Origin of the sequence: Chitinophaga sp. Cy-1792, from assembly GCF_011752935.1 — a bacterium.
In the GTDB taxonomy this organism is placed as follows: Bacteria; Bacteroidota; Bacteroidia; order Chitinophagales; family Chitinophagaceae; genus Chitinophaga.
Map to the genome: position 1 here is coordinate 1038090 of NZ_VWWO01000003.1, position 115343 is coordinate 1153432.

A 115343-nucleotide genomic window follows, 5' to 3' on the forward strand; every position below is an offset into this window, starting at 1 on the left:
AGACATCGGCCTGTTCGATAATGCGCTCTCCTTCGAGTTGGATTACTTCAACAAAAACACAGATAATATACTGGTACAATTACCGATATCTTCTACCATGGGAGAGGTAACAGCACCGATTCAGAATATAGGAAAGATGAATAACAAAGGATTTGAGTTTGCGGTGAACTACAGGTCAAAAGTCTATAATTCAGGCCTCAGTTATGCTATTGGTGCCAATGTTTCCTATATCAAAAACATTGTAACAAAGTTTCGTGAAGATGCACCGGATCAGTTGTACCTTATCCGCGACGGACAACCTTACAAAATGCTGTACGGATTTAAGTCAGTAGGTGTTTTCCAGAGCGATAAGGAAGCCTCTGACTATATGTATGCCAATGGTTATGTGCCAAAGGCGGGAGATATTAAGTATGAAGATGTTAACGGTGACGGGAAACTGGATTACCGCGACAAACAATCGCTGGGTAATACCCTTCCCACCTGGACCTACGGCATTACACTGAATGTAAACTATAAACACTGGAGTCTGAATGTGGTGACACAAGGCATGGCTGGTGTTTATGGCTATAACCAGAGTGCGTGGACGCAACCATTGGGCATATCCGGCGGCACCTTGCTGACCCGCTGGCGCGATGCCTGGACACCGGACAACCATAGCACGACCTTACCACGTATTGTGGTGAACGATACCTGGAACCGCTATGAGTCCTCTTTCTGGGTACAGAATATGAGTTATTTGAAGATCAAAAATATTCAGTTGCTATATCAGTTGCCGGAATCATGGTTGAAATCAGTACATTTTAAAGGTGGAAGCATCTATGCCAATGTGCAGAATCTGCCATCATTCACAAAGAAAGGATATATAGGATTTGATCCTGAACAGAACACTTTTGCCAATGGTGGTGGTGTGTATCCAACACCCGTTATTACATCTTTCGGTATCAACCTGCAACTCTAAAATGAACTAACTATGAGAAGATATATCAGCATAATAATGGCTTTCACGCTATTAATTATCAGCAGTTGTAATAAATCTTTCCTCAACAAACAACCTGATGACCGTATTACCAGTGATAATTTCTGGAAAACAGAATCCGATGCCTTGCTGGCATTATATGGTGTATACAACGTACTGCATGAAACAGCGGTGTATGGCTATGGAGGCGGTTTCGATGCCTGTTCACCCAATGCATACCAATGGGCATACTGGGAAGGAATGGAGCAGCAGGTGGGTAACGGTACTATTTCCGCCAATGATGGCGGTATCGTAAGCGATCGCTGGAGGCAATGCTATACCGGTATCAACCGCGCCAATACTTTCCTGGCAAATGTAGACAAGATTGCAATGGATGAAAAGGAGAAGACGCAGATGAAGGGAGAAGTGTATTTTCTGCGCGGTGTTTACTACGCCCTGCTGGCAAATACTTACGGCGGTGTTCCTGTTTTTACAAAAGTAATCACTGCAGATGAAGCCAGAACTTTTAAACGCAATACAGAAGAAGAAACCTGGGCACAGGTACACAGCGATTATGATGAAGCGATCAAGACACTGGCAACTACTGCTCCGGTGATGGGTAGGGCAACGCTTGGTGCTGCCTATGCCATGAAATTGAGGGCATATCTGTATGTATCCAACTGGGACAAGGTGCTGGAGTATGCAGATAAAATTGACGGACTGAATAAATACAGCTTGTTCCCGAGCTACCATGGCCTGTTTCAGCTGGCTAATGAAAACAATGCGGAAGTGATTTTTGACGTGGAATATATGGATGGTCCTTTCCAGCAGGGAAGCTATTTTGATCGCCACTGGCAGCCACAGAACATTAAATACGCCATCGATGGTTCCAATTCAGTTGCGCCGATCCAGAACCTGGTGGATGCCTATGAAACCATAGACGGCTCTCCCGTAAATGCCACCAATCCATATTTGAATCGTGATCCCCGCCTGGACTTTACGGTGCTGCGCCCGGGAGCTTACTTCCAGGGACAGCTGTATCCCGTTGAAATTAAAAACCATACCGGCCAGAAAGTAGGTTTCGGTATTCGCAAATATACCATCGAAACACAACAGGTGGTAGCAGGGCAGGAGCCACTGAATTTTATCATTTACCGTTATGCTGATGTGTTGTTGTCGAGAGCGGAGGCGCTGATCGAGAAAGGAACGGATATTCCGCAGGCCTTGCAGCTGATTAACCAGGTACGTACTGGCCGAGCGGATGTGAAGATTAAGGCATTGGCGACCAATTTGTCTCAGACGGAAGCCAGGACGCAGTTACGCCACGAAAGACGGATAGAATTTGCACTGGAAGGCCTTTACTGGGATGATGTAAGAAGATGGGGGATAGGGAAAGATATTTACCCGATTCAGGTGCATGGCGCTGATGGCGCACTGATCGAAACTAAGTTTGCCTCCGGTTATAAAGACAAATCCAAATATCTGCCTATCTCAAATGATGAAATCTCAATAAATAAAAACCTGTTACAGAACGACGGATACTAACGGAAGTACCAGGTAAAGAATTTAATGACTATACAGAAATGAACAGCTGGCTTATTCTTGAGCCAGCTTTTTTTGTTGAATTTGTGATAATAAATATTTCACCATATTTATCTATATTGTCAGGTGATCAGTTTGTCTGGTGGTATTTAATGGGAAAGCGTAAACTTTATTAAATATTCTATTCATGAGATTTTTTCTATTTGTCTTCTTGTTGTGGTCAATGACGTTATCTGCTGCCCCATTCCACAATAAGAAAATAGTCGTATTCGGATCTTCAGTTGCCATGGGGTGGGGATCAACCAACAATAATCAGGGATGGGCTTTTCGTTTAGGTAATGCATTGGCTACAAAGGGATATACACTCGTAAATAAGAGTATTCCCGGTAATAATACACAGGCCCTGATAGGCCGCTTTGAAAGAGATCTTTTGCCTGAGAAACCAGAAATTTGTGTGATCGCTTTAGGATTAGGCAATGAAGGAATTGCAAAGCAATCAACAAAGGAGGGAAAGGATTCTGTTTACAATCACTTCGTAAATGGAATTAATACGCTGATAGCAATGTGTAAGAAAGCCGGTATTATACCCGTTGTTACTGGATGTTATCCGGCTAATATATTTAATGCAGATGATTATGCTTTCGTAAAAAAATTTAATGCCATGATGAAAAATTCAGGAACGCCTTTTATTGACTTGTTAGAAGCAGTAGATGATGGTTCCGGACATTTCAAAGAAGGGATGTACCACGACGCGCTGCATCCGAATGACGCAGGGCATGAGGCTATGTTCCAGGGGATTCCGCTGGGAATATTTGATACACTGGATGATGGATTACAAAAACAAAGCGCCTTTTTGAAAGGTGGTGATAGGAAGAATTTATCCGGAAATTACGTAGCAGCCTGCGTCCGGGTCTGTAAATAAGATTTCATGGAGAACTGCCATTTTGTTATATTAGTACCTATGGGAATGACATTAAATGACGCTATAATAACCTCGCTTGAAGAAATTACGAACCCTGCTAATTATATGGAGGTTTACAAGAGAATCAAGGAGAAGAATTACTACGATTTTAAAGATTCAAAAACGCCTGCATCTACCGTTTCTGCGTCACTAGGTAATTTTATTCGCAACAGGGATTCCCGGGTAAAAAGAATTCCGCAGAAAGGGGGAAACTATACTTATTTTCTGACAAAATACGAAAGTGAGATAAGCATAGAGGCATTAGCTACCGTGGATGGCCTGGAGCTCTCCAATGGGGTATCTTTGCCAACTACTGCCAATGCCAGAACGTTCGATGAAAGAAGTCTGCATAAATTGTTAAGTAGCTTCCTTCATTCCACAGGTATTAGTTCCAAGACGATATTCCATGAGCAGTCAAATTCTAAAGATAGCCACCAGAAATGGATTCATCCGGATATGATCGGGATAAGATTCCTGAATTTACATACACAAACCAGTCAGGCATTCCTTAAGGCAATTAACAGCCTGGGCACGTTCGAGTTGAGCGCCTATGAAATAAAAAAGGAAATTAAAACGGATTACGAACTAAAGAAATGTTTTTTTCAGGCAGTTTCCAATTCCAGCTGGGCTAACTATGGTTACCTGGTCACCTTTGAACTTAGCGATGTGCTGATGGACGAGGTCAAACGATTGAACCAGGCCTTTGGAATAGGCATTATACGGTTAAGCAGTAACCCGTTCGAAAGTGAGATCATTCTTCAGGCCAAGTATAAAGAGTTGGATTTTGTTACTATTGATAAGCTTTGCAAAATTAACCCTGAATTTGAGCGGTTTATTGAACACGTAGAAAAATACATCACCGCCGATGCCAGGTATACATCTGCCCTGAATAAGGAACTGACTAATTTTTGTGATTCCTTTTTCATCACGGAAACAGAATCTGAAGCCTATTGTAAGGAAAAAAATATACCACTGGAAAAATTGCTGGAAGAAAATTTGATAGCAAACTAAAAGCTATTGTTATCTACTCTTCTTAAAAAAATCTTCGATTGTTATAAATTAAAAGGCACCGCACAAGCGGTGCCTTTTAGCTGCCTGAACTAAAAGCTTCCTATAAACCTGGCAGGGTTAATCTCTAATATTTATTAATTGTGCTGCGTTTTGTCCGGCTATCTTTTCTACTTCTTCCATGGACAACGGTATACTATCAAGAAACTGCCTGCCTGCTTCGTTCGTACTAAATGGATAATCTACCGAAAACATAATATTATCAATACCGAAAGTCTCCAATGCGGTAAAGAATGGAGGTAGCGTAAAAATCCCGCTGGTGGTGATATATACCTGATCACGAAGGGTCTGGCTGATTGTCCGCTGGTGATAGCTGTTGCTGTTGACCGGAAATTTTTCATCTAACCTCGACATCATCATCGGAATCATTTCCCCCATATGTCCAATAATAAGCTTGAGCTGCGGATAGCGGTCCAGAGTGCCGGTAATAATCAAACGTAATACCTGCAGGGCTGTTTCTGAATGCCAGCCCCAGCCGCCGCATCCCAGCATGATACCTGTTGATCCGGGCAAATCATTGTAATATGCTCCCGCAACGGCAGCAGGAGGAAGACCAGGATGTAGGTACAGTGGGATTTGGAGCTGTTCTGCTTTCGCTAATAATGGCCTGAATTCCGGCAGGTCCAGGAATTTACCGTTGGTAAGTCCGTTGATCATTGCTCCGCAGAAAGAATGTTCTTCCCTGGCTCTTTCCAGCTCCAACGCAGCAGCTTCAGGTAAACACATGGGTAAGTGTGCGAATGCTTTAAATCGGGTAGGGTGGAGGGCAATTTGCGAAGCCACGAAATCATTATAGGAGGAAGCGAATTGTATCGCTTCTGCTGCGGGTAAGCTCTCGGCTCCCCGGCCTACAATAGATAATACTTGTATATCAATACCGTTATCGTTCATAGACTGTAAACGGGTTTCAGTAATGTCTCCGAGTCTGGCCAGTGCATCTTTTGGAAAAGGCCACTGCTGAATCTGCTGGGAAAATGGAGCTAAGGAGATATGCTCTTCCAATGTTATAATACGCATAGCTGAATGATTTATGCAATAAATGTCCAGCTATCGGTGGGCAGTTTTGTTGATCCTGATCAATAAATTAAACTGCCGATTTAATTCTGCTAAGTGCCTCCTGTGTAATATTGAGATAATTCGCTACCAGCTTATTTGGTAAGCGTAAGACCATTTCCGGGTTTTCCTCCAGTAATAGCTGATAGCGCTCGCGTGGGTTTAACGTAATAAAATCTTCCAATCTGCGGGTATTGATAATATAGGCATCTTCCAGGAAAGAGCGGTAAAATTTTTCCCACGCCGGAATGGTGTTGAGCAGCTGGTAAAAATCTTCCCGGTGTATATAAAGTAATTCAGATGACTCAATGACTTGTGTCGATTCTTTCAGCAAGGTACCGCCAATAAAAGAGGTTAAGGAAGTAGAAAAAGAATTTTCAAAAGCAAACCGTCGGGTAGCTTCCCTGCCGTCTGGTTTGATAAAAAACACCCGAAGGCATCCTTTATTGATGAAAAACATGCGCCGTGAAGTTTCACCTGCACGGGCGATCAGCTCATTCTTTTTAGCCTCCAACAGATGAAAGCAGGAAAGTAGCTGTTCCAGGTCGGCTTCGCTTAATGCAACTCTTCCTTTAATAAATTTAGTCAGCTGTTCATACATACCTGGTGATTTAAAAAAGTGATCATAGGCTGTGAGTGATGAGCGCCTTGGTACTGCTATTTATTTCTCAGACAATTCCCGCTGAAGCCCTCTTCGTTTGTCCTGTGCCTCCTTCTTTTTATTGGCGGCACTTAGCGCTTCGTTATACTCCTGCATCCTGTCTGTATATTGCTTTTGTTTTTTATCGTTATGTTCCATGATCACTCCTGTTATTGCCATACCAATTAAGATTAGGGAAAGATAGCCGAAGAATGGATTGGCTGCTAGTTTCCCGGTAGCAATAAAGCATGTAAAATATTCACCAATCAAACCGACTAATATCAAGCCTACCGAAACTACATAGGGAAAGACTACAAAAGATGGATGGTCTGGTTCAGTGGGATAAACTACTTCCGTCATATCTACTTCTTCTTCCGCTGCTGTTATTGTCTTTGGCTTCGCTTCTTCAGTAATAGAAGGAGGGGGAAGCATAAAAAGAGCATTACAATAATTGCATTGAGCCAGGTCATTGCGTTCAGGAATGAGTTTTACATCGGAACTACCACATTGAGGACAGGTTAGCGCAAGCATTTCCATGAATATAAAAGAGATAAGGTTGATATAAAGTTAACAATCCTTTATTTAGAATAAATATGAATCAATAGCAAGATACTTCTTATAATGTGGTTTGAACATCACTTCATTTTAATTCCGGAGCGCTTTTTTTGACGCTCGCGTTGCCTTAACTGTGCCCAGGATTTATCAACGGCAGCTCTTCGCTCCTTTATATATTCCTTCATCTCTTCACTTTTTTCATATCCTACCTGTCTGTCAATCACCAATAAAAATGCAATCAGACCAAACAGGAGCATGCCTCCGCAGGCAGCGATTTTCTCAGGGTCGGGATCCAATTGATTGAACGCAATAAGTCCACAGATGACACTCGCTACTACCCAGCCTCCGGCCAATACAAATAGCAATCCTTGAGCAAATGGAGGTGCTGGTTTAACGGGATAAACTACTTCCGTCATATCCACATCCTCTTCTTCCTCTTCTTCTTGCTGTGTGGCTGTTATTTGTGGTTCCTCCGCTTGTCTTGCCGGGGGAGCTGGAAGCATAAAAAGCGCGTTGCAATAATTGCATTGAGCCAGGTCATTGCGTTCAGGAATGAGTTTAACATCAGAACTACCACATTGAGGACAGGTTAGCGCAAGCATTTCCATGGATATAAGGGATAAGGTTGGTGTAAAGTTAACAATCCTGCATCAAGGATAAAAGGAATCAAGGGAAAAGTGTGGATTGAATACAAAGGCAAAGGCATCACTCCCGCGGTGCTTTTGCCTTTGTCAGAACGCTTGTCCTTTATGCTCCCCAGTGGGAATTATTTGGAACGGATTATGTCTTTTTATCTGAAATACATTTTGTTTAGGTGTTAACTTGTAGCTAAATGGATGGCTCATCCCATTGCCCGTTTTTGAAGGATGACATTTCTTTTCATCTTTTGTATCCATTTAGTCATAACGCCTTTGCGGGGTTTATACTTAGGCATTTTAGGATATTTGCGCCATCCTGGGTACCAGAATGGTACTACTGGTGTATTGTATTGTCGCTTACTGTGTATATCCAGAAATTCTCGCAAGAAAGTTTCTGCCAGCGTGAATCCATAGAAGATAATATCATTTCCGTACATGGATAATACCGGATGTCCAGGTTCATCAATCATTATAAAACGATGACCCCATACCGGAAAAATCCGTGAAATGTTTCTAGCCTTTAATAGCGCAGGGGTAGTATGTGTTGATTTGTAGATCCACTCAATTCGGCTACGAATTTTATTTAAGTCTTCCGGATAGGAATAGAATATTCTGGACATATCCTCATTCAAATCAGGGTGCGGTTCCAGCCCATTCATGGTACGATAAAAATTGCGGAGCGGCTCAGGGAAAGTATATCCCATCTCTTGTTCAAATGCATGTAACATGTCAGCGGAAAGGCCAGGTTTCCATTTGGTGCCGGGTAGAATGTATGAACCAAAATTTTCGTTCGGCTCAGTATTTTCCCAGGCAGATTCTGTTTTGGTCTTTAGATATTCAAAAAAGGCAGTGGAATTATTTGTTTTCATAGGTTAGACAAAAGAGAGGTATTTAGAATGTTTGACAGAATGATGTCGGATTATGGAAAAGCCTAAAGCTTAGGCTTGGAGTGGGAACTCATTGACTACAAACAAAAAAGGCACCGCTTCCGCGATGCCTTTTAGCTTTTTCAGGACGCCAGTCCTTTGTGTACCCCAGATGGGAGTCGAACCCACACTTGCATTGCTGCAAACGGGATTTTAAGTCCCGCGTGTCTACCAATTCCACCACCAGGGTATCTGAGCGGAAGACCGGGCTCGAACCGGCCACCCCGACCTTGGCAAGGTCGTGCTCTACCAAATGAGCTACTTCCGCTTATCTTTGTAAGATCTTTTCCGCCGATTCAGCCCCTATGGCTTGTTTCGTTGGGATTGCAAAGATAGGAATCTTTTTGAATCTACAAATTTTTTTTCGAATTGATTCAAAGATTTTTATGCATTAAGGATTAAAAGTATAACTGTACTTTACCATCCCTAACAGCTCTTTCCCTTTACCATAGCAGGTTTCCTTGTCCGGTAACCCCTGCTGGCTATACGTATATTCCCATATCGTATAACTGGAAGTAGCCATGTTTACAGCCGTCATTTTTGCCATTTTATCCCCGGAATACTCAAAAATATAGTCCGGCAACATCTTCTTCTTCAAACTATTATAGCTGTAAATATCTGTCAGCTGACCCTGTTTATCGTAATTATAAAACGTCTTCTTTCCATTTAACGGTTGCTCTTCTATCACCTTACCTGTACTATCTGTCTTAAACCTGATCACCAGACTATCACTAGCCGCCGATTTTCTGCGTACCATACTCAGCAGCCTCCCCGTCGTATCATACTGATAACTCCGCGTCTCCTCAAACTTCATCTTGCTATCCGTCGCCTGGGAACTACTGCTGATATACTGCAGCCTGCCATTGTCGTCATAACGGTACTGGGTAATCGTAATGCTGGAATTGGTGCTGTCTATCGTCTTGCTCAGCAAGCCTTTGGCGGTAAATGTACTCACCAGCACTTCATAGCCGGTAGCTGTACTGTTAGTTTCTGAACGCAGCTGACGATAAGTCGGATTAATTATCCGGATACACCTGAAATCCTTATCCGGCTCACTCGTAGGATCATACGTCTGCACACGCTGTGTAGCCACTTTCTGCTCCTTCAGCTGCGACATATTAGCCACCGTACGTTGCGTATTGACAATGTCCTGGAAATAGTACTGGCTGGAAGCCGGACCTGCCGCCCCCAATAAACATAATATGATAAATGATATCCGCTTCATGAAAAGACAATCCTCTTTTGGTAACTTTTGCAAATTAAACGCAAAATTCAATTTAAAATTTTTGATATGTTTGATTTTCCCGGATATTGGTCATGGAAATATTTTTATATCTTTAATCCAGAAACTGATAAGCCCATCCCGAAGTCTGCATCATCTCTACATTCAGGTCTATGCCAGGTGCTTTTTATATGTTTTCAGTAAGATGATGATATGGTCAGATGTCCGGGAAATATTTTTATATCTTTGATTTTCAAACTGCTTATACCCAATCAAAATCTAAATATCTGTGAAGTCGCAACCTTTAAGGAAAGATAAACATTGCCTGAACTGTGGATTTGAAGTACCCGGAAGATATTGTACCGAATGCGGACAGGAAAATACCGTACAACACGAAACTTTTAGTCACCTGGTAAAACACGTGGTAATGGATATCTTCCATTACGACTCCCAATTCTTTACAACACTCAAATACCTGCTGATCAGACCTGGATTCCTTACCAGGGAATACATGGCCGGAAGAAGAGTAAGATATGTAAACCCAATTAAACTATACGTATTCGTATCATTTGTATTCTTTTTTACCATCTTCGGGATATTGGGCCATACCGGTGTGATCGACGAAAATAACCTCCATAAAACACCGGCAATAAACGTCAGCAATGAGGACAATGCAGCAGAAAGAAAAAAAGATAGTACTGCCAATGCTACTGACGCTACCAGGTACCACTATAAACCGGCGTCGGCTGATAGCACGGCTATAGCGGCCATAGACAGCCCCAAACATCCGGAGGTTTCCGAAAAAAATTCGCAGTATGCAGCGTCCGCCGCGCCATTGGCAACAGCGCACCGGAAAAAATCAAAAACGGAAGCAGCAGCAACAGATTCAACAAAAGCACATAAATCTGATGAACGCCACGATTACCTAAAAGAATATGACGAGGCTCAAGCCAAATTAACACCTGCAGAGCAGGATAAAGGATTGTCAAAATTCTTTACACGCAGGCTCCTCAAAGCAGGTACCAAACTTCAGAGTGAGCATGGCGATATTAACGCAGATGAAATTGTATGGGAATCCTTTAAGCACAATGCACCTAAATTTATGTTTGTGCTGATGCCATTATTCGCATTAATGATGAAGTGGTTGTACGCACGCCGTAAACAGTTTATGTACGCAGATCATGCCATATTCGCATTGCATTTCCACTCTTTTGCATTCATGCTGTTCCTGATCGCTGGCGTACTCGCATGGATATTCCCCATCATTCCGGCATATACCATTTCATTCTGGATCCTTTTCGCTTACCAGACACTTGGACTCTATAAAAATTACGGCCAATCATTCCGACGTTCACTGTTTAAATCAGTACTGCTTACAATTGCCTACTTCTTCATTGTTACTTTTGTAATGGCACTGGGTGGAGCGTTGTATATCGGCCTAATTGTGTAAATTTCAATAATGGAACCTCAATACTTAATCATACACCAGCAAGTGGCGCCTTTTGTAGCGCACGTACAGCTCAACAGACCCAAAGAACTGAATGCGCTGAACCTCGAACTCATGGGCGAACTCAGAGATGCCCTGAAATTACTCGACGCCGACGACCAGGTAAGGGCCATCGTTATCAGCGGCAATGAAAAAGCTTTTGCCGCCGGTGCTGATATCAAACAAATGGCCGATAAAACAGCCATCGATATGTATAATATCGATCAGTTCAATACCTGGGATACAATTAAAAAAACTAAGAAACCACTGATAGCTGCTGTCAGCGGTTTTGCATTGGGCGGAGGTTGTGAACTCACCATGCTATGCGACATGATCGTTGCCAGCGAAACGGCACGCTTCGGACAACCGGAAATAAAACTCGGCATCATGCCCGGCGCCGGAGGTACCCAGCGACTCACACGCGCCGTCGGTAAAGCCCTCGCCATGGAAATGGTGCTCACCGGCCGTTTTATTACCGCACAGGAAGCACTCTCCGCCGGACTCATCAATAAAATTGTACCTGTAGAACTGTTCCTCAACGAGGCGATTAAACTGGCTGCTGAAATAGCTACCATGAGCCCCGTAGCAGTGAAAATGGCGAAAGAAGCGGTGCTCAAGGCATTCGACGCCACCCTGGATGAAGGCTTACATTTCGAACGTAAGAACTTCTACCTCCTCTTTGCCTCCGAAGACCAGAAAGAAGGAATGCAGGCCTTTGTAGAAAAACGATTACCAAACTTTAAAGGAAGATAATTTAAATATTATTAAACATTTTATTATTTGAGTTGTTAACCCCTTTAAACCTGCATAAACCGGAAGGTTCCTATTTGTGCAGGGTAATTCCCATATATGCGAAAAGTACTTCCAGGAACCTGTTGGCTGCTTACTGTTTGTTGCATCTTGTTTGGTTCTGTAACCCATGTCTCCTGCAATAGCCGTGTACAGCAGGTTAGAGCAATTGTAATGTCCGACGACCTTACTCCTCCCGAAATGGATACCATGAGGCCCATTCCGGATACCATCCATGCCCAGATCATCAGTGCATGGAATGCCTTCGATACCCTTGAAGGCCGCTACCCGGAAGATGTAGACTTCCTCAACAAAGAACCCCTGAAATCAAGATTGACCAAACTCCTGGGCGATACCCTGGGCATCTTTACACAACGGTTTCAGGTGACGCCACCACTCGAAGAAGAAAATGAAGTCCTCTTCGATGAAGGCTATGAACCCGGCTTTGCCAACACAGAAGCCGCCGCCGTAGCCATAGATATGCAGGATGATATCATCTACGCAGGCGTCTATGCAGGCCACCAGCTCCGCATCTTCAGCGAAAGAGGGGATACGCATTACCCTAAAAAACTCCAGACCTGGATAAAGAAGTTTAAAAAGAATAAATAATCTACGCGAAGCGAATCCGCCCAGAAGGGGCGGAACAAAAAAACCGGTAGCGAAGCTACCGGTTTCAAAAAAATAATATAATCTGTCGAATTATCTACTCTTTGTAAATAAAATTCCCAGCGTATCTTTTAATTAAATTTATTCTTCAACGCCGCCAGCTTCGCCTGAAAATCATTCAACGGCGCTTCTTTAGCCGCCGGCTTATCCTTACGTGGCTGCTGATTACGCGGACCCTGCTGCTGACGCTCCTGTCCACCGCCATGTGCCGGTTTAGGACTATTATCCTTCATGGATAAAGATATGCGCTTGCGCGCTGCATCTACTTCCAGTACAGTTACCTGTACTTTCTGGTTCAGCTTCACGGCCTCGTTAGGATTGCTGATGAATTTGTTGGACAAATGGGAGATATGTACCAGGCCATCCTGTTTCACCCCAATATCAACAAAGGCACCAAATGCAGTGATGTTGGTAACCACGCCTGGTAATACCATGCCCGGTTTTACATCTTCCATTTTATGAATACCTTCTGCATATTCGAAGATAGAAATCTCGTCACGTGGGTCGCGACTAGGTTTCGCCAGCTCTTTCAGGATATCTTCCAGTGTCAGCAAACCTACTTCTTCACTCACATATTCTTTAGCATTGATGGTTTTACGGAGATCGTCTTTACCCATCAGGTCCTGAATGCTGCAATGCTGCTTGGCGGCCATCGCTTCCACAATAGCATAGCGCTCAGGGTGAACGGCGGAATTGTCCAGCGGATTATCCCCGTTTTCAATACGCAGGAAGCCCGCGCACTGCTCAAATGCTTTCTCTCCCAGACGATGCACTTTCTTCAGCTGCATACGGTTGCTGAAAGCACCATTTTCCTTGCGGTATTTTACAATGTTATCTGCCAGCGACGGACCCAGACCTGAAATATAAGCCAGCAGGTGCTTGGAGGCAGTATTGAGGTTTACCCCTACGTTGTTCACACAGGAAACCACCACACGGTCCAGGCTCTGCTTCAGGTTCGACTGGTTCACATCATGCTGGTACTGACCAACACCGATGGATTTAGGATCGATCTTCACCAGTTCAGCCAGCGGATCAATCAGCCTGCGGCCGATAGATACTGCACCACGAACGGTTACATCCTGATCAGGGAATTCCTCACGGGCAACTTCTGACGCAGAATATACAGAAGCTCCGCTCTCATTTACCATGAAAACGTTGATCTTCTTACCAAAATCTATTTTCTTAACAAATTCTTCTGTCTCACGGCCAGCAGTACCATTACCTACTGCTATGGCAGCGGTATCATAACGGTCTACCCATTTTTTCAGTAAAGCTTCTGCATCATCACGCTTGTAATTCTTTTCCAGCGGGAAAATTACATCATGGTCCAGCATATTACCCTGGTTGTCCAGTGCAACGGTTTTACAGCCGGTACGGTATCCCGGGTCAATGGCAATAACTGCTTTAGGGCCAAGTGGTGCTGCCAGCAGCAACTGACGCAGGTTCTCTGCGAATACGTCGATGGCTTCTCCGTCAGCTCTGTCTTTCGCAGAGGCACGGAATTCGTTCTCCAGCGACGGACGCAGTAAACGTTTGTAGGAATCAGCAGCAGCCTTGCTTACCTGTTCGGCAGCAGCGCCTTTACCACTTACAAACTGTTTGCTGATAATACCCATTGCATCCTCTTCTTCAGGTGCAATAGAGCTGAACAGAATACCTTCTGTTTCTGCACGCAGAATAGCCAGTACACGGTGAGAAGGCATTTCCTTCAGATCTTCCGAAAAACCGAAATAATCTTTGTATTTGCTGCCTTCCTCTTCCTTGCCTTCCACTACTTTGGATGTCAGCTTGCCGGTGTTGGTAAACAGCTTACGCAGTTTGTCCCTGCACTCGGCATTTTCATTGATCCACTCTGCAATAATATCCCTGGCTCCTTTCAGCGCTTCTTCTGAATTAGCTACCTGTTCGTTGATAAATGTTTCTGCTGCAGAGATATCACCGTCCTGCTGGTCAAATAACATTTTGGCCAGTGGCTCCAGACCTTTCTCAATTGCAACAGTAGCGCGGGTCTTGCGTTTTGGTTTGTATGGCAGGTAGATGTCCTCCAGTTCTGCCAATACCCAGGTAGATTCCAGTTTGTCCTGTAATTCAGGCGTCATCTTCTCCTGGTCGGTAATCGTCTTGATAATAAAGTCACGACGATCACTCACCTCCTTGTAACGCTTCTGTAAATCCTCTATACGCGCAATCTGCACCTCATCCAGACTGCCGGTTACCTCTTTACGGTAACGGCTGATGAAGGGTACTGTTGAGCCTTCAGACAACAGGGTCATAGTATTCTCCGCCTGCCTGGACGAGATACCCAATTCCGATGAAATAAGTGCAATGTGTTTCGGATCCATGTTTAATTTTTTTGGGATGCATTTCTGACTGTTTAAAATCCAGGCTGTTACCTTCGTCCCAGGCAAGGGAATCAGGCACCATAGCCCACAGCAGAAAAAACTGATCTCATAATTTTATAGGTCGCAAATGTAATTAAAATGGCCTTTTTCGCAAGAAAAAGAAATTAACAGTTTCTAGCATGGATATTGCGCTGATCTGCCCGCCTGATGGACTTTTTTTAACTATTTTTACGGCAATATGGAAAAAACAGCCACTTTCGACAGATTATTACAGATCATGGACGATCTGAGAGAAAAATGCCCCTGGGATCGTAAACAGACCATCCAGACGCTCCGGCAGCTTACCATAGAAGAAACCTATGAGCTGGCAGACGCGATTACCGATGAAGACTGGAAATCGATCAAAGAGGAACTGGGAGATATCCTCCTCCATATCGTCTTTTACGCAAAAATCGGCTCCGAACAACAAAAATTCGACATAAATGATGTCATCAACGGTGTTTGTGAGAAACTCATCCACCGCCATCCGCACATTTATGGTGATGTACAGGTAGCTGATGAAGAAGAAGTTAAACAGAACTGGGAGAAATTAAAACTCAAAGAAGGCAAAAAATCTGTCCTCAGCGGTGTGCCTAAATCCCTCCCTGCCCTCGTAAAAGCCATGCGCATCCAGGAAAAAGCCAAACAAACCGGCTTCGAATGGGAAAATAACGACCAGGTATTCGATAAAATCACGGAAGAAATGAACGAACTCCGCGATGCCGTGAAGGAAGGGAATAAAGATGAAATGGAAGCCGAATTCGGTGACGTAATGTTCTCGCTGGTAAACTATTCCAGGTTCCTTGAAATCGATGCAGAAAACGCCCTTGAACGTACAAATAAGAAATTCCAGCGCCGCTTCCAGCAAATGGAAGAAATGGCATTACAGCAGGGCCGGCGTCTCAACGACATGACCCTCACTGAAATGGACCATCTCTGGAATCAGGTGAAAGCCCAGGAAAAAGCATAGTCTCCCAAATACTTATATCTTGATAGACGTTAAAGAAATACGGCTGTTCTTCCTCAGACACGGCTACCTGCTGATCGTGGCGGCATGGTTATTTACTTTTGCCTTCCTCTTCAGCAATTACTGGTCTTACTATTCTTCGCCGCAAGGGGTACAGCACAGCCTGGAAAAAAGTGTCCGCGACAGGGAAGAGGCCTTCCTCAATCATATCCAGGATACCTCCCTGGTCAATTCCCTGTTTAACCGCACCTACACGGAAAAAAACGTCCGGTACTTCGCGGCACAGGAGTACGATATCTTCGCCTTCGACTCCACCAAAGCGGAAGGCTCCTGGCTCGCATTCTGGAGTACCTCCCTCGTTCAGCCGGATTACTATTCCTATGCTATTCACGATGGCGACTACTTCCAGAAACTGAAAAATGGCTACTATGAAATGCTGGTACGCACCGTACCCGCACCAAAAGGCCATACCCGGCGGATGGTGGCACTCATCCCCGTACGCATGGAATACGCCATTCAGAACCACTACCTGGTAGATCACTTCTTCGATAAACCCGCCCTCGGACAGGAATACCAGATCATGATCTACCCGCATAACATGGGACAGGAAAACCATATCATCCTGCCTGTTGTCAACAGCGATAAAAAAACATTGTTCTGGCTGGACTATAACAAAAACCTCCACGCAAGACCACCCAACCTCTTCAGTGTTATCTTCCGTGTGCTGGGAAGTTTATGTGTACTGATATTTATCAATCTGTTTGTTACACTCCTGGCAAAAACTACCAACCCGCTATACGCATTCCTCGTGCTTCTGGGAACGGTACTGGTATTGCGTGTACTAAGCTACGTATATGCGTTCCCGTTCAATATGCGCAGCCTCAATTTCTTCGATCCCAGTATCTACGCAAAAGATGAGATTTTCCGCTCCCTCGGCGACCTCGCCATCAACGTAATCCTGGCTTTCTGGCTGATCGTATTCTTCCGTGAACATGTAAAAACCATCAATCCGCCGGTGATTAAAAAACGCTGGCAACAAAGTCTGGTCATCATCTTCGCAAGCCTGGTCCTGTTTATAGTAGAACAATTCCTCGCAGACCTGATCCAGAGCCTGGTGATAGATTCCCGTATCTCTTTTGACGTTACCAACTTCTTCAGCCTGAATGAATATAGTATCATCGGCTTTGTGGTATTGGGTTTTATCTCCTTCAGCTTCCTCTTTTTCTCACAGATCATCAACTACCTGTTGAATGAACTGACCAACTTCCGCTACCGTACAAAGTATATCTGGCTTGCCTTTGTAGGAATTCTATGGATACTTTTCCGGCTCAATAATCCCGATGTACCGTTTACGATTATGATGGTAATCTGGCTGGTACTGTATATCGTACTGCTGGATTTCATTGCAGACAGGTTTGAGAGTACCATGGCCACCGTGCCTTTCCTCTTCTGGCTTTTCCTGCTAACCATCACCACCTCGGGAGCACTGGTATATTACAATAATCAAAAGGAAATCTCTGTAAGACAAAATCTCGCGAAAGATCTCTCCAAACAAAAAGATCCTTACCTGGAAATATTGCTGAATGATGTAGGTAAGAAGATGGAGACAGATGAATACCTGCAGAGCTTTTTCGAGAACAGGGGAGGACGTGTGCCGGTAAAGTCAGAAATGGAAAATGATCTCATCCAGAAATATTTCCAGGGGTACCTGAGCCGCTTCAACGTAACATTTTATCCCTATGACGAAAATGGTGACCCTGTATACGCTTCAGATACCATCAGCCTGATATCATTTAACAGGCACATGTTATTTGATGCAGAAGCTGCACCAGTGCAGCTTGGCGGCAACGACCTGTATTATTATGAAAAGAGTTTCAAGCAATATAGTTATATAGGAAAAAAAGAATTTTATAACCCCGCAGACCATGCAGGTATCGGATGGTTGTTGTATGTTATTACACCTAAACTCAGTACTACAGACCGTATCTACCCTGAACTGCTGGTAGAATCTGATGTAACGGATTACAGCAGGGATAATACCGGCGCCTATAGCTATGCCGTGTATGATAAAGGCATTCTGGTAAGTAATTACAATGATTTTCCTTTCCCGATAAAAATTTATCCGGCAGATCTGCCTGCGGCAGATGTTTCGGTAAGAACAGACAGAGGTCATTCGGAACTGGTATTCAAGGCCTCGCCTGATAAGGTGGTGCTGGTGGTAAAGGAGAACAGGACTTTTGTGGAATTCATCACCCTGTTTGCCTATATGTTCGGGCTGTTCCTGCTGATCATTGTGATCTACAAATTATTTGATCTGCTGATCAAGGCAAGGATGCGGCTGAGCAATATCCGTACACTTGTTAAGGTCAGCATACGCCGTAAGGTACATGGCACCATTATCTTCATTGTGGTGTTCTCTTTTGTGATTTTGGGTCTGACCACTATCAAATTCTTCATTTACCGTTCTGAAGTGCAGAACAAGGAGAAGCTGAGCAAGGCCATGGGAGAGGTAGCTACCGATGTGGAGAAGGTGTTCGACAATCAGCAGACCCATGACCAGGTGGGGGATATTTACGATTCACATCTGCTGGTACAGCTGAGTAATTCGCTTGCCAATATTGCAGATGACAGGGCATTGGATATAAACGTATATGACCGCGACGGCAACCTGCAGATTACAACGCAGCCACTGATGACGGAGAAGGGACTTATTTCCCGCAAAATGAATCCGGTGGGCTATTATCAGCTATATAGCCAGCAGCTGATCCAGTACATGCAGTACGAAAAAATTGGTACGATGTCATTCCTGTCGGGGTATGTACCGTTGAGAAACGACAGCGGGGAAGTGTTTGCTTACCTTAATGTGCCTTATTTCGCCACGCAGACAGAGCTGAAGCAGCAGATTTCCAACTTCCTCGTTGCGCTGATTACTTTCAATGCCTTTATCTTCCTGATTGCCGGTATTATTGCCTTGCTGATTACTAACAGTATAACCAGGTCGTTCTCCCTTGTAACGGAAAAGCTGCGGCACGTAAATCTGGGCCAGCGAAATGATGAGATCGAGTGGGATAAGGATGATGAAATTGGTGCGCTGGTAAAAGAATATAATAAGATGGTGCGTAAGCTGGAGGTGAGTGCGGCACGCCTTGCTAAAAGTGAGCGTGAGGGAGCATGGAGAGAAATGGCGCGCCAGGTGGCCCATGAAATCAAGAACCCGCTGACGCCTATGAAGCTTAGTATCCAGTACTTACAGCGTGCTATTGTGGAAGACCGTCCCAACGTGAAGGAGATGTCTAAAAACGTGGCCAATACGCTGGTGGAGCAGATAGAGCACCTGGCTAATATTGCGTCGGATTTCTCGGCCTTTGCACGCATAGGGGAGCCTAACAATGAGGTAGTAAATGTCAATGAAGTGATTCACTCGCTGGTAGATTTATATAGCAGTCACGAAGATTGTACGATTACCTATATAGAACCAGACCGTCAGTACCAGGTATTTGCAGATAAAACGCAACTGAACAGGTTATTTACCAATTTACTGCAGAATGCTATACAGGCGGTACCTGAGGGGAGGAGTGGAGCCGTGCTGATTCGTTTCCAGGCTACCTACGATCATTATGTGATCGTAAGTGTGGCCGATAATGGCGGTGGGATTTCATCAGAGGTACAGTCTAAGATATTCGTGCCTAACTTCACCACCAAATCGTCTGGTACCGGCCTCGGACTGGCGATGTGCAAGAATATTGCGGAGCAGATGCGTGGGGAGATCTGGTTCGAAACCAAGCTGAATGAAGGCACTACGTTCTACGTAAAAATGCCGGTTTATGAAGATGCTCATTAATTATTAAATCACTTTTTCTGGGAATGTCGCCCGGCCGAAGGCCGGGCGACATTCCCATTTTAGGAGGATGCCAACCGCTATTGGTCTAAGGAAAACGGCCCCCACCGCAGGTGGGGGCCGTTTTCCTTTTCAGCCGGTGCCGAAGGCATCGGCTGAAAAGGAAAAACGATAAAATGCATTTAAACAAAAAGGCGTCTCTACGCGGTAGAGACGCCTTTTTTGAAATATTTTTAGCAGGATTACGCTTCTTCTTTCTTAAAGCTGGCGGTAATCTTTTCCAACAGTTTAGATTGTTGCATCTGCTGTGCGAGCAAAATCATGTTTTTGAAGGCGAGTGCCTGAGAAATACCATGACCGATAATTACAGGTTTGGAAACACCGAGGACCGGGGTACCGCCGTAAGTTTCAGAGTCAAACTTATTAATGTATTCGTCATTGATACCGCGTCTGTGGGCGATTTCATGGAATGACTCAGCCATTTTAAGTATGATATTTCCGGTAAAACCTTCACAAACAATTACATCGGCTTTTTTGCTGAAGATATCTCTACCTTCGATATTTCCGACGAAATTAATTTGTTTGTTTTCTTTTAATAACGGATAAGTGGCCTGTGCGAGTAAGTTGCCCTTTCCTTCTTCTTCACCGATATTCAGTAAACCAACTTTAGGGTTGGGAACATTCAGGATGTTCTGGGAATATAGGGAGCCTAGGATGGCAAACTGCGACAGGTTTTCTGGTTTGCAGTCGGCGTTGATACCCACATCGAGCAGCACTCCGTATGAGCCGTCTTCGCGGGGAACAAGAGTAGATATCGTAGGACGTTGCACCCCTTCAATTCCTTTAATAGAATAATAGGTACCTACCATCATCGCTCCGGTATTACCGGCGCTGATGAAAGCATCTACCTTTTCATTCTTTAAAAGATGGAAACCAATTGAAATAGAAGACTGAGGCTTCTCCTTCAGTGCCTTGGTAGGGTGTTCATTCATCCCGATTATCTGAGATGAATGAACAACTGAATATTTTGATTGGTCCAGCTGTGCATCAGCAAGAAGTGGAGTGAGTTGTTCCTCATCTCCAATCAATACCAGGTGCACATCAGATGCAACTGTATCTAAATATAATTTTACTCCTTTTACTGCTTCTGTGGGGGCGAAGTCGCCACCCATCATATCAAGCCCGATTCTCATGTAACTCAAGTTTGTTCTTGTTAGCTCGGGTAAAATTAGTAAAATTTCTTATTTAGCAGCGCTCTGTTTTTCCAACACTACTTTTCCTTTGTAGTACAGTTTGTTTTCTACCCAATGAGCACGGTGTCTCAGGTGCACTTCTCCGGTTGCGCTGTCTGTGCTTAATGTATCCGCTACCGCCTTATAATGCGTTCTTCTCTTTGCTGATCTTTGCTGAGAATGTCTGCGTTTAGGATTTGGCATTTTATTTAATTTTTAATTGTCCTTAAATTTATCCAACCCTTTCCAGATTGGGTTATCGTTCTCTTTAGCCTGCTGGTTCATTTTTTCCAGCATTTCTATCACCTTTGGATTACATCCGCTTTTGCCTTCGGCATCCGCGGGATGTATATGCTGCATCGGAATACTCAGATGTATAAATTCATAAATCAGATTGGCCACATTAAAATGGGACTCTGTTCTCGAAATATACGTCACTTCCGGGTCTTCCTCACTCTCCGTCATCTCTTCCGGATTATCTACCAGCTTAACTACCTGGTTGAAATCATCCCACAACTGCAGCTCGAATGGCTCACCACAACGGTCACATGTAACTGTCATCGTACCGCCAATCTCGAATTTCAGCAGAAAAAAACTGCTTTTCTTGTCAAACGTCACATTAACCGTAGCCTTACAATTCGTAAATTCTCTCGGTTCCTCGAAGTTCTCAAAGAAACTCTCATCCACCTCGTACTGAAATGAGTGCGCCCCAGGTTTTAATCCTACAAAGGCTATGTCAAAATCGCGGAGTGGTTTCATATCAATATCCTCACTTTTAGAGGGATGCAAAGGTAATTAAATATTTGCAATTGCAAAAATTTCCTAAATTTGTTCACTATTGATATTATTTTTATATATATATTTATATAATAAAATATCGGCCATATTTCAATTGTACGGCAACTATAGCGGTTCACAAAGGTAACTGATAATATTGGTATTCCACCGCCATTTTACCGTAAAGTAATGATTTATTGAAAACCCGTAGTCCCCTATTCCATCAAAAGATGAAGTCCAGAGGAAAAGAAGCAAAATTCACAACTGCTCAGTCAACCGGTATGCCCAAGCGCACCCCGGACCTGTTTTCCATGCCCATCAACGCCTGGCTGAAGAACTCCAGCGCCGGAATACTGGTGACCAACGAAAAATACCGCTGCATCTGGATAAACGATATACTACGCAGTCATATCGGGGATATCATCCCACATAATGCTTCCTACTCCCAGATGATAGCCACCCTGGCGCCCATGCTCGCCGAGCCGGCGGCCTTCCACAAACAACTTAAAATTCTCCGCAGAGATAAAAAACCATGGTTCGGTTGGGAAATACCCTTCGCCGACGGCCAGTTCCGCGAAGTAACCCATCTGCCCATCTTCCACGGTGAAACTTTTATGGGTTCCATCTGGCAGATCGTAGATATCACCCGCCGCAGAAGTGTTATGGAGGAAATCAGGTTCAACGAAGAGAAATTCCGCGTAATCCTGAACAACCTCAACGCTGCCATGTGCGAAACCGATCTGGAAGGAAATATTACCCAGGTATATGAGAGCTTCTGTCGCCTCTCCGGCTACCGTGAAGACGAACTCATCGGCCGTAACCTGACCGAAATATTCGTGCCGGCAGATAACCGGAATTTTGCCCATGCACTGCGAAAAAGGCGCATGGATACCAACCAGCCACTGCTGTACGACCTGGAGGTGGTTCTGAAAGATGGCTCCAAACGATGGGTGCTCTGCAGCTCTGCCAACGTATACGACCGCAAAGGAAATATTACCGGCGGCGCCGCTGTACATATGGACATCACCCGGCAGAAAATGCTCCAGCAGGACCTTGAAAACGCCCGCCACGCCGCCGAAGAAGCAAGGCAGGCCCAAAAGGAATTCCTCGCCAGCATGAGCCACGAAATACGTACACCACTCAATGCCATCATTGGCATGGCACACCTCCTCGAGGAAACTCACCTCGACGCCCAGCAAAGGGAATATATCAACCTCCTCAAACATTCTTCCGGTATACTGCTGGGTATTGTCAGTGATATTCTGGATATTTCCCGGATAGAAGCCGGGGAACTCCGCGTAAACCCGCGGGAATTCCACCTGAGAGAACTGATACAATCGCTCCGACATACCTTTGAACTTAAGCTGGGCCGGAAGCCAATCAAAATTACGGCGGAGGTAGATCCTGCTATCAACACCTGGCTCATCGGAGATGATATGCTGCTGAACCAAATACTACTCAATTTGTTAGGAAATGCAGAGAAGTTTACCACCGAAGGACAAATTGCAGTAAGGGTATACCAGGAAAGCTGGCAGAATAACAAGGTCTGGATCAGCTTTCGCGTCTGTGATACAGGGATCGGCATCAAAAAAGACAAACTGGAACTCATCTTTCAAAACTATAAACAGGCAGAAGGGGATATCAGGGAAAAATATGGCGGCACCGGACTGGGCCTGGCTATCGCCAAACAACTGGTGGAACTGCAGGGCGGAAATATCGCTATTGAAGAAATGCCCGGCTTTCAAACCGTTTTTTGCTTTAACATGCCCTACATGGATACGGGCAAACCACTCGCAGCGGGTAAACGCAAGCCTGGAAGGATCCCCAGGAATCAGACCTTCGAAAATGCAAGTCTCCTGGTAGTGGAGGATAATCAAATGAACCTCCGGTATATCATGAGTCTGCTCCAGAAGTACAAAATCAATTACTGCGTGGCCACGAATGGGCCGGATGCCTCCTGGTTCCTGGAGTCAAAACATTTTGACCTGATTCTGATGGATATCAGGATACCAGGCATGAACGGACTGGAGCTGGCACAACGTATCCGGGCTGATGAGGCAATGCCCAACGTAGCTACTCCCGTTATCGCCACCACAGCTGTTGCCCTGGAAAGTACCGCCGCTATGGCACGCGCCGCGGGGATTACAGATATACTCACCAAGCCTTACACGCCGGACCAGCTGCTACAGCTGTTCCACAAATATTTAAACGAAGACGAAACCGAACTTATAATGGAAGAAGTACAAAATATCAGTGGATACGATTTTAGCCCCGATCTGAATGTTCAGTTTCTGAACGGCCTGTATGAAAATAATATCTCGTATGCGGCAGATCTGTTCGAGATCTTCCTCCGTATCATCAAGGATGAACTGGGCAAAATACGGGAACTACTGGATAATGACGACTGGTCTAACATGAAATTCAGTCTGCATAAGCTGAAACCTAACTTTGCTATGGTGGGCCTGACCTGGATTACGGAAAATGTACAGGTACTGGAAAGCCTCCTCAATGAAAAAGATATTAATAAGGCGGACATAGAAAACCGCTACAATGAAATAGTAACATCGCTGGAAAAGTATTATCCTGTCGTGAATGCAGAATACGAGAAAATGCGCAAATACATTGAAGTAAACGGACTGTGACCGTTAATATGCGGCTAAAACCTCCCTCACACTACTGTAGTAATTCCCTCCAAACAATATAGTATGCACCAGCAACGGGTATAACTGGCATATGCCGATACGTTCCTGCCATCCTGGTACTAATGGATAGATGGATTGATATGCATAGTAAAAACGGGTGTCGAAACCACCGAAGAGCCTTGTCATGGCAAGGTCCATTTCCCTGTGCCCGTAATACACGGCCGGGTCGTAAATACAGGCCCTGCCATCATTGCCGATCATAAAATTGCCCGACCACAGGTCGCCATGCAGCAAAGCCGGCTGCTCTGCCGGGAATAAACGGGGCAGCTGCCTGCAAAGGCGTTCCATCTGCTTTACAGTCTGCTGTTCAATGATTTTTTTATCATATGCCAGCCGGGTCAGGGGCATCAGCCTGTTGAATGCATAAAACACAGGCCAGTTGCTATAAGGTGTATTGTATTGCTTTAAGGTGCCGATATAATTGGGTACCGGATAACCAAAATGTGGTTGGGTAATCAGGTGCTGTCGTGCCAGCCCTGCCGCAAAATTCTCCCAGAAATCACTCACCGCAACGCCTTTCTGGATAAATTCCATCAGCAAATAACTCTTGTCGGCCACGGTGCCCGTAGCCAGCGGCTTGGGTACCGACAGCGCATATGCCGCACGCAGCTCCTGTAACCCGCTGAATTCCTGCTGGAATAAATCGGGATACTGCGCTGTATTATTCAGTTTCAGGAAAAAATAACCCTCATTCGTGGCTATACGAAATGTTTCATTAATATCACCACCGCTGACACTTTTTGCATCATTAATGTGTATTTTCACCTGTAGTTTTTCAGATAAGGCTCCGCCAAGTTTTATTTGTAAAGATTCATCTATCATGATTCTTTCTGTATGGAATTAAATACCAAAATTAGAATAAAGGTTGTCCGTATTGTACTAACACTTACGGCTATACTGTTGTTAAAAGGATTAATGGTCTGGAGTTACCGCTTCGAAAATTTTTACTTCTATGGGTGGTATAAGTGGACCAGCGTAGCTTTTAGACAAGTCATGGGTATAGTGCCTTTCAGTGTTGGCGACGTAATATATGCAGCATGGATTATAACAGGAATAATTTATTTGTTAAAACTATGTTATAAACTCTTTACCCTGGCCTGGGCAGACACGCTACTGCTGCTCATAAAGGGTGTTCATAACCTCCTCAAACTCTACCTGGCCTTTCTCGTGCTATGGGGCCTGAACTACGACAGGCAGCCACTCCCCGACGATACCGGCCTGGCACCGCAAAGATACAACACACAACAACTCTGGCAGCTAGCAGATACTTTATTATTAAAAGTAAATCAGGAAAAGTTTAACCTGGGAGATACCCTGAACATCACGATGTCTGATACTTCGGGTATCCCGCTGTTTACCAGGGCTAAGCTGGCTTATGATAATGCATCGCAGCGCTGGCCTGCCTTCCGCTACCGCGCCGGTTGCGTGAAGGCCTCCCTGTATGGCCGCTGGATCAACTATATGGGTATTACCGGCTACCTGAACCCCTGGAGCCTCGAAGCACAGGTAAATATGACCACACCGCCGGTATTGCTGCCCTATACTACCTGCCATGAAATAGCCCACCAGCTGGGTTATGCGCCGGAGGAAGATGCTAATTTCGTAGGGTACCTGGCAGCCAGCAATGCTGCGGATAGCCATTTCCGTTATGCCGCCAACCTGGAGATGCTGCTGTACAGCGTCAGACAGCTGGCCTTCCGTGATTCCGTTCTGGCAAAGGATATCTGGTCCAGGGCAGTGCCCGGAGTAAAAGAGGATTATAAGTCCATCGTTGGCTTCTACCGCAGATACGAAGGAAAGGTAGATGATTATTCTGCCATGCTATATGATCAGTACCTGAAAGCAAACAAGCAGGAACAGGGTATACAGAGCTATGCGGATGTAACACGCTGGCTGATAGCATACTATCGTATCCAGTAAAGAAACAGCTAGTTCATCATCAGTACATTTACGCTACGCTGCAGGATGTTGAAGGCTATTTCTGCCATCAGGTTTTCCCTGTCCAGCGTAGGGTTTACTTCTGTAATCTCAAAACAGCAGATTTTACGGTGCTGCATGAATTTGGCAATCAGGTCTTCCGCTTCACGTTCACGTAAACCATTGCTTACAGGAGTGCCCGTACCTTTTGAAATAGAAGAATCCAGGCTATCCACGTCAAACGAAACATAGATATAATCACAATCACTGAGATAACGGAATACTGACCTGGAAATGGCTTCCGGGCCTTTTCTTCTTACCTCGCTGGTCGTAATTACCTTCATGCCATATTGCTTGATCAGGTAATCTTCTTCTTTTTCATAATCTCTCAGGGAGATGAATACAATGTCCTCCGGCAATACCTTCGGTGCGATTTTACCGATGTTTTTCAGTGCATTCCACGTTTTAGCGGCCTGCTCATCGATTTCATGCACTTTACAATCGAGGTTGTCTTCAGCAATGGCAGTAGCCAGCGGCATACCGTGCATATTCCCGGAAGGGGTGGTGTAAGGGGTATGCAGGTCGGCATGGGCATCTATCCAGATGACCCCCAGTTTGGATTTGGGATGTGCCATTTTTAGTCCTGCAATAGTAGCGCCGGCAGTACTGTGGTCGCCGGAGAGTAATACCGGGAACCAGTTTGCCTTTACGGTTTCACAAACACTCTTGCTGATACGCTCGTACATGGTGTACGTACCTTTGATTCTTTTGGCATAAGGAGATTCAATGGGTTCAAATAGCAGCTTGTTTTCTGTTTCGATAGCCTCCGTAGGAAAGTGTACGAAGAAGTTGCTCATGAAATCCAGGGCTGCAATTTTGATAGCGTCTACCCCCAGGCTGGCCCCACGGGTACCCGCACCAATCTCTGACTTAACTTCTATTATCTTGATATTCTTCATAAATAATGAATATACTATACCGGCAAGCTAGTGGATTTTACCTGAACACCCAAGGCAGCTGTCATTGTCCGTATAAAAAACAACGCGGAATTAATAAACTATATCCAACACGCCAGCGTTATTGTATCGATTTATTCAATATTCTTTGTTTTCTGATAGACAACAGTGAATTTTCAGACCTACCCTTTTTTACCTCCTTATTTATAGATAATTTGTGAGAACACACTAAAACACAACTTACAATGGATTATCAACTCACAGAAGAACATCTCATGATCCAGAAAGCGGCGCGGGACTTTGCCATCACAGAACTGCTGCCAGGTGTTATTGAAAGAGATGAAAAACAAATATTCCCAACAGAACAGATTAAGAAACTCGGTGAACTTGGATTCCTGGGAATGATGGTGAGTCCTAAGTATGGCGGAGCCGGACTGGATACCATATCCTACGTGCTGGCCATGGAAGAGATTTCTAAAATCGATGCTTCTGCATCAGTAGTAATGAGTGTTAATAATTCCCTTGTTTGCTGGGGACTGGAAACATTCGGTACAGAAGAGCAGAAACAGAAATACCTGGTGCCGCTGGCCAAAGGAGAAATTATCGGCGCATTTCTGCTTAGTGAGCCTGAAGCCGGCTCTGATGCTACTTCTCAGCGTACCACTGCGGAAGATAAAGGCGACCACTATGTAATCAACGGTACCAAAAACTGGATTACCAATGGTAACTCCGCCAGCGTTTACCTCGTAATTGCACAAACCCATCCGGAGAAGGGTAGTAAAGGTATCAATGCGATAATAGTAGAGAAGAATACACCAGGTGTTACTGTTGGGGCCAAAGAAAATAAACTGGGCATCCGTGGTAGCGATACACACAGTATTATGTTCCAGGATGTAATTGTACCAAAGGAAAACCGTATCGGTGAAGATGGCTTCGGGTTTAAATTTGCCATGAAAACCCTCGCCGGTGGCCGTATTGGTATTGCTTCCCAGGCATTGGGTATTGCAAGCGGCGCGTATGAACTGGCACTGAAATATTCTAAAGAAAGAAAAGCATTCGGTAAAGAAATCTGCCAGCACCAGGCTATCCAGTTCAAACTGGCAGATATGGCCACTAAAATTGAAGCCAGCCGCCTGTTATGCCTCAAAGCTGCATGGGAAAAAGACCATCACCTGGATTATACCCTGAGCGGTTCCATGGCCAAAGTATTTGCTTCCGAAACAGCAATGTGGGTAACTACAGAAGCCGTGCAGGTACACGGTGGTTACGGTTTTGTAAAAGAATACCATGTAGAGCGACTCATGCGTGATGCCAAAATCACACAGATCTATGAAGGTACCTCCGAAGTACAGCGTATCGTTATCAGCCGCGCTATACTCTCTTAAATAGAAACGTCATCCCAATTTTTTACCGGGTATCAGGGGCCGCCGGAGGCGCCCCTGATACCCGGTTTTCCGTTGATGCCTTCGGCATCAACGGAAAACCGGAACAACAACAAAATGCCGGTCATCTCCTTAAAATTGCCTGAACAACAAAACAGAGGTCTTATGTTGCTTTGCTCCTTATGCCTCTTTGCGAGAAAAGAAAAAAGCGCCGCAGGCGCCACCTATGCGCGCAAATAAACTAATTTTGCCCAATGGCAATAAATCTCACCACATACAACCAGGTGCTGCAGCAACTGGCCCCTTATAATGCAAAACTCGTGGCTGTTTCCAAAACAAAGCCCGTAGCAGATATTGAAGCGCTCTATCAGCAAGGACAAAGGATCTTCGGCGAAAACTATGTACAGGAACTGACCGAAAAACAACCGGTATTGCCGGCAGATATTGAATGGCATTTTATCGGTCACCTCCAATCCAATAAAGTTAAATACATCGCTGGCTTCGTTAGTATGGTCCATGCGGTAGACAGCTTTAAGCTGCTGGCAGAAATTAATAAACAGGCCATTAAAAATAATCGTGTCATAAATTGCCTCTTACAGTTGCATATTGCAGAAGAAGAGACTAAATTTGGCCTCGATGAAGGGGAACTCATCCAATTGCTGGACAGCTGGCAACAGCAACAGCAGGAATTCTCAGGCATCCGTATTGCCGGGTTAATGGCAATGGCCACAAATACTTCCAACGAAACCCAGATCCGTAAAGAGTTCCACCAGCTCCAGGAGATATTTGTAAAAGTTAAGGAACGATACTTCGCTTCGCAGGACTACTTTAAAGAACGCTCCACAGGCATGAGTGCCGACTACCAAATTGCATTGGAAGAAGGTAGTACCATGGTACGTATCGGTAGTTTGCTTTTCGGAGAGCGAAACTATAATAAGTAATATTTTAAGGTTAATGCTATGAAGAAATTATGGAGCTGCCTACTGGCAGGATTATCCCTGGCCGCCTGCCAGGCTGGTGGAAAAAAAGACCTGCAGGCCGGTACCTATCAGGCTAAGTTACATCGTAAAGACGGCGCTGATATCGTGTTCAACTTTGAAGTGAAAGATACTGCCGGTCGTAAGGTATTATACGTGCTCAATGCCACCGACAGGCTGCTGGTGGATGAAGTAAAGGTGAACAACGATTCTGTTTTTATTAAGATGCCTTTCTTCGATTCAGATTTTAAAGCAGCCATTGCAAAAGATGGCAGCCTCAATGGTTCCTGGACGCGCCACCTGGCAGATAAGGACGTGAGTATACCTTTTACTGCCATCCCTAACACCACCGAACGATTCCCGCAATACGCGCCTGCAAAAGGCAATGTGAATGGCCGCTGGTCTACCTGGTTCATCGGTAAGGAGAAAAATGATTCTTCCTATGCCATCGGAGAATTCAAACAGAACGGCAATACCGTGCACGGTACTTTCCTGACCAGCACCGGCGACTACCGCTTCCTCGATGGTATCGTTAGTGGCGATACCCTGAAACTCTCTACTTTCGATGGCTCCCATGCTTACCTGTTTACCGCACTGATCAATGCTGATGGCACCCTGCAGGGGATTTTCTATGCCGGTATTGGTGATGGTAAGGAAAACTGGTTTGCACGTAAAGATGAAGCAGCTAAGTTACCGGATGAAACCTCGCTGGTTACTGCAAAACCGGGCGCCGGGCCACTGGAATTCAGTTTCCCTGACCTGAACGGTAATAAAGTATCCCTCAGGGATGATCGTTTCAAAGGCAAGGTGGTAGTTGTTACCCTGATGGGTTCCTGGTGCCCTAACTGCATGGATGAAACCAATTACCTGGCTGAGTGGTACAAAAAGAACCACGACAGGGGAGTGGAGATCATAGGCCTGGCTTATGAGCGTACCACCGATTTTGAGAAGTCTAAGAATAGCCTGAACAGCTTCCTGCACCGTTTCGATGTGCAGTACCCTGTGCTGATTACCGGTGTTACGCCTGGTGATCCTGAAAAGGCCGCTAAAACACTGCCTCAGCTGACGGGTATCAAGGGCTTCCCTACGACTATCTTCATCGACAAAAAAGGTAATGTGTCAGAAGTACACACTGGCTTCAATGGCCCTGGTACAGGCGAACATTATGAAGAATTCAAATATAATTTTAACAGATTGATAGATAAGTTGTTAGCAGAGTAGTTTGGGAAGAATCGCGTTGGACGGACTTTTTAAATAAATTTATTATTTTCGTTTCTTTCAAAAAGTTTTGAAAAGCAAAAAAACCATATTATTTTACTGCTCCGTTTGACTTTATAAATTCCATTATCTACTCGCTTATCTTATCCACATAGCCGGAACGATGTCAAAACGTTGATGTTGTTCCGGCTGTCTTTTTTTAGTTTATGCCATATTGTTAATCCGGCGCAGATAAGCGAAAAGTATAGATAATTATTGAAGTAGTCAGCACAACCAAAACGAACCGATGAACTGACCATTTGCCCGGCTGGTGGCTACTGTCAGGATTTTAGTGATATCAACCAAAAACAGTAGCAGTGGAAAAGGCTGGATGTAATATCTGTTTATCATCTCAATAAAAATATTTCAGAGACACTGGAGATCGCATTAATCATCTGTCAGAAAAAATAATTTATAACATAACATTAAAGGCTATACGAAAAGAAATTTCCCATCAAATTTTTCAATGTTGATTGAATCACTAATTCAGCCTATGTAGTCTATTGGGCCATTCTTGGCCTGATATTTGAAAATTTTGTAGACATCTGTGAAGATGAACTAAGTTCTTTAATCATTTGTTAAACAAATAAAAACCAGTGATTATGTCTACTTTAAAATTTATGGCAGGCGCACTAGCCGGATTCTCTGCCGGCGTACTTATAGGAGTGTTAACCGCACCGGATAGTGGCCAGGGTACCCGCAAAAAAATCAAACACACAGCAGGTAAATGGCGTTACAAAATCAATAAACTTGTTGGAAGAGGCACCGATGATCTCGATGAACTCAAAAACGTCTTCGAGAATGAAGTTAGCGGCCTCAAAGATGATGTTCGGGAAAAAGTTCTTAAACTGATTCAACAGAGTCAGAATTCTTACAATAACTTTAAGAAAGAGGCATTATCACATTAATACATTACGAACAGTGATGGATAAGCAAAAGCAGGCTGCCCGCAACGGACAGCCTGCTTTTTTATAAGATTGTCTTAAAATAGCTTCTGGCAACAATACAGGCTGTACTCAGCTGGCAGTTTCTCCTGTTTCCATAAAATACTTGAACCGGCGGATATCCTGCACCACCATGTTCTCAAAAGCGGCATTCAGCATCCAGGCCAGCCCTGAACCCAGGTAGCCCGCCGGTGCACGGTAGGTCAGCATTACATCTACCGCTGTTCCGCCTCCGGGTAAGTCCATAAACGTAACACGGCCCGCAGTAGCAATAGATGAGCCCGGCAAAGAACGCCACCCCAGAAACTCTCCGGGATACTCCTTTACAATCTCAGCATCCCATTCCAGCGTCCCTAAACCGGCCGGCCCCTTCACCACCCAATGGCTATGCAATGGGTCATACTCCTCTACAGACTGCAAATGCTTCATAAATACCGGCAGATTGTTTAACTGACGCCAGAAATAATACACTTCTTCCCGCGGATTGTCTATCAGAATAGAGGTTCGTATGTTCACCGCCCTGGCATGTCTGTCTGCTTTGCGCTTCCCGAAAAAGCCATTAAAAAGGCCATTCCCGGAAATGCCACGGTACAGTAAATAGCCGGCGCCCAAAAGCCTCGCAAGACTCTGTACCGGCTTCTTATCTACTTTGCTGATCGCTGATCCCAACAGCCAGGCTCCTGAAAATATTGATACGATACGACCTTCAGGACTAACATTTATCAGCGTGGAACTATCATATAACGTTCCTGCCACAGGGGCATTCCCGTTCATCTGGTTGTTAGCATTCATAATCATATTTTGCCTGTATGCCACTAAAACCTTGCAATAATTTAAAGTTCTGATATTTATGTAAATAGATATATTTTTATTTTTATTTTATGTAGAGAGATAGCAACGATGCGTAAAATATTACACAGTTCGCCAACAAGTTTTTTTATTATCTTAACCACCAAACATGGACACAATGAAAAATTTACTCACCACGTTATGCCTGCTGATGAGCATCGGCACCTATGCACAAAAAGAAATCGCACCCGCCAAATGGGTGAAAATGTTCAATGGAAAAGACCTTAAAGACTGGGACATCAAAATAAAAGACCACGACCTGAACGATAATTTTGGTAATACCTTCCGCATAAAAGATGGTTACCTCACCGTTTCCTACGATCAATACAAACAGTTTGATGAACAATACGGGCACATCTTCTATAAAAAAAATTATAGCGCCTACCTGATTGTTGTAGAATACCGCTTTACCGGCGAACAGGTGAAAGGCGGCCCGGGATGGGCTTACCGAAATAGTGGCGTCATGCTGCATGGCCAGCCTGCCGCTACCATGACCAAACACCAGGACTTCCCGATTTCACTGGAAGAACAGCTGTTAGGTGGTAATGGCAAAGATCCGCGTACAAATGCCAATCTCTGCACACCGGGTACCAACGTTGTCATGAACGGAAAACTGATCACTGACCACTGTATCGGCTCCACTTCAAAAACTTTCCACGGCGATCAGTGGGTGCATGTAGAAGCCCTGGTACTGCGCGATTCCGTACTGAAACACATCGTTGGTTCCGACACCGTCCTGGTTTATAACAAACCGCAGATCGGTGGTGGCAATGTCCTCGAACCTGATCCTGCCGTAAAACAGGATGGTAAGCCACTCACAGAAGGTTCTATTTCTTTACAAAGCGAGAGCCATCCGGTACAATTCAGAAGAGTAGAGTTGTTCGATCTGTCGCCGTACATTAATGATCCGGTGAAACTGGATCGTATTATTCGTCAGTTGCAACAACGTAAGAATAAATAATAATACAGCTATTATTGCTCCGAAAAACGGGAAAGGCAGCCAAAGGCTGCCTTTCCCGTTTTTCGGAGCATCCCGCCCCACCGAAGGTGGGGCGGGATGCTCCGGGTAAATCGCTGATAAAATTATTTCAGCATCAGCTGACTAATATATTTAACCGGCGCACTGCCATAGCTCAAAAACGTTTCATTGAAAGTTTTCAGCTTATAGGCATCACCCATTTTCTTCTTATACGCTTCACGCAGGTCAATAATTTCTTTATAACCGGTGAAATAGCTGGTCAGCTGTACGCTGGTAACACTTACACGTCTCCATTTACCTTCTGCTTCCGCCTGTTGCTGGAATGCTTCTTTGGTCAGCAAATGCAGGGCATCTTCCTTACTCATATCTTTCACGTGAACACTGTAATCCAGGATGGTATTGCAAACGGTACGCAGGTTCCATTTGTACCACATCAGCCACATTTCAGGTTCATTGTTGCCATAGCCGTTTTCCAGCATCATCTGTTCGGTGTAAACAGCCCAGCCTTCAATCATGGCGCCATTGCCCATTAAGGATTTAATCAGACTTGGCGACTGGTTCGCATACACCAGCTGAGTATAGTGACCCGGAATAGCTTCGTGTATATCCAGGATCTGTAAAATATACTGGTTGTACTCGCGCAGGTAGCTTTCAGCTCTGTCTTTTGGCCAGCCTTCCAGTGTTCCTACGTTATAATAGGTATTGCCACCTTTATCGTATGGGCCGGGAGAGCTGATGCTGGCACCGGCAACACCAGCCATATAGGCAGGCTCTTTACGTACTACCAGTGGCTTGGACGGATCGATATACAGCAGGTCTTTTTCTTTGATGAAAGAGATCAGCACCGGAATCTGTTTTTCAATAGCCGTCTGGAATTCTTCCGGCTTCACATGTTTCACGGATAAGGTGTCTATCATTCTGCCGATCAGCTCCAGCGAATCAGTTGGCATTGGCGCAGTACCAAAGTATTTGGGCCATAACTGTTTGCTGATACGTGTCATTTCACTATGCACATATTTCTTTCTGGCAATCGCGGAATCGTATATCTGTGCAGCGGTGTAACTGGATTGAATATCGAAGGTGAATTTCTGATCGTATAATTGCTTGCCCAGGCGGAAGCTGCGCGGATGCTCAGGCTTCAGTGCTGTCAGCCATTTGGCATAGTCGCGCATGGCATTGGCCGCAAGGGTGGCGCGGGCAACCATTTCTTTTTGTTCTGCAGCAGGAATAGCAGATTTTTTGAGAGAGTCTGCGAAATCTTTATCCAGTACGGGAGCGCCGCCATTATTCTGCTCTATGGCCAGCTGCTGTAATTCAGGAACAGGATTTTTGATCTGTGCCTTAGCTGCTTCATAATATGCCGGAACATTGGTCAGGCGGGCATAAAAGCTACGCAGCCTGGTATCCAGTGGTGCATAGTTTTCGTTGAGAATGGTAGCGAAAGTATTGCTGACATTGAATGAAGAAGGGTCCCATTCATTGCTTTTCTCTTCGTTGATACGCCATGAAACGCTCTTGAGATAGTTCTCTATCAGTTGAAAATCGATCTGATTGGAAGGTGTGAGCTTAGTCAGTTCATAGGATTTCAGGGAATCCAGGTGACGTTTGGTAAAGGCCAGCGCTTTATTGCTGGCGGCACTGTCGGGTACAATCAGTACGGTGTCATACTTGTGGAAGCCTACACTGGTAGCCCAGTCCGGGTTTTGTTTCCACAGGTCATCTATGAATTGCTGCTCATAATTATTAAAGGCAACATTCAGGGTACTGTCTACTGTACCGCTGGTGCCGCTGCCGTTGTGGCAAGCAGCAAATGTGGCCGCAGTGGCAGCGCAAAACAATAATTTTCTCATCGCAGATAAAGTTGTTTTTAAAGGCTCTCTAAGATAACATTTTACAGGCTTTCCGCAGCAGGATCCTACAGGGATGGTAATTTTTTATATCTTTGCAACGTATTAATTTATATAAACTGCAAAAAATTGAGCCATGTAATTGCACAGGCATATTAATCTTCGCTTAGCCGTTCCATTCCGGGACAGGCCTGTGTTTTTATTGTTTATTAAACCCCTTGCAACATGGCAGTTTCACAGAAATATGGCCGTACCTGGCATTACCCGTTTTCTCCGGGTACCACCAGCGACGACCGCATACAAGATAATTACTGGGATTATCTGAAAGATATTCCCACCATTATACATACCGAAAAACTGGACGGAGAGAATAATTGCCTGTCCAGGTACGGTGTATTTGCACGCTCACATGCTGCGCCCACTACTTCCGCCTGGACTACCACCATCCGCCAGTATTGGGAACGCATCCGGCATGATTTAGGCAACCTGGAAGTTTTCCTGGAAAACCTTTATGCCGTGCATTCTATTGAATATAAACACCTGGACCATCACTTTTATGTGTTTGGTATCCGGGAACATGACAGATGGCTTGGCTGGGAAGAAACCTGCTTCTATGCTGCCATGCTCGACCTGCCAACAGTGCCTGTGCTGGCAACCGTGACACCGCCGGCCACCCGCGCTGCCTTTGAAGCAGCAACGCTGTCGCTGGTGCAGGGCCGCGGCACTTTTGATCCGCACGACGCAGCAGATGGGTCGCCCGTAACCATGGAGGGGATTGTATCCCGCAATATAAATGGTTACAGTACCACCGACTTCGCACAAAATGTTTTTAAATATGTGCGTAAAGGTCATGTTAAAACAGATCAGCACTGGACCCGCCACTGGCGCCGTGCTAAATTAAATTATGAAGGAGGTAATTATGTGGACCATCGATAATAACAAGTCCTGGGATCATCTTACTAAAACATATTACTGGGTAGCACGTATGGCCGAAGTGCCACAAAGTCCGGTGCACCATGCAGAAGGTAACGTGAATGTGCACACGCAAATGGTACTGGAAGCACTGGTATCGCTGCCTGCATTTCAGGAGCTGCCACCACAGCAACAGGAAATCCTGTGGGCAGCAGCATTGTTGCATGACGTGGAAAAATACAGTACAACCGTTACCCTGCCTGATGGTACGATTACATCGCCTGGTCATAGCCGTAAAGGGGAAATGACCACCCGGCAGATATTATATACGGAGATAAAAACACCGTTGCTGATAAGAGAGCAGATCGCGAAGCTGGTTAGGTATCACGGCCTGCCCATCTGGTTATTTGATAAAACTGACCCGGTGAAAGCATTGATCAGCGCCAGTCTGGAAGTAGATACGCGACTGCTGGCACTGCTGGCCCGCGCCGATGCGCTGGGGCGAATCTGCCAGGACCAGGCAGACCTGCTGTACCGGATAGACTGCTTCGAGGCATTAGCCCGGGAGCAACACTGCTGGGGACAACCACGACAATTTGAAACTACGCAGGCAAAGATGCATTATCTCACCCGCCACGACGCCGGCCCGGATTATGTTCCTTTTCCGACGCAGGGCAGCGAAGTGGTACTGATGAGTGGCCTGCCTGGCGCAGGGAAAGATACCTGGGTGCAACGTCATTATAAAGACTGGCCAGTGATATCGCTGGATGATATCCGAAGGCAGAATGGGATCTCACCAACTGATAAAAGCGGCAATGGTACTGTTATTCAGGAAGCAAAGGAGCTGGCCAGAACGTATCTGCGCAAAGGGCAGCATTTCGTATGGAACGCTACCAATATTACGCGGCAGATGCGCGAACAGCTGATCGCATTGTTTATGACATACGATGCCAAAGTAACGGTAGTATATATAGAAGTACCCGCCGCAAAACTGCTGCAGCAAAATAATCAGCGGGAGCACATCGTTCCCGCAAATGCAATGCTGCACCTGATAAATAAGCTGGAAGTGCCTGTCAGCACGGAAGCTCATGAGATTAGGTATGTTTTTGACGATTGAGTGGTAACGTTATGGTTACTGACGAATAATTATTATCTTGTCGGCCGGTGACCCTGTCACCGTAACCGGAATAAGTTAATACTATTGTCAACCAAAACTACAGTGAATATACAGCAGCCTCCCTTTTCGCTGGCCGATTACGAACTATTATTCAAGGCGCATGTACGGCACCTCAGGGTAGTTGCGTTCAGTATGGTGAAGGACGTGGATGCAGCCAAGGATATTGTGCAGGAATTTTATGTAAAATTCTGGGAGATACAACACAAAGTTGTATTGGATACTGGTTTTGAAGCCTACGCAGTAAGGGCAGTAAAAAATCGCTGTCTCAACTATCTGGAACAAAAAGCTGTAGCGGCCAGACATGAACTGGCTTATTCAGATCTTCATCCTGAACAGGATCCGACAGGCATTAACCGTGAGGATTATTATATTAAAATAGCCGCTGCTATGGCAAAAATGCCGGAGCAGCGGCTAAAGGTATTCAGGCTAAGTACCCTGGAAGGATTTAAATACACCGAAATCGCGGAGCAGCTGGATATTTCCGTGAATACCGTAAAATTTCATATCAAGGCGGCTTACGCTTTCCTGCGCCAGGAGTGCCTTTTGCTGCTAATAACGCTGTTATTATCATTGCCCCGATAATTTTTTTTGCAGATGACCTACCCTTTTTTTAAACCCGCCTGTCTATTCTTATAACGGTGCATATGGACGAACAAAATATTGATCATCCCGAATGGGATAAATTGGCCGACAGGCTGGAGCAGACAGGCGGAGATAACCACCCGCATGATCCGCTGTTCGCTGCATGGAAAGCGTTGAAGGAGGATGCCGCTGCTGTACAACAGCTCACCAATATAGATGATGAAGCAGAATGGCAACAGTTGCGGTCATCGTTGCAGGTACCTGTACGAAGGAGCATCATTAATATAAGCGTTCGCGCAGCCGCTGCTGCAGCAGTATTGCTGCTGGTAGCTACCGGCAGCTGGTATTATATGAAACCCCGGCCACAGGTAGCAGAAGTAGCAGCAAAACAAACTGCACCCAATGCCGTCATGCTGATCAATGGCTCTGGGAAAGAAATCCGGTTGGATACCTTACATCAGCTGCAGGAAAAAAATGGCGCCAGCCTCGTAGCGGCTAACAATTCATTACAGTATAATGCTACTGAAAAAGCCGCAGAAACAGTTTATAATACAGTGATTGTACCGCGTGGTATGAACTATAAACTGGTATTGTCTGATGGCTCACAGGTATGGCTAAACGCAGATTCCCGCATCGAATTTCCGGTAGTATTTCCTGCCGGTAGCAGGAGTGTGAAAGTAAGCGGAGAATGTTATTTCAGTATAGTTGCAAATGCCGCAGCACCTTTTGAGGTAGCCGCAGGAAATATGGACATAAAGGTATTGGGAACCACCTTTAATGTCAGTACCTACGACAGCCATATTCTGGCAACGCTGGAGTCGGGCCGCATCGCAGTAAAGGGTGGGGGAGAGATGATGACATTGTCACCTGGTCAGCAGGTTAGTCTGAAGCAGGAAAAATTAAGTATAAAGGACGTAGATACAGACCAGTTTACTTCGTGGAGAAATGGTATACTGATTTTTGAGAATCAGACCCTGGAAGTAATAATGAATCGCTTATGCAGAGAGTATGATTATGAAGTCACCTTTAGTAATCAGCAAATAAAAGAATTAAGGTTTACAGGAAATCTGGAGAAAACAAAAAACATTGCCGACGTGCTGACATATATAGAACAGATTACTGATGTAAAATTCAGTATCAATCAAAACCAACGACATGTAACTGTAAAATCAACCAATTAAAAAAAACGGGCCAGTGACATGGCCCGTTACATTCTTGTAATACCTGTTAGCGCAGGTACCATAAGTATTTTATTATAACTCAACGTAAATGTAATGAAAAGAAATTACATCACAGGTGCGCTTTTTCACCTGATAAGCAGGCGTATGTCCGTAGGGGCCATATGTTTGCTTCCTACCCTATCCGCTATTACTGTAATGGCCCAACAGCAGCAGCCAAGAGTCACATTTAATGCTGATAACATTACCATTGCAGACCTGTTGAAACAACTCAATAAACAGGTGCGTTTACGCTTTCTTTTTAATGCGCAGGAGTTGGCCAACTTACCAAGAATATCTGTACATGCAAAAAATGAACCGCTGGACCAGGTACTCGAAAAGATTTTCCGTGGACAAAACATCTACTACAATCTTAGTAATGGTACGTTGGTAATACGTTATAAACCGGCCCTGGAAACACCTGTGCCGGCAACTTCCGGCCGTGAGCTCACCGGTGTTATCCGTGATGCGGAAGGTAATCCGCTTAACCACGCCACTGTACAGGAAGTAGGAACTACCAGAGGTACCTATACGGATGATAAAGGCCGCTTCTCTTTCCTGATCTCTGATCAGTCAATTCTGCGTATATCCTACGTCGGAATGGAGCCAAAAACGGTGCAGGCGGGTAATATGAAGCAGCTGAACCTGGAGCTGGAACGTACCGGCCCTGCTAAAGAAGTAGTGATAACGGGGATGGTTACACGTAATAAGGAATCTTTTACGGGTGCAGTTTCTTCTTTTAATAGTCAGCAGCTGAAAACAATGGGTAACATGAACGTTATCCAGAGTTTGAAGTCGCTGGACCCTTCGTTTATACTGGTGGAGAATAATAAATTAGGCTCCAATCCCAATGCCCTTCCCAATATTGAAGTGCGTGGGAAAAGCAGTATATCCACCACTGACCTCAACAGTCAGTTTGCAGTAGATCCAAACCAACCATTATTTATACTCAATGGATTCGAAACATCGCTATCCACGATTGTCAATCTTGACATGAACCGTGTTGAATCCATTACCATTCTTAAAGATGCGGCATCTACCGCCATGTACGGCGCACGCGCAGCGAACGGCGTAGTGGTGGTAGTAACCCGCAAACCTAAAACAGGTGAGCTTCGCATCAGCTATAACAGTGATAATAACGTAGAGATGCCAGACCTGCGTAGTTATAACCTGATGAACGCTGAAGAGAAACTGCTGTTCGAAAAACTGTCCGGTAGATATAACGCGCAAATCTCGACACAAGTAGGAGAACAGGCTGCTGTGGATTCTGTTTACAGCCAGCATCTTGCACTGGTGAAAAGAGGGGTTAACAGCTATTGGCTTAGTGAGCCTGTTCGAACAGGTATTACCAATGGCCATTCCCTGATGGTGGAAGGTGGTGATGATAAGATCCAGTATGTTGCCGGCATCAATTACAAACGTATTAATGGTGTTATGAAAGGTAGCTCCAAAGATAATTATGGCGGAAATATTGATCTCACCTACCGTCGTGGTAAAACAAGTATCACCAATCAGCTGACAGTTACCAATACCGTCGGAAATGAATCGCCTTACGGTACCTTCTCTACCTGGGCAAATATGAACCCTTATTTCCAGAAGTATAATGATGACGGCTCTATTCCTAAATACCTGGATTATTCCAATAACAGGTATGTGAAGCGATTCAATGTTATTAATCCTTTCTATGAAGCGCAGTTGGGAAACTATGATACTAATAAATTCTTCTCGCTGATGGATAACCTGAAAGCCACCGTGGAAGTAACCAAAGAACTACAGGCGCAAGCAGGTATCCAGCTGACTAAAACCACTACAGATCACAGTAAATTTCATGTGCCTGAGAGCGCAGATTTTGATGAATCAGTGGCAGAAGACAGAGGCCAATACACAAAGATCATCGGAAATACCTTTTCCTATCAGCTATACGGCATGCTGACCTACTATAAAAACTTTGGTAAAAACGTAATTACTGCCAACTTACGTGGTGAAATGCAGGACCAGACCGGCCGTGGCCAAACCTGGGCTGCAACCGGCTTTCCGGATGGTACCAATGGTAACCCGGCATTTGCCTTCAATTATAAACGCCTGTCAAAACCAGGAACAGAAGTATCGCGCAGCCGCCAGATGAACGTGTTTACCAGTGGTAACTATGCATATGACAACAGGTTCCTGGCCGATTTCACTTATCGTATTGACGGTAGTACCGCATTCGGTAGCCAGGAAACTACCAGTCCCTTCTGGTCTGTTGGTGTGGGTTACAACCTCATGAATGAAAGTTTTTTTAAAGAGCTGACATTTATTAACAGGCTGAAGATCCGCGGTAGCTATGGTTATACAGGTAACCAAAACTTCAGCCAGTTTGCGTCTCTGGCAATCTATACCTATTACAATGATGCCAACCTGTTTGGACAAGGTTTGAATATTAACAGCATTGGTAACCCTTATCTGCAATGGCAGAAAACCGGTGAAACCAATATCGGCCTCGACTTCTCTCTCTTTAACAGCAGAATAAATGGTACGATCAACGTCTATGAGAAAAACTCAGATCCACTGGCAGTAGGCTTGTCGGTGGCACCTTCTGTAGGCGTAGATGTATTTCCGGGCAATATCGGACATCTCATCGGCAAAGGTCTGGAATATAATGTGAGCTTTTCTCCGATATACAATCCTGCAAAACATATTGTATGGACCATCGCCAGTTATGCAGCCTTTACCAAAAATAAATATGGAGGCATTGGCAACAGGCTGGATGGTATGAACAAGCTGGAACAGAACAATAAAACATTACAACGCTATATGGATGGCTACAGTCCGGAAGATATATGGGCAGTACGTTCCGCAGGTATCGATCCGGCTTCTGGCAGAGAAGTATTTATCAAGAAAGATGGTTCTCAATCCTTTGAATACAACACAGATGATATCGTAAAAGTGGGCAATTCCAACCCATTTGTAAATGGTACTGTTTCTACAAACCTCCAGTACAAAGGCTTTACATTCAATGCGACCTTCCGCTTCCGCTATGGTGCAGACGTTTATAATACCGCATTGTTCAACAAAGTGGAAAACATCAGTCTGACGCAGCTCGGAAATAACCAGGACAAACGTGCATTATACGATCGCTGGAAAAAACCAGGCGACCAGGCGAAGTTCAGAGGTATCTACCTGCTCTCCAGTGATGAGTCCAACGGAACTCCATTATCCAGCAGGTTCGTACAGCACGATAATAATTTTGTTGGAGAAAGCATGAGTATTGGCTACCTCTGGGACCAGCAAAGCTGGATCAAAAAAATCGGTATGAAGTCTTTCAGGCTCAGTGCGTACCTCAATGATATCTTCCGCCTCAGTAGTGTACAGGCTGAAAGAGGTATAGAATATCCATTCTCCAGAGCAGTTTCATTCAGTCTCGGTGCTACTTTCTAATATTTCAATCAAAGGAAAAATGAAAAAATATTTCATTATATCAATGTTGTCTTTGTCGGTGCTTTGCTTTTCCTGTAAGAAATTCCTGGACCTGCAGCCCGAAGATAAATACACAGAAAATCAAACCTATTCTACTGTCAGAGGTTTCCAGACAGCCCTGAACGGCATTTACCTGGGTATTGTCAGTGATGATCTCTATGGTGGTAAACTTACCATATCAATCGCTGATATCCTTGCCCAGCGCTATAACCTTTCCAGTGATCATATTTATTATAAGATCGGTTCCCAGGCATACACGGATGTACAGTCTATGAGTGCAATGGCTGGCATCTGGACTTCCGGGTTCCACCAGATACTGGCTTGTAATAAATTGCTGGAGGCGCTTAAGAAAGATAAAGACGTACTCAAACCAGGAGATCGTGCTATTATGAAGGGGGAAGCGTATGCTTTGCGTGCCATGCTGCATTTCGATATCTTCCGCCTTTTTGGCCCGGTGTATGATTCACCTGATTCAACAGCGGCAAAAGTGCCTTACTACAGCCTTGCTAATGGTAAAGAAGCGCCATTGATTCCAGGCAATCGCATGATGGATAGTATTCTTATTGACCTTGACAGTGCTGCGGCCAATCTGACCAATGATCCGGTACTGACAAAAGGGGTAGAACTGTTCGTTCCTAATGAAGATAACTTCTACAGAAGAAGAAACCTGCGCCTGAATGCCTTTGCAGTAAGGGCTCTGCAGGCAAGGGTATTGCTGTACCGTAAGGATAAGGTCGGCGCATTAGCTGCGGCAACAGACGTAATTAACAAAGCCTCCGGATATTTTCCTTGGGTAAAACCGGATAGTATTCTGGCCGAAAAAACAAATCCTAACAGGGTATTCTCTACAGAAATATTGCTGGGACTCTATAACTCTAACCTGTATAATCAGCAGGATAAATATTTTTCCGGAAAAGCCACTACTTCTACTATCCTAGCGCCTACAGACGCCAAACTCAGTACAGCCTTTGATGGAAACGTCAATGACTATAGGTATGGCCCATGCTGGATCGTTCCTACCACAGGGGGTAAATCTTACCGCTGCTTTGCTAAATATGAAGATGTGGTCGATCGCGGTCGCAACTGGAGATATATACAACCATTAATCAGGATGAGTGAGATGTATTTCATTGCCGCAGAAGCTACCACTGTACAGGCAGATGCCATCAACTATCTCAATGTAATACACAAAAACCGTAACGTACCTGATCTGGCTACTACCGCAGTGATTGCTACAGAGCTGCAGAAAGAATATAGAAAAGAGTTTTTCGGTGAAGGTCAGCTGTTCTTCTTTTATAAACGGAAAAAGATAACCAGCGTACCTACCGGTGGAGCAGCAAGTACTGTCACCATCAGTTACAATATTCCAATGCCGACAGCCGAATCTGTTATTCGTTAAAATGCATAATCTGACTCTGATGAAAAATTTGAAATATATTATCCCGCTTTTATTACTGCTGGTATTTTCCTGTAAGAAATCTGACCTGAAAAATTTTGATGGAACTTCAGATATCTATTGGAGTAATATTATCAGCACGCAAAATTCTTTATTGAATACCGATTCAGCGGTGTTTTCCTTTGCCTTCGGCTCGGCGAAAGTTACGGATACACTCCTTAAGCTACCTGTAAAAATAATGGGCTTCGCAGCAAGCGAAGATAGGGCCTTCCGCGTGAAAGCACAGGATTCTTCCACCATGGTGGCAGGTAAGCACTATGATGCATTGCCGGAAAGTTTTATCATGCATGCCAATAAGATCATTGATACAGTAACTATCAGGATCCACCGTACTCCGGATATGCTGAAAGGTGAGCTGACACTCTACCTGGAACTCCTGCCTAACGAAAACTTTACGGCTAGTCTGAAGACCTACAAAAAAATGACAGCCACTGTTACGAAGATCAAAGCTTCAGATGTTATAATCCGCCCTAAATATTGGTTGGATGCCTATCTGGGTGTATTCTCACGAAAAAAAGCATTGATGCTGATAGAGATCGTTGGGGTAGATATGGCCGCCATGAATAATACCGCACCGGATATCACCAACGTAGCCGGTTATGGCAGAAGCCTTCAGCAATACCTGGATGAACAGCGTGTAGCCGGTAATATTATTTATGAAGAGGATGGTATTACAGAAATGACCATGGGCGGAAGTATCTAAACACAACTTAAAATGATTGACATGAATAAACGCATATTAACCGTTTTCAGCCTGTTGTGGATTTTAGCCATGACCAGCTGTTATAAAGATAAAGGCAATTACGATTACATTAACGTCAACAAGGTCAATATCTCAGGTATTGATACCACTTATAATATTGTCCTGGGCGTGCCTTTCAGGATCAGCCCTACCGTTACTGGCACTATGCCGGGCATGGACGATACCAGCAAGTATTCCTATGAATGGTTCTTTGCGCCAAACATTGGGGATGCCATTGCCACAGGTACCCGATATGATATATCAAAGGAGCATGACCTGACACAATTGCCTGGTATGAAAGTCGGTGATTATGTGGGCCACTTCAGAGCTACGGATAAAGCCACCGGTATCAGCAGCTACAAAGCATTCAAACTCAGAATTGTAACGGGTGTATACGAAGGATGGCTGCTCCTGAATGATATCAATGGTAAAGCCAGGCTGGACATGCTCTCAAAAGTAGATACCGGCTGGCGCTTCATGCCCGATGTGCTGGCAAGTGTAAGCTCACACCTGTTATTGGATGGCAAACCGATATCAGTAGATCTGATAACATTAAAAAGTACTACGATCTATATAACCACTGATAAAGGCAGTAATAAAATCGATCCGGAAAATTTTGACTGGAATGAAACCATGACGCTGGCTTCAGATATGGGGAATAAATTGCCATCCCCGGGTTTCTATGCGGCCAGGTTCTACCGGGTGCCAAGTGGTAGTATGATGGTGGGTGTAGACAGTAATGCCTATTATTACTATAGTACCAACTTCCTCAACTATACCTCCAGGATTAATTTCGTGCGTACCGAAGGAAAGTATTTTGCAGTAGGCGGCGTCGGTTATGGAACATCCTTTCTTGCACCAAATGTAATTTACGACAATACAAATCGCAGATTCCTCCTGCAAGCCCCCGGTGGATCTGCCTGCCAGGTGATGGCCGACCCGGGCGCCAGGAATTTTCATTACCAGGATCCCACAAAGCGCCTGGTTCATATAGAAAGTAATAGTTACGAAGGAGGCGACATCTTTGCCCTGTTAAGGGAAGATAAAACCAACATCAATTGCATTGCTGTCTTGAATACCTCCGGAACCACTACTTCCGTGAGCGTAAAACTGCAACTCTATGATACCATTACAGGCGCTCCCGATTTAAACAAGGCCACTGCCTTCGCGGTCAGCCCTATATTTGGAAGTCTGTTGTATGCTGTAGACGGAAAAGTCTATTCCTACGACCTCTATCAGAAAGCGGCAAATCTTGTACTGGACCTGCCTGGGAAAATCATCTCCAGTATGAGAATAGATGCTACCTCCGGCGCTAATTTCAACAGGAGACTGGCGGTGGGTTATTGCAACCCGGACGGTTCCAATGGTGTATTCAGTGTGTATGACATCCCAACGCAGAATGCACCGCTGACATTATATCAAAGCTGGAGTGGCTTTGGTAAAATAGTAAAGGCAACCTATCGGTTCAGATAATCAGCAACACCTATCATCCCTATAAAAAAAGCGTCTCTACCCGGTAGAGACGCTTTTTGCTTTATGCAGAATCTGTTTAGAATTCGTTTTTCCACATCATGCTCTCCACAGGACGAACAGTGCGGCCGTTGTATTTCGCATTGCCTTTCTTATTATAGAAGGTTTCAACATCTCCTTCCACAACAAAATAAATCAGCTGCCCGATAGGCATACCTGCGTATACACGTACCGGTTGTGCACAGGAGATTTCCAGCGTCCAGGTGTTGCAGAAGCCCACATCGCCTTTACCGGCAGTGGCGTGGATATCGATGCCCAGACGGCCTGTGCTGGATTTACCTTCCAGGAACGGCACATGTGCATGCGTTTCGGTATATTCTTCCGTTACGCCCAGGTATAAAGTGCCTGGTTGCAGCACATAACCCTCTGCAGGAATTTCGAAATGCTCGATCTCATTGTGCTGACGTGCGTCCAGTACACGATTTTTATAGGTGGCCAGATACTTGCCCAGGTGTACGTCATAGGAGTTGGTACCAAGGTATTTCCGGTCATAAGGGGAGATCACGATCGTGCCTTTCTCTATTTCCTCCAATATGCGTTTATCTGACAAAATCATGTGCTTAGGTAGTTTGCTTTAGCTGTTAGTAATTTGTATCGGGTCTCAAAAAGCGGTTAAAGAAAAGCTAATACTGAGCTCAGCCCGTCTTTTATTCCCCTTTTTTCTATTAATTTGGCAAGATATGCCATTAATACGTACCATACAAATTGATCCGGAGACCCGATTAGGGTTGTGGAAAATTAGTGAACAAGAAGACTATTTTCGGGACAAAATTACCATCAGCAGGGCTATTCACCATCCGCACAAACGTTTGCAACACTATGCCGGCAGGCTTTTATTAATTACCCTGTTCCCGGATTTTCCGATCGATGAAGTGGTAGTGGGAGATACCCGTAAGCCCGTTTTGCAATGCGGCAGCTTCCATTTTTCTATCTCCCATTGTGGCGATTATGCCGCCGCCATCGTGAGCAGAAGCGGTGCCGTAGGCATTGATATTGAAGGCGTACAACCTAAAATCGGTAAGGTTGCCCACAAATTCCTATCTCCCGCCGAACAGGCATTTATCGATCCGGTAAATACCCTGAAACACCAGACCATCTGCTGGAGCGCCAAAGAAGCACTGTTTAAATGGTATGGCCTCGGTAGCGTCGACTTCAGGGAAAATATGCGCCTGCATCCATTTCCTTTTATGCCGGCCGGATTTATCACCGCCGATTTTGTGAAGCCAGATACAAATACGCGACTATATTTGCAGTATATATTGGAAGACGACCTGTGCCTTGCATGGACCCATCCGGTAAAAGAGTCAAACTAATTATAAATTGTTTCGTTATATATGAAGATATATTTACTTGGATTTATGGGCGCCGGAAAATCCTACTGGGGTAAACAACTGGCCGACCATTGGAACTTACCCTATTACGACCTGGACGAAGTAATCGTGGAAACAGAAGAAATGGCCATCAGCGACATTTTTGCGACCAAAGGGGAAGATTATTTCCGCGAAAGAGAAAGCATGCTCCTGCGGGAGCTGTCCAAACAGGATAATGTCCTGATCTCCTGCGGCGGCGGTACTCCCTGCTTCCAGGATAATATGGACTTCATGAATGAAAAAGGTATTACCGTATGGATAAATCCTTCCGTGGAAGTAATGGTGGAAAGACTTTCCAGAAAGAAAGCCAAACGCCCGCTGATCCAGGACCTGGAAGATGAAGACCTGGTTGATTTTGTAGAGAAAAAGCTGGCAGAACGCCTGCAGTTCTATCAGCAATCCAGGCATATCATCGCTTCCGATAATATTACGCTGGAAACATTTACCAAAAACATAGACCATGCATAAGAGTTTTTTAGTTTGGGCAGCAGCTTTGGGAGCGCTCGCAGTGATATTAGGTGCCTTCGGCGCCCATAAACTGAAAGAGCTGGTACCTCCTGAATCTGTAAGTACTTTTCAGACAGGTGTTACGTATCAGTTTTATCACGTTTTTGCATTAATCGCAACAGGAATCCTGTTCGCCTACGCACCAGGCAGCCAGATGCTCTGGGCAGGCAGATGCTTTATCATCGGCACCTTCCTGTTCTCCGGTTCATTATACCTGCTCACTGCCATGAAAGCGACACAAACCGTTGGACTCAACGGAATAGGTATCATCACACCTATTGGAGGCGTATTCTTCATCGTAGGATGGGTACTACTGCTATTATCAGTTTTAAAAATTAAAGCATAATTTATAAAAAGAAACTGCTTCAAAAGATGTCCACGGATCTGATTCAGCGCTGCTGCTTTTTGCTATGGCAGCACCTTACAGCCCGCCGGAACATTCTTTTGAAGCAGTTTTACTTTAAGCATAATTAAGATGAGTAAATTTATTCGGGTGTTGATTTTATGCCTGTGCTGCGGCAACTTCCTCTTCGCCCAGTCAGACATTACCGGGAAATGGTACGGCGTACTGAACGCTAACCAGGAAAGAGTGCGCTTGATGATAAACCTGCAACAAACCAATACAGGCATCACCGGTATATTGGCATTCCCGGATAGAGCCACAGAGGCAAAACGCTTTGATTCTGCCAGCTATAAAAATGGCATACTGTTCCTGCAGATTAAAGAGAATGATATTGTTTATATCGCCAGATTCTCCCCTAAAAAAGATTCTTTGTCAGGTCGTTTCCTCTGGGGAAATATCGATGATAACCTGGTACTTACCCACAGGGAAACAAAATATGAAGACCTGCACCCACGCCCGCAGGAACCTAAAACCCCGTATCCTTACTATAAGGAAGAAGTTTCTTTCCGTAACGACTACGACAGCGTACGACTTACCGGTACTTTTGTACGCCCCGCCGGCGCCATGGGCGAAGAGCCTGTTGTCGTAATGATCCCAGGTTTCGGAAAACTGAATAGAGATAATGAAGTAGCCCGGCATAAAATGTTCCTGGTAATGGCTGATTACTTTGCCAAACACGGTATCGCCAGCCTGCGTTACGATACCCGTGGGGTAGGCGGCTCCGGTGGAGATGCCGACAGCGTGGATATCCACACCGTGGCCAGAGATGCCGCCGCTGCTGTGAAATACCTCAGAACACGTAAAGATATAGACATACATTCACTCGGCCTGCTGGGCCACGGAGAAGGTGCTACCGCAGCACAAATTGTAGCGGCAGACAATCCGGCGATAGCTTTTGTCGTTTCTATGGCAGGAATGGGTGTGAGTGGACGGGAAATGTTAGATCAGATGATGATAGGACAGGGGAGAGCAAATAATGAACCCGACAACATCATCCTGTCACGTGTACAACAGATGAAACCAGTATTCGATGCCTGGGCGCTGGATACATCCTACGAGGCCAGCAAGGCGCTCGCAACAAGGGCACTGGAGAACGTTTATGATTCACTACCAGCAAAGTATAAGTCAGTTGTAAATAAAGAACAATTTACACATGAAGTGAGCGTAAGTCCGGAAATGTTATCTATCTTACGTTATAAACCACTGTCATACCTGAAACGCGTTAAGTGTCCGTTTATGGCAATTAATGGCAACAACGATCACAATGTAGATGCAGATACCAATCTGAAAGCAATGGAACGTGCGTTGACAGAGAACGGCAACATGATGGTAACAATCCGTAAGTTTGCAGGATTGAATTACCGCTTCCAGCCTTGTAAAACCTGTACTGAAGCAGAATACGCAGAGCTGGATGAAACCATTGACCCCCTGGTACCGGAATTTATAACGCACTGGATATTACAGTTGCCGCCGGTGGGCAGGTAGTCCCAATTTTAGTGAAATTATGTCCAAGAATAAACTGAAAACCGAAAAACCAGAGAGTAAAAAAGCGAAAGCTGCACCAGCCCCCAATCCTGAAGTATTGAAGAAAGACAAGGAGCCAGAGATAAAGGTAAAGGAGCTGGTGAAAGATGAACGCACCCATAAAGTATTGGGCGTGTTTTTCCTTTTGCTGTCACTATATTGTTTTATTGCATTCACATCATATCTGTTCAGTTGGGAAGAAGATTTTGATAAGGTTAACCGTTATTCTGCCAGAGAGTTATTTTTTGGAGATGTTAAAGTAGATAACCTCCTGGGTCGCCTCGGCGCCTTTGTTTCACATGGGTTTTTCTACAATGGTTTTGGTATTGCCTCCTACCTGTTTTGCTATTTCTTTTTCATCGTAGGCGTAAATTTTATCGTTGGCCGCCGCGTATTTCGTATATGGCGCAACGTGAAATATATCCTCTTCGGACTGCTGTTTATTGCTATGTCCACCTCTTTCCTGTCTTTCGGCTCCGAATTCCCATGGGGTGGCGCCGTAGGGGATGCCCTCAACCACTGGGCTACCGGGTTTGTAGGAAAAACAGGTACCGCACTTTTCCTGCTGGTAACTGGTCTGGCATGGCTGATCTGGAAATTTAATTTCGATTTCAAATGGCCGGAAAGAAAGCCTAAACCGCCTAAACCTGCGCCTGTACCTGCTGCGGCACCTGCCGCACCGGTGGCATCGCCGGTAACTTCGCCAGTTGCTGAAAAGCCTGTCGAAAAGCAGCCTGTATCCAACGCGCCTTCCAGTAAGGCCAACGGCCTCCGCGAAGAGGGTGGCGTAATGGTCATCCCGCCACATGAGGAAGAAGAAGAGGAACTGCCACCCATGCACCTGGTCGAGAAAGAGGATGTGACCGTCATCCCTGCCCATGCACCTGTGCATATTCCTCTGACAGTAAATACGCCGATGCCGGAACCGGAAGAAGATGATGTCCTCTATCAGGATGAAGAAGATGCCGCAGCCGCCGGGCCGATGTTATATATAGACGATACACTGGAGGTGCCGCAGGAAATCCCGTTATCTCCGGCATCCACTGCACCAACGTCTTCTCCTGCAAAGAAAAATAATCAGCAGGAAGTCGCCTTCGAAATAAAACCTACCTACAATGATGAGGAAGATGAGGTGGAAGACCAGGCGCCTGTCCGCAATAATGTAAGCGTAGATCCTTTCGATCCTGCCCTGGACCTCAGTAACTATAAGTTCCCTGGCCTAGATCTCCTGGAAAATCATAACGCGGATAAAGTCATTGTGCAGGATACTGGTGAACTGGAGAAAAACAAAAACCAGATCATCGATACCCTGAAGAACTACGATATCAGCATTCAGAAAATCAGTGCTACCGTAGGTCCGACAGTTACTTTATACGAAATTGTTCCGGCTGCGGGTGTGCGTATCTCCCGTATTAAAAACCTGGAAGATGATATCGCGCTGAGCTTGTCTGCCCTGGGGATACGTATTATTGCGCCTATTCCGGGTAAAGGAACCATCGGTATCGAGGTACCAAATGTTAAAAAATCGATCGTTTCGCTTAAAAACCTGCTGGCCTCTGAGAAATTCCAGAACAGCACCATGGATCTTCCTATAGCCATTGGTAAAAAGATCGATAACGAAAACTTTATTGCTGACCTCGCTAAAATGCCCCACCTGTTGATGGCGGGTGCTACCGGTCAGGGTAAATCTGTCGGTATTAATACATTACTGGTATCTCTCCTTTATAAAAAGCATCCTTCTCAGCTGAAGTTTGTATTGGTGGATCCAAAAAAGGTGGAACTCTCCCTGTATAAACTGATAGAAAAGCATTTTCTGGCCAAATTACCAGGGGAAGATGATGCCATTATCACAGATACCAAGAAGGTTATTCACACCCTGAACGCCCTCTGTATTGAAATGGACCTGCGTTACGACCTGCTGAAAGAGGCCGGTACACGTAATATCCGTGAGTATAACGCCAAGTTCACCCAGCGCAGACTGAATCCGCAGAAAGGACATCGTTACCTGCCATTCATCGTATTGGTGGTGGATGAGTTCGCTGATCTGATCATGACAGCTGGTAAGGAAGTGGAAATGCCTATAGCGCGACTGGCCCAGCTGGCGCGTGCGGTGGGTATTCACCTGATCATTGCCACGCAGCGCCCGTCCGTAAATATTATTACCGGTACCATCAAGGCCAACTTCCCGGCACGTATCGCCTTTAAGGTATCTTCCAAAATAGATTCCCGTACCATCCTGGATATCGGCGGTGCCGAGCAGCTGATCGGGCAGGGGGATATGCTGGTATCCTTCAACGGAGAGCTGGTAAGGCTGCAATGCGCCTTTGTGGATACGCCGGAGGTGGAAAGTGTGGCAGAGTTTATCGGCAACCAGAAAGGATACCCGGACGCGTTCCTGTTACCGGAATATGTAGATGAAAAAGATGCGGAAAGCAGGGAATTCAGTCTCAGCGACCGCGACCCGTTATTTGAGGAGGCTGCACAGGTAATCGTTCAAACCCAGCAGGGGTCTACTTCTTTGCTGCAGCGCCGTATGAAACTGGGCTACAACAGGGCAGGAAGGCTGATGGATCAGCTGGAAGCCGCTGGCATCGTAGGTCCTAATATGGGAAGTAAGGCAAGAGAGGTATTGGTAAAAACCGATTCCGAATTGCAGGAAATCCTGGATATGCTATAATAATTTAAATATTCTTATATATGATATGCCATTCGTTGAAAATATACGAGATTTTGCATATCTGAAAATAGCTCTTAAACTGCCCGGCACAGCATTTGTCTAAAAGGGCAATAAGCAATCAAAAAAATCATTAAGATGAAGAAATTTGTATTAACGGGGATGTTATTGAGTGGTATTGTTTTCAGCGGCATGGCGCAGGGAAAGCAGGCGAATGACCCTAAAGCGAAGACTATCCTGGATGGCGTAAGCGCTAAATTTAAGACCCTGAAATCCGTAACCGCCAATTTTGTACTGAAAGTGGAAGGTGCCAATAACAGCGTGACGGAGTCCAAGAAAGGCACCGTATCCATGAAAGGCCCTAAGTACAAAGTGTCCATGGAAGGTCAGGAGATCATCAGCGACAACAAAACTTCCTGGACATACGCAAAAGATGTTAACGAGGTAACAATCAACAATGTAGACCAGAGCAGCGGTGCTATCACACCTGCCAAACTGTTCACCAATTTCTATGATAAAGACTTCCTGTACCGCCTCAACCCTGAAACAACTGAAAAGGGTAAGGTGTTAGAGAATATTGAAATGACGCCTACAGATAAGTCCAAGAATATATTTAAAGTGATCGTTTCAGTGGATAAAAAAGCCCAGAATATCGCAAAAATGAAGGTTTTTGAGAAAAACGGGAACCATTACACCTACGAAATCACTAATTTCACCCCCAATGCTCCTGTAACAGATGCTACTTTCATCTTTGATGCCAAGAAGTATCCCGGAGTAGAGGTGGTAGACCTGAGGTAAATTACAGATCATCAAGTTTCGTAATTAATTTCTACCTTTGGCAAGTTTCAATAAAAATTAAACAATATGGCATACGACGTAATCGTAATTGGTAGTGGGCCCGGCGGATATGTGGCTGCTATCCGTGCATCGCAGCTGGGATTTAAAACCGCTATCGTGGAAAGAGAAAACCTGGGTGGTATCTGTTTAAACTGGGGCTGTATTCCTACTAAAGCATTATTAAAATCTGCACAGGTAATGGAATACTTCCAGCATTCTACAGACTATGGTATCACTGTTGGTGACACCAAGGTTGATTTCCCGGCAGTTATCAAACGTAGTCGTGGCGTTGCTGATAAAATGAGCAGGGGCGTACAGTTCCTGATGAAGAAAAATAAGATTGATGTGTTGATGGGCAATGGTAAAGTAAAAGCCAAAGGCCAGGTAGAAGTTACCGATAAAGACGGTAAAGCTACTGTATACGATGCTAAACACATCATCCTGGCAACAGGTGCACGTGCACGTGAACTGCCAAACCTGAAGATCGATGGTAAAAAGGTAATCGGTTACCGCGAAGCGCTGGTACTGCCTGAACTGCCTAAATCCATGATCGTTGTAGGTTCTGGTGCAATCGGGGTAGAATTTGCTTATTTCTACGCTACCATGGGTACTAAAGTAACTATCGTTGAATTCATGCCTCGCATCGTTCCGGTAGAAGACGAAGATATCTCCAAAGAACTGGAAAAAATCTACAAAAAGAAAGGTATCGATATCATGACCAACGCTTCCGTTGAGTCTGTAGAAGCTGCAGGCAACGGTGTTAAAGCAAAGGTTAAAACCGCTACCGGCGAAATTACCCTTGAAGCTGATGTGGTACTGAGCGCTGTAGGTATCGCTGCCAACATCGAAAACATCGGTCTGGAATCAGTAGGTGTTAAAACCGATAAAGGCCGCGTAACTGTTGATAAATACTACAACACTAACGTTCCTGGTATCTACGCTATCGGCGACATGGTTCCTGGTCAGGCACTGGCACACGTTGCTTCCAAAGAAGCGATCGTTTGCGTGGAAGCTATCGCTTACAACGAGAAGAAATACGCACACAAACCAGCTACCATCGACTATATGAACATCCCAGGCTGTACTTATTGCGCGCCTGAAGTTGCTTCTGTTGGTTACACCGAGAAAGCTGCTAAAGAAGCAGGTTACGAAGTGAAAGTTGGTAAATTCCCATTCTCTGCTTCCGGTAAAGCTACCGCTGCAGGTGCTACTGAAGGTTTCGTAAAAGTTATCTTCGACGCTAAATACGGCGAATGGCTGGGTACCCACATGATCGGTGCTAACGTTACCGAAATCATCGCGGAAACCGTAGTTGCCCGTAAACTCGAAACTACTTACCAGGAAGTGCTGGATTCTATCCACCCTCACCCTACTATGAGCGAATCTGTAAAAGATGCGATCGAAGTAGCTTACGGCGAAGCAATCCACCTGTAAGGTTTAAAAATATCAAATGTAAAAGGGTGTCTCTACGCAGTAGAGACACCCTTTTCTTTATAAAGGCCTTGCGCAGCTTTCCCGCCTGGAGGTGAGTAGTGTGCAGGCATTTCGTATATTCTTTGGAGATGCCCCGCTGGTGGGCAGTGTGTAGGCACTTTGTGCATTCCTTGGAGATGCCCCGCCGGAGGCGGGGCCCCCCGGCCGATTGCGAAGCAAGCGGCCATAAACGTGCAAAACAAAATCATCCAAATATAATTATCTCCCCACCATCACTGTTTTACAAACTTCTTTGTAAATATTCTTTGCCCATTATAATATATCGTACAGATATAAACACCTGCTGGTAAATTACTTACACTAATTCCTTCCATAGAATCAAATAACCTGGCCTGTAATTTCACCCTGCCACTCATATCCGTTATCACCAGCTGCCGTTCCCGGATTTTCGGGTCCATGATCCCCAGCGTATTGCTGACCGGATTAGGGAAAAGCAGTATGCTGCCGGAAGTGGAGATCTGTACACTGCTGACATCCGACGTAATCACGCGCCCATCCGTGGTAGTAAGCTGTACACGGTAATACAGCAGGCCTTCCCAGGTATTGGGATCGTTGAAATAATATACCAGTCCGCTATTAATGTCGCTTTGCCCGATGGTTTCCCAGCTTTTGCCGTTATACCGCTGCCAGCTGATAGTCTTAAGCAGGTAATTGCTGCCCAGTAATAAAGTCAGTTGTACACTGTTGTCCGATACTTTGTCTGCCAGCAGGCCTTTAACATAGCAGCCTACCCCCTGCATTGTATAGTCGGCGGTATAGCTTTTCCTGCCTTCCCATCCAGCTGCGCTGATCGGAGCTACTGCGAAGTTGGTGCTGCTAACCTGCCGCTTTGAAATGAATATAAAGGTATCACGTACCTGGCTATACGCAGTTAGCTTTGTAGTGCCCATGGCGTACACCTGGTAGCTGCCGGCACCAGAAATGCTGTTCCAGTAAAGGAAAACGCTATCCGGACAGTTAAAGCCGGTATTGATAGTTATTTGTGGAGAGATAATAAACGGGGCGGATATAAAAGCGGTATCTGGCAGCTGGTACCGCAGTATGGCCTTGCTGAAGACATTGGGTGTCTGCCAGGAAATATTGGTGGCATAAAGGGGGTAACCTGTGGTTATATTATGCCAGGTACTGCCGCTATCCAGACTATAAGCCAGGTCTCCTGTGCCGCCATAGGTAGTTTCCCAGTATAGCACCGCGGAAGTATCGGCAGTAAGCGTTGTTCCTGCTACCGGGTTTTGCCAGGTGAAGCTGTTTTTAGGAATGAATTCGTAGGCTATTGCGTAGGACTGACTAGCTGTTGCAAGTTTATGTGCGTTAATGTTTACGTGCATGGTGCCTGCGGCAGGAAAGTCGATCGTAACCTGTTCGTTGTTGTTGATGCTGTCGCGACTACGTCTGGCAGTGGCATTCAGCGAGTCTTTATTGGGCGTTGTGGAGAGTGTCCAGGGGAGATACAGTTGCTGATCGGTGCCGGTAACCTGTAGGTCCAGGTCATTTATAAGGGCCTTTGTGGCATTGGCAGGAGCAGGAGGGTCGTTCCAGCAGAGTGTAACCTTCACCGTTAGTGTATTGGGAGGTATGGTAAGATCAAAGCCGGAGGCTCCGTTGGAACTAATGTTTCCTTGTCTGTAGCGTTGCTGCTGCAATGTTTGTAGGGCATGTGCTGCATGCACATTACCAAAGCCCAGGTTATAGTTTGGGCGTATACCGAAAGGCAGCCGCGCACTGTTGATTAGTATGGCCCTGGCTAAAGTAGCGCTGATGCTGGTGTTGTATTGTTGTCGCCATGCATCCTGTAATAGTGTAACTATCCCCGAAGTGGCAGCGGCGGCGCCGGAAGTACCATCCTGGCCGAATGCAGCAATTTCCGGTTTGATACGGCCATCATAGGCGGGGCCATGGGAAGCGAGTCCGATATATTGTCCGCTGGCATCTGTACCGCCTACCACAATTACGTTTTTTCCCTGTTTGAAATTTCCGGAAAGATTGGCCCATGGCAGGTTTTGGTAGATGCCACTTGTAGGAGCCTGCGTGCCTATGTTTCCGGCGGAAAATACATGCATGATGGTATCGGTCTGGTATATCTGCTGGTCGTAGGCAACCGCTTCGGTACCATAATAGTTTTCAATATCAGTGCCGTAGGAATGGTTTTGTATGGTGATGTTATGTTGCGTGTAATAGGTAATTGTGTCTGGCAATAAGCTGATGTTGAAGTTAGCGCTGGCCATACCGGCGGCAGGTGCAGCGCCGAGTCCCAGTGCGCCTGTATTACCGGCTCCTCCTATGATGGTGGCCATGGTAGAGGCGTGCGTGGTTACAAACTGTGAAGTGCCTGCAGTATAAATATATCTGCCTGCAAGATCTATATCGGTGGTATCGAATCTGTCTTCCTTAACGCTAACGGCTATACTTTTTCCGTCTATGCCGGGAAACTGTTGCTGGGCAAGGTTAATACCGTTGACGTAGGGGTTGGCCGTGTTAACGATCATTTCTGTCAGTGCTTTCCGTGGGGCATCGGCAAAGATGATATTCTTTAAAGCGATGAATTTATCCCAATCCTTCACCGCTATTTTCAGCAATGCAGTATGATAATCATTGCGTAAGTAAAGTATGCGCCCGGGTATGCTTTGTAATGAATCCTTAAAGTTTACCTGCGTGGTAATGCTGTCTTCTTTATTTAATTTCTCCAGTTGCTGTAATAAAAGCGTACTTGCTTTCCAGTTATAGCTGGCCGGAAGATAATAATCTCTTTTCTTTGCTGGCAGGCTGTCTTCGGGTATCCTGAGAATGATGTAGTGCAGTGGTGTTAATACTTTAACAACATGTAATTGCTGCAATGTCTTTTCACCTGGTGTTTGTTTAAATTTGATCAGGTAATAGGGGGGGAGATTAAGGCGACTGCTTAACATGTCGTATTTGAATCCGTATCTTAAATAAATACTATCGGGAAAGGAGGTGCCTTGCTGAGCAGCAGCATATTTGCAGCAGCATAACAGCAAAAGCAGCAGGGTAAAGGATATAAAATAATGCTTGTTCATGCGGGCAACGACGTAATTAACGTTAGATTCTGGCGGAAATTGTAAACTAAATCTACAGTATTATAATTTTTATCCCAATTTTTTTTACAGGAAGAGATAAAATGTTTTTTTTAAATTCAATGAAAGTTGTAATATTGGTTACACAAGTTGTAAATGAAAAACGTCAACAAAATCTGTGCATCATCGCAACTGAAATATGTTAGTTAATCTATAGAGCAAATCTGAAGGCCGGAAAGCCCGGTATTATTGAATCATCACCAATCATTAAGAAAACTGCCTTTGTGGGAAACCCACATAGCTGTAGTATGCTTTTGAGAAAACAGAGAGCCGCTATTTACCAGTTACCTGAATAAATATGCATTGTTGAAAAGCTATAGCCCGCAGTATACACACTACTATTAGCGTGGTGTATCGTTTTGCGTATTAGTTATTACTATCTGTTTGCGTACAGATGGTCAGGATATTTTTTATTCTAAAAACCCAAAATCTGAGTCTATGAAAAAACAAACACTTGGTGTTCTTTTCTGTCTCCTGGCTGTATTTGCCATGGTATCCTGTCAAAAAAACGTAAAAAGCACTGACGCTACTCCACAAGCAGTTAGCGAAGACGTGTTAGCCTCCATCAAAGCCTATGGCTTCTCTACAAGTGATGTGCACGCAGTAAACGGTGGTTACATCGTTGAAGGTGACATCTTCCTGACCAAAGAACAACTGTCACAAAAAGTTAGTGGTCCTACCTTACAGGTGGCCAAAACTGAACAGTACAGAACTACCAACCTGGTTACCGGTCTGCCTCGCGTAATCAAAGTGTATGTTACCGGCCTCGGTTCTGCTTTCATCGCAGGTACTGATACCGCCATCGCACGTTACAATGCACTGGGTCTGCGTATTACCTTCCAGCGTATTACCAGCGGTACCGCTGATATCACTATCCAGGGCTTCAACCAGGGCCCAAGCGGTGGTTATATCACCCTCGGTTCTTCCGGATTCCCTACCAGCGGTGGTGCACCTTACAACCTGATTCAGATGAATACCAACAGCCAGGCTTACGGTTCTAACCCTAACGTACTGTATGTAGGTTCTGTTATCCAACACGAAATCGGTCACTGTATCGGTATGCGTCATACCGACTATATGAACCGTGCCTACAGCTGCGGCGGTACCGCTACCAACGAAGGCACTGCAGGCGTTGGCGCTATCCAGATCCCTGGTACACCTAGCACCGCAGATCCTAACTCATGGATGCTCGCCTGCTCCAACGGCGGCAACCGCACCTTCAATGCCAATGATATCATTGGACTGAACTATCTTTATAAATAAAAGTTAAAATGACATTTAATCCTGGTAGACAGAACAGGATTGAATTGTTCATAAACTTTTGGGAGGTGCAGCCGGAATTTGTTCCCGGATTTTGGGAGCAAGTCTGTTGAGCGCACTATGCTGCATCTCCCTATTTCTTCATTATATATTTCTGACGGACTCCCGGCTGGTTTATCTATAATATTTCTTTTTCTTCCCGGATAAAATATCAAGACCGCCGCCATTGCCATAGTTATTGAAGCCTGAAAAACACGCCCTTCAGTGCTTTTACCTGAAGCGAATAAATAGTGATTATTACTGCAGCAGCAACGGATACGTTATCCCAATTTTTTCTGGTAGAAAAGAAAATGATTTTTTAAAGTCCAACGAAAGTTGTAACTTAATATCACGAGTTGTACTGGAATATATCAATGGCATCAATGCCTGATCATCGCAACTAAAATGTAGTTAATCTCAATAGCAAGTCTGAAGGCCGGAAAGCCCAATATTATCGAACTATCTCCATCTTTTAAGAACCCGCATTTTGGAAACTGAATAGCATATACATGCTTTTGAGAAAATGAAACGCCTCCATTTATCAGTTGCCTACGTAATTATGGATTGTTGAAAAATGCTAATAAGCTGTCTGCACGCTGCCTTTCGGGTAGTGCATGATTGTATTGGCGTATTTCTAACTCCTATCTCAGACAAGTAGCAAATATATTTTTTCTATAAAACCCAAAATCTACATGTATGAAAAAGCAAACGCTTAATATTCTTTACTGTCTCCTGGCTGCATTTATTATGGTATCCTGCCAGAAAAACGTTAAAAGCACTGATGCAGTTCCGCAAGCAGTCAGCGACGATGTTTTAGCCTCTATTAAAGCTTATGGCTTCTCTACCAGCGATGTTCATCCCACAGACGGAGGATATATCGTAGAAGGTGATATCTTCCTGTCTAATGATGATCTTGCACTGAAAGTGAGTGGCCCTACATTGCAGGTGGCCAAAACAGAACAATACAGAACCACCAACCTGGTGACCGGTTTGCCACGTATTATTAAAATTAAAGTGAGTAACCTGGGTGCCGCTTTTATATCTGGCACTGATACTGCCATTGCCAGATATAACAGACTCGGACTGCGTATCACTTTTCAGCGTATTACCAGTGGCACTGCTGATATTACCATTCAGGGCTTCAACCAGGGCCCAAGCGGTGGATATATTACCCTCGGCTCTTCCGGATTCCCCACCAGTGCCGGTAAGCCTTATAACCTGATTCAAATGAATACCAACGCACAGGCTTATGGTGCCAACCCCAACGTACTGTACGTAGGATCTGTTATCCAACATGAAATTGGTCACTGCATCGGTATGCGTCATACGGATTATATGAACCGTGCCTACAGCTGCGGCGGTACCGCTACCAATGAAGGAACTGCAGGCGTTGGCGCCATCCAGATCCCAGGTACCCCAAGCACCGCCGATCCTAACTCCTGGATGCTGGCCTGCTCCAACGGCGGAAACCGCACCTTCAATGCCAATGATATCATCGCATTGAAATATCTGTATAAATAAAAGATAAAATGACATTTAATCCTGGTGGAACAGGATAGATGCATGCATCATCTTTGGGGAGATGCTGTCGGAATTTGTTCCCGGATCTGTGAAGCAGGTTTGTTGAACACACTTTGCCGCGTCTCCCTATTTCTTTTGCCTATATTTCTGCCGGGACTTCCGGCTGGTTTATCTATAATTTTTCTTTTTCTTCCCGGATTAAAAAATCTTTGATGAAAACGATCTATTATGGAACAATCAAGGAAGAAATTTTTGAAAAACCTGCTCGTCAGCGCAGCCGCCATTCCCGTAGTTATTGAAGCCTGCAAAAAGAGCAACGACACCACCACCGACACAACGGATACCACCAGCAACAGCAACAACGGTAGCTGTACCAAAGCACCTGAAGAAACAGACGGACCATACCCGCTCTATGCCTCCCGTACAGAAGCAATCGACCATGTAGACATCACCGAAGGAAAAACAGGAATTCCCCTGAATGTAACCATCAATATCCTCAACGTCAACAACAGCTGTCAGCCACTCGCCAACGCCCGCGTAGATATCTGGCATTGTGATAAGGATGGCTACTATTCCGGTTATACCAATAATGGCTATCTCGGCACGCAAAATAATGAGAAAGCAACCTTCTGCAGGGGAATACAACATACCGATGCCAATGGCCAGGTGAAATTCGCTACCATCTACCCAGGCTGGTATACCGGCCGCATCACTCATATTCACGCACAGATATACGTGAACGATGTACTGAAAACAACGACACAGATCGCGTTCCCGGATGATCTCAATACCATCATTTATAAAACGGCTTTATATGCGGCACACGGACAAAATAATTCTGTGGCCAGAAACAGTGCGGATTCTGTCTTTGCAGACTCATTATATGCCGAACTGGCAAGCGTTACGGCTAATACTAGTGGGGGATACGATATGGTTCATACAATCCGTATCAGTGGTTAGGAAACAACCTCAGGGTTGTTTCCATTCTTTTAAAAACTGACTGTAACTATCGCCAACAGGCAATTGCATGCCACAGTTCATCCTCACCAGCCGGTTACTTACCGAGCGGATTTCATGTACTGCTACGATATAACTACGGTGTATCCTGCTGAATTTGCCAGCAGGTAACTGCTCCAACATTTTTTTCATGGTCATCAACGTCAGTACCGGAGCTGCATCTGTCAGATGTATACGTACATAATCTTTTAAACTCTCTATATACCTTATCCTGCGGGTATCTATCCGCATTACCTGGTAGGAAGAATGTATCACCAGGAAGTCTTTTTCTGATTGCTCCTGCTGTTTGCCACATTGGGACAATACCTTATCAATAGACTTTTCGAAGCGCTCAAAACTGATAGGTTTCAGCAGGTAGTCTACGGCATTGAGTTCAAAACCATCGAAGGCATATTGCTTATAAGCTGTTGTGAAAATGATCATTGGCGCATCATGCAGCGAACGCGCCAGTTCTACGCCACTAATATCCGGCATCTGAATATCCATGAAGATAAGGTCCACTTTCGCATGACGCAGCCAGGCCGCTGCGGCAATAGCATCATCGAAGGTTTGTACCAGCTTCAGTGCCTTGAACTGACGGGCATGAGTGGTGATTACATCCAATGCCGGCGGCTCATTATCGATCGCTATGAATTTTATCTCCATACAGTCCCTGCAATATTAATGTTACTTGAAATTGACCAGCTACCTCCTCTGTTGTTAAGGTATAACGGTCCGGATAAAGATGCTCCAGTCGCTGAACGGTATTGGAAATGCCAATTCCTGTACGGTTTTCCTGCTGATGTTTCTTGAATATCTTATTACTGCAAAAGAAGCGGATACTATCTTCCTCAATATTCAATGTTATTATAATTCTGGACTCTTCATGGTTACTCAGGCCATATTTGAATGCATTCTCCAGGAAAGGCAGCAGCACCAGTGGCGCTATACATTTCACACCAGGATCCCCGGTGATGGTCACCTCCACCTTGGTTTGCTTGCTGAGTCTGAGTCGTTGCAGGTCTATATAATCATTCAGACAAGCTATTTCTCCCTGTAATAACACATAATTCCTGTTCTCCTCTGTTACGTAACGCAGCATGTTAGACAACTTCATGATGCTTGGCGCCGCATATTCATTACGGGTGATGGCCAGCGAGTAGATATTGTTGAGCGTATTAAAAAGAAAATGGGGGTTGATCTGTGCTTTAAGAAAAGATAACTCCGCCTGTGTTTTGCGGGTTTCTGCATATAATGCGCGTTTCTCTGTCTGCCGCCAGCGGTGTGTGGTTTCTATGGCCACACTCAGCGCTATGGTGAGCATACAGAGAAATAAACTGATGAAATCCATATGGAACCGCATACGCCCCGGTCCTGGTGGTTGTGCCGGCATAGCAGGCATCATGCCATCAGGGGGCGGCCCGTGGTGCATCATCGGTGGGCCCATATGATGGGGGAAACGCATAAAGAGATGATCAAACGGTTGCATCAGGTTGATCATCAGCAATAATATTACTATCGAGAAGAAATACAGTAAGTAGTGCTTCCGGAAGAAAAGTTGAGGGAAAAGAAAATTAGTATGAAAATAGAACAGTGCCGAATAAGTCAGGATGAATACCAGAAATTCCGGCGAGAATAAGATAGCCAGGGCACGGCTGTCACCCGTCTGCCCGCTGATAAACAGTAAAGGCAAACTAATAAGAATAAGCCAACCAGTAAGATGGGCTATGATGACAGATGATTTTAACCGGACCATGCACGACAGAATTTATTACACTAATGAAATTTGGTGCAATCTGCCCATATAATTATCCTTAACTCTGTCAACAGCGTTATTGTGTCGATGAATGATAGGAATACATTGCTAATCCTTTCCAGCCTCCCGGAATTGTACTAAATTGCCTGTTTTATTAAAAGAATCAAAAATATGTTGCAAAATTCAGTGAAGAAATGGCTGCTGCTGGCACTACTGGTGCTCTCTCAGCATGTTTATGCTACTGAGGGGATGTGGTTGCCGCAGCTGCTCTCTAATCTCAATGAAAAAGAGATGAAGGGTATGGGTATGAAAATCAATGCCTCAGATATTTATAACATTAATAAAGGAAGTCTGAAAGATGCGATTGTCAGCTTCGGTGGTTTCTGTACGGCAGAAGTGATCTCCTCCCAGGGATTATTACTGACTAACCACCACTGTGGTTACGATGCTATCCAGAAACATTCTTCACTGGAGCATAACTATCTGGAAAATGGCTTCTGGGCACGTACTGCTGCTGAAGAACTGCCAAACCCGGGCCTGACGGCTACCTTCATCGTTCGCATCGATGATGTTACCAAAGCTGCCGTTGCAGATGTGAAACCTGGTATGACGGAGAAAGAAAGACAATCCGCTATTGATAAACGCCTGGAAATCATTAAACAACAGGTGAAAAAGGAATCATGGCAGGACGCTATGATCAAACCTTTTTTTGAAGGAAATAAATACTATCTCTTCGTAACCGAAACCTATAAGGATGTTCGCCTGGTAGGTACACCACCTTCTTCTATCGGTAAGTTCGGATCAGATACGGATAACTGGGTATGGCCCCGTCATACAGGCGATTTCAGCATGTTTCGTATCTACGCCGGTAAGGATGGCAAGCCAGCTCCGTATTCGGCGGATAATGTGCCTTTAAAGCCAAAATATTTTCTGCCAATCTCCATGAAAGGCGTTAAAAAGGACGACTTCACCATGGTAATGGGATTCCCTGGCCGTACCACCGAATACCTGCCTTCCGAAGCAGTGAAACAAACAGTGGAAGTACTCGACTTTGCCAAAGTGGAAATGCGCGATGCCGCCCTGAAAATCTGGGATGGCTACATGCGTAAAAATGAGCAGATCAAAATCCAATACGCCGCTAAGTTTGCCAGCACCGCTAACTACTGGAAAAAATGGCAGGGCGAAATGCTGGGCATCAAAAAAACAGATGGTATCGCTAAAAAACAACGCTACGAAGCGGAATACAATAAACTCCTGAACGCCAACCCTGCACTGAAACAGCAGTACGGCGGCGTGCTCGATACCCTGAATGCCCTCTACGTTAAAATCAATCCCTACGCACAGAACCGCGATTACTATTCCGAGCTGACCAAAAACGTAGAACTGCTGTCCGCAGCAGATAAACTGTTCGACTACCTCGACAAAATGAACGCTAACGGTTCTTCCGACGATAGCCGCAATAAGTTCGCCGGTACCATGCAGGACTTCTATAAAAATTATAATCCGGGTGTAGACAAAGACGTATTTGTTAGCCTGGTGGATATCTACACGAAACGGGTGCCTGAAAATCTTCGTGGCAGCCTGTTTAATAATATCTGGAGCGCCAGTGGTAATAGCAGCAAGACTTTAGCTGATAATGTGTATGCTACCTCCGCACTCACAGCACATGCTAAAGTAATGAAACTGGTACAACTGCCACAGGAAGAAATGATCGCGGCACTTCGCAAAGACCTGGGTGTCCAGCTGGCCATTGCTTTACATGAAGGTTTTAAAGAAAATGTTGCACCACAGCTATCAGCACTGCAACTGCAGATCAACGACCGTCAACGCACCTATATGCAGGCACAGATGGATGTTTTGGCCGGTAAGAAGAATTTCTATCCGGATGCCAACAGTACCCTGCGTGTTACCTATGGTAAGGTAGATGGCTACAGCCCTAAAGATGGCGTAGATTATGACTACTATACCTGGCTGGATGGTGTGATGGAAAAATATATTCCTGGCGACTATGAGTTCGATGTACCTGCAAAACTGATTGAACTCTACAAGAAAAAAGACTACGGCAGATATGGCGTTAACGGTAAAATGCCGGTATGCTTCATCGCGAGCAACCATACTACCGGTGGTAACTCCGGAAGTCCGGCGCTGAATGCCTACGGACAGCTGATCGGTCTTAACTTCGACCGCACCTGGGAAGGTACCATGAGCGATATTAACTATGATCCTTCTATCTGTAGAAATATCATGGTAGATATCCGCTATGTGTTGTTTATCGTAGATAAATTTGCCGGCTGTACAAGGCTGGTGGATGAAATGAAACTGGTGAACTAATCTGGTTTAAGATAAAAAGAGAAGGGCGGAACATTTGTTCCGCCCTTTGCTTTTTATGAAGATATTTTACATTCATAGACAATAGAACTGCAACGGTCCACCTCTTTAAGGCCTCTGCGATAGGAGCGTAGTCCATGCCAGAAACCTTGCAGCAGCCTGCTTTTCCCGGTTTTATATTTTTCGCTGAGCAAGCTAACATAAAAGCCATCGAATACCATTGGATGTTTCTTTACTACCGTGATACCATGCTGTGCCAGCAGCGACTCCATCGCGGCTGGAGAGAAGTGGTACAGGTGGCGCGGAACATCATAGGCAGCCCAGAACCCTTTGTAGTAGCTGGCATCCAGGGAAGTGTAATTTGGAACGGCAATAATGATGGCGCCTTCCGGTTTGACGAGCTTACGCATTTGTTCCAGGTAACGGTGCAGCTCATGAACATGCTCGAGTACATGCCACATGGTAATGGCGTCGAACTGTTGCTGCTGCAGCGTAAACAGCTGATCTACCGGCAACGCCTCGATCTGGTACAGCTGTTTGGCATTGTGACGCGCCGTATCATCCGGTTCCAGGCCAGTCACATTCCAGCCTCCGGTTTTCATATAATGCAGAAATGCACCGGTGCCACTGCCGATATCAAGCAGGGTTCCCTGTTTCAGGCCACTTGCCGACCTAACCCAGTTTTGTTTGCTGCGAAGGGTAATTTTTCTTACGCTGTGATAGAGGCGGTTAATCAAACCCTCTTTTGTTTCTGTATGGGAGATGTATTCCTGCGACTGGTAATATTTGCCGATATGCGCACCATCAGGTACATTCTGTGTGAAACGACCAGTACAGGTACCGCAATGCCAGATACCAAAGGTTTCTTTAGATACAGTGTAGTCTTTAGCTGTTAGCGCTTCATGTATTTGAGAGGATCCACAAAGCGGACAGGTATTTCGATAAATCAAAGTTATGCAGTTATTTTTTTGCCAAATTAATATTAAAATTTTTTATCCTCAATGATATTCTGCCATTCAACACATAAAATATCCGCGATCGTTTTGCTGATGCTGCATAAAAAAGTCTGCACCCTGCCAGCCAAAATGCCATCATATGCTTCGATTCGCCTGGTATCCACCCGAACAATCCTGTTGAGTGGTTGTTGTGCTGTAATATCTTTCGGAGCATACCATTTATTGTACGAGGCTGTCATTGCAATGTTACATAATTATTATGGTACTTCGCTGTGGAGAAAAATATTGATATTTTAGGAAAAAGTTACTGCGTTTTATGATTATATATGCCTTATTAGGTATGACCCTGCTGTTGGCGTTTTTGAGTCTGCGGTTTGTTTGGTTGGCAGGGAAACGGCCACCAGGCGTATCCTTCAGTTATCTTTTTCTGGGAATAGGCTTAGGCACTTTCGTGTATTTGTTTGGCACCTGGGTTTATCTGAGCATATATGCCGGTTATTTATTCGGCGTACTTTTTTTGCTGGATCTGCTGGCTGTTTTTATCCGTAAGAAGTCGCCCCATACACCGCCGGCCCGGTGGAAAGTAAGGGCTAACCTCGGTCTGGCAGTACTGCTGCTGACACTTAACCTGCTTTATTTTACCGGAACGACCGGCAAACCAGCGGTAATAGAGCTATCATTTCCATTCAGGGGAAACAGGTATTATGTTTTGCAGGGAGGTAAGGGCCTGCCTACAAATGTTTTTCATTTCAGCCTGCGCGGGGCGATTTATGCGATGGATATTGTTAAACTGAACAGGTTTGGAGGCAGGGCAGATAAGGTTTTTTCAAGAAATCTACCCGATTATGAAATCTTCGGCGATACGTTATATGCTCCCTGCAACGGCCGTGTAGTACGGGCTTACAGTAATAATCCGGATAATATTCCTCCCAATATGAAGCGGGGGCCGAAAAATACCAATCAGGTGTTGCTGGAAACAGACAGCTGCTATATCTTCATGGGTCACCTCCGGATGAACAGTGTGCTGGTGCATGACGGTGATGAAGTAGTAACAGGGCAGCCACTGGCTTGTATTGGTAATTCCGGCTTCAGTACGGAACCGCACCTGCATATACAGGTACATAAAAAACAAGGGGATATTCCCTGGTATCTGGGAACTCCCCTTTATATTCATTTTAATGGAAAAGGCTATCTGCTGAACGATGTGATCCGGAACCCCGGCCACTGACCTATTTCATTATTTTCTTTGCTTCTGAGTTGATGATCTGCGCTACCAGGTCTGCCGGAGAGGCACCTGCTGCCATAAATACTTCCAGTACCTGCTTGTTGAGGTCCATCGCCTGCGCTTCCTGCGGTAAGCTGATAGCCACCTGGTTGATAACGGAGATCGTCTGGTCTTTCAGCGATTTCACCGCTTCCCAGGTTTGTGTAGATACATAAATTTGCTGGGTAACGTTATGCTCGTATTCTGCTTTAATATTTTGTACCAGTACCAGCTGCATGTCGGTAGCAGTCATGCCCTGCTGATATAACCTGCCGATCAGGGATTGCGGGGTGATACGGTCCACATATAACGCCATGCGCTCATAGGCCTGCAGCTGTAATGGCAGGATGGTGGTGGCGCCGCTGGTAGCGAGGGCTGGCTGCCCGTCCGCATCTGCTGCCGGCTTCTTAATTATATCCTTTACTGTAGTATACACCATATACACAGCTCCAAGTGCCAGCACTAAATACAGCAATTTCTCGGTATTCATCAGTTGATTCAGGTTTTTGCAGATACAAATATAGAATAATATTATATATAAGTAGCTTAATAAAAAAAGGGACTTTTTAATAGTCCGGGAAGATATCTACCGGAAAATTAAAAAATCCCTTTGTTATTTTAATATTTTGGTTTAGCTGAGTTTAGCCAGCCATTCTTTCATTCTTTTTACGCCTTCCTGCAGTTTATCCATAGAGGTTGCATAGGAGAGACGGATACAGTTCGGCTGTTCGAATGCACTGCCGGTAACGGTAGAAACATTCGCACGATGGAGGAGGAACATACAGAGATCGTCTGCATTCCGGATGGTTTCTCCTTCGTAGGATTTATTAAAGAATGCGCTGATATTAGGGAACATATAGAATGCGCCTTCCGGATCATTTACCTGGAGTCCTGGAATTTCTTTCAGGGCTTCGTGGATGTATTCGCGGCGTTTCCTGAATTCTGCTACCATGGTGTCGACGGTGCTGAGGTCGCCTCTCAGTGCGGTGATGGCGGCACGTTGGGTGATGGAGCAGGTAGCAGAGGTAAACTGGCTCTGGATTTTATCACATGCTTTGGCAATTTCCAGTGGAGCAGCGAGGTAACCCAGGCGCCATCCGGTCATGGCAAATCCTTTACTGAGGCCATTGATGAGGATAGTTCTGTTGATGAGGTCACCAAATTGTGCGATGCTCTCATGTTTACCAACATAGTTGATATATTCATATATCTCGTCAGAGATAATAAAGATCTGTGGGTGTTTTTCAAACACTGCTGCCAGTGCCTGCAATTCCTCTTTTGAGTAAACTGAACCGGTAGGGTTGCAGGGAGAGGAGAACATGAACAGCCTGGTTTTAGGCGTAATAGATGCTTCCAGCTGGGCAGGTGTGATTTTATAGTTGTTTTCGATTCCGCAGGGAACAAATACAACTTCACCCTGGCAAAGTTTTACCTGTTCAGAGTAAGTAACCCAGTAAGGGGTAGGGATAATTACTTCATCACCAGGGTTAACAAGCGCAAGTACCGCGTTGGCGAGACTTTGCTTCGCCCCGGTGCAGACAACAATCTGCTCCGGCGTATAGTCAAGACCGTTATCTCGTTTCAGTTTATGTACCACTGCCTGGCGTACGTCGAGGTAGCCGGCTACGGGGGTGTAGTGGGTAAAGCCTTCATCGATGGCTTTTTTAGCAGCCTCACGTATATGTTCGGGCGTATCAAAATCAGGTTCTCCAATACTGAGATCTACTATATCTATTCCCTGGGCTTTCAGCTCGCGGCCGAGTTTAGCCATTTTAATCGTTTGAGGCTCGGAAATCCTGGACAGCCTCTCTGCAAGTTGAATCATATGCTTAATATCGGATTGACCAGGACAAACCTACACAAAAAAATGAGAAATCGGCATGAAAGATATTGTGGACTGTGGTATAAACGCAGAAGGGGCCGGATATCCGGCCCCTTCTGCGTTTGCGGAAGCAAAAAAGATTAATAGTTATTCAGGTACCCTGGAATGGTATTACATACGAGCTTGTCTGTACCGGTGCTGTTAGGCGTACCGGAAATGTAGGCAGTGTAAACGCCGCCGGTACCAATGCTGAAGAACAGGTTGGTGTTTTTTGCTACAACACTATCTGTACCAGCCAGTTTGATCGACATAGAAGACGGATCACTGATATTGCTCAGCTGCTGGAAGGTGGGCTCAAAGTAACCGTTGTTGAAAGTCTGGCTGCTTAATATTTTCTGTGAACCCAGGTAAACATCGACAGGGCCAAGGGACTTACTCAGGTTAAAGAAGCGAAAATTGATAGCAGTAGGAGAACAGGTGCTAAGATCGTTATAGACAAAAGAAGATCTTACCGTATTATCAGTGGCGTCAAAAATGAGGAAAGTATAATAGCTGGTCGAATCCAGCTGTTTGGTAGAGGAAGTCAACGTCGAATCTTTACCATAAGCATTTATTTTATAGGTATGTTCTCCGCCATAACCACTATAAGTTGATTTGTTGTCGAAGTTGAAAGCACCGTTGGTGTTACCTTTAATACCGTTGTCATAAAAGTCTATCCCGGTGCTGAAGGTAGAAGCATTGAGGACATACATCCAGTACCTTGGTCTGGTAGGTGTTGTATCAATATTGTTTTTCAGGCAGGAGGTCAGTCCCATGGTGGCAGCTATCAGCACAATGATAGCCCAAACGCGATTTTTCTTAGTCAGCATCTGCTCGCAGTTTTTTAAAATAAGTGTGAATGTTAGTTTTTACATCGATTATACCTGTGGCTGATATCGGCTTAGATCAGGTATAATTTTTCTTGGTCTTTCTGATTCATGTTCATAAATCATTTCTCCAAGTGCCCGGAGAAATGGTTTCCCTGTTTCTTCAAATTCGTAATGGTCATTCCCGATAACGCCGTCTTTGTTGACATAGAGGGTAGCGGAAAGCAGAAACTCTATCTTTTTACTCAGATCAACAATATAAGCCGTGTCTGTCAAAAATCCATATGCCCAGCCTGGTTTATTGAAAATTCTTATGCCAGCTGGAATTTCAGCGCTTTTTTGTCCGCCATATAGCAGGAACTTGACATAGGCCTGATGGTACTGCTTCGGATCATAAACCGGATCGGCTGAGTCCGTCGGGTATTGCGACATGCAACGATACAAAAACTGGTAGTCGCTGTCCGTTAAACGGAACCCTGGTCTATTTGTTACATGTCCCGGAAAAAAAATTCTTTTCATGATATCATGGAGACAGGAGAGGGGCAGCCGGTTCCGGATGGAAAAATCCATAGGGCGGTGTTCCAGGCTGCCGGTATGATCGATATGACTATTACCGGCGAAGTCATGTCGGGGAAGGAATTCCAGCTGACTGATCGTCTCGGGCTGTTCATAAATTACCTGGTCGTCATGCCGGAACTGAAAGCTGTTGGTATGCCGGTTGGCGGCTTCATGAAGCGGCAATCCAACCCGGTGGCGGATCTGTATATCCGGATAGCCACATTCCCAGAGGCGGCGGTTAAAGGTCTCCTGCCCCAGGAATTCATATAGCCGGTTATAGGCATCATTGTCGCTGATGAGGAATATTTTTTTAATATAGTGTGCAAGCGTCGCCAGGCCGTTCCGGGCAGACCTGTCTGCCGCCACGCCGGGATTAATTCCTGGCAGTCCATTGATAGTCAATGGTGTGTGAAGGTCCAGCCCGGGAATATTGAGCATACGAAGCTTTTCCATGGCTAGGATGGCTGCAGGCAGCTTTACGGTCGAAGCCGGGTAACTATATTCTCCGGGTTGACTCCGGAAGCAATAGTCCGTAAATCGGGCCCGTTGTTGCTCGTCCCGGTCAATTTGTGTATAAATTACCTGGAGCCGGAAACGTTCCGGGTGGCTGAAAATGGCCGCAGTTATGCCTTTTTTTCTCCTCCACCAGCTTTCCGGGAAATTATCTGTTGTGCGATAATGAAGGGTTTGCATATATTTGTCGGTATTAACGCGCTGTAAAGCAATGGAAATATATTAAATTCCGGAAAGAACCAGAATCGCAGAAAGGAAAATTTTGATGCCAACTTACCCGCAAACTCAAGCCGGTAGCCGTTTTGCGCCTATTTTTTAAAGGGCTTTAATATATCAATTTAAATTCTATCTTTGCAACTCTTAAAAATTTTTTATTATAAACCCGAAACAAACAATATGCAACTTAAAGGACTGGTAAGATTTTTTGCCATCGCACTGATCCTTATCTCTTTGTACCAATTGTCCTTCACGTTTTTGGTGCGGAACTTTGAGAAGAAGATAGAGCAGCAGGCCAAATCCGATGTGGCCAAACAGTATCCCTCCGCCGAGCAGAAATACCCTGGTGATTCTGCATTACAGGGCTTTTACGCCGACACGCTGAATGGATTTGTGAAAGAAAGAAGACAAGAGATCGTGGATAGCACCAGCAATAAAGAGATTGCAGGGTTCCCATGGTACGTAACCTACAACAAAGCAAAAGAAAAAGAACTGAATCTTGGTCTTGACCTCGTTGGTGGTATGAACGTAGTACTGGAAGTAAGCGTAGAAGACGTAATCCGCGCTTTATCCGGTCAATCTAAGGACCCCGCATTTAACAGAGCGCTGGACCTGGCAATTGAGAAAAGAAAATCCAGCCAGGCTGATTTCGTTACTTTGTTCGGGCAAACATATGCGCAGGTAGCTCCAGAGGGCAAACTGGCGAATATCTTCGCAAACGCTTATCAGAAAGATATCAACTTCAACTCCTCCAATCAGCAGGTGCTGGATATGATTCGTAAAGAATCTCGTGCTGCAATTAAAAATACCTATATCGTACTGCAAAAACGTATTGATAAATTCGGGGTAGCACAACCAAACATCAGCCTGGACGAAAATAAAGGTCTTATCTCCGTTGAACTGGCCGGTGTAGACAACGCAGAACGCGTTCGTAAATACCTGCAGGCTACTGCAAACCTGGAATTCAGAGAAGTTTACAAAAACAGCCCTGACGTATTCCAGAACATCCTCAGCCCAATGAACGAGGCTATCAAAAATGCACTCGGTGGCAGCTCCCTCCCTGGAGATACTGTTGCCAAAGCTGCTGCTGATACTGCCACCGCCGTTGCCGCCAACACTAAAGACACCGCTAAAAACGGTAGCCTGAACGATTACCTCGCGAAAGACTCAGGTAAAGCTGCCAAAGGTGCAAAAGCTGACACTGGCCTCGCTGCTCAGGACAAAGCCCTGAAAGAAGCGCAGAAACAGAACCCGCTCTTCGCCATCCTCTACCCAAGAATCGATCAGCAAACCAACCAGATCATTCCTAGTGCTTCTGTAGGCGTAATGCTGCCTAAAGATACCGCTACTTTCCGCCGCTACCTGAACCTGCCTTCCGTTATGGCTGTATTGCCTAAAGATGCAGTGTTCGTTTTCGGTCCTGAAAATAAAACCGATAAACACGGCGCACTGGAAGTGTATATCCTGAAAATTAATCCTGCAAACCCTGCTCCTCGCGTGGGTGGCGAAAGAATCGTTGACGCCCGTCAGGACTTTGATCAGAACAACCAGGCTGAAATCAGCATGGTAATGGATAACCAGGGTGCACACGAATGGAGAAAACTCACCAACGAGCTGACTCCTTCTGACCCTAAAAATCCAGCTACCTTCAACTACATCGCTGTTGTACTCGATAATATCGTTTACTCCGCTCCTTACATTCAAGGCGAAATCGCTGGTGGCCGCTCTCAGATCACCGGTAGCTTCAGCGTTGAAGAAGCAAGTGACCTGGCCAATATCCTGAAATCAGGTAAAATGCCAGCTCCTGCAAAAATCGTTCAGGAACAAATCGTAGGGCCAACCCTCGGTGCTGAATCTATCGCAGCAGGTGCCAAATCATTCATTATCTCCTTTGTCATCATCTTCGTACTGATGCTGGTGTACTATAACTCAGCTGGTTGGGTTGCGAATATCGCGCTGATCCTCAACCTCCTGTTTACTTTCGGTATCCTGTCTTCCCTGGGCGCAACGCTCACCATGGCTGGTATCGCAGGTCTGGTACTCACCATCGGTATGGCTGTGGATACGAACGTAATTATATTCGAAAGAATCAAGGATGAACTCACCCACGGTGAATCATACCAGTCAGCAATCGAAAAAGGTTATAAACGCTCCCTCGCTCCTGTACTGGACGGTCACGTTACTTCCTTACTGACTGCATTCATCCTGTTCTACTTCGGTCTTGGTCCTGTACTGGGCTTCGCAACTACCCAGATCATCGGTCTGTTGCTGTCCCTGTTCTGCGGTATCCTGGTTTCCCGTATGGTTACCGACTGGTGGACTAACAAGAAAAGACACTTCGAATACTTCACCCCGGTTTCCCGTAAAGTATTCAAACACGCAGCATTTGACTTCGTTGGTAAACGTAAAATCGCTTATGTTATCTCCGCTGTAGTAATGCTGGCAGGTGTTTCTTCCTTCTTCCATGGTTTCGATCACGGTATCGACTTCTCCGGTGGTCGTAGCTTTACCGTTCGTTTCGAACACCCAATGAGCTCCGACAAAGTTAGAGCTGCACTGAAAGAAGAATTTGGTTCTGAGCCGTATGTGAAAACAATTGGTAACACCAACCAGCTGAACATCACTACCTCTTACAAAATTGAAGAACAAAGTCTGCAGGTAGACAAAGAAGTAACCGACAAACTGTACCATGGCCTGAAACAATTCTATGGTGCATCTGTAACGCCTGAAGCATTCACCAGCCGTTATATCGTTGGTTCGCAGACCGTGTCGCCAACTATCTCCGATGACCTCCGCGCCGGTGCCGTTAAAGCTACCGTGCTGTCCATCGTGGTAATCTTCCTGTACATCCTGCTGCGATTCAGCAAATGGCAATATTCTATCGGTACTATCTTCTCCCTCCTGCACGACGTACTCGTTACCCTGGCAGTGTTCTCCTGGTGCAGAAGCTTCGTTCCGTTCACACTGGAAATTGACCAGCACTTTATCGCCGCTATCCTCACCGTGATAGGGTTCTCGATGAACGATACCGTTATCGTATTCGACCGTATCCGTGAATACTTCAGAACCGGCGCCCATGGCCGCGACCGTGATACCGTAATCAACAAAGCGATCAACGATACCCTCAGCCGTACAGTGATGACTTCTCTGACTGTATTCCTGACCATCCTGATCCTCTTCATCTTCGGTGGTGAAGTAACCCGCGGTTTCGCATTCGCAATGCTCATCGGTGTTGTTACCGGTACTTACTCTTCTATCTTCGTTGCTGCACCAGTACTGGTAGACTTCGACAAGAAGAACGAACTGGCTAACGAAAGCGATGTAATCAACGCTTCTGCCAAAAAAGAAGTAGCTAAGTAAGCTCCCTGACAGGAAAAATGTTTGATAATATACAAAGGCTGTCTCTATCCAATAGAGACAGCCTTTTTCTTTTGGGATGAATAAGGTGGTAATTTTTATCAACAGGCTTAGCGGAGCGTTACCGCCTGGAGGGCGGAACCACCAGGTCGATACCGAATTGGTGGTTCGCCATCATCTAACTACAACATTATCTCTCTGACATATTCATCTTCCTTTATAACAAAAGTAAAAGGGCTGCCCTTACCTCTGTAAGAGCAGCCCTTTTACTTTTATATCTTTCCCGTTACTGCGGTGTGTTAAACACAAACCCACTACCAGACTCATTTTCCTGGTAATCGACTTGCATGCCCGCCAGGTACATACTATGCGCTTTCTTGATAATCACCGGTATTCCATCTACCTCAAATAAATTATCATCCGCACCCATTTCATCAAATCCAATCATAAAACCCATCCCGGAACAGCCGCCACCTTTCACGCCTATACGTAGGTAAGGAGCAGTAGCCATACTCGTCAGCAACTGCTTTACCATAGCCTGCGCCGCTGGTGTAAACTGAACGGGAACTAATAAACCTGCGTCCATCTTGCTTAATTTTAAGCAAAGGTAGGGAAATGCGGATTATTGATACATGCCCCAGTGCAGGTAATTGCTGCTATTGAGTTCCAGGCCGTTGTCGTGCAGAAAAGAGGCCAGTGAATGCAGTTTCGCCTCTCCGCCATTAGCTACCCAGCTATTAAACTCATCAATATTGCCGTACCGCATCAGGTAGAAGGAATAAGGCTCTGTAAGACCGGCATCATCAATTTTTTTCTGCCAGTCCAGCAGCGCATTGGGATAGTTTTTATCCATATTTTTGGAGTAATAGAACTTGATAAAACTGCTACGTATTTCAGCAACCATTGCCAGCGACATCTCTTTCTGACCACTTAGGGCCGCAGGAATAGCTACAGCCACTGAAACCGCCATTTCATAATTGGCTTCAAAAGGCAATTTGAAGTTTTTTTGCTTCTTTTTGTTTAGCAGGTCATCCATATTCAATACCAGCTGTCTGTTCAGTTTTACTGAAGCACCGCTATCCGTCAATGTAATCTGGCTTTTATAGATGTTGTACATCAGCTCGGAAATCTTGTTCTTTCGATTCCCCGAAGGTTCGTTGAGCTGGAATATTTCTCCATATAACAGCGCCCAGATATACTTTTCATTGGCTGCAAGGATCTTGCTTGCCCAGTAATAGTTGGACGGGAACTCCGGGTTCGCAGCAATACCTTTTTCGAACCAGTCCATGGCCCGACTGGTGCTATCCTGGCGCAGAAATAAGATGCCCATGTTCAGCATCAGCCTGCCGTTTTTGGGTTCTATTTCCAGGCCTTTGCCGTAAGCTTCCACTGCCTTTTCGTTCTGGTTCAGATCATCATATGCGTTGCCCAGCATTTCGTATATCTGCGTGTCCTGCTTCTTTTTCAGCAAATCTGTCAGGACGGCAACGGTGGAATCAGGCTGTTTCGCCAGGTAGAAGGCATACCCTGTTTCATAGGGGATATCCAGGTTGGAAGGGTCCAGCGCTGCTGCCTGTCGTAATAGCAGCAGGGAGGAGTCTGTCTGGCCATTGTCCATTAGTTTGACAGCAGCCTGCTTGAGCGTAAGCGCTTTGGTTTGATTGGTAGATTGCGCAAAGGCGGTATTGCACAAGCCTGCCAGGAGTAGTAATACAGGGAACTTCTTCATTGGCTTTATGATATAGGTATAAAATAAAATAGGTAAATAAGGGGGGCGCGTCAGCGTTTCTCCCGGGCCAGTTGCAACAGGGTCTGGTGCAATTCCAGCACTTGCGGGATAACCATATGTTGTTCATCATTGAAGATAACATAGTCGCTCAGGCGCATTTTTATTGTTTCATCTATCTGTTTGTGTATCCTGGCCAGTACATCATTGCGGCTGACATTGTCTCGTTTCATCACGCGGTGCACCCGCAGTGGCTGAGGGGCAGATACGCCAATGATTTTATCAAGATGATGGAAAGATTCGGTTTCAAAGAGGAGCGCTGCTTCTTTCAGGACATAAGGGCTTGTCTGTTGCGCTGACCAGTTGTCCGAATCCCGGATGGTGGCAGGGTGTACCAGGGAGTTGAGGAGGTCCAGTTTATTTTTGTCATTAAAGACGATGTTCGCGAGATATTTCCGGTTAAGGGTGCCGTCAGGGAAGTATACTTCCTCCCCGAATCGGGCTTTCACCTGCGTTGCAAGCTGAGGGTCGCGGATGAGGATATCTTTGGCTTTTTCGTCGGCATAGTAGACTGGGATGCCCAGTAGTTCAAAAATCTTACTGACGGTGCTTTTTCCGGAGCCGATACCTCCTGTAATTCCTACCTTAAACATAACAATCGAATTTAATAAAATTTGCCATAAAACAAAGCCGGTGCATAGAAATTTCTATGCACCGGCCAGGAAAAATATAGCGATTATAATTATGCTTTCGGAGCAGCAGGATTATTCTTCTGAGAAGTGTATTCCATGCTGATAGCAGAACGCTCCATAGTCAGGAAGGTACCTGGACTAACTTCGATCACCAGGGTGCCGTCGTCGTTTACTTTTTTGATTTTACCGTGGATACCGGCAATAGTAACAACTTTTTCACCTTCTTTCAGGCTTTCGATAAATTGTCTCTGCTGTTTAGCTTTTTTAGTCTGCGGACGGATCATGAAGAAATACATCACCACGATCATACCACCAAAAATCAGGAAAGATCCCATAGGATTGCTTCCACCGCCTTGGGGAGCTCCCATCAATAAAACATTCAGCATGTTCATTTATAATTGATTTAATAGTTTAATAAAATTTATAAAAATTACTTCCTGATAATATTGCAGCGGATAATCGGACCTACCTGGTAACCCTGACCGTCATTGAGTCTCAGGGTAACTTCCTTTTGCGTGTAACCTTCTTTGCCTGCGCTGTCGAAGATTACTTTTACGTAGGCCGACTGACCGGGTTTGATCGGGTCTTTAGGCCATTCAGGAACGGTACAGCCACAGCTGGACCCTGCGTCAAGAATCACTACATCACCTTTGCCCGTGTTGGTAAACTTAAAGGCGTACTCCACTTTTTCTCCCTGTACAATTTCCCCGAAGTCATGGACCTTTTCATCAAAGGTGATGGCCGCGCCCAGGTTATCGGTGACAGCCGTCTTTTGCGTATTGGCGTCCTTTTCTGCTTTATTGGCGTTATTGCCATTACAGGCAGTTAAGAACAAAGTTGCACAGGTAAGGAGATAAAACAAAGCTTTCATGATGATGCTATTTTCCGTAAAAATAGTGAGTTCCGCTTATTTTTTAGGACGATCCTGTTTTTTTACCAGTTGTTCTTTTTCCAGATCTTTCAGGATATTATCCAGGATACCATTGATAAACTGGCCGCTTTGTGGTGTACTATAGGCTTTTGCCAGGTCAATGTATTCATTGATAGTCACCTTGGTCGGGATGGTAGGGAAATAGAGGAATTCACAAACGCCCATTTCCATCAGTAGCATATCAACAGCGGCTATACGTTCCGGATCCCAGTTTTGTAATTTAGGTTTAATGAGTTCCAGGCAGTATTCTTTTTTATCGATAACTGTCAACAGTAATTCTTTTGCATAGTCCAGCTTTTCTTTGCTGATCAGCTGCAGGAAGTTGAACAGATGCGGTTTGTTGAAATAGTTACCGATGAGGATGCCCATCATATCCTCGTCGTCGCCCCAGTGGAGGAAGGTATCTTCCATATGCTGGAGGAACAGTTCATTTTTAGCCAGTATTTCTTTATAGATGAACTCCAGTATTTCTTTTTCTGCAGATTTCTTACGCTGTTCATCTGCAATATAGGCTTTATATTCATCAGTGGCAGTCAGTAGATTGTAGAGTCTGCGGATCAGTTCCTCATCAACGAGGTGCTTCATTTTCCACTGCTCCAGGTTTACCTGAAAGCCTTTGTCGTTAATAATCTGATAAATGAATTCATTTCCTGCAATTTTTGTATTCACCTGCAGGTCCTCGGCGGAGGGTAAGTGTTTGGAAGCTCTGGCCTGCGCATCAGTCTCTGCGTACTGTGCCACCCGAACTACTGAATAAAGTAAATAAGTAAAGATCTGGCAGGTCTGATCCAGCTTTTCGTTTAAAAGTCTGGTAGCCGTACCCGGCTTAATACTGCTTTGCTCCATCGTTTCCAGGGCGTAAAGTGTCTGCATTACTTTAACCCGGATATTTCTTCTACTGATCATCGTATAAAAAAGAACTGGTATAAGGGCGCAAAACTAGAGAAAAAAATCGATATTTACGGATTCCGACATACTCCTTTCCTGAAATAAGGCTGCTAACCAATATGGATACTGTCATTTTTTCCTGGAGCCTGTCAGTATTTGTCAGTGAATTTGCGGGTTAGCGCCATTTCCGGCTGCTAATTTGACCCGAATCATGGCTTGGCATAATTCTCGTTGCCCAACTAACACTCAAAATCAAACTACTTCTTTAAATAAAAACTACTATGGCTAAAAAATTAAGTATTAAACCTTTAGCTGACAGGGTGATTGTGAAACCTGCAGCAGCAGAAGAGAAAACAGCTGGTGGTATCATTATCCCTGATACTGCAAAAGAAAAGCCTCAGAAAGGCACTGTTGTAGCCGCTGGACCTGGCAAAAAAGATGAGCCGGTAACTGTAAAGGTGGGAGATACCGTTCTGTACGGTAAATACTCCGGTACTGAGATCAGCATCGAAGGTGATGACTACTTAATCATGCGTGAATCTGACATCCTGGCTGTAGTTTAATTCCACGCTCAGGAATCTGATCAATTGTTTTAATCTCTAAATTTTTCCAAAGAATTATGGCAAAGCAAATATTCTTTAATATAGAGGCCCGCAACAGAATGAAAAAAGGTGTTGACGTTCTGGCCGATGCAGTAAAAGTAACCCTCGGTCCTAAAGGCCGTAACGTAGTGATCGAAAAGAAATTCGGTGCTCCGGGTGTAACCAAGGATGGTGTTTCCGTTGCTAAAGAAATCGAACTGGAAGACCCTATCGAAAACATGGGCGCTCAGATGGTGAAAGAAGTAGCTTCCAAAACTGCTGATCTGGCAGGTGATGGTACTACCACTGCTACCGTTCTCGCTCAGGCTATCATCGGTGAAGGTCTGAAAAACGTTGCTGCAGGCGCTAACCCAATGGACCTCAAACGTGGTATCGACAAAGCCGTTAAAGGTATCGTTGAAAACCTGAAAAAACAATCTGAAAAAGTTGGTAACGACAACAAAAAAATCGAACAGGTTGCTACTATCTCCGCTAATAACGACAACGAAATTGGTAAACTGATTGCAGAAGCAATGAAGAAAGTTACCAAAGACGGCGTTATCACCGTAGAAGAAGCAAAAGGTACCGATACTACCGTTGAAGTAGTAGAAGGTATGCAGTTCGACCGTGGTTACCTGTCTCCATATTTCATCACCAACAGCGAAAAAATGCAGGCTGAACTGCAGAATCCTTTCATCCTGATCTACGATAAAAAGATCAGCACCATGAAAGATATCCTGCACATCCTGGAAAAAGTAGCTCAGCAAGGTGCGCCTCTGGTGATCATCTCTGAAGACCTGGAAGGTGAAGCACTGGCTACCCTCGTGGTAAATAAACTGCGTGGTACCCTGAAAGTTGCTGCCGTTAAAGCTCCTGGCTTCGGTGACAGAAGAAAAGATATGCTGCAGGACATCGCTGTGCTGACAGGTGGTATCGTTATCTCTGAAGAACAAGGTTACAAACTGGAAAACGCTGACCTGACCTACCTCGGTCGCGCTGAATCAGTAACTATCGATAAAGACAACACTACCATCGTTGGTGGCCGTGGTCAGAAAAAAGATATCCAGGCTCGTATCGGTCAGATCAAAGCTCAGATCGAAGTAACTACTTCCGACTACGACCGCGAAAAATTACAGGAACGCCTGGCTAAACTGTCCGGTGGTGTTGCTGTTCTCTACGTAGGTGCTGCTACCGAAGTAGAAATGAAAGAAAAGAAAGATCGCGTAGACGATGCTTTACACGCTACCCGCGCTGCCGTTGAAGAAGGTATCGTTCCTGGTGGTGGTGTTGCCTACATCCGCGCTATCGAATCTATCGATAAACTGAAAGTAGAAAACGAAGACGAACAAACCGGTATCGCTATCGTTAAACGCGCTATCGAAGAACCTCTCCGTCAGATCACCGCTAACGCTGGTATCGAAGGTTCTATCGTAGTGCAGAAAGTGAAAGAAGGTAAAGCTGACTTCGGCTTCAACGCCCGCACTGAAACTTACGAGAAATTACTGGCAGCAGGTGTTATCGACCCTACCAAAGTAACTCGTATCGCACTGGAAAATGCCGCTTCTATCGCTGGTATGCTCCTGACTACCGAATGCGTAATCGCTGACAAACCAGAACCTAAATCCGCTGCTCCTGCTATGCCAGGTGGTCACGGTATGGGTATGGACTACTAATCAGCCGATTAAATCATATCAAAATAAAAAAGACTCTTCCATCCCTGGAAGAGTCTTTTTTTATATTTTTAACCTTCCTGTAACTTTTATAACCTTTACCCCGTTTTTACTCCTGAAGAGAAAATACTGACGTGGATGAATAAATTACTACTCATAATAGCTACACTGTTCCTGTTCCTCAGCGCTTGTACCAAAAGCGATGACAGCATATTGCCCGGTATGGTAAATGCACAAAGAACCTCCGATTCCGTTATCGTACAATATCTGTATGACCACAAGGAAACCGGATTCATAAAAGACCCGTCCGGACTCTTTTATAAAATCAATTTTATTGGTGATAGCATCCATTTCCCGGTATTAACCTCCGTCGTTTCTGTTAATTATACCTATCAGCTACTGGATGGAACTGTCGTTTCCAGCTCCATGGGAGTAACCGACTTTAAAGGAATTCAACTGATTAAACATATTGCTGCCTGGCGCATCGGATTACAAAAAATATCTACCGGCGGCAGAATGAGAATGTACATTCCGCCAACCCTCGCCTTCGGCGAAGTAGGCATCCCCAATCTGGTGCCTGCCAACGCTACGCTCATCTGCGATGTAGAACTGGTATCTTTCAATTAGTATAACTATATTTCGAACTAAATAATAATCACACAAAAACAGCCAAATTTCAACGATGAAGAAATTTTTGATTCTTGGAGCAGCAGTAATCAGCTTCATGGCCGCTTGTAAAAAGAGTAATGTAGATGTCTACGATCCATATCCGCAGTACAAAATCGATTCCGCTAACATCCAGGCATACCTTCAACAAAAAGGTATCTCCGCAGAAATGGATTCGCTCGGTTTCTTCTATAAAATTACACAACCGGGTACAGGTACAGATACTATTCCCAGCACATCATATTACATTACAGCTGGTTATAAAGGCTATACCCTCAACGGCACTGTTTTCGACGGAAATGATTCTACCAACTTCTCGAAAGCACCTGTTTACTACCTGGTTCCTGGCTGGTACTTAGGTCTCCGCCATATCACCAAAGGTGGTAAAATCACCCTGTACCTGCCTTCTTTCTTCGCCTATGGCCAGCGCAGCTTCAATTTCAACTATAATAACCAATCCGGAACAGTTCCTGCAAATTCCCCACTGATCTTCGAAATCAATCTGATGGACTTTGCTAAAGCGGCTAATTAATCCGGTTTAAAAATAAATATAAAGGCATCCGTAGCTATTGTTGCGGATGCCTTTTTATTTATACCCCCACTATTTAGTTCAACTTGTTAAAAGCTATTGAATCCCTGATTATTCTGATCAACTTCCCGTAATTTTACAGATAAATCAGTTTTTAGTGGCACACGAATGTATTTCAGTATTTGATATCTTCAAGATCGGCGTAGGCCCGTCCAGCTCCCATACCTTAGGCCCATGGCGCGCCGCCTTACGTTTTCTGTCTGACCTTGAAAAAGAAGGCAAGCTCCCGGCCGTTTCACGTTTACAGGTATTACTTTATGGCTCCCTGGCCAAAACAGGTCACGGACACGGCACTGACATTGCCGTATTGCTGGGTCTGTGCGGTGATGATCCCGTAACCTTCGACGTAAACCAGATTACACCTAAAATTGAAGCCATTCGCCGCAACCGCAAAATGACCGTTGCCGGCAAATATGAAATAGACTTCGATCCGATGGAAGACATCTCCTTCCTCTTCGAAGAATCTCTACCTTTCCATCCAAACGCATTAACTTTCCTCATTTCGTTCAACGACGGCGACCAGCGCGCCGCTACCTATTATTCCATTGGTGGCGGATTCGTTGTGCAGGAAGGCGAAAATGGCAGCGCCGGACAACAGGTAGACCTCCCTTTTCCAATAGATACCGCCCGTCAGCTACTGCAGTTCTGCATCAAAACAGGCTTCAGCATTTCTGAGGTGGTAATGGAAAATGAACTGGCATGGCGCCCCGAAGCAGAGACTAAAGCCGGTGTACTCAACATCTGGCGCGTCATGCAGGAATGCACCTACAGAGGATGTCATACCACCGGCGAATTACCCGGCGGACTCAGAGTAGCACGCCGTGCCGCTGCCCTCAATAAAAAATTATTAAAAGGTCGTACCTATACAGACTATATATCCTGGATAGAGGCTATCCGCGCAGGTGGCGAACACTTCACCTATACGCTCGACTGGGTAAGCTGTTTCGCCCTGGCTGTCAATGAGGAAAACGCCTCCTTCGGCCGCGTGGTAACTGCTCCAACCAACGGCGCAGCCGGCGTAATCCCTGCTGTATTACAGTACTTCATCGCCTTCTGTGATGGCCTCCATGAAGATAAAATCATGCAATTCCTCCTTACCGCTTCTGAAATCGGTAGCATTTTCAAAAAACGCTCCACCATCTCAGCAGCAATGGGTGGTTGCCAGGCAGAAATCGGCGTGTCGTCAGCCATGGCCGCAGCAGCATTGACAGAATGCCTCGGCGGTTCACAGCGACAAGTACTCATGGCCGCTGAAATAGCCATGGAACACCACCTCGGACTTACCTGCGATCCTATCGGCGGACTCGTACAGGTGCCTTGCATCGAACGTAATACCATGGGTGCTATCAAGGCGATCACCGCTTCCCAGCTGGCTTTGCAAAGCAACCCTGAACTGGCTAAAGTTTCCCTCGACGCTGTCGTGAAAACAATGTGGGAAACCGCACTGGACATGAGCTCTAAATACAAAGAAACGTCCGACGGAGGCCTGGCAGTGAATATTCCTATCAGCCTCAGTGAATGCTAATTGTAACTGTTATCTGTAAAATATAATGCTGTTGCTTTGCTGCTTATGCTGCTTTGCGAGCAAAAAATAAGTGCCGAAGGCACAAACATCGGCCCTGAAAAGGTTTCTACGGAAATATTTTCAGGGCCGGTCGCTTTAATGCTCGTTTGCAGTAAAAGAACATTATTTTCGTTGATAAGCTTATCTGACTCCTATGCGTTTGCTTTTTGCATTAATCCTGCTTACTGCTACACTTTCCGCCGCTGCCCAGCAATTTGGAGGCAACCCCTCTTCCATGAAATGGCAACAGATCAATACCGATACCGTCCGGGTTATATTCCCCCAGGGAATGAACGCCCAAGGTGAACGCGTAGCCAATATCGTGACCTACCTCAACAGGTATACACGAAAATCCATAGGCCCCCTGGAACGAAAGGTAAATATCGTACTACAGAATCAGACCATGATGTCTAATGGATACGTGGCACTGGGGCCCTTCCGCTCAGAATTCTATCTCGCCCCATCCCCAACATCCTACGACCTGGGCTCCCTCAACTGGGAAGAACAACTGTCGCTGCATGAATACCGCCACGTATTACAGAATATGAACTTCCGTCAGGGAGCTTCAAAAGTAGTATCATGGCTGGGCGGACAAATGGGCCAGGCCGCCGCTACCAACATAGCCGTACCTAACTGGTTCTGGGAAGGTGATGCCGTAACCATGGAAACAGCCCTCAGTGAGCAGGGCAGGGGACGACTCCCGGCCTTCTTCGACGGATTCCGCGCACTGGCGCTCGAAAATAAGGACTACCGCTACATGAAGATCAGAAACGGCTCCTATAAAGACTTTACACCTAATCATTATCCGCTCGGCTATCTGATGAGTGTTTACGGACGTGATCATTATGGCAGCACCATCTGGAAAGATGTAACTACGGATGCTGTTCGCTACCGCGGCGTTTTCTACCCTATGTCACATGGCATGAAAAAACGTATGGGCATGAACGTTACTTCGTTCTATGAAACCATGAGAGGACATTATGATTCTATCTGGACGTCCTACGCGCAACGCCCGGAGATTACACCGGCCCGCCAGCTGCTGCCAACGCAAAAAACACCTTCTAACTACAAATACATATACCCTGCAGGGAATAATGAGTATATCGTTTCTATTGACGCATGGAATAAAGTGCCCGGCTTCTACCTCCTGAAGGCCGACGGCTCCAAAGAATTACTCACCCGCCCGGGCATCGAATATGACGACTACTTCAGCTATAAAAACAACCGCATCGTATGGGCGGCAGCACGCTTCGACGCACGCTGGGGATGGAAGGATTTGTCCGTAATCCGGGTTTTTGACCGGAAAACAGGAAAAACACAAACGGTTTCAGAACGCGGGAAGTTTTATTCTCCCGATATTAACCAGGACGGAACGGTGGTTGTAGCGGCAGCTATCACCACAGATATGAAATATAGTCTGCATCTCATTAATACAACTACGGGCAAAACAGCGAAAATTCTCCCTAACCCGGAAAACTACTATTATACCAACCCCCGCTTTTCTGCTACAGATGATGCCATCATTAGCGCTGCCAGAAATAGCAAAGGAGAAATGGCACTCATCAGCCAGTCTGTCAGCGACGGAAATATCACTGTACTTACGCCCTTCAGCTTCAATGTGTTGGGGGCTCCTGCCGTTGCCGGCGATACGGTTTACTTTACTGCAGGAAACAAAGATGTCAATAACGTATATGCACTGACGTTAGCAGATAACAAAACTTACGAGGTCACCGACCGGCCGAATAGTGTATTATATATGTCGCCGGTACCCGGGCAGGACAGCCTCCTGTTCTCCGAGTTTACTACCAAAGGATATAAGTTATACCAGGGCGCCTTGTCGGCAAACTGGAAACCTGCTCCGGTAAATATCCTGCAACATAATGCCTGGCTGAATCCAGACTTTAAGGAAGGGGGTAACATCCTCGATATTGTACCGCATGACTCTCTTTTTGTCAAAAATTACAGGAAAACCACTGGTTTCTTCAATTTTCACAGCTGGATCCCATCTTTTGATGACCCTGAATATAGCATTAGTCTGCTCGGAAATAACATCCTGAATACAACATCTACCTCGCTCGGATATACCTATAACCGCAATGATGGTACTTCCAACTTCGGTGGCAGTTTCCTCTACGGTGCCTGGTTTCCATGGCTGGGAACCGGTTTCGACTATACACTCAATAAAAGCCAGCTGTACAAAGGACAAAGAATCTACTGGAACCAGCTGAGCTGGCACGCCGGTTTCACCATTCCGCTGAATCTTTCTTCCGGTCTTTATGCACGCTCACTGGCAATTGCCAGCAACTACTATATCCAGAAGCTATATGCAGATGGTATTCGTTTCAGGGTTAATCCGCAGCAGTATACCAGTACTGCGCTGGTATTCAGCAATAGCAGGATTAAAGGATCACAGAATATTATCAGCCATTTTGCCCAATACCTGATGATGCAATACAACCATTCCATTGGTACCGCAAAAGGTGAACAGTTTTATGGCCGCTTCGATCTGAACCTGCCAGGCTTCTCCGCAAACCATGGTATTGTGTTGCAGGCCGCCTACCAGCAGACGGATACAATGGGCAACTATAGCTTTTCTGACAGATTCGTATATGCGAGAGGGTATAGTAAACCTTACTACAGCAAGATTTATAAAGTAGGGGCTAACTATCATTTCCCGTTATGGTATCCGGACTGGGGCTTCGCGCAGATCCTCTATTTCAGCCGTATCCGGGCAAATGCCTTCTTTGATTATATGAATGCCTACGATTACCGCTTCAAATCAAATACACCTTATAGGTCTACTGGTGCTGAATTGTACCTGGATACCAAAATCGGCAATACCATACCTTTCACCTTTGGGGTGAGGTATAGCTATTTGCTGGATAAGGACTATGTAGACAATGCAAAGTCCCGCCTGGAGTTCATTATTCCGCTACAGCAGTTGTTTGCCTATTAGCGTTTTTTCAGGTAGATGATTATATTTTTTAGGTAGATGTCTGCCTTTATCTCACGGTAAACTTCAGCGAAGGCGCTTTATATACCTTCCCATTGGGTTGCTGGACAAGGATTTCGTCAAAGAAGAGAATATCACCTTTGCCCAGATTGGCTTTCAGGCCATTGGCCCAGATGGTGGTCATTTTAGCCTGTTTGAAATTATCGCCGGTATAATCTTTATATATCGCCGGCTGTCCGGTGGTATCATTGAGATAAGGCTCATGTTGCTCCAGGGTAAAGGCAAAGGAGATCACGGGATATTTGACATTCTTCTCATCTCTCACAATCAGGGAAGAGTCGAGTAGTTTTACTATTTCATTTTTTGGGAGAGAATCACCCAGGAAGATGCCCCAGGTACTTACCAGCTTCATCGGGCGTTTAGCCGCTACGGCTGCTCCGGCAGGTGTATGCGTTGCAGGTTTTGCAGCAGGAGTTTTAGCGCTGGCAGGTTTGGTAGTTTGTGCCTGTACAGCCGCACTGCCTAATACAAAAGAGAATACTAACAGGTGTTTTATCATGACAGTAAGATAGGGAAATAAAAAATCGCCCGGTATTTAACGACCGGGCGATTATAAAAAGTATAATTAATTAAAGTGATTTCAGACTTTCTTCTATCACTTTGATTTTTGCTTCGGCATCTTCTTTTTTCTTACGTTCCGCCTCTACTACTTCTGGTTTGGCATTGGCCACGAAACGCTCGTTGGAGAGTTTCTTCTCAACAGAAACCAGGAAGCCTTGCAGGTAAACCAGGTCTTTCTCCAGCGTTTCTTTCTGCGCGCTCAGATCCAGTTCTACTTCGCTACCCAGGTAGAATTTATCTTTCTGAACAACGAGGGTGATACAGCCAGGAACCGCTTCCTGTACATAGATCACTTCTTTTGCATTTACCTGTTTTGCCAGGATGCTTTCAATTTGTTTGAAAGCATTTTCGTGTTTGGTTTCGATATGCAGCACGATCTCGTCTTTCGGCTTGATCTGGTTTTTCTGTCTTGCCTCACGGATGGCTGTGATTACTTCCTGCGCCAGCAGACCTTCAGTGAGTGTAGCATGAGATGGTGCTTCAGGAGCAACAAATTGCAACAGCATCAGCGAATCACCTTCGTTACGGTATTTCAGGTGCTGGTAGATCTCTTCCGTGATGAAAGGCATATACGGGTGCAGTAACTGCATCAGCTGCTCGAAGAAGGAAACGGTCTGGTTGTAAAGAGAAGCAGGTATTGCTTGCTCAAAGCCAGGCTTCACCCATTCCAGGTACCAGGAGCAGAAGTCGTCCCAGATAAGACGGTACAGCGATTTCAGTCCTTCGCTCAGGCGGAAAGTATCGTGCAGGTTGGCTACTTCCGCTTTTACTTCACGGAGGCGGCTTTCGAACCATTTAACAGCGAAGTGGTCAGCTGCAACATTCTGCTGGTCTACTTCCTGACGGCCTTCCCACATTTTGATCAGTTTCAGCGCGTTCCACATTTTATTGTTGAACATGCGTCCCTGTTCACAGCTGGAATCATCGAAGAGCAGGTCGTTTCCGGCTGGAGAAGCGATCATGATACCGAAACGAACGGCATCAGCGCCATATTGGTGAATGAGTTCCAGCAAATCAGGGGAGTTCCCCAGTTGCTTACTCATCTTACGGCCCAGTTTATCACGCACCATACCGGTGAAGTAAACGTCGTCGAAAGGTTTCACCTCTTTATATTCCAGTCCTGCCATCACCATACGTGCTACCCAGAAGAAGATGATATCCTGTCCGGTTACCAGTACATTGGTAGGGTAGTAGTAGTTGATGTCGGCATTATCCGGGCTGGAGATACCATTAAATACTTCCATTGGCCATAACCAGGAGGAGAACCAGGTATCGAGGCAGTCCTCGTCTTGTTTAAGGTCGGCGGCAGCTACGGTGATACCGCGTGCTGCAAACTGTGCAACTGCTTCTTTGGCAGTGGCAGCCACTTCAAAGGAGCCGTCGTTGGTATACCAGGCCGGGATCTGTTGGCCCCACCACAGCTGGCGGGAGATACACCAGTCTTTCACGTTCTCCATCCAGTATTTGTAGGTAGCGAGGAACCTGTCGCCCGGGTGGATTTTTACATCACCATTTACAACAGCGTCCAGTGCTGGTTTGGCCAGTTCGGCCATTTTCACGAACCACTGGGTTGAGATACGTGGTTCTACCACGGTATCCGGGTTACGCTGGCTGTAGCCAACGCGGGTAGTATATTCCTGGTCTTTAACGAGTGCGCCGGATTCGTCCAGGGCAGCAATTACCTTTTTACGGGCAACGAAGCGGTCTTCACCAACAAAAACAACTGCCGCTGCGCTGAGCGTACCGTCGTCGTTGAGGGTGTCGATTACTTCCAGGTTATGTTTCAGACCGAGGTTGTAGTCATTGATATCGTGTGCTGGCGTTACCTTCAGTGCACCAGTACCGAATTCTTTATCCACGTACGTGTCAAAGATGATCGGTATAGCGCGGTTTACCAGTGGTACGATGGCGGAACAACCTTTCAGGTGTGTGTAGCGCTCGTCTTCCGGATTAACGCAGATAGCGGTATCGCCCATGATGGTTTCAGGACGTTGTGTCGCGATGGTGATAAACTCGCCGGTTGGTTTGCCGGAAGCATCTGTCAGCGCGTATTTAACGTGATACAGCTTACCCTGGATGTCTTTGTATTCTACTTCCTCATCACTGAGGGCAGTTTTAGCTTTCGGGTCCCAGTTGATCATGCGGGCGCCGCGGTAGATCTTGCCTTTCTGGTAAAGGTCAATAAATACCCTGATGACTGCTTTGTAGTAGTGATCGTCCATGGTAAAGGTTACACGGTCCCAATCGCAGGAGCAGCCTAGTTTTTTGATCTGATGGTAGATGATACCGCCGTATTTATCTTTCCATTCAAATGCATATTTGAGAAACTCTTCGCGGGTCAGCTGAGATTTTTCAATCCCTTTCTCGCGTTTGAGCATGTCTACAACTTTAGCCTCTGTAGCGATGGAAGCGTGGTCAGAGCCGGGTACCCAGCAGGCGTTGAAGCCACTCATGCGGGCACGGCGCACCAGGATATCCTGTACGGTTTCGTTGAGGGTATGCCCTAGGTGCAGTACTCCAGTAACGTTTGGAGGAGGAATGACGACAGTAAAAGGTTTACGGCCATCAGGTACAGACCTGAAATAGCCTTTATCCATCCATTGCTGATACCATTTTTCCTCAACCGTTCCTGGTTGGTAATTCTTTGAAAGTTCCATGCTATTAATAATATAAGTCCGCAAAAATAGATAAAAAAGCAATCTGTTAAAACACCTCCTTTACAGGGCACTGACATAGCGTTGACATAAAGGAAACCGGTACATTATTTCAATCCCTCGATTACTTTACAGGTCCTTTCCACCATTTCCGGTATGATATCGAGATGTAGCACCATTCTTACCTGGGAGTCGGAGATAGGCTGTACCAGGATTCCTTCCATTTTGAGGTATTCGGCAAACTGCTGCGGGTTCAGGTGGCCTTTCACCTCAAATATCAGGATATTGGTTTCTACCGGGTAGATTTCCCCTACGAAGGATTTTTCTGCCAGGGTGCCGGCAATTTTTTTCGCATGCAGGTGGTCTTCAGTGAGTCGTTGTATATTGTTCTCCATAGCGTAGATGCCGGTGGCTGCCATGTAGCCTGCCTGGCGTAAGCCGCCGCCTAATCTTTTACGGACGCGGCGGGCCGCTTTGATATAATCTTTACTACCCATGAGAACAGACCCCATCGGACACCCCATTCCTTTATTAAGGCATACCGAGATACTATCGAATACCTGGCCGTAGGCTTTCGGGTCCTGGCCGGTGGCAACGATCGCATTGAAGAGGCGGGCGCCATCGAGGTGGAGTCCTAAGTTGTGCTGCGTACATACATTGCGTATTGATAATATATCTTGCCATGTATAGCAACAGCCGCCACCCCTGTTGGATGTATTTTCCAGGCAAACGAGGCTGGTATTGGCGCGGTGGATATCATCCGGCTGTATGGCCGCCACCACCTGACCGGCAGTGATCATGCCACGGATGCCATGGATAGGATGGACCTGCGCCCCCGAAGTAGCCGCGATACCGCCACCTTCATATAAATATACATGCGACAGGTGGCTGCAGATGACCTCATCACCGGGCTGGGTATGCACATTGATACCTATCTGGTTGGACATTGTGCCGGAAGGGCAGTATAAAGCTGCCTCTTTGCCAAAATAATCTGCCATCATGGCTTCCAGTTTGTTGACGCTCGGGTCCTCGCCAAAAACATCATCGCCGGTTTCGGCAGTATACATCGCCTGTAACATGCCATGGCCGGGCTTAGTAAAAGTATCGCTGCGAAAATCGATCATAGATATTGGAAAATTTGCAAAGTCTGTTATGGTAAATTAGTTAAGATGAATGGTTTATGAAGATTTTTTGTCAATTGTTAAAATTTGACTAAAGCTACGTTACGAGAGAACTAAATGGCTATGATATTTCGTTAATAATGGGTAATTTACTTGTACAAGATGCAAAGCAAGGAAGATTTGGTAGTGTGATTCGTTAGCACGATCTTTGCAGGCTAATTTGAAACAAAAAGCAGATAGAGAGAGAAAGTTTGTAAGTTAGATAATTTTATATTTTCAAACAAAATATTTCTTCCTCTGTTACTTTATTTATAAACCAATACAATTTTTCATATGAGGCAACTTAAAATTGCCACCCAGATCACCAATCGTGATTCGCAGGCGGTAGAAAAGTACCTGCAGGAAATCTCGAAGATCCCTTTGTTAACACCTGAGGAAGAGACCGTTTTGGCGCAGCGTATAAAAATGGGCGATCAAAAGGCTCTTGAAAGATTGACGACAGGAAACCTTCGTTTCGTTGTTTCTGTAGCAAAGCAATATCAGCATCAGGGGCTTAGCCTCAGTGACCTCATCAATGAAGGTAATCTAGGGTTGATCAAGGCGGCGCAACGTTTCGATGAAACAAAGGGCTTCAAATTCATCTCTTATGCTGTATGGTGGATTCGCCAATCCATTTTACAGGCGTTAGCTGAACAAGGTCGTCTTGTTCGTCTGCCGCAAAATAAAATTGGCACTTATAACAAAGCGAACAAAGCCTACATGGCATTTGAACAGGAAAACGAACGTGAACCTTCTACCGAGGAACTCGCAGAAATCCTGGAAATGTCCGAATCGGAAATTAACAATATCTTCCAGAGCAATACCCGTCATATGTCACTGGATGCCCCAGTACATGAAGCTGAAGACGTAGCTATGGGCGACCTCCTGGAAGGTGGCGATATTACCGACGACGATGTAATGCGCGATTCATTACGTGAAGAGATCCGCAGGGTCCTGAAATCACTCAGCCCTCGTGAAGCAGAAATCGTGAACGCTTATTTCGGTCTGGATGGAGAAAACGGAGCAACAATCGAACAAATCGGTCAGAAATACGATCTGACAAAAGAAAGAATCAGGCAAATTAAAGAACGCGCAATCAAGAGACTGCAAAAAGCTCGTTACAGCGGCGCTTTAAAATCCTATCTGGGATAATCAATTTTTTAAATTTATGATCCCGAAGTTGGGAAACCCCCAATTTCCTCATCACGAAAGCAAGAAATCTATATATCCTCTTTATTCTATAAGAACACCGGCCGGTATTTCCATGGCCGGTGTTTTTATTTTGCAAACACAACGTATTTTTGCAGACTAGTCATATACCAATCATTGAATATTTATACCAGTAACTTAGTAGTATGGAAAACAAGAATCAGCAAGAACATGTGCATTTACTGATCATCGGTTCCGGCCCCGCCGGCTACACCGCAGCGATATATGCCGCCAGAGCCAACCTCAAACCTGTGCTGTACCAAGGTATCCAGCCAGGTGGCCAGCTCACCATCACCACTGAAGTAGAAAACTACCCAGGATACCCGGAAGGAATCCAAGGCCCTGAAATGATGGTCGATTTCGAAAAACAAGCTACCAGAATGGGTGCCGACATCCGTTATGGCCTGGCTACCTCTGTCGACTTCAGCCAACAGCCTTATAAAATTATCATCGACGAAGAAAAGACAATCACCGCCGACGCCGTGATCATCGCCACCGGAGCCTCCGCTAAATGGCTCGGTATTCCTTCCGAACAACGCCTCAACGGTAGCGGTGTATCTGCATGCGCCGTTTGTGACGGGTTCTTCTTCCGTGGTAAAGAAGTTGCCATCGTTGGCGCCGGTGATACCGCCGCCGAAGAAGCACTCTACCTCTCCAAAATGTGCAGCACCGTTCACATGCTCGTACGTCGCGGCGAAATGCGCGCCTCTAAAGTGATGCAGGACCGCGTCCTCAAAACTTCCAACATCATCGTTTACTGGAATTCTGAAACAGATGAAGTACTCGGCGATAAAAAAGTAGAAGCCATCCGCATCCGCAACAATAAAACCAATGAACTCAAAGAAGTGCCTGTAAGCGCCTTCTTCGTAGCCATCGGACACCAGCCTAACTCCGCTATCTTTAAAGAATACCTGGAACTCGACGATCAGGACTATATCGTTACCGTTCCTGGTACCTCCCGTACCAACGTTGAAGGCGTTTTCGCCTGCGGCGACGTACAGGATAAAATCTACCGCCAGGCTGTAACCGCCGCCGGTAGCGGTTGTATGGCTGCCCTCGACGCAGAAAGATATCTCTCTGCCAAAGGCCACCACTAATATTATCTCCGATAATACCATATTATCAATGCCGGGCCAGCATCGCGCGAACCCGGCATTCTTTTTACCTCCCATTCTTATCAGCTCATGCTTACCATCGCTCTGGAACAAGCCCGGTTTCATGCCTACCACGGATTCTTCCCCGAAGAAACCATCATCGGCAACGAATTTGTCCTGGATATATATGTTCGTATACCCGGCACCGTACCCATCGAAGATCTTTCCGAAACTGTTAACTATCAAGGTATTTACGAGATAGCTAAAGCGGTAATGGACATCCCTAAACCACTCCTGGAAGAAGTGGTCTACATCATCACAGCGCAACTGAAACTCCGCTACCCGGGCATCACACACAGCACCGTTACCCTTCGTAAACTCAATCCTCCCATGGGAGCCAGCATACGCAATTCCATGGTAAGCCTGGAAAAAGATTACTGATGTATTCCACTTAACCTTACCGGTTTTAATTTGTTATTTTTCGTAGATTTATAATTGTACGAACCCAAACAAATTCAAAAACTAAAAAATACCTGTCCTATGGTGAAGAAAATCATTACAGTTTCCCTATTGCTCTTCACAGCATTGCTAGCCAAAAGCCAGACCGTCGATGAAATGGTAGCCCAGGCAAAGCAGTTGGAAACCCAGATGAAAGAACAGGAAGCTTTTGATAAGGATAAGGAAATTCTTAAAATAGATCCCAACCAGTTTGATGCACTGGTACAGGCCAGTGAAATGTCGTCCCGAATCGGTAACAGACAAAAAGAAAAATCGGATAAAATTACCTGGTTCAATCAGGCAAAGGATTATGCGCAAGAAGCACTTAAGGTAAATCCGAATAGCGCGATGTCGAACTACGTAATGGCAGTAGCCATGGGCCGCATCGCACTGATCTCCGGCGCTAAAGACAAAGTAGCCGCCTCTAAAGACGTTAAAAAATATGCTGAACTAGCCATCAAATTTGACCCTAAAATGGGACCGGCATGGCATGTACTGGGAAAATGGAACTTCGAAGTAGCCAACCTCAACGTATTTGAACGCAGCGCAGCTAAAATGCTCTTCGGCGGAATCCCCGATGGCTCCATGGCAAATGCCATCGCTGATTATGAAAAATGCCGCCAGCTGGCGCCAGGCTTTATTCTTAACTACTACGAACTGGCGCGCGCCTATAAAGCAAACGATCAGCAGGACAAAGCTATTGAAGTGCTTAAAAAAGCTCTCACACTCAGAAATATTGCCTACGATGATACCAGCATAAAAGCGGATTGCAAGAAAATGCTGGATGATCTGCAATAAATTATAAAATATTTTAAGAGAAACTCCCGTCAGCCGCAGGCTGACGGGAGTTTCTCTTTTATGGGGAGATCGAAGATCTCCCCATAAAAGAGAAAACTAATTGAATTAAATAACTTTCCCCTTCCATCTACCACTCTTCAGGTATAAAGTACTGATCACCATAATGATAATCCAGTAAAAGAAATCAGCCCCCCAGGCATAAGCCAGCGGACTTTGCATTCTTTCTATCACCACATCACAATAAACCAGGTAACCTATAACCGCCAGGATCTCAGTAAACAGGTTCATCCTGGTGTTGCCGGTACCGGTCACACCACTCAGCACTACTGCCGAAATCGCCATCAGTATGGTACTCAGGGAAATAACGCGTATGGAAGGTATCGCCGCAGTAATCAGATCTGCATCATTCGTATAAATGTGAAGCAGGGTATAAGGGAAGATGTTGACCAGTATGCAGATGACCAGCGCACAACCCAGACTGATCAAGGAAATCCGCCTGATAGCCATAAACACCTGGTCCGACTTACCCTGGCCAATCAGATTGCTGACCATCGTATTACAGGTAGCCGCCAGTGCCCAGGTAAAAATCCCAAAGAACCCGAAAACACTGCGTAACATATTGGAAATGGCCAGTGGCCGCTCTCCCAGGTGTTCTATAAATATAAAAAACACGAACCAGCTGCCAATGCTGAATAAAAATTGCACAATGATAGGAGCAGAAACATTCAGAATGTTTTTCAACACCTCCCAGGATGGCTTCATATAGCTAAAGAGACTATATTTAATATTATATCTCTTTATAAATAAAATACTGTACGCTACAATAAAACCAGTGGATTCTGCCAGTATACTGGCCACGGCAGCGCCATTCAGGCCCATTGGCTGAAATCCCAGCTTACCGAATATCAGTGTGTAGTCAAAATAGATATTTACGAGCTCCTGGAAAATAGAGGTGATGGCCAGTATCCTGGAGTGGCCGCTTCCGATATAAAAGGCATTGGCCATACTCAGCATCATCAGCATCGGCAATCCCCAGATACGTATACGGATAAACGAAATGGCCGCGTTATAAATCTCAGGGTTATGTAATACATGTGAAAAGAAGTACGGTGTTGCCAGTAAGGTGATCATAATGGCCACCAGGGAACAGGCGAGTCCTAATATAAGTCCGTTGCCGAAAAGTTGCCCGATGCCGGCATATTGCAACTGTCCGGCACGGCGGGCAATCAATACCTGCATGCCGTTATTCAGACCATAGGCAATCATATACATCACCAGGTAATAAATACCGGCAATACCGTTTGCCGCCAGCTCCAGTTCTCCTAACCTTCCCAGGAATGCGGTATTGGTCATATGATTTATCTGAGGGATGATCAGGGCCAGGCATATAGGGGCTGCAATCTTAAAAATATCCCTGTTCGAAACTTCCAGTTGCATGTGCGCGTAACCGTATTTGGTGTTGGCAAAGATATACTTCCTTGAAGGCAATTAAAGTAAAAAGTTTATTATTGTGTTTCAATTGAACTCTATAACATGCCTGTGGCCTATAACATCCATCCTGCATTTACGGTAGACGATGAAACGCTGCTGGAAACCGATCTTACCTCCTGTCACCTGCTGGTGCTGGTAAGTACCGGCGCTTTCAGCTATGTGGTGTATGAGCCTGCTGCAAAGAAATTTCTGGCATTAAAATCCTATCATTTTCAGCCGCAGAAAATAGCGCTGGCTGATCTGGAGATGATCGAAGAAGTGTTTGAGATAGACAAACTATTAATAACCGCCTTCAAAACAGTACTGCTGGCCTTCGATATGGGCAATGGCGTACTGGTTCCCCAGCAATATTTCAACGCTTCCCTCAAAAAAGATTACCTGCATATTTCACAACCTGAAAAAATGCAGGAAGCCGTACTATCCGACATAATTTATGGTCAGCCTTTTGTGAATGTCTACAGTCTGGATAAAGACCTGTTAGGCTTCTTACGAAAGGAGTTTTCTTCAGACCTGGTCATTCATGCTAACTCTGCCCTGCTGCTGGCTTATACCCGCGACCTGGATTTTCAGTCCAGCGAAGGGGTGGCCTTTGTAGAAGTGCAGCGCACTGCTTTCACGCTCACCGTCTATAAAAACGGTAAGCTCCTGATTCAGCAAAGCTTCGATTACCAGACAGGTTTAGATGTTGTTTACCAGCTGGTAAGCACGCTCAGGCAGTTACAGTTAGATGAACAACAGATAAAGGTGAAACTTTCCGGGGCACTCGTAAAAGATAATGCCGTTTACCAGGAAATGTACAAATTCATCCCTAATCTGGAGTGGGCACAACGCCTGCCTGGTTTTAACTATATCGGTAAAATGCAGGAAATACCAGGCTATTATTTTCACAACCTGTATGCTTTAGCATTATGCGTATAATTGGAGGAGCGAGTGGAGGCAGGAGATTTCAGCCACCGGCAAAAATGGCCCATACCAGGCCAACTACAGACATCGCCAAAGGTGGACTGTTCAATATTTTAGAGAATAACCTGGACATCTCAACTTTAAAAACACTGGACCTGTTTGGTGGTACCGGAAGTATCAGTTACGAACTGGCTTCCCGCGGGGCCACAGATATGACGGTAGTAGAAAAAGATCCGTCCATGGCGGATTATATCGCCAAAACGGCACGATCCCTGGATATCACTTCCCTGAAAGTAGTGAAAATGGACGTTTTCAAATACCTTCAGCAATGTAACGAACAGTTCGATTTTATATTCGCTGATCCTCCCTACGCGTTGGAAACGCTGGATAAATTACCGCTGATAGTATTTGAAAAACAATTACTTACCCCGGAAGGATGGCTGGTCATTGAACATACCAATCACAACAATTTCAAAGAATATTCTTATTACCGATCAGAGCGAAATTATGGCGCCACCATTTTCTCTATCTTTATAAATAGAGAAGAACTGAAGCGCAATAACCCGTAACAATCTAATTCAGACCCTTATGAGTATATGTCTTTTTCCGGGCACCTTCGATCCCATCACGCTCGGACATACAGATGTAATTGACCGTGCATTGGACCTTTTCGAGAAACTGGTTATCGGAATAGGCTACAATAGTGCGAAAAAGCCCATGTTTCCGCTGGAACAGCGTATAGACTGGATCAGGGAGATTTATAAAGATGATAAACGGATTGAAGTAGCTGCTTACGAAGGTCTTACCATAGATTTTTGCAGAAAGATCAACGCGAAATATATCCTCCGCGGAATCCGCTATGTGAGTGATTTTGAGTATGAAAAGGCTATTGCCGATGTAAACCGTACCATAGATCCAACCATCGAAACAATTTTCCTGACCTGTACACCGCAGTTTTCCAGCATCGCAAGTACGCTGGTAAGAGATATTTACAGGAATGGGGGAGATGTGACACCGTTTGTTCCTGCAGCAGTTTTAAAGGCATTACATAATCAAGCACAACAATAAAATCTGTTTATATGAAAGCGATCTGGCATTCTACGGATGTTTCTCTGGAACAGCTGAATGAAATGGGTGCCGGCACTATGGCCGAAACCCTGGGGATGGAGTTTACAGAAATCGGTCCCGACTACCTGAGAATCATGATGCCGGTAGATCAACGCACCGTGCAGCCTTACGGACTCCTGCATGGTGGCGCTTCTGTGGCGCTGGCAGAAACAGTAGGAAGTGTAGGGTCGGGCTTAATTATTGATCCGGCAAAATATATTTGTGTGGGTATGGAGATAAATGCCAATCATATCCGTGGCGTAAAGAGCGGATACGTACATGCATTGGCAAAGCCCCTGCACATCGGATCTACCAGCCACGTATGGGAAATCCGTATCACGGACGATGAGCATAAACTGGTTTGCGCAAGCAGATTGACGGTAGCCATTCTGGCAAAAAGATAATTCAACTCTTAATCTTTATCATTAATAAGGCGACAAAATGTATGTCGCTTTATTTTTCTTTTTCTGTATGAAGCATTTTATTTGCCTGTTGTTGTGCCTTTACTTTATACCTGCAGTATTCGCTCAGCAGAAATCTCCCATCGTTACTTCAGATATCCCGCTTTTCTGGAAAACTTATGATGTGGTAACCCGTATTTCGGATAGTTCCCAACAGGCAGCATTATTTCAGGAAATGTATATTAACAAAGGGTCAGCTGGCCTCATAGCCATGATGGAGGCCAGACGTTATACTATCGCAGATTATTTAACTGCTTTTAAGAATTATCCTGAATTCTGGAAATCTATGCGGCCCAATATGATGAAAGCAGATAAATATGCTGCTGAGATCCAGCAAGGTATAACAGCCTTTAGAAAAATCTATCCGGCTAAGCCCGCTACTATCTACTTTACTGTGGGGGCTATGCGTTCCAATGGTACTACCCAGGCTGACAAAGTATTAATCGGAGCTGAAATAGCAATGGCAGACTCATCTGTGGTGACCACAGAATTATCGCCGCGATTCGAACATCTCAAATCTTTTTTCAAAACCAATCCAATAAAGGATATTGTTTTTTTAAATGTGCACGAATATGTGCATACACAGCAGAAAAGTACGATTGGGGATTATCTTTTGACACAATGTGTATTGGAAGGAGTTGCTGAATTCGTGGCAGTAAAGTCAATGGGTATTCCTTCTCCCAATCCTCCGATTGCGTATGGAAAAGCAAATGATGCGGCACTTAAACTCGCTTTTTCCAAATGTATGTTTACGCCATTTACTGACAACTGGCTGTATAACAACACAAAGAATCCGTTTGGAATGCGTGATCTGGGCTATTATATGGGATACGCATTATGTGAAAAGTACTATGAACAGGCAAAAGACAAGAAAGCTGCCATCAAATCCATGATAGAGCTGGATTACAACAACGATACCCTTTTATATCGATTTGTAGATAGTTCACATTACTTCGCCTATCCCATAGCAGCATTGAAGGCTGCCTATGAAGCCAGCCGCCCCGGCGTTACAGGAATATCCGGACTGGATAAACGATTTGATGGGAAGGTCGCGCCGGGAAAAAAGACGATTACAATTCAGTTCTCTCAGCCACTGGATCCCCGTTTCCGGAATTTTGAAATAGGCCCCGCAGGAGAGGCTTCGCTAATGAAAGTGCAAAAAGTAATAGGCTTTACCACCAATACCAGTGCTTTGATTGTGGAGGCAGACTTACAGCCTAATAAGCATTATCAGTTGGTAATCGGGGAGGAGTTTCGTACCAAAGAAAGTATTCCCCTGAAAAAATACCTTATCGATATTCAAACAGGGGAATAGTGGATGGCAGACATGCTACCTGCTTATAAGAATATCTTACTTTAGACTAAGTGTACCTGCTGTTTCAGCTGCTTTGAATACATCACGGATGTTTTCATAGGAGAACTGCAGGTATTTACTTACATTCTCCGGCTTGATCCACTGGATATCAAGGATATCTTCCTCTATCTGTGGTACTGTTAATTCCGTTCCGGTAAACTCCATACGGTACCAGTGGGTATGTTTCAGTACTTTTTTGTTTTTCATCGGGTAGTAGTGGTAGGTTTCTGTCAGCTTACCCGTCAGTTTGATATTATGTAAGCCGGTTTCTTCGGCTACTTCCCTGACTGCAGTGGTTTCCAGGTCTTCTCCCGGGTCTTGCTTGCCTTTGGGAAGGTCCCATTTACCACGGCGGAACATCATCAGCACTTCATTTTCTTCGTTGGTGATTAAGCCACCACCTGCTACCATGACGGTGAAGTGTAAGGAAACTTTTTTAAGCAGTTGTTTCACATCTTCACGGATAAACACAGCGGCTTTGCGGTCGCCATCTTCCATTTCCAGTAAAATCTTTTCGATCGTTTCGGTCTGCGGATCTTCAAATATGGCAGCATCTTCAAAGCCTGCCGGGATATTGGCCACGCTGGCGCAAAGCAGCAGCGGATGTTCGTTGAGATATATCGTTACATTTGATTGCATAGTTGCAAAAGTAATATGGTTAGCGATTGTATTGTGGTATTATTACGAATTAAATCAATAATTTTGGCGCTTGTATGACTAAAATAAGCGAAAAACAAGTTGCAGAAAAACTGCTGCAGGTGCAGGCAGTTAAGTTGAGTCCGGCCCAGCCTTTTACCTGGGCTTCCGGCTGGAAATCTCCTATCTATTGCGATAACAGGAAGATCTTATCTTATCCTTACGTGCGCGACTATATTAAATCTGAGTTGTGCAATGTAGTGTTTGAGACTTTCCCTGATGCCGCAGTAATTGCAGGTGTTGCCACTGCGGGTATCCCGCATGGTGCGCTGGTGGCTGATCAGCTGAAGCTGCCATTTATTTATGTTCGCTCCAAGCCTAAAGAGCACGGTATGGGCAACCAGATCGAAGGCGTACTGCAACCTGGTCAGCAGGTGGTAGTAGTCGAAGACCTGATCTCTACCGGTAAAAGCAGTCTGGAAGCGGTACAGGCTATCCGTGCAGCCGGCGGCGAAGTGATCGGTATGGTATCTATCTTCAACTATGGTTTCGATGTAGCGGTAAAAGCATTTGAAGCTGCCGGTGTTCCTTACTACTCGCTGAGCAACTACAACGCTATGATTGCCCTCGCGGAAGAAAAAGGTATCGTTTCTGCTGACGATGTTACACTGCTGCAATCCTGGAGAAGTGCGCCAGACCAGTGGGGTAAATAGTATCTGTGAGAAAATCTTTATATAGTACCTTTTTTGTATATTGGACAAGTAAAACGAAAACTATGCGTACCTTAAAATTACTCATGCTGTTGCTGGTTAGTACCTTCGGTATGGCGATGGCGCAACAGAAGCAGAAAACAATCGTTACTGTGAAAATCAGTACGCCAACTGTTCAGTGCGAGTCATGCAAAAACCGTATCGAAAGATACCTGTCCCGCGAAGAAGGTGTTGAAACTGCGAAAGTAGATTTCAAGAAACATATTACTACTGTGAAGTATTGGACCGATCGTACCAATATCGAAAACATCAAAACCGCAATTGCAAACTGTGGTTATGATGCCGATAACATCACTGCCAATACAGAGTCTTACGCTAAACTGCCTACCTGCTGCAAAAAGCCGGAAGATGGTGGTGGCATGGACCCTAAGAAACACTAATTGGTTTTCTTTCCATAAAAAAAGCCCGTTTCTACTCAGTAGAGACGGGCTTTTGATTTAAAAGGTATTATTCGTCGCTTTCGTGGTATTGCATAGTGTTATCCTTCTTGTAAATATATATGGTGTGGTATACAGGAGGCTCATCTGGCAGGATTTCAGCATATTCCCGGATAAATGCAAACTGGTCCTCATAATCCTGTTGCAAGATCGTTTTTGTTGGTGTGTGCCGGGAGGTATGAAAATCTGCTGGTTGCTGACCAGCCGGAACAAAATATCTGGATTGCCGGATTTCATTGATCAGCCTTTGTTTGTCGGAAGAAGTGATGCTTATCGTGAATTCTTCAAAGTATTCTCCCGGAGCAACCCCTGAGTGTTTATAGACTATTTTGAAATCATCATGCGGTTCCAGTTGATGTTGTGCCAATAACTTTTTGGCGTCTGAATTGGAAAAGAAATAATCTGCAGTAAACCAACTGGTTATTCCCCAGAGAAGGAGTGCCACATACCCTCCAAGTACCCATTTTGCCAGGCGGGGGAACCCCTAGTTTTTTAGGAAGATAGTAAAACAAAAAACCAATGCCTGTAGGAATTCCGAGCATGAAAATCCACCACAGGACGATAAGAAAAAATACGTCCAATGAAAAAAAAATGAATAGTAAACAGAATAGGTGAGTGGTTATTATTTAGAAGAAGTTCAGCGGTTGTTTGGTTTCACATTTAATCGGGAATGGGATGAATACACCGCCTTTACCCACTTTACATTTGCCGGTAGCCTTGATCATGACTTCTTTATTGGCAAATGCGCTGAAAGCATTTTTGAAAACGTTGCCCATATTCACTTCCAGGCGTACCGGGAAGTAGAAGGTATCTTTTGCAGGGATGTTGATAACGGTGTCCTGGATAGAATGGCCTACTTCCACGTCGTTCATGAACAGGTCGAAGTTGGCATCTTTCAGCTGAAGGCGGTATGGATTCGGATTGTAGTAGGCGAGGGTCATCTTCACGGTACTTTTCGACATACCCAGTTCTCCCAGGTCAAAGCCTGCAACGCGGACGAACTCGAGATCTTTCATTTTCTCGCAGGATGCGGCAATACCCCAGATGGCAAAAACTACTAATACAACACGAAATACTTTCATATCGGACGGCTGAAAATTTTCCCAAACCTACAGCAAAGGATTTTATTTCTCAAATAGCATGTTTGGAATTAGGAAACAATTAACGGAGTGGATAAGTAGGCGGAACTGGCTGTAGTCTGCTAAAAATCAATTCGTACAGGTCTAAATACTTCGTATTTTTGCGCTCCGGTAAAAAATTCGGTTGCACGAATGGAGGGCCGGGAACTTTAAATCACAGTATGGCCGTGAGGTCTTAATTTTTTTGACAGGATGTCAATGGATGTAAAGAATCAAACATTATTAATTGAGTCTCAGTACTTTCCGTCAGTGAATTTTTATCAGGCCCTGGCCGGATATGAAAACCTCCTGATCGAGAAATTTGAACATTACCAGAAGGTGAGCTACCGGAACCGTTGTTACCTGGCGGGTCCTAATGGCCGTATGATCCTGAGTGTACCCCTGACTAAGGGTAAGAACCAGCGTACGGTGATGAAGGATGTCAGGATCAGCAATGAAGAGAAGTGGCAGTCGCTGCACTGGAAGACGCTGGTTTCTGCCTACCGTCGTTCGCCATGGTTCGAGTATTATGAGCCGGAGCTGGAGGCTTTGTATGAAAAGCCTTTTGAGTATCTGCTCGACTGGAACATGGCCTGTATGGAGTGGGCGAATAACAAACTGGGTCTCTCTCAAACAATTACATTTACCGATGGTTATGAGAAGACGGTAAGCGGGGTAGATGATATGCGTGATAAACTGGTGCCGGGTATTGTTCCGGAAGATTCGCCGGTTTATACCCAGGTGTTTGAGGACCGCACCGGTTTTCTGCGGGGAATGAGCATCCTTGACCTGCTTTTCTGTGAGGGAAAACAGGCGGCGGAGATCATCTCACAAGCAAAATAAAATATTAAATATTTTAACTTAATCAGTTGATTTATAATAGTTAGTATATTTGCCGTTTGTTCTGAGCGAAATTCAACCCCCACAGGAGAAAAAATTTAACGGAGCAATCGACAAAATATTTAGCTTTGCAACCAATTTTGCTGGGTTTCGAACTGACGTAGGTGTGTAAACCAGGAGTTTTCCAGCGGGGAAAAGGAGCATTTATCCTGAAGTTTAAATTTTATTACTCATTCCTAAAATTCATTCTCAGCATTAAATGAATAGCACCTACACAGACCTCGTTCAACAGACGTTTGAGTTTCCACAGGAGGGCTTTGAAGTACAAGACAACTACCTGCAATTCAACGGTCTGGATATTAAAGCGTTGATCGACAAGTATGGGACACCATTCAAGCTGACTTATCTGCCCAAAATCGGGATGCAGATTAATAAGGCTAAGAAAATGTTCAATGATGCCATTAAAAAGAACCGGTATGATGGCGAGTATTTCTACTGCTATTGTACTAAAAGTTCTCACTTTTCTTTCATTATGGAAGAAACGCTGAAACATGGCATTCACATCGAAACATCTTCGGCATACGATATTGATATTATCAATAAACTGTATGAGCGTAAGAAAATCAATAAGGAAACTTTTGTAATCTGTAATGGATTCAAAACCAAGCCTTACACCAGAGCAATCTCTAAACTGATCAATTCAGGGTTCAAAAATGTAGTCCCTGTACTGGATAATAAAGAGGAGCTGGAAGATTACCAGAAAAACGTAAGGACAAAAGACAAAGTTAAGATCGGCCTGCGTATCGCCGCAGAGGAAGAGCCTACCTTTGACTTCTATACCTCCCGTCTGGGTATTCGTTCCAGGGATATTCTGGAGTTTTACGTAGATAAACTGAAAGGAAACCAGAAGTTTGAGCTGAAAATGCTGCACTTCTTTATGAATAAGGGTATCAAGGATGATATCTATTACTGGAGCCAGTTTAATAGAGCCATGAACCTTTACTGCCAGCTGAAAAAAATCTGTCCGGAACTGGATAGCGTTAATATCGGCGGTGGTTTCCCAATCAAGCACTCCCTGGGCTTTGATTATGACTATAATTACATTGTAAATGAAATTGTAGCCAATATCAAAAGCATGTGTAAGAAGAATAAAGTGCCGGTACCGAATATCTTCACTGAATTTGGTTCTTTCACAGTAGGAGAGAGTGGCGCGGTGATCTACAGCGTTATTGGAGAAAAAATCCAGAACGATCGTGAAACCTGGTATATGATTGACAGCTCATTCATTACTACGCTTCCTGATACCTGGGGCATCGGTGAGAAATTCCTGATGTTGCCGATCAATAAGTGGGGTGAAGAATACCAGGAGGTGCATTTAGGAGGTATTACCTGTGACGGGTATGACTTCTACACCTCAGAAGAGCATATTAACGCCGTGTTCCTGCCTAAAACAGGAAATGTGCAGGAGCCGTTATATATCGGTTTCTTCCATACCGGCGCCTACCAGGACCAGCTCAGTGGTTACGGTGGTATCAAGCACTGCCTGATCCCGTCGCCTAAGCACGTCATCGTAGGTTACGATAAAAACGGACAGCTGAAAGACTGGTTGTATGCCAAAGAACAATCAGCACAAAGCATGTTGAAAATATTGGGTTATTAAAAAAATGGGTTAGTAATCCTCAGCCTCCTGATTTTTCAGGAGGCTTTTTTTTGCGTTATAGTGCCGGAAAATAAAAGAAGCCTTTCATGGGAATGAAAGGCTCTATCATGGCATAGGTAAGATTAGATTATTTCTCAGTATAAGGACAATAGGATAATTTCTTTTGAGAACAGCACAAAGGTACTGCGCTGATTGCAGCTGAAGAATCCCAAAAAGTTGTAATTTTTGTAATAAGATAATATTTTGAGATCTTTTGCGTTGTGCCCTCTTTTCGGTTATTTCCTTCCTAAATAATTGATACACATATTATTTATGAATTGATGTGTTTGCTATTGTGTAGCTCACACTTCCGTGTAGTATCATTGATCTGTGCTCTCGTTCAAGTAGTTGATAGCAATGCCACACTGTTTTTCGATCTCAGAAAAGCAGGCTTCGAGCAGTTCCAGCTCACCATTTACAAAGGCAGACTGCCCGGAGCGGGAAAAGCCCTTTACCAGGAGAAACTGCTTTGTGAGCTGCTGATTGATAATAGAGAGTTGCTGCTGTTGCTGCTGCAGGGTTTTCTTCTTCTCAATAGCGATAATGCTTTTGTAATAGGAGCCCAGGGACCGCAGGAGGAAAAGCATATAAACGCCTACCAGGAAAGGGTTGGAGAGGTATTGAAACGATCTGGAAAATCCAGGCGACACGTACAAGGTGATTCCCTCCAGTTTCAGCCAGGCCACCAGCGAAAGATAGGCCACCAGAAAGGCGGTAGCTGATAGCGCCGCCGCTAAATTGACGGTGATATAGCATAGTAATATGCTCATAAACCAGATGCAGGCATATTTTGCCGTAATATCCTGGTTGTTGAAAAAAGACGACAGGATGGGCATCAGCAGCGTTGTGTAGGATGTCAGGCCGCCAACAAATTTTGCTGAAACACTTTTCCGTAAAAGGAAAAGGCAGATCAGTAACATGACAGCAATGAACGGAATGAGAATGAGGTTTACATCATTCATAGTGATCATGGCCAGCAGTGCTACAGGCATCAGTGCACAACAATAAAAAAAGATATAGTCGAAGAGTAGCTTAATCTTGGCCTGTTCGTACAGATCACCTGTTTTGCTGAGTGCTGGCCCTATGGTGGCGCGTTCTGCATTGAGATAGATGTTCTTGATGAATAGCCAGGCTCCCCTGAAGAATTTTACCATTACTCCAAGCTTATGTATGCAAATTATTGCAATAAAAAGTACTACAGCTTCAACTTTTGTGTGAATTACGTTTACTGCTTATATTAAGAAGAAAAGCCATCTCTATCAGATAGAGATGGCCTTCCTGTTTTTCTAAACCCCCATATTCATTCGCAATTCCGTCAAAAAAATTACGACTAACCCTTATTCAACTACTATAGCTTTAGGTTGTTCCTGTGTATTTTCCTTTTTTGGTAAGGCTACTTTCAGGATACCGTTTTCATATTTTGCAACGATCTTGCTGGTGTCGATCGAGTCGCCAATGGTGAAAGAACGTTTGAACGATCTGAAGGAGAACTCGCGGCGTACCTGTTTTTCGTTTTCGTCTTTAGCTTCTGCTTTCCTGTCGGCGCTGATGGTCAATGATTTTGCATCTGCATTGATTTTAAAATCTTCTTTACTGAATCCTGGAGCAACTACGTCGATGTTGAATCCTTCTTTGTTTTCTGTGATATTTACCGGAGGGTGAGTGGTAAAGTAGTCGTTCGTCAGAAAATCATCTTTCGCAACTTTATTCCATCCATTCGTTAAAATATTTTCTACCAATCCATTAAAAGTTTTAGGTCCAAATGTTACGTGTGTCATAGTCTTTATCTTTTTTGTGGTGTTTTTATTTTTTGTTTTACACCTGATGCAGATCAAACCGGATACCATATGACTAAAACTGCTATTTTGTTAGTAAAATGGTTACAGATTATGACATTATGTCTGATTAATTGTTTGTAAAATGTCAAAAAGTCCATTTCTCTGGTCATTTTTTTATTGTTTGGCTGGTTTAGATTAACTTTGGAGAAATTCTAACTAAAAAATTCATAATTATATGTATCCAGCGGAATTAGTATTGCCAAGAAAGGCCGAACTGACCGACAATGGTTTTGAGGAAATGGTCACTAAAGCTCAGGTAGATGACACACTGAAGAAAGAAGGTACAACACTGGTAGTTATAAATTCAGTTTGCGGCTGTTCTGCAGGTACTGCCCGTCCGGGTGCCCTGATGGCGGTTGCACATAGCGAAAAGAAACCAGACAGACTCACAACCAGCTTTGCAGGTTTTGACCTGGAAGCAGTACAGGCCGTTCGTGAGCACCTGCTGCCTTATCCTCCGTCTTCTCCGGCTATCGCACTGTTTAAAGACGGTCAGCTGGTTCACTTCATCGAACGTCATATGATTGAAGGACGCTCCGCGCAGATGATCGCTGCTAACCTGATTGACGCATTCGAACAATATTGCTAACTTTTATTTAAGCAATTTGAATTTCTAAATTCAAACTTGTATCGTATTTTGGTGGTTTGATTTTCCTTATAGACTAATTCGGCTTTGTTCATAGGAAAGTTCAGATCACCAATTTTTTTTCGGCTATGTATCCTAATTTATATTACGCTTTTAAAGACCTGTTAGGCCTGGAAATCCCTTTCCTTAAACTGTTTCAGACTTTTGGATTCTTCGTTGCCATTGCTTTTCTCGCTGCTGCCTATGTGCTTACCCAGGAGTTGAAACGCCGTGAAAAATTAGGCTGGATGCAGGGAGTACAGGAAAAAGTATTGATCGGCCAGCCTGTTACCAACGCTGAAATTATTGTCAATGGCCTTGTAGGATTCCTCCTCGGACTGAAAATCGTTGGCCTGATGTTGAACTGGGATAATGCCATGCAGGACTTCCAGGGATATATGATGTCGATGCAGGGAAGTATGGCGGCAGGTATCATTGGCCTGATCCTTTTTGCAGGATACAAAATCTACAGACGTCAGCAAACGCTTAAAAATACACAACGCAAGGAAGAGATCGTAACCATCATGCCGCATCAGCGTGTGCCGGATTTCACGGTAATGGCTGCTGTTGCGGGACTCATCGGTGCCAAAATTTTCCATAACCTGGAAAACTGGAACGATTTCGTGGCAGATCCAATAGGCGCACTGCTTTCCTTTAGCGGACTTACTTTCTACGGTGGTCTCATCGTAGCAGCGATCGTTATCATCAACTACGCCAAAAAGAAAAAAATCAATATCCGTCAACTGATCGACAGCGCTGCTCCGGCACTCATGCTCGCATACGGTATCGGAAGAATGGGCTGCCATTTCGCTGGCGACGGCGACTGGGGTATTTACAACTCTGCCTACGCTACCGATAACATGGGTAAAGTAGTGAAAGTGGCCCCTGCACAGTTTGCAGAAGAAGTACAGAAAAACGCTAACTTCTTCGTTCCGCAATATGGCAGTATTGAAAATATTCCGCACGCTGCCTTTGAAAAACCAGCAGCATTAGGGTTCATGCCAGACTGGTTCTTTGCCTATGGCTACCCGCACAACGTAGTTAAAGAAGGTGTTCAGATGGCTAACTGTGATGGTCAGTACTGTAAGGTATTGCCTATAGCCGTATATCCTACTCCGTTATATGAAATAATAGCCTGCATAGGACTCTTCCTGGTATTATGGGCTATCCGTAAACGTGTCACCGTTCCTGGTGTTATCTTCGGTATATATCTTGTACTGAATGGCGTTGAGCGGTTTTTTATCGAGAAGATCAGGGTAAATACCAAGTACAATATTTTTGGATTTCATCCGACACAGGCAGAGATTATTTCTGCACTGATGGTGATAGGTGGATTGGCGTTAATATGGTATTGCAACAAGACTAAACGCACTGAAACCGCGGCTTCCTGATAGATATAATTATGCAGAGACATTCCACTTTAGTGCCCCTGTCACACGAGCACAAGCGTCTTTTATTTGTGTGCCGCTATCTGAAAAAAGATGCGGCACCTTATGAGGGCTTTCCTTTAGAAACACAAGCAAAATTTGAATATGCAGTACGTATTTTCCAGGAGGTAATGGTGCCGCATATCCAGAAAGAAGACCACCTCTTTGAGAAATGTACAGGGCTGAACCCCGCTGTGGATGCAGCTATTGTCGAATTGCAGGCCGAACACCGCACTATTTCCAGGATCTATACCATGCTCTCAGAAAGTGATAACCTGGATGAGGATATGGACTTACTGGCCAGAAGCCTGGAAGCACATATCCGTAAAGAAGAACGTAACTTTTTCGAGTTACTGCAACAGGAACTTCCACAAGTCCTTGATAGTATGCGGTTGGAATAATGCCGCCTATTTTCTATCTTGTTTATCCATAACCGGATGAACAATGAAGATAAATCTACAAAAGAGTAAGTATGTCTTACTTCTTATCCTATTGCCATTAGTGGGCTTCTCCCAGGGAAGTAAAAAGAATACCCGTAAACCAAATATCATTTATATATATGCAGATGATTTGGGTTATGGAGAATTAGGTTGCTATGGCCAGACAAAAATCAAAACCCCGCATCTGGATGAGCTCGCCCGTCAGGGGATGAGGTTTACACAACATTATACAAGTACGCCAGTATGTGCACCTGCCAGGTGTATGCTGATGACCGGACGCCATGGAGGTCATTCCTATATCAGGGGCAACTATGAGTTAGGTGGCTTTGCAGACAGCACAGAAGGTGGTCAGATGCCGCTGCCGGAAAATACCATGACGATACCCAGGATGATGAAGGAAGCTGGTTATGCTACCGGAGCCGTCGGCAAGTGGGGGCTGGGGATGCCACAAAATACCGGTAGTCCGGTAAGCCAGGGATTTGATTACTTCTACGGATATATGGACCAGAAGCAGGCCCATAATTTCTACCCCACCCATCTTTGGGAAAATGAACGTTGGGATACCCTTGATAATCCTTACATCTATGTACACCAGGCGTTGAAGCCCGATGAAAATGATCCTGCAGCTTTTGCCAGATTCACCGGCAAAACCTATAGCATGGACAAAATGGGTGAAAAAGCGGTAGCATTTATCCGTGAACATAAAAACGAGCCTTTCTTCCTTTACCTGCCCTTCACCGGCCCGCATGTTTCATTGCAGGCACCGGATTCAGCTGTAAATGCCTATAAAGATAAATTCAATGACAAGCCTTATCGCGGAGAAAGAGGTTATGCTTCTACTTTGTACCCAAGGGCTACCTATGCTGCCATGATTACCTATCTGGATTCCCAGGTAGGAAAGGTTTGGGAGCTGGTGAAGCAACTCGGCCTGGAAGACAATACCATTATTATGTTTTCCAGTGATAATGGTGCTACTTTTTCTGCCGGCGGCGCTGATGTGGAGTATTTCAATAGTAATGGCGGATTACGCGGTGCGAAACAGGACCTTTACGAAGGTGGTATCAGAGAGCCGTTTATCGCCTACTGGCGTGGACACATTCCATCAGGTGCTACAAATGATATGATTTCAGTGCAGTATGATATGATGGCCACTTTTGCTGATTTTGCCGGTATTAAGGCGCCAAAAAATGATGGTGTTTCGCTGGTGCCTACCTTAACCGGAAATACTGCCAAACAGCAACAGCATCCATACCTGTATTTCGAATTTCCGGAAAAAGGTGGCCAGGTAGCCATCATAATGGGTGACTGGAAAGGAGTGAAAAGTAACATGAAGAAGAACAAATACGCTGCATGGGAGATATATAACCTGAAGAACGACCGCAGTGAAACTAAAGATCTGGCCGCTGCTCATCCGGAGTTGGCGAAGCAGTTCGAAAGTATTCTTAAAAAAGAACATCGCGACAGTCACCTGGCAGAGTGGGAATTTATCGATTCCAGGATGACTAAATAATATTAAAATTGGTTTTTACATTTAGGAGGCTGACAAGGAAAGATTATGGTCAGTCTCCTATTTGTTTTAAGGGCCTAAACGCCTTACTACGCAGGATATTACGATACCCCCTATATATAGAAATGAGCCTTTAGTGCTATTTTTTCCGTTGTGAAATTATCTACCTTCATTGTACTATATATGCTAACTAGTCCAAAAATTTTTGCCATCTCCCTGAATAACCCCACTATTTATTCCATTCATCTATACTGCTAATCCGCTTTTTTTATGCCAAATACTTCTGTATGGAAAGACTCGTTCGGGTTTTCTGCTTTGTTTTCTTTTTAACTGTAGCACTATTTTCAAATGTAACTGCCTCAAAATTGCCGGAGGATAATCTCAACAGGTATGAGTTACCTGGGCGAACGGACTCCATTATGTCTTCTTTTTCGTGGATTACAGGTCAGCAGCAGTTGCCGGAAGGTATGGCGCTGGCTATTCCCAAAGGATTCCGGTTGTTGTCGCAGCAGGATAGTTATACCCTGCTGACTGAATTATGGCATAATGATGTTCATCCCGGGCTGATTGGTGTCATGCTTCCGGAGCATGTGAGTCCTATGGATGCAGCTGTATGGGGAGTTACAATATATTATGAGTCAACAGGATACCAGAGTGAAAGGGAGCTGCTGGGTATTAATTATGATAAATTATTACGGGAGCGGAGGTTGGAACGCTACAGAAAACTAAGCAAATCTGAGGATTATGCCGTTGTTGCTCAATCTGGTGTTGAGTGGGCCGGACGCCCTTATTATGATTCGGAGAAGCATGTTTTGTATTGGCCCTGGCTTTATAAGAATGATGTTGCCGATAGGGGTATTTTGAATTATGAGGTTCGGTTTATGACCCATAAAGGGCAGGTTTGTTTCAATATTTTCGGCGATGGCCGTCAGCTGTCGCAGATTTTCGCCCAGGTGCCAGTGCTGGTGAACAGTGTGAAATACAATCCACGTATGGCAAAAGGCGCCTTTAATCTCCAGGCGAATCGTGTGGCTGCCTTCATGCCGGCTTCTTCTCAGTTTGATTTTACGCACCTTATTGAAGTACTGATGAATTGCTGGTTGTTTGTGGTGGTTTTCGGTATGTTGGTACTCTTTGTATATGGTATGCAATACCTTCATCGCGACCGTAAGCCAGTGAAACATTTATCCCGTCACCTGATTCGTATTGATGAGAGCCTGAATTAATTCCATCTATATAGTAAATTTTTAATATTCCGGAGATTACAGCCGGCTATTCCCTCTACCTATATATTATATATAATGACCTATGCGCGCCAATAAATCACCATTATTGGCGCTTTTTGTTCCTATAGGGTCAATGTCGACAAACGCTACCTTTTCTTTCTACTTTATGAAACATCCTTGATTTATAGTCGTCTTTAGGATGATTTGAGCAACTTTACCGATCATCACAACCTAATTGCCGCTTGTGTATAATTAAGAACTATGTATTGCATAATACCTACTTTTACATTGTAGTTGTTAAGCTACTGTAGTGGTTAAACCAAGGTTCTTAATTGCTATCAAGTACTGAAATCTAAAAAACCAAAAAAACCGCCCTTTTATGAAAGCAACGATTAAAGCGTTTATGATAACTTCCAGTTTGATAGGCGCTGCTTTTAGCTCTCAGGCTCAAACAAATCCCCAGAAAGTATCTGGTCTGGTAAACCAGGCCGACAACAAACCTGTAGAATTCGCGACTGTAACAATATTAAAAGCATCAGACTCCTCCCTGGTTAAAGGCGCTGTAGCAGATATAGCCGGTAAATATGAATTTGAAAGCGTAAAGCAGGGGAAATATATCATAGCAGCCACCTTTGTTGGCATGAACAAAGTATACAGCAACAGCTTTGAAGTGAAAAATGCATCGGTAGCGATGCCATCCATCACGCTGGTTGCCAATACCAAAAGTCTGAAAGCAGTGGATGTAACTGCACGCAGGCCTTTTATCGAACAGAAAGTTGACAAACTGGTTGTCAACGTAGAAAGCAGCATTGCCACTTCCGGTGGTACCGCCCTCGAAGCACTTGAAAAATCACCTAACCTGACAGTAGACAAAGATGGCAACATCTCTATGAAGGGAAAAAGTGGTGTGCTGATCCTCATAGATGGTAAACAAACCAGCATGTCGGCACAGGACATCGCGGAGCTGCTGAGAAGCATGCCGGCCACCAACCTGGACCAGATCGAGCTGATGTCCAACCCATCTTCCAAATACGATGCTGCAGGAAATGCGGGTATCATCAACCTGAAACTGAAAAAGAACACCAACTTCGGTACAAATGGTAGTGTAAACCTGGGCGTTGCGCAGGGGGTAAGACCACGATACAACGCCGGTCTGAACCTGAACAACCGTTCCGCCAAAGTGAATGTATTCGGTTCCTATAACTTCAGCCACCGTGAGCAGCAGTCTGATCTCTATAT

General features: G+C 45.0%; 100 protein-coding genes and 2 tRNA genes (2 of these 102 cut by a window edge). 62 read left to right on the forward strand and 40 right to left on the reverse strand.

The window, feature by feature from the left end:
• From F3J22_RS29460 to F3J22_RS29475, 4 genes are all read left to right on the forward strand, one after another.
• On the forward strand, window positions 1–958 hold the 3' end of the coding sequence (locus tag F3J22_RS29460; RefSeq protein WP_167021557.1) for a TonB-dependent receptor. Its footprint begins 2417 nt before the window's first position; the window shows 958 of its 3375 coding nt (coding positions 2418–3375); its start codon lies beyond the left edge, outside the window; its stop codon occupies window positions 956–958.
• A 12-nt stretch (window positions 959–970) separates the two neighbouring features.
• The gene (locus tag F3J22_RS29465) at window positions 971–2500 is read left to right on the forward strand and encodes a RagB/SusD family nutrient uptake outer membrane protein (RefSeq protein ID WP_167021558.1); all 1530 of its coding nucleotides are present in this window, start codon (window positions 971–973) and stop codon (window positions 2498–2500) included.
• Window positions 2501–2684: 184 nt separating this feature from the next.
• Complete coding sequence (locus F3J22_RS29470) at window positions 2685–3419, forward strand: GDSL-type esterase/lipase family protein (RefSeq protein ID WP_167021559.1); 735 nt, start codon at window positions 2685–2687, stop codon at window positions 3417–3419.
• Between the two features lie 39 nt (window positions 3420–3458).
• Complete coding sequence (locus tag F3J22_RS29475) at window positions 3459–4469, forward strand: hypothetical protein (protein ID WP_205195760.1); 1011 nt, start codon at window positions 3459–3461, stop codon at window positions 4467–4469.
• A 117-nt stretch (window positions 4470–4586) separates the two neighbouring features.
• Here F3J22_RS29475 and F3J22_RS29480 read toward each other — a convergent pair whose 3' ends face one another.
• The 8 genes from F3J22_RS29480 to F3J22_RS29515 all read right to left on the reverse strand — a co-directional run bounded on the left by F3J22_RS29480 (window position 4587) and on the right by F3J22_RS29515 (window position 9563).
• Entirely contained in the window at window positions 4587–5543 is a 957-nt protein-coding gene (locus F3J22_RS29480) for an amidohydrolase family protein (RefSeq protein ID WP_167021560.1), read from the reverse strand.
• A gap of 67 nt (window positions 5544–5610) precedes the next feature.
• A complete protein-coding gene (locus F3J22_RS29485; protein ID WP_167021561.1) occupies window positions 5611–6180 on the reverse strand; it encodes a Crp/Fnr family transcriptional regulator in 570 nt (189 codons plus the stop codon).
• Between the two features lie 60 nt (window positions 6181–6240).
• Entirely contained in the window at window positions 6241–6756 is a 516-nt protein-coding gene (locus F3J22_RS29490; protein ID WP_167021562.1) for a hypothetical protein, read from the reverse strand.
• A gap of 98 nt (window positions 6757–6854) precedes the next feature.
• A complete protein-coding gene (locus F3J22_RS29495) occupies window positions 6855–7382 on the reverse strand; it encodes a hypothetical protein (RefSeq protein ID WP_167021563.1) in 528 nt (175 codons plus the stop codon).
• Between the two features lie 233 nt (window positions 7383–7615).
• Window positions 7616–8281 carry an SMI1/KNR4 family protein gene (locus F3J22_RS29500; protein WP_167021564.1) on the reverse strand — a complete coding sequence of 222 codons (666 nt, stop codon included), beginning with the start codon at window positions 8279–8281 and terminating at the stop codon, window positions 7616–7618.
• Between the two features lie 161 nt (window positions 8282–8442).
• Window positions 8443–8528 (reverse strand) — tRNA-Leu (locus F3J22_RS29505).
• Window positions 8529–8533: 5 nt separating this feature from the next.
• Window positions 8534–8606 (reverse strand) — tRNA-Gly (locus tag F3J22_RS29510).
• Between the two features lie 123 nt (window positions 8607–8729).
• The gene (locus F3J22_RS29515) at window positions 8730–9563 is read right to left on the reverse strand and encodes a hypothetical protein (RefSeq protein WP_167021565.1); all 834 of its coding nucleotides are present in this window, start codon (window positions 9561–9563) and stop codon (window positions 8730–8732) included.
• A gap of 286 nt (window positions 9564–9849) precedes the next feature.
• On the opposite strand from F3J22_RS29515, the gene F3J22_RS29520 reads away from it, so the two are divergent.
• From F3J22_RS29520 to F3J22_RS29530, 3 genes are all read left to right on the forward strand, one after another.
• Complete coding sequence (locus F3J22_RS29520) at window positions 9850–11010, forward strand: DUF3667 domain-containing protein (protein ID WP_167021566.1); 1161 nt, start codon at window positions 9850–9852, stop codon at window positions 11008–11010.
• 9 nt (window positions 11011–11019) lie between these two features.
• Window positions 11020–11799, forward strand: a complete 780-nt coding sequence (locus F3J22_RS29525; RefSeq protein ID WP_167021567.1) for an enoyl-CoA hydratase-related protein — start codon at window positions 11020–11022, stop codon at window positions 11797–11799.
• A gap of 96 nt (window positions 11800–11895) precedes the next feature.
• A complete protein-coding gene (locus F3J22_RS29530; protein WP_167021568.1) occupies window positions 11896–12444 on the forward strand; it encodes a hypothetical protein in 549 nt (182 codons plus the stop codon).
• Between the two features lie 128 nt (window positions 12445–12572).
• Here F3J22_RS29530 and F3J22_RS29535 read toward each other — a convergent pair whose 3' ends face one another.
• Window positions 12573–14843, reverse strand: a complete 2271-nt coding sequence (locus F3J22_RS29535; protein ID WP_167021569.1) for a Tex family protein — start codon at window positions 14841–14843, stop codon at window positions 12573–12575.
• A 238-nt stretch (window positions 14844–15081) separates the two neighbouring features.
• On the opposite strand from F3J22_RS29535, the gene mazG reads away from it, so the two are divergent.
• Window positions 15082–15852: a nucleoside triphosphate pyrophosphohydrolase gene (gene mazG / locus F3J22_RS29540; protein ID WP_167021570.1), complete on the forward strand. Its 771-nt coding sequence runs from the start codon at window positions 15082–15084 to the stop codon at window positions 15850–15852.
• A gap of 19 nt (window positions 15853–15871) precedes the next feature.
• Entirely contained in the window at window positions 15872–19690 is a 3819-nt protein-coding gene (locus tag F3J22_RS29545) for a HAMP domain-containing sensor histidine kinase (protein ID WP_167021571.1), read from the forward strand.
• 239 nt (window positions 19691–19929) lie between these two features.
• Here the strand turns inward: F3J22_RS29545 and plsX are convergent, their stop codons facing one another.
• From plsX to F3J22_RS29560, 3 genes are read right to left on the reverse strand one after another with little or no spacing between them, the layout of a single operon-like run.
• A complete protein-coding gene (plsX, locus tag F3J22_RS29550) occupies window positions 19930–20880 on the reverse strand; it encodes a phosphate acyltransferase PlsX (RefSeq protein ID WP_167021572.1) in 951 nt (316 codons plus the stop codon).
• A 48-nt stretch (window positions 20881–20928) separates the two neighbouring features.
• Window positions 20929–21123: a 50S ribosomal protein L32 gene (gene rpmF, locus F3J22_RS29555; RefSeq protein ID WP_073079237.1), complete on the reverse strand. Its 195-nt coding sequence runs from the start codon at window positions 21121–21123 to the stop codon at window positions 20929–20931.
• A 12-nt stretch (window positions 21124–21135) separates the two neighbouring features.
• A complete protein-coding gene (locus tag F3J22_RS29560; RefSeq protein WP_167021573.1) occupies window positions 21136–21678 on the reverse strand; it encodes a DUF177 domain-containing protein in 543 nt (180 codons plus the stop codon).
• A 248-nt stretch (window positions 21679–21926) separates the two neighbouring features.
• Between F3J22_RS29560 and F3J22_RS29565 the strand changes: the two genes are divergently transcribed.
• The gene (locus F3J22_RS29565; protein WP_167021574.1) at window positions 21927–24338 is read left to right on the forward strand and encodes a PAS domain-containing hybrid sensor histidine kinase/response regulator; all 2412 of its coding nucleotides are present in this window, start codon (window positions 21927–21929) and stop codon (window positions 24336–24338) included.
• Between the two features lie 3 nt (window positions 24339–24341).
• On the opposite strand, the gene F3J22_RS29570 is transcribed toward F3J22_RS29565, so the two are convergent.
• Window positions 24342–25220 (reverse strand): fructosamine kinase family protein, encoded by an 879-nt coding sequence (locus F3J22_RS29570; RefSeq protein ID WP_240155235.1) that lies wholly within the window; start codon window positions 25218–25220, stop codon window positions 24342–24344.
• A gap of 12 nt (window positions 25221–25232) precedes the next feature.
• On the opposite strand from F3J22_RS29570, the gene F3J22_RS29575 reads away from it, so the two are divergent.
• Window positions 25233–26318, forward strand: a complete 1086-nt coding sequence (locus F3J22_RS29575; protein WP_167021576.1) for a DUF3810 domain-containing protein — start codon at window positions 25233–25235, stop codon at window positions 26316–26318.
• A gap of 8 nt (window positions 26319–26326) precedes the next feature.
• Here F3J22_RS29575 and F3J22_RS29580 read toward each other — a convergent pair whose 3' ends face one another.
• Window positions 26327–27274 (reverse strand): arginase, encoded by a 948-nt coding sequence (locus F3J22_RS29580; protein WP_167021577.1) that lies wholly within the window; start codon window positions 27272–27274, stop codon window positions 26327–26329.
• Window positions 27275–27516: 242 nt separating this feature from the next.
• Between F3J22_RS29580 and F3J22_RS29585 the strand changes: the two genes are divergently transcribed.
• The 4 genes from F3J22_RS29585 to F3J22_RS29600 all read left to right on the forward strand — a co-directional run bounded on the left by F3J22_RS29585 (window position 27517) and on the right by F3J22_RS29600 (window position 31795).
• Complete coding sequence (locus tag F3J22_RS29585; protein WP_167021578.1) at window positions 27517–28656, forward strand: acyl-CoA dehydrogenase; 1140 nt, start codon at window positions 27517–27519, stop codon at window positions 28654–28656.
• 251 nt (window positions 28657–28907) lie between these two features.
• Entirely contained in the window at window positions 28908–29594 is a 687-nt protein-coding gene (locus F3J22_RS29590; RefSeq protein ID WP_167021579.1) for a YggS family pyridoxal phosphate-dependent enzyme, read from the forward strand.
• Between the two features lie 18 nt (window positions 29595–29612).
• Entirely contained in the window at window positions 29613–30851 is a 1239-nt protein-coding gene (locus F3J22_RS29595) for a TlpA disulfide reductase family protein (protein ID WP_167021580.1), read from the forward strand.
• Window positions 30852–31489: 638 nt separating this feature from the next.
• The gene (locus F3J22_RS29600; protein WP_167021581.1) at window positions 31490–31795 is read left to right on the forward strand and encodes a YtxH domain-containing protein; all 306 of its coding nucleotides are present in this window, start codon (window positions 31490–31492) and stop codon (window positions 31793–31795) included.
• A gap of 108 nt (window positions 31796–31903) precedes the next feature.
• On the opposite strand, the gene F3J22_RS29605 is transcribed toward F3J22_RS29600, so the two are convergent.
• Complete coding sequence (locus F3J22_RS29605) at window positions 31904–32623, reverse strand: SRPBCC family protein (protein ID WP_167021582.1); 720 nt, start codon at window positions 32621–32623, stop codon at window positions 31904–31906.
• 175 nt (window positions 32624–32798) lie between these two features.
• Here F3J22_RS29605 and F3J22_RS29610 point away from each other — a divergent pair, with 175 nt between their 5' ends.
• Window positions 32799–33641, forward strand: a complete 843-nt coding sequence (locus F3J22_RS29610; protein WP_167021583.1) for a DUF1080 domain-containing protein — start codon at window positions 32799–32801, stop codon at window positions 33639–33641.
• A 122-nt stretch (window positions 33642–33763) separates the two neighbouring features.
• Here the strand turns inward: F3J22_RS29610 and F3J22_RS29615 are convergent, their stop codons facing one another.
• Window positions 33764–35509, reverse strand: coding sequence for a DUF885 domain-containing protein (locus F3J22_RS29615; protein ID WP_167021584.1), 1746 nt, complete (start codon window positions 35507–35509; stop codon window positions 33764–33766).
• A gap of 222 nt (window positions 35510–35731) precedes the next feature.
• Here F3J22_RS29615 and F3J22_RS29620 point away from each other — a divergent pair, with 222 nt between their 5' ends.
• The 8 genes from F3J22_RS29620 to F3J22_RS29655 all read left to right on the forward strand — a co-directional run bounded on the left by F3J22_RS29620 (window position 35732) and on the right by F3J22_RS29655 (window position 46521).
• Complete coding sequence (locus F3J22_RS29620) at window positions 35732–36442, forward strand: RNA ligase family protein (protein WP_167021585.1); 711 nt, start codon at window positions 35732–35734, stop codon at window positions 36440–36442.
• Window positions 36411–37535 (forward strand): AAA family ATPase, encoded by a 1125-nt coding sequence (locus F3J22_RS29625; RefSeq protein ID WP_240155236.1) that lies wholly within the window; start codon window positions 36411–36413, stop codon window positions 37533–37535. Before F3J22_RS29620 ends, F3J22_RS29625 begins: the two co-directional genes overlap by 32 nt.
• A gap of 102 nt (window positions 37536–37637) precedes the next feature.
• Entirely contained in the window at window positions 37638–38177 is a 540-nt protein-coding gene (locus F3J22_RS29630; RefSeq protein ID WP_167021586.1) for an RNA polymerase sigma-70 factor, read from the forward strand.
• 62 nt (window positions 38178–38239) lie between these two features.
• Window positions 38240–39358 (forward strand): FecR family protein, encoded by a 1119-nt coding sequence (locus tag F3J22_RS29635; protein WP_167021587.1) that lies wholly within the window; start codon window positions 38240–38242, stop codon window positions 39356–39358.
• Between the two features lie 93 nt (window positions 39359–39451).
• Entirely contained in the window at window positions 39452–42811 is a 3360-nt protein-coding gene (locus F3J22_RS29640; protein WP_167021588.1) for a SusC/RagA family TonB-linked outer membrane protein, read from the forward strand.
• Between the two features lie 19 nt (window positions 42812–42830).
• Window positions 42831–44249 (forward strand): RagB/SusD family nutrient uptake outer membrane protein, encoded by a 1419-nt coding sequence (locus F3J22_RS29645; RefSeq protein WP_167021589.1) that lies wholly within the window; start codon window positions 42831–42833, stop codon window positions 44247–44249.
• A gap of 19 nt (window positions 44250–44268) precedes the next feature.
• Complete coding sequence (locus F3J22_RS29650) at window positions 44269–45009, forward strand: DUF4843 domain-containing protein (protein WP_167021590.1); 741 nt, start codon at window positions 44269–44271, stop codon at window positions 45007–45009.
• 21 nt (window positions 45010–45030) lie between these two features.
• The gene (locus F3J22_RS29655; protein ID WP_167021591.1) at window positions 45031–46521 is read left to right on the forward strand and encodes a PKD-like family lipoprotein; all 1491 of its coding nucleotides are present in this window, start codon (window positions 45031–45033) and stop codon (window positions 46519–46521) included.
• A 76-nt stretch (window positions 46522–46597) separates the two neighbouring features.
• Here the strand turns inward: F3J22_RS29655 and dcd are convergent, their stop codons facing one another.
• Window positions 46598–47134, reverse strand: coding sequence for a dCTP deaminase (gene dcd / locus F3J22_RS29660; RefSeq protein ID WP_167021592.1), 537 nt, complete (start codon window positions 47132–47134; stop codon window positions 46598–46600).
• A gap of 124 nt (window positions 47135–47258) precedes the next feature.
• On the opposite strand from dcd, the gene F3J22_RS29665 reads away from it, so the two are divergent.
• From F3J22_RS29665 to lpdA, 7 genes are all read left to right on the forward strand, one after another.
• The gene (locus tag F3J22_RS29665; protein WP_167021593.1) at window positions 47259–47891 is read left to right on the forward strand and encodes a 4'-phosphopantetheinyl transferase superfamily protein; all 633 of its coding nucleotides are present in this window, start codon (window positions 47259–47261) and stop codon (window positions 47889–47891) included.
• A 21-nt stretch (window positions 47892–47912) separates the two neighbouring features.
• Window positions 47913–48416: a shikimate kinase gene (locus tag F3J22_RS29670; RefSeq protein WP_167021594.1), complete on the forward strand. Its 504-nt coding sequence runs from the start codon at window positions 47913–47915 to the stop codon at window positions 48414–48416.
• Window positions 48409–48801 (forward strand): DUF423 domain-containing protein, encoded by a 393-nt coding sequence (locus tag F3J22_RS29675; RefSeq protein ID WP_167021595.1) that lies wholly within the window; start codon window positions 48409–48411, stop codon window positions 48799–48801. Before F3J22_RS29670 ends, F3J22_RS29675 begins: the two co-directional genes overlap by 8 nt.
• 129 nt (window positions 48802–48930) lie before the next feature.
• Window positions 48931–50343 carry a S9 family peptidase gene (locus F3J22_RS29680; RefSeq protein WP_167021596.1) on the forward strand — a complete coding sequence of 471 codons (1413 nt, stop codon included), beginning with the start codon at window positions 48931–48933 and terminating at the stop codon, window positions 50341–50343.
• A 19-nt stretch (window positions 50344–50362) separates the two neighbouring features.
• Entirely contained in the window at window positions 50363–53059 is a 2697-nt protein-coding gene (locus F3J22_RS29685; RefSeq protein WP_167021597.1) for a DNA translocase FtsK, read from the forward strand.
• A gap of 135 nt (window positions 53060–53194) precedes the next feature.
• Window positions 53195–53854, forward strand: a complete 660-nt coding sequence (locus F3J22_RS29690; protein WP_167021598.1) for an outer membrane lipoprotein carrier protein LolA — start codon at window positions 53195–53197, stop codon at window positions 53852–53854.
• Between the two features lie 66 nt (window positions 53855–53920).
• Window positions 53921–55327 carry a dihydrolipoyl dehydrogenase gene (gene lpdA / locus F3J22_RS29695; RefSeq protein WP_167021599.1) on the forward strand — a complete coding sequence of 469 codons (1407 nt, stop codon included), beginning with the start codon at window positions 53921–53923 and terminating at the stop codon, window positions 55325–55327.
• A 272-nt stretch (window positions 55328–55599) separates the two neighbouring features.
• On the opposite strand, the gene F3J22_RS29700 is transcribed toward lpdA, so the two are convergent.
• Window positions 55600–58422: a S8 family peptidase gene (locus F3J22_RS29700; protein ID WP_167021600.1), complete on the reverse strand. Its 2823-nt coding sequence runs from the start codon at window positions 58420–58422 to the stop codon at window positions 55600–55602.
• A gap of 495 nt (window positions 58423–58917) precedes the next feature.
• Here F3J22_RS29700 and F3J22_RS29705 point away from each other — a divergent pair, with 495 nt between their 5' ends.
• From F3J22_RS29705 to F3J22_RS29715, 3 genes are all read left to right on the forward strand, one after another.
• Entirely contained in the window at window positions 58918–59742 is an 825-nt protein-coding gene (locus tag F3J22_RS29705) for a M57 family metalloprotease (RefSeq protein ID WP_167021601.1), read from the forward strand.
• 732 nt (window positions 59743–60474) lie between these two features.
• Window positions 60475–61299: a M57 family metalloprotease gene (locus F3J22_RS29710; RefSeq protein WP_167021602.1), complete on the forward strand. Its 825-nt coding sequence runs from the start codon at window positions 60475–60477 to the stop codon at window positions 61297–61299.
• Between the two features lie 228 nt (window positions 61300–61527).
• Window positions 61528–62259 carry an intradiol ring-cleavage dioxygenase gene (locus F3J22_RS29715; RefSeq protein WP_167021603.1) on the forward strand — a complete coding sequence of 244 codons (732 nt, stop codon included), beginning with the start codon at window positions 61528–61530 and terminating at the stop codon, window positions 62257–62259.
• 9 nt (window positions 62260–62268) lie between these two features.
• On the opposite strand, the gene F3J22_RS29720 is transcribed toward F3J22_RS29715, so the two are convergent.
• Window positions 62269–62961: a LytTR family DNA-binding domain-containing protein gene (locus F3J22_RS29720; protein WP_167021604.1), complete on the reverse strand. Its 693-nt coding sequence runs from the start codon at window positions 62959–62961 to the stop codon at window positions 62269–62271.
• Entirely contained in the window at window positions 62933–63988 is a 1056-nt protein-coding gene (locus F3J22_RS29725; RefSeq protein ID WP_167021605.1) for a sensor histidine kinase, read from the reverse strand. The genes F3J22_RS29720 and F3J22_RS29725 overlap by 29 nt, the downstream gene beginning before the upstream one ends.
• Window positions 63989–64222: 234 nt before the next feature.
• Here F3J22_RS29725 and F3J22_RS29730 point away from each other — a divergent pair, with 234 nt between their 5' ends.
• Window positions 64223–66382, forward strand: a complete 2160-nt coding sequence (locus F3J22_RS29730) for a S46 family peptidase (RefSeq protein WP_167021606.1) — start codon at window positions 64223–64225, stop codon at window positions 66380–66382.
• A 53-nt stretch (window positions 66383–66435) separates the two neighbouring features.
• Here the strand turns inward: F3J22_RS29730 and F3J22_RS29735 are convergent, their stop codons facing one another.
• Window positions 66436–67329 carry a bifunctional 2-polyprenyl-6-hydroxyphenol methylase/3-demethylubiquinol 3-O-methyltransferase UbiG gene (locus tag F3J22_RS29735; RefSeq protein WP_205195761.1) on the reverse strand — a complete coding sequence of 298 codons (894 nt, stop codon included), beginning with the start codon at window positions 67327–67329 and terminating at the stop codon, window positions 66436–66438.
• Window positions 67330–67651: 322 nt separating this feature from the next.
• On the opposite strand from F3J22_RS29735, the gene F3J22_RS29740 reads away from it, so the two are divergent.
• Window positions 67652–68563, forward strand: coding sequence for a M23 family metallopeptidase (locus tag F3J22_RS29740; protein ID WP_167021607.1), 912 nt, complete (start codon window positions 67652–67654; stop codon window positions 68561–68563).
• A 1-nt stretch (window position 68564) separates the two neighbouring features.
• Here F3J22_RS29740 and F3J22_RS29745 read toward each other — a convergent pair whose 3' ends face one another.
• From F3J22_RS29745 to F3J22_RS29760, 4 genes are all read right to left on the reverse strand, one after another.
• Complete coding sequence (locus tag F3J22_RS29745) at window positions 68565–69089, reverse strand: hypothetical protein (RefSeq protein WP_167021608.1); 525 nt, start codon at window positions 69087–69089, stop codon at window positions 68565–68567.
• Between the two features lie 141 nt (window positions 69090–69230).
• Complete coding sequence (locus F3J22_RS29750; protein WP_167021609.1) at window positions 69231–70424, reverse strand: pyridoxal phosphate-dependent aminotransferase; 1194 nt, start codon at window positions 70422–70424, stop codon at window positions 69231–69233.
• A 137-nt stretch (window positions 70425–70561) separates the two neighbouring features.
• Complete coding sequence (locus F3J22_RS29755) at window positions 70562–71290, reverse strand: DUF4397 domain-containing protein (protein ID WP_167021610.1); 729 nt, start codon at window positions 71288–71290, stop codon at window positions 70562–70564.
• Window positions 71291–71338: 48 nt separating this feature from the next.
• The gene (locus F3J22_RS29760) at window positions 71339–72538 is read right to left on the reverse strand and encodes a serine hydrolase (protein WP_167021611.1); all 1200 of its coding nucleotides are present in this window, start codon (window positions 72536–72538) and stop codon (window positions 71339–71341) included.
• 216 nt (window positions 72539–72754) lie between these two features.
• Between F3J22_RS29760 and secDF the strand changes: the two genes are divergently transcribed.
• A complete protein-coding gene (secDF, locus tag F3J22_RS29765; RefSeq protein ID WP_167021612.1) occupies window positions 72755–75934 on the forward strand; it encodes a protein translocase subunit SecDF in 3180 nt (1059 codons plus the stop codon).
• Between the two features lie 283 nt (window positions 75935–76217).
• On the opposite strand, the gene F3J22_RS29770 is transcribed toward secDF, so the two are convergent.
• The 6 genes from F3J22_RS29770 to nusB form a co-directional block, all read right to left on the reverse strand.
• Window positions 76218–76517: an iron-sulfur cluster assembly accessory protein gene (locus tag F3J22_RS29770; protein WP_167021613.1), complete on the reverse strand. Its 300-nt coding sequence runs from the start codon at window positions 76515–76517 to the stop codon at window positions 76218–76220.
• A 36-nt stretch (window positions 76518–76553) separates the two neighbouring features.
• On the reverse strand, window positions 76554–77660 hold the full coding sequence (locus tag F3J22_RS29775) for a M48 family metallopeptidase (protein WP_167021614.1): 1107 nt from the start codon (window positions 77658–77660) through the stop codon (window positions 76554–76556).
• A gap of 50 nt (window positions 77661–77710) precedes the next feature.
• Window positions 77711–78310, reverse strand: coding sequence for a dephospho-CoA kinase (gene coaE, locus F3J22_RS29780; RefSeq protein WP_167021615.1), 600 nt, complete (start codon window positions 78308–78310; stop codon window positions 77711–77713).
• Between the two features lie 89 nt (window positions 78311–78399).
• Window positions 78400–78741 carry a preprotein translocase subunit YajC gene (yajC, locus tag F3J22_RS29785; RefSeq protein ID WP_240155237.1) on the reverse strand — a complete coding sequence of 114 codons (342 nt, stop codon included), beginning with the start codon at window positions 78739–78741 and terminating at the stop codon, window positions 78400–78402.
• A 38-nt stretch (window positions 78742–78779) separates the two neighbouring features.
• A complete protein-coding gene (locus F3J22_RS29790; RefSeq protein WP_167021616.1) occupies window positions 78780–79220 on the reverse strand; it encodes a DUF1573 domain-containing protein in 441 nt (146 codons plus the stop codon).
• Between the two features lie 36 nt (window positions 79221–79256).
• Window positions 79257–80153: a transcription antitermination factor NusB gene (nusB, locus tag F3J22_RS29795; protein WP_240155238.1), complete on the reverse strand. Its 897-nt coding sequence runs from the start codon at window positions 80151–80153 to the stop codon at window positions 79257–79259.
• Window positions 80154–80449: 296 nt separating this feature from the next.
• Between nusB and groES the strand changes: the two genes are divergently transcribed.
• The 6 genes from groES (at window position 80450) to F3J22_RS29825 (ending at window position 88194) form a co-directional block, all read left to right on the forward strand.
• On the forward strand, window positions 80450–80731 hold the full coding sequence (gene groES / locus F3J22_RS29800; RefSeq protein WP_111590811.1) for a co-chaperone GroES: 282 nt from the start codon (window positions 80450–80452) through the stop codon (window positions 80729–80731).
• A gap of 56 nt (window positions 80732–80787) precedes the next feature.
• Entirely contained in the window at window positions 80788–82422 is a 1635-nt protein-coding gene (gene groL / locus F3J22_RS29805; protein ID WP_167021618.1) for a chaperonin GroEL, read from the forward strand.
• Window positions 82423–82557: 135 nt separating this feature from the next.
• The gene (locus F3J22_RS29810) at window positions 82558–83046 is read left to right on the forward strand and encodes an FKBP-type peptidyl-prolyl cis-trans isomerase (protein ID WP_167021619.1); all 489 of its coding nucleotides are present in this window, start codon (window positions 82558–82560) and stop codon (window positions 83044–83046) included.
• Between the two features lie 55 nt (window positions 83047–83101).
• A complete protein-coding gene (locus F3J22_RS29815) occupies window positions 83102–83617 on the forward strand; it encodes an FKBP-type peptidyl-prolyl cis-trans isomerase (RefSeq protein ID WP_167021620.1) in 516 nt (171 codons plus the stop codon).
• A 154-nt stretch (window positions 83618–83771) separates the two neighbouring features.
• Window positions 83772–85199: an L-serine ammonia-lyase gene (locus F3J22_RS29820; RefSeq protein WP_167021621.1), complete on the forward strand. Its 1428-nt coding sequence runs from the start codon at window positions 83772–83774 to the stop codon at window positions 85197–85199.
• 193 nt (window positions 85200–85392) lie between these two features.
• Complete coding sequence (locus F3J22_RS29825; RefSeq protein ID WP_167021622.1) at window positions 85393–88194, forward strand: hypothetical protein; 2802 nt, start codon at window positions 85393–85395, stop codon at window positions 88192–88194.
• Between the two features lie 46 nt (window positions 88195–88240).
• Here F3J22_RS29825 and F3J22_RS29830 read toward each other — a convergent pair whose 3' ends face one another.
• The 3 genes from F3J22_RS29830 to F3J22_RS29840 form a co-directional block, all read right to left on the reverse strand.
• On the reverse strand, window positions 88241–88750 hold the full coding sequence (locus tag F3J22_RS29830) for a hypothetical protein (protein WP_167021623.1): 510 nt from the start codon (window positions 88748–88750) through the stop codon (window positions 88241–88243).
• Between the two features lie 70 nt (window positions 88751–88820).
• Window positions 88821–91469, reverse strand: coding sequence for a valine--tRNA ligase (locus F3J22_RS29835; RefSeq protein ID WP_167021624.1), 2649 nt, complete (start codon window positions 91467–91469; stop codon window positions 88821–88823).
• Window positions 91470–91573: 104 nt separating this feature from the next.
• The gene (locus F3J22_RS29840) at window positions 91574–92590 is read right to left on the reverse strand and encodes a low specificity L-threonine aldolase (RefSeq protein ID WP_167021625.1); all 1017 of its coding nucleotides are present in this window, start codon (window positions 92588–92590) and stop codon (window positions 91574–91576) included.
• A 330-nt stretch (window positions 92591–92920) separates the two neighbouring features.
• Between F3J22_RS29840 and F3J22_RS29845 the strand changes: the two genes are divergently transcribed.
• From F3J22_RS29845 to F3J22_RS29860, 4 genes are all read left to right on the forward strand, one after another.
• Window positions 92921–93778, forward strand: a complete 858-nt coding sequence (locus F3J22_RS29845) for an RNA polymerase sigma factor RpoD/SigA (protein WP_012793808.1) — start codon at window positions 92921–92923, stop codon at window positions 93776–93778.
• 203 nt (window positions 93779–93981) lie between these two features.
• A complete protein-coding gene (trxB, locus tag F3J22_RS29850) occupies window positions 93982–94932 on the forward strand; it encodes a thioredoxin-disulfide reductase (RefSeq protein ID WP_167021626.1) in 951 nt (316 codons plus the stop codon).
• An 87-nt stretch (window positions 94933–95019) separates the two neighbouring features.
• Entirely contained in the window at window positions 95020–95370 is a 351-nt protein-coding gene (locus F3J22_RS29855; protein ID WP_167021627.1) for a dihydroneopterin aldolase, read from the forward strand.
• A 99-nt stretch (window positions 95371–95469) separates the two neighbouring features.
• Entirely contained in the window at window positions 95470–96225 is a 756-nt protein-coding gene (locus F3J22_RS29860) for a hypothetical protein (RefSeq protein WP_167021628.1), read from the forward strand.
• Window positions 96226–96330: 105 nt separating this feature from the next.
• Here F3J22_RS29860 and F3J22_RS29865 read toward each other — a convergent pair whose 3' ends face one another.
• On the reverse strand, window positions 96331–97662 hold the full coding sequence (locus tag F3J22_RS29865; RefSeq protein WP_167021629.1) for an MATE family efflux transporter: 1332 nt from the start codon (window positions 97660–97662) through the stop codon (window positions 96331–96333).
• Between the two features lie 96 nt (window positions 97663–97758).
• On the opposite strand from F3J22_RS29865, the gene F3J22_RS29870 reads away from it, so the two are divergent.
• The 5 genes from F3J22_RS29870 to F3J22_RS29890 all read left to right on the forward strand — a co-directional run bounded on the left by F3J22_RS29870 (window position 97759) and on the right by F3J22_RS29890 (window position 101502).
• Window positions 97759–98634, forward strand: a complete 876-nt coding sequence (locus tag F3J22_RS29870) for a DUF3822 family protein (RefSeq protein WP_167021630.1) — start codon at window positions 97759–97761, stop codon at window positions 98632–98634.
• Window positions 98625–99188 carry an RsmD family RNA methyltransferase gene (locus tag F3J22_RS29875; RefSeq protein ID WP_167021631.1) on the forward strand — a complete coding sequence of 188 codons (564 nt, stop codon included), beginning with the start codon at window positions 98625–98627 and terminating at the stop codon, window positions 99186–99188. Before F3J22_RS29870 ends, F3J22_RS29875 begins: the two co-directional genes overlap by 10 nt.
• Window positions 99189–99207: 19 nt before the next feature.
• Window positions 99208–99687 (forward strand): pantetheine-phosphate adenylyltransferase, encoded by a 480-nt coding sequence (gene coaD / locus F3J22_RS29880; protein ID WP_167021632.1) that lies wholly within the window; start codon window positions 99208–99210, stop codon window positions 99685–99687.
• An 11-nt stretch (window positions 99688–99698) separates the two neighbouring features.
• A complete protein-coding gene (locus tag F3J22_RS29885; protein WP_167021633.1) occupies window positions 99699–100130 on the forward strand; it encodes a hotdog fold thioesterase in 432 nt (143 codons plus the stop codon).
• A gap of 67 nt (window positions 100131–100197) precedes the next feature.
• Entirely contained in the window at window positions 100198–101502 is a 1305-nt protein-coding gene (locus tag F3J22_RS29890; RefSeq protein WP_167021634.1) for a hypothetical protein, read from the forward strand.
• A gap of 36 nt (window positions 101503–101538) precedes the next feature.
• Here the strand turns inward: F3J22_RS29890 and F3J22_RS29895 are convergent, their stop codons facing one another.
• Window positions 101539–102180 (reverse strand): NUDIX hydrolase, encoded by a 642-nt coding sequence (locus F3J22_RS29895; protein WP_167021635.1) that lies wholly within the window; start codon window positions 102178–102180, stop codon window positions 101539–101541.
• A gap of 74 nt (window positions 102181–102254) precedes the next feature.
• On the opposite strand from F3J22_RS29895, the gene pyrE reads away from it, so the two are divergent.
• Window positions 102255–102890 carry an orotate phosphoribosyltransferase gene (gene pyrE, locus F3J22_RS29900; protein WP_167021636.1) on the forward strand — a complete coding sequence of 212 codons (636 nt, stop codon included), beginning with the start codon at window positions 102255–102257 and terminating at the stop codon, window positions 102888–102890.
• A gap of 62 nt (window positions 102891–102952) precedes the next feature.
• Complete coding sequence (locus F3J22_RS29905; protein ID WP_167021637.1) at window positions 102953–103327, forward strand: heavy-metal-associated domain-containing protein; 375 nt, start codon at window positions 102953–102955, stop codon at window positions 103325–103327.
• Window positions 103328–103394: 67 nt separating this feature from the next.
• Here F3J22_RS29905 and F3J22_RS29910 read toward each other — a convergent pair whose 3' ends face one another.
• Complete coding sequence (locus F3J22_RS29910; protein WP_167021638.1) at window positions 103395–103829, reverse strand: hypothetical protein; 435 nt, start codon at window positions 103827–103829, stop codon at window positions 103395–103397.
• A gap of 181 nt (window positions 103830–104010) precedes the next feature.
• Window positions 104011–104466 carry an LEA type 2 family protein gene (locus F3J22_RS29915; RefSeq protein WP_167021639.1) on the reverse strand — a complete coding sequence of 152 codons (456 nt, stop codon included), beginning with the start codon at window positions 104464–104466 and terminating at the stop codon, window positions 104011–104013.
• A 255-nt stretch (window positions 104467–104721) separates the two neighbouring features.
• On the opposite strand from F3J22_RS29915, the gene F3J22_RS29920 reads away from it, so the two are divergent.
• Both F3J22_RS29920 and F3J22_RS29925 read left to right on the forward strand, forming a co-directional pair.
• Window positions 104722–105345, forward strand: coding sequence for a WbqC family protein (locus F3J22_RS29920; protein ID WP_240155239.1), 624 nt, complete (start codon window positions 104722–104724; stop codon window positions 105343–105345).
• Window positions 105346–105601: 256 nt separating this feature from the next.
• Window positions 105602–107002, forward strand: coding sequence for an arginine decarboxylase (locus F3J22_RS29925; protein ID WP_167021641.1), 1401 nt, complete (start codon window positions 105602–105604; stop codon window positions 107000–107002).
• 359 nt (window positions 107003–107361) lie between these two features.
• On the opposite strand, the gene F3J22_RS29930 is transcribed toward F3J22_RS29925, so the two are convergent.
• Both F3J22_RS29930 and F3J22_RS29935 read right to left on the reverse strand, forming a co-directional pair.
• Window positions 107362–108195 (reverse strand): hypothetical protein, encoded by an 834-nt coding sequence (locus tag F3J22_RS29930; RefSeq protein WP_167021642.1) that lies wholly within the window; start codon window positions 108193–108195, stop codon window positions 107362–107364.
• Between the two features lie 183 nt (window positions 108196–108378).
• Complete coding sequence (locus F3J22_RS29935; RefSeq protein WP_167021643.1) at window positions 108379–108819, reverse strand: Hsp20/alpha crystallin family protein; 441 nt, start codon at window positions 108817–108819, stop codon at window positions 108379–108381.
• Between the two features lie 235 nt (window positions 108820–109054).
• On the opposite strand from F3J22_RS29935, the gene F3J22_RS29940 reads away from it, so the two are divergent.
• The 6 genes from F3J22_RS29940 to F3J22_RS29965 all read left to right on the forward strand — a co-directional run.
• A complete protein-coding gene (locus F3J22_RS29940; RefSeq protein WP_167021644.1) occupies window positions 109055–109468 on the forward strand; it encodes a BrxA/BrxB family bacilliredoxin in 414 nt (137 codons plus the stop codon).
• Between the two features lie 125 nt (window positions 109469–109593).
• The gene (locus F3J22_RS29945) at window positions 109594–110895 is read left to right on the forward strand and encodes a prolipoprotein diacylglyceryl transferase (RefSeq protein ID WP_167021645.1); all 1302 of its coding nucleotides are present in this window, start codon (window positions 109594–109596) and stop codon (window positions 110893–110895) included.
• An 11-nt stretch (window positions 110896–110906) separates the two neighbouring features.
• The gene (locus F3J22_RS29950) at window positions 110907–111332 is read left to right on the forward strand and encodes a hemerythrin domain-containing protein (protein WP_167021646.1); all 426 of its coding nucleotides are present in this window, start codon (window positions 110907–110909) and stop codon (window positions 111330–111332) included.
• A 43-nt stretch (window positions 111333–111375) separates the two neighbouring features.
• The gene (locus tag F3J22_RS29955) at window positions 111376–112881 is read left to right on the forward strand and encodes an arylsulfatase (protein WP_167021647.1); all 1506 of its coding nucleotides are present in this window, start codon (window positions 111376–111378) and stop codon (window positions 112879–112881) included.
• A 284-nt stretch (window positions 112882–113165) separates the two neighbouring features.
• Window positions 113166–114104, forward strand: coding sequence for a DUF2167 domain-containing protein (locus F3J22_RS29960; RefSeq protein ID WP_167021648.1), 939 nt, complete (start codon window positions 113166–113168; stop codon window positions 114102–114104).
• Window positions 114105–114483: 379 nt separating this feature from the next.
• On the forward strand, window positions 114484–115343 hold the beginning of the coding sequence (locus F3J22_RS29965; protein WP_167021649.1) for an outer membrane beta-barrel family protein. 1621 nt of this gene lie beyond the right edge of the window; the window shows 860 of its 2481 coding nt (coding positions 1–860); the start codon lies at window positions 114484–114486; its stop codon lies off the right edge, out of view.

What these genes read in the sequence shown, in the direction of transcription:
- F3J22_RS29465 (WP_167021558.1), top strand. Translation starts at nt 971, where the DNA reads ATGAGAAGATATATCAGCATAATAATGGCTTTCACGCTATTAATTATC.
- F3J22_RS29470 (WP_167021559.1), top strand. Translation starts at nt 2,685, where the DNA reads ATGAGATTTTTTCTATTTGTCTTCTTGTTGTGGTCAATGACGTTATCT.
- F3J22_RS29475 (WP_205195760.1), top strand. Translation starts at nt 3,459, where the DNA reads ATGGGAATGACATTAAATGACGCTATAATAACCTCGCTTGAAGAAATT.
- F3J22_RS29480 (WP_167021560.1), bottom strand. Translation starts at nt 5,543, where the DNA reads ATGCGTATTATAACATTGGAAGAGCATATCTCCTTAGCTCCATTTTCC.
- F3J22_RS29485 (WP_167021561.1), bottom strand. Translation starts at nt 6,180, where the DNA reads ATGTATGAACAGCTGACTAAATTTATTAAAGGAAGAGTTGCATTAAGC.
- F3J22_RS29490 (WP_167021562.1), bottom strand. Translation starts at nt 6,756, where the DNA reads ATGGAAATGCTTGCGCTAACCTGTCCTCAATGTGGTAGTTCCGATGTA.
- F3J22_RS29495 (WP_167021563.1), bottom strand. Translation starts at nt 7,382, where the DNA reads ATGGAAATGCTTGCGCTAACCTGTCCTCAATGTGGTAGTTCTGATGTT.
- F3J22_RS29500 (WP_167021564.1), bottom strand. Translation starts at nt 8,281, where the DNA reads ATGAAAACAAATAATTCCACTGCCTTTTTTGAATATCTAAAGACCAAA.
- F3J22_RS29515 (WP_167021565.1), bottom strand. Translation starts at nt 9,563, where the DNA reads ATGAAGCGGATATCATTTATCATATTATGTTTATTGGGGGCGGCAGGT.
- F3J22_RS29525 (WP_167021567.1), top strand. Translation starts at nt 11,020, where the DNA reads ATGGAACCTCAATACTTAATCATACACCAGCAAGTGGCGCCTTTTGTA.
- F3J22_RS29530 (WP_167021568.1), top strand. Translation starts at nt 11,896, where the DNA reads ATGCGAAAAGTACTTCCAGGAACCTGTTGGCTGCTTACTGTTTGTTGC.
- F3J22_RS29535 (WP_167021569.1), bottom strand. Translation starts at nt 14,843, where the DNA reads ATGGATCCGAAACACATTGCACTTATTTCATCGGAATTGGGTATCTCG.
- mazG (WP_167021570.1), top strand. Translation starts at nt 15,082, where the DNA reads ATGGAAAAAACAGCCACTTTCGACAGATTATTACAGATCATGGACGAT.
- plsX (WP_167021572.1), bottom strand. Translation starts at nt 20,880, where the DNA reads ATGAGAATCGGGCTTGATATGATGGGTGGCGACTTCGCCCCCACAGAA.
- rpmF (WP_073079237.1), bottom strand. Translation starts at nt 21,123, where the DNA reads ATGCCAAATCCTAAACGCAGACATTCTCAGCAAAGATCAGCAAAGAGA.
- F3J22_RS29560 (WP_167021573.1), bottom strand. Translation starts at nt 21,678, where the DNA reads ATGAAACCACTCCGCGATTTTGACATAGCCTTTGTAGGATTAAAACCT.
- F3J22_RS29565 (WP_167021574.1), top strand. Translation starts at nt 21,927, where the DNA reads ATGAAGTCCAGAGGAAAAGAAGCAAAATTCACAACTGCTCAGTCAACC.
- F3J22_RS29570 (WP_240155235.1), bottom strand. Translation starts at nt 25,220, where the DNA reads ATGATAGATGAATCTTTACAAATAAAACTTGGCGGAGCCTTATCTGAA.
- F3J22_RS29575 (WP_167021576.1), top strand. Translation starts at nt 25,233, where the DNA reads ATGGAATTAAATACCAAAATTAGAATAAAGGTTGTCCGTATTGTACTA.
- F3J22_RS29580 (WP_167021577.1), bottom strand. Translation starts at nt 27,274, where the DNA reads ATGAAGAATATCAAGATAATAGAAGTTAAGTCAGAGATTGGTGCGGGT.
- F3J22_RS29585 (WP_167021578.1), top strand. Translation starts at nt 27,517, where the DNA reads ATGGATTATCAACTCACAGAAGAACATCTCATGATCCAGAAAGCGGCG.
- F3J22_RS29590 (WP_167021579.1), top strand. Translation starts at nt 28,908, where the DNA reads ATGGCAATAAATCTCACCACATACAACCAGGTGCTGCAGCAACTGGCC.
- F3J22_RS29595 (WP_167021580.1), top strand. Translation starts at nt 29,613, where the DNA reads ATGAAGAAATTATGGAGCTGCCTACTGGCAGGATTATCCCTGGCCGCC.
- F3J22_RS29600 (WP_167021581.1), top strand. Translation starts at nt 31,490, where the DNA reads ATGTCTACTTTAAAATTTATGGCAGGCGCACTAGCCGGATTCTCTGCC.
- F3J22_RS29605 (WP_167021582.1), bottom strand. Translation starts at nt 32,623, where the DNA reads ATGAATGCTAACAACCAGATGAACGGGAATGCCCCTGTGGCAGGAACG.
- F3J22_RS29610 (WP_167021583.1), top strand. Translation starts at nt 32,799, where the DNA reads ATGAAAAATTTACTCACCACGTTATGCCTGCTGATGAGCATCGGCACC.
- F3J22_RS29615 (WP_167021584.1), bottom strand. Translation starts at nt 35,509, where the DNA reads ATGAGAAAATTATTGTTTTGCGCTGCCACTGCGGCCACATTTGCTGCT.
- F3J22_RS29620 (WP_167021585.1), top strand. Translation starts at nt 35,732, where the DNA reads ATGGCAGTTTCACAGAAATATGGCCGTACCTGGCATTACCCGTTTTCT.
- F3J22_RS29625 (WP_240155236.1), top strand. Translation starts at nt 36,411, where the DNA reads ATGAAGGAGGTAATTATGTGGACCATCGATAATAACAAGTCCTGGGAT.
- F3J22_RS29635 (WP_167021587.1), top strand. Translation starts at nt 38,240, where the DNA reads ATGGACGAACAAAATATTGATCATCCCGAATGGGATAAATTGGCCGAC.
- F3J22_RS29640 (WP_167021588.1), top strand. Translation starts at nt 39,452, where the DNA reads ATGAAAAGAAATTACATCACAGGTGCGCTTTTTCACCTGATAAGCAGG.
- F3J22_RS29645 (WP_167021589.1), top strand. Translation starts at nt 42,831, where the DNA reads ATGAAAAAATATTTCATTATATCAATGTTGTCTTTGTCGGTGCTTTGC.
- F3J22_RS29650 (WP_167021590.1), top strand. Translation starts at nt 44,269, where the DNA reads ATGAAAAATTTGAAATATATTATCCCGCTTTTATTACTGCTGGTATTT.
- F3J22_RS29655 (WP_167021591.1), top strand. Translation starts at nt 45,031, where the DNA reads ATGAATAAACGCATATTAACCGTTTTCAGCCTGTTGTGGATTTTAGCC.
- dcd (WP_167021592.1), bottom strand. Translation starts at nt 47,134, where the DNA reads ATGATTTTGTCAGATAAACGCATATTGGAGGAAATAGAGAAAGGCACG.
- F3J22_RS29665 (WP_167021593.1), top strand. Translation starts at nt 47,259, where the DNA reads ATGCCATTAATACGTACCATACAAATTGATCCGGAGACCCGATTAGGG.
- F3J22_RS29670 (WP_167021594.1), top strand. Translation starts at nt 47,913, where the DNA reads ATGAAGATATATTTACTTGGATTTATGGGCGCCGGAAAATCCTACTGG.
- F3J22_RS29675 (WP_167021595.1), top strand. Translation starts at nt 48,409, where the DNA reads ATGCATAAGAGTTTTTTAGTTTGGGCAGCAGCTTTGGGAGCGCTCGCA.
- F3J22_RS29680 (WP_167021596.1), top strand. Translation starts at nt 48,931, where the DNA reads ATGAGTAAATTTATTCGGGTGTTGATTTTATGCCTGTGCTGCGGCAAC.
- F3J22_RS29685 (WP_167021597.1), top strand. Translation starts at nt 50,363, where the DNA reads ATGTCCAAGAATAAACTGAAAACCGAAAAACCAGAGAGTAAAAAAGCG.
- F3J22_RS29690 (WP_167021598.1), top strand. Translation starts at nt 53,195, where the DNA reads ATGAAGAAATTTGTATTAACGGGGATGTTATTGAGTGGTATTGTTTTC.
- lpdA (WP_167021599.1), top strand. Translation starts at nt 53,921, where the DNA reads ATGGCATACGACGTAATCGTAATTGGTAGTGGGCCCGGCGGATATGTG.
- F3J22_RS29700 (WP_167021600.1), bottom strand. Translation starts at nt 58,422, where the DNA reads ATGAACAAGCATTATTTTATATCCTTTACCCTGCTGCTTTTGCTGTTA.
- F3J22_RS29705 (WP_167021601.1), top strand. Translation starts at nt 58,918, where the DNA reads ATGAAAAAACAAACACTTGGTGTTCTTTTCTGTCTCCTGGCTGTATTT.
- F3J22_RS29710 (WP_167021602.1), top strand. Translation starts at nt 60,475, where the DNA reads ATGAAAAAGCAAACGCTTAATATTCTTTACTGTCTCCTGGCTGCATTT.
- F3J22_RS29715 (WP_167021603.1), top strand. Translation starts at nt 61,528, where the DNA reads ATGGAACAATCAAGGAAGAAATTTTTGAAAAACCTGCTCGTCAGCGCA.
- F3J22_RS29720 (WP_167021604.1), bottom strand. Translation starts at nt 62,961, where the DNA reads ATGGAGATAAAATTCATAGCGATCGATAATGAGCCGCCGGCATTGGAT.
- F3J22_RS29730 (WP_167021606.1), top strand. Translation starts at nt 64,223, where the DNA reads ATGTTGCAAAATTCAGTGAAGAAATGGCTGCTGCTGGCACTACTGGTG.
- F3J22_RS29740 (WP_167021607.1), top strand. Translation starts at nt 67,652, where the DNA reads ATGATTATATATGCCTTATTAGGTATGACCCTGCTGTTGGCGTTTTTG.
- F3J22_RS29745 (WP_167021608.1), bottom strand. Translation starts at nt 69,089, where the DNA reads ATGAATACCGAGAAATTGCTGTATTTAGTGCTGGCACTTGGAGCTGTG.
- F3J22_RS29750 (WP_167021609.1), bottom strand. Translation starts at nt 70,424, where the DNA reads ATGATTCAACTTGCAGAGAGGCTGTCCAGGATTTCCGAGCCTCAAACG.
- F3J22_RS29755 (WP_167021610.1), bottom strand. Translation starts at nt 71,290, where the DNA reads ATGCTGACTAAGAAAAATCGCGTTTGGGCTATCATTGTGCTGATAGCT.
- F3J22_RS29760 (WP_167021611.1), bottom strand. Translation starts at nt 72,538, where the DNA reads ATGCAAACCCTTCATTATCGCACAACAGATAATTTCCCGGAAAGCTGG.
- secDF (WP_167021612.1), top strand. Translation starts at nt 72,755, where the DNA reads ATGCAACTTAAAGGACTGGTAAGATTTTTTGCCATCGCACTGATCCTT.
- F3J22_RS29770 (WP_167021613.1), bottom strand. Translation starts at nt 76,517, where the DNA reads ATGGACGCAGGTTTATTAGTTCCCGTTCAGTTTACACCAGCGGCGCAG.
- F3J22_RS29775 (WP_167021614.1), bottom strand. Translation starts at nt 77,660, where the DNA reads ATGAAGAAGTTCCCTGTATTACTACTCCTGGCAGGCTTGTGCAATACC.
- coaE (WP_167021615.1), bottom strand. Translation starts at nt 78,310, where the DNA reads ATGTTTAAGGTAGGAATTACAGGAGGTATCGGCTCCGGAAAAAGCACC.
- yajC (WP_240155237.1), bottom strand. Translation starts at nt 78,741, where the DNA reads ATGAACATGCTGAATGTTTTATTGATGGGAGCTCCCCAAGGCGGTGGA.
- F3J22_RS29790 (WP_167021616.1), bottom strand. Translation starts at nt 79,220, where the DNA reads ATGAAAGCTTTGTTTTATCTCCTTACCTGTGCAACTTTGTTCTTAACT.
- nusB (WP_240155238.1), bottom strand. Translation starts at nt 80,153, where the DNA reads ATGCAGACACTTTACGCCCTGGAAACGATGGAGCAAAGCAGTATTAAG.
- groES (WP_111590811.1), top strand. Translation starts at nt 80,450, where the DNA reads ATGGCTAAAAAATTAAGTATTAAACCTTTAGCTGACAGGGTGATTGTG.
- groL (WP_167021618.1), top strand. Translation starts at nt 80,788, where the DNA reads ATGGCAAAGCAAATATTCTTTAATATAGAGGCCCGCAACAGAATGAAA.
- F3J22_RS29810 (WP_167021619.1), top strand. Translation starts at nt 82,558, where the DNA reads ATGAATAAATTACTACTCATAATAGCTACACTGTTCCTGTTCCTCAGC.
- F3J22_RS29815 (WP_167021620.1), top strand. Translation starts at nt 83,102, where the DNA reads ATGAAGAAATTTTTGATTCTTGGAGCAGCAGTAATCAGCTTCATGGCC.
- F3J22_RS29825 (WP_167021622.1), top strand. Translation starts at nt 85,393, where the DNA reads ATGCGTTTGCTTTTTGCATTAATCCTGCTTACTGCTACACTTTCCGCC.
- F3J22_RS29830 (WP_167021623.1), bottom strand. Translation starts at nt 88,750, where the DNA reads ATGATAAAACACCTGTTAGTATTCTCTTTTGTATTAGGCAGTGCGGCT.
- F3J22_RS29835 (WP_167021624.1), bottom strand. Translation starts at nt 91,469, where the DNA reads ATGGAACTTTCAAAGAATTACCAACCAGGAACGGTTGAGGAAAAATGG.
- F3J22_RS29840 (WP_167021625.1), bottom strand. Translation starts at nt 92,590, where the DNA reads ATGATCGATTTTCGCAGCGATACTTTTACTAAGCCCGGCCATGGCATG.
- F3J22_RS29845 (WP_012793808.1), top strand. Translation starts at nt 92,921, where the DNA reads ATGAGGCAACTTAAAATTGCCACCCAGATCACCAATCGTGATTCGCAG.
- trxB (WP_167021626.1), top strand. Translation starts at nt 93,982, where the DNA reads ATGGAAAACAAGAATCAGCAAGAACATGTGCATTTACTGATCATCGGT.
- F3J22_RS29855 (WP_167021627.1), top strand. Translation starts at nt 95,020, where the DNA reads ATGCTTACCATCGCTCTGGAACAAGCCCGGTTTCATGCCTACCACGGA.
- F3J22_RS29860 (WP_167021628.1), top strand. Translation starts at nt 95,470, where the DNA reads ATGGTGAAGAAAATCATTACAGTTTCCCTATTGCTCTTCACAGCATTG.
- F3J22_RS29865 (WP_167021629.1), bottom strand. Translation starts at nt 97,662, where the DNA reads ATGCAACTGGAAGTTTCGAACAGGGATATTTTTAAGATTGCAGCCCCT.
- F3J22_RS29870 (WP_167021630.1), top strand. Translation starts at nt 97,759, where the DNA reads ATGCCTGTGGCCTATAACATCCATCCTGCATTTACGGTAGACGATGAA.
- F3J22_RS29875 (WP_167021631.1), top strand. Translation starts at nt 98,625, where the DNA reads ATGCGTATAATTGGAGGAGCGAGTGGAGGCAGGAGATTTCAGCCACCG.
- coaD (WP_167021632.1), top strand. Translation starts at nt 99,208, where the DNA reads ATGAGTATATGTCTTTTTCCGGGCACCTTCGATCCCATCACGCTCGGA.
- F3J22_RS29885 (WP_167021633.1), top strand. Translation starts at nt 99,699, where the DNA reads ATGAAAGCGATCTGGCATTCTACGGATGTTTCTCTGGAACAGCTGAAT.
- F3J22_RS29890 (WP_167021634.1), top strand. Translation starts at nt 100,198, where the DNA reads ATGAAGCATTTTATTTGCCTGTTGTTGTGCCTTTACTTTATACCTGCA.
- F3J22_RS29895 (WP_167021635.1), bottom strand. Translation starts at nt 102,180, where the DNA reads ATGCAATCAAATGTAACGATATATCTCAACGAACATCCGCTGCTGCTT.
- pyrE (WP_167021636.1), top strand. Translation starts at nt 102,255, where the DNA reads ATGACTAAAATAAGCGAAAAACAAGTTGCAGAAAAACTGCTGCAGGTG.
- F3J22_RS29905 (WP_167021637.1), top strand. Translation starts at nt 102,953, where the DNA reads ATGCGTACCTTAAAATTACTCATGCTGTTGCTGGTTAGTACCTTCGGT.
- F3J22_RS29915 (WP_167021639.1), bottom strand. Translation starts at nt 104,466, where the DNA reads ATGAAAGTATTTCGTGTTGTATTAGTAGTTTTTGCCATCTGGGGTATT.
- F3J22_RS29920 (WP_240155239.1), top strand. Translation starts at nt 104,722, where the DNA reads ATGGATGTAAAGAATCAAACATTATTAATTGAGTCTCAGTACTTTCCG.
- F3J22_RS29925 (WP_167021641.1), top strand. Translation starts at nt 105,602, where the DNA reads ATGAATAGCACCTACACAGACCTCGTTCAACAGACGTTTGAGTTTCCA.
- F3J22_RS29930 (WP_167021642.1), bottom strand. Translation starts at nt 108,195, where the DNA reads ATGGTAAAATTCTTCAGGGGAGCCTGGCTATTCATCAAGAACATCTAT.
- F3J22_RS29935 (WP_167021643.1), bottom strand. Translation starts at nt 108,819, where the DNA reads ATGACACACGTAACATTTGGACCTAAAACTTTTAATGGATTGGTAGAA.
- F3J22_RS29940 (WP_167021644.1), top strand. Translation starts at nt 109,055, where the DNA reads ATGTATCCAGCGGAATTAGTATTGCCAAGAAAGGCCGAACTGACCGAC.
- F3J22_RS29945 (WP_167021645.1), top strand. Translation starts at nt 109,594, where the DNA reads ATGTATCCTAATTTATATTACGCTTTTAAAGACCTGTTAGGCCTGGAA.
- F3J22_RS29950 (WP_167021646.1), top strand. Translation starts at nt 110,907, where the DNA reads ATGCAGAGACATTCCACTTTAGTGCCCCTGTCACACGAGCACAAGCGT.
- F3J22_RS29955 (WP_167021647.1), top strand. Translation starts at nt 111,376, where the DNA reads ATGAAGATAAATCTACAAAAGAGTAAGTATGTCTTACTTCTTATCCTA.
- F3J22_RS29960 (WP_167021648.1), top strand. Translation starts at nt 113,166, where the DNA reads ATGGAAAGACTCGTTCGGGTTTTCTGCTTTGTTTTCTTTTTAACTGTA.